The 110,173-nt window shown below is 68.0% G+C and carries 116 protein-coding genes, 1 tRNA gene and 1 pseudogene (2 of these 118 cut by a window edge); 72 read left to right on the top strand and 46 right to left on the bottom strand.

The features are described 5' to 3' along the window. Nucleotides 1-1,537, top strand: the 3' portion of a protein-coding gene (locus JOF42_RS17295; RefSeq protein WP_210098939.1) for a cation:proton antiporter. The gene continues 194 nt to the left of window position 1, outside the view; the window shows 1,537 of its 1,731 coding nt (coding positions 195-1,731); its start codon lies off the left edge, out of view; the stop codon is at nt 1,535-1,537. Between the two features lie 88 nt (nt 1,538-1,625). Here JOF42_RS17295 and JOF42_RS17290 read toward each other — a convergent pair whose 3' ends face one another. Both JOF42_RS17290 and JOF42_RS17285 read right to left on the bottom strand, forming a co-directional pair. Beyond that, nucleotides 1,626-3,050 (bottom strand): dicarboxylate/amino acid:cation symporter, encoded by a 1,425-nt coding sequence (locus JOF42_RS17290; protein WP_210098938.1) that lies wholly within the window; start codon nt 3,048-3,050, stop codon nt 1,626-1,628. Between the two features lie 137 nt (nt 3,051-3,187). Then, complete coding sequence (locus JOF42_RS17285) at nt 3,188-3,535, bottom strand: hypothetical protein (protein WP_210098937.1); 348 nt, start codon at nt 3,533-3,535, stop codon at nt 3,188-3,190. A 106-nt stretch (nt 3,536-3,641) separates the two neighbouring features. On the opposite strand from JOF42_RS17285, the gene JOF42_RS17280 reads away from it, so the two are divergent. Beyond that, entirely contained in the window at nt 3,642-4,010 is a 369-nt protein-coding gene (locus JOF42_RS17280) for a YbjQ family protein (RefSeq protein ID WP_210098936.1), read from the top strand. A 162-nt stretch (nt 4,011-4,172) separates the two neighbouring features. On the opposite strand, the gene JOF42_RS17275 is transcribed toward JOF42_RS17280, so the two are convergent. The 3 genes from JOF42_RS17275 to JOF42_RS17265 are packed head-to-tail and all read right to left on the bottom strand — an operon-like array spanning nt 4,173 to nt 5,802. Then, nucleotides 4,173-4,403: a helix-turn-helix domain-containing protein gene (locus JOF42_RS17275; RefSeq protein ID WP_210098935.1), complete on the bottom strand. Its 231-nt coding sequence runs from the start codon at nt 4,401-4,403 to the stop codon at nt 4,173-4,175. Further along, entirely contained in the window at nt 4,400-5,182 is a 783-nt protein-coding gene (locus tag JOF42_RS17270) for a hypothetical protein (RefSeq protein WP_210098934.1), read from the bottom strand. Before JOF42_RS17270 ends, JOF42_RS17275 begins: the two co-directional genes overlap by 4 nt. Beyond that, entirely contained in the window at nt 5,182-5,802 is a 621-nt protein-coding gene (locus JOF42_RS17265) for a DUF2975 domain-containing protein (RefSeq protein WP_210098933.1), read from the bottom strand. Before JOF42_RS17265 ends, JOF42_RS17270 begins: the two co-directional genes overlap by 1 nt. Before the next feature lie 227 nt (nt 5,803-6,029). On the opposite strand from JOF42_RS17265, the gene JOF42_RS17260 reads away from it, so the two are divergent. The 4 genes from JOF42_RS17260 (at nt 6,030) to JOF42_RS17245 (ending at nt 10,633) form a co-directional block, all read left to right on the top strand. Beyond that, a complete protein-coding gene (locus JOF42_RS17260; protein ID WP_210098932.1) occupies nt 6,030-8,555 on the top strand; it encodes an ATP-dependent Clp protease ATP-binding subunit in 2,526 nt (841 codons plus the stop codon). Nucleotides 8,556-8,728: 173 nt separating this feature from the next. Further along, the gene (locus JOF42_RS17255; RefSeq protein WP_210098931.1) at nt 8,729-9,232 is read left to right on the top strand and encodes an amino-acid N-acetyltransferase; all 504 of its coding nucleotides are present in this window, start codon (nt 8,729-8,731) and stop codon (nt 9,230-9,232) included. Between the two features lie 9 nt (nt 9,233-9,241). Beyond that, nucleotides 9,242-9,898: a hypothetical protein gene (locus JOF42_RS17250; protein ID WP_210098930.1), complete on the top strand. Its 657-nt coding sequence runs from the start codon at nt 9,242-9,244 to the stop codon at nt 9,896-9,898. 324 nt (nt 9,899-10,222) lie between these two features. Beyond that, nucleotides 10,223-10,633: a dehydrogenase gene (locus JOF42_RS17245; protein ID WP_210098929.1), complete on the top strand. Its 411-nt coding sequence runs from the start codon at nt 10,223-10,225 to the stop codon at nt 10,631-10,633. A 147-nt stretch (nt 10,634-10,780) separates the two neighbouring features. On the opposite strand, the gene radA is transcribed toward JOF42_RS17245, so the two are convergent. Further along, nucleotides 10,781-12,148 (bottom strand): DNA repair protein RadA, encoded by a 1,368-nt coding sequence (gene radA / locus JOF42_RS17240; protein ID WP_210098928.1) that lies wholly within the window; start codon nt 12,146-12,148, stop codon nt 10,781-10,783. A 100-nt stretch (nt 12,149-12,248) separates the two neighbouring features. On the opposite strand from radA, the gene JOF42_RS17235 reads away from it, so the two are divergent. From JOF42_RS17235 to cydC, 5 genes and pseudogenes are all read left to right on the top strand, one after another. Further along, entirely contained in the window at nt 12,249-12,893 is a 645-nt protein-coding gene (locus JOF42_RS17235; protein ID WP_210098927.1) for a helix-turn-helix transcriptional regulator, read from the top strand. A gap of 109 nt (nt 12,894-13,002) precedes the next feature. After that, nucleotides 13,003-14,418: a cytochrome ubiquinol oxidase subunit I gene (locus JOF42_RS17230; protein ID WP_210098926.1), complete on the top strand. Its 1,416-nt coding sequence runs from the start codon at nt 13,003-13,005 to the stop codon at nt 14,416-14,418. Nucleotides 14,419-14,432: 14 nt separating this feature from the next. Further along, entirely contained in the window at nt 14,433-15,455 is a 1,023-nt protein-coding gene (cydB, locus tag JOF42_RS17225) for a cytochrome d ubiquinol oxidase subunit II (RefSeq protein WP_210098925.1), read from the top strand. Between the two features lie 181 nt (nt 15,456-15,636). Next, nucleotides 15,637-17,232, top strand: a pseudogene (gene cydD, locus JOF42_RS17220) (thiol reductant ABC exporter subunit CydD); the annotation flags it as partial. Then, the gene (gene cydC / locus JOF42_RS17215; protein WP_210098923.1) at nt 17,229-18,902 is read left to right on the top strand and encodes a thiol reductant ABC exporter subunit CydC; all 1,674 of its coding nucleotides are present in this window, start codon (nt 17,229-17,231) and stop codon (nt 18,900-18,902) included. The pseudogene cydD and the gene cydC, both read left to right, overlap by 4 nt. Nucleotides 18,903-19,006: 104 nt before the next feature. On the opposite strand, the gene JOF42_RS17210 is transcribed toward cydC, so the two are convergent. Beyond that, nucleotides 19,007-19,783 (bottom strand): hypothetical protein, encoded by a 777-nt coding sequence (locus tag JOF42_RS17210; RefSeq protein ID WP_210098922.1) that lies wholly within the window; start codon nt 19,781-19,783, stop codon nt 19,007-19,009. Nucleotides 19,784-19,908: 125 nt separating this feature from the next. Here JOF42_RS17210 and JOF42_RS17205 point away from each other — a divergent pair. Beyond that, a tRNA-Ser gene (locus JOF42_RS17205) sits at nt 19,909-19,999 on the top strand. A 53-nt stretch (nt 20,000-20,052) separates the two neighbouring features. Here JOF42_RS17205 and JOF42_RS17200 read toward each other — a convergent pair. Continuing rightward, a complete protein-coding gene (locus JOF42_RS17200) occupies nt 20,053-21,420 on the bottom strand; it encodes a D-alanyl-D-alanine carboxypeptidase family protein (RefSeq protein WP_210098921.1) in 1,368 nt (455 codons plus the stop codon). Between the two features lie 103 nt (nt 21,421-21,523). After that, complete coding sequence (locus tag JOF42_RS17195; protein WP_210098920.1) at nt 21,524-22,915, bottom strand: PucR family transcriptional regulator; 1,392 nt, start codon at nt 22,913-22,915, stop codon at nt 21,524-21,526. A gap of 116 nt (nt 22,916-23,031) precedes the next feature. Here JOF42_RS17195 and JOF42_RS17190 point away from each other — a divergent pair, with 116 nt between their 5' ends. Then, nucleotides 23,032-24,129, top strand: coding sequence for an alcohol dehydrogenase catalytic domain-containing protein (locus tag JOF42_RS17190; protein WP_210098919.1), 1,098 nt, complete (start codon nt 23,032-23,034; stop codon nt 24,127-24,129). A 136-nt stretch (nt 24,130-24,265) separates the two neighbouring features. Beyond that, nucleotides 24,266-25,639 carry an APC family permease gene (locus JOF42_RS17185; protein ID WP_210099259.1) on the top strand — a complete coding sequence of 458 codons (1,374 nt, stop codon included), beginning with the start codon at nt 24,266-24,268 and terminating at the stop codon, nt 25,637-25,639. Between the two features lie 71 nt (nt 25,640-25,710). Here the strand turns inward: JOF42_RS17185 and JOF42_RS17180 are convergent, their stop codons facing one another. Further along, a complete protein-coding gene (locus JOF42_RS17180) occupies nt 25,711-26,028 on the bottom strand; it encodes an NIPSNAP family protein (RefSeq protein WP_210098918.1) in 318 nt (105 codons plus the stop codon). 62 nt (nt 26,029-26,090) lie between these two features. Between JOF42_RS17180 and JOF42_RS17175 the strand changes: the two genes are divergently transcribed. The 3 genes from JOF42_RS17175 to JOF42_RS17165 all read left to right on the top strand — a co-directional run bounded on the left by JOF42_RS17175 (nt 26,091) and on the right by JOF42_RS17165 (nt 27,332). Further along, nucleotides 26,091-26,231 carry a hypothetical protein gene (locus JOF42_RS17175; protein ID WP_210098917.1) on the top strand — a complete coding sequence of 47 codons (141 nt, stop codon included), beginning with the start codon at nt 26,091-26,093 and terminating at the stop codon, nt 26,229-26,231. Next, complete coding sequence (locus tag JOF42_RS17170) at nt 26,228-26,614, top strand: hypothetical protein (protein ID WP_210098916.1); 387 nt, start codon at nt 26,228-26,230, stop codon at nt 26,612-26,614. Before JOF42_RS17175 ends, JOF42_RS17170 begins: the two co-directional genes overlap by 4 nt. 115 nt (nt 26,615-26,729) lie before the next feature. Then, nucleotides 26,730-27,332, top strand: a complete 603-nt coding sequence (locus JOF42_RS17165; protein WP_210098915.1) for a hypothetical protein — start codon at nt 26,730-26,732, stop codon at nt 27,330-27,332. A gap of 40 nt (nt 27,333-27,372) precedes the next feature. Here JOF42_RS17165 and JOF42_RS17160 read toward each other — a convergent pair whose 3' ends face one another. Beyond that, entirely contained in the window at nt 27,373-27,531 is a 159-nt protein-coding gene (locus tag JOF42_RS17160) for a hypothetical protein (RefSeq protein ID WP_210098914.1), read from the bottom strand. 60 nt (nt 27,532-27,591) lie between these two features. Here JOF42_RS17160 and JOF42_RS17155 point away from each other — a divergent pair, with 60 nt between their 5' ends. Continuing rightward, nucleotides 27,592-27,849 (top strand): hypothetical protein, encoded by a 258-nt coding sequence (locus tag JOF42_RS17155; protein WP_210098913.1) that lies wholly within the window; start codon nt 27,592-27,594, stop codon nt 27,847-27,849. After that, nucleotides 27,846-28,292 carry a BLUF domain-containing protein gene (locus tag JOF42_RS17150; RefSeq protein WP_210098912.1) on the top strand — a complete coding sequence of 149 codons (447 nt, stop codon included), beginning with the start codon at nt 27,846-27,848 and terminating at the stop codon, nt 28,290-28,292. Before JOF42_RS17155 ends, JOF42_RS17150 begins: the two co-directional genes overlap by 4 nt. A gap of 19 nt (nt 28,293-28,311) precedes the next feature. Here the strand turns inward: JOF42_RS17150 and JOF42_RS17145 are convergent, their stop codons facing one another. Further along, nucleotides 28,312-28,674: a sigma factor gene (locus JOF42_RS17145; protein WP_210098911.1), complete on the bottom strand. Its 363-nt coding sequence runs from the start codon at nt 28,672-28,674 to the stop codon at nt 28,312-28,314. Nucleotides 28,675-28,749: 75 nt separating this feature from the next. Then, complete coding sequence (locus JOF42_RS17140; RefSeq protein ID WP_210098910.1) at nt 28,750-29,691, bottom strand: LysR family transcriptional regulator; 942 nt, start codon at nt 29,689-29,691, stop codon at nt 28,750-28,752. Between the two features lie 124 nt (nt 29,692-29,815). Here JOF42_RS17140 and JOF42_RS17135 point away from each other — a divergent pair, with 124 nt between their 5' ends. The 3 genes from JOF42_RS17135 (at nt 29,816) to JOF42_RS17125 (ending at nt 32,558) form a co-directional block, all read left to right on the top strand. After that, a complete protein-coding gene (locus tag JOF42_RS17135; RefSeq protein ID WP_210098909.1) occupies nt 29,816-30,844 on the top strand; it encodes a DUF1852 domain-containing protein in 1,029 nt (342 codons plus the stop codon). Between the two features lie 37 nt (nt 30,845-30,881). Next, the gene (locus JOF42_RS17130) at nt 30,882-31,919 is read left to right on the top strand and encodes a methionine synthase (RefSeq protein WP_210098908.1); all 1,038 of its coding nucleotides are present in this window, start codon (nt 30,882-30,884) and stop codon (nt 31,917-31,919) included. Nucleotides 31,920-32,231: 312 nt separating this feature from the next. Beyond that, complete coding sequence (locus tag JOF42_RS17125; RefSeq protein WP_210098907.1) at nt 32,232-32,558, top strand: hypothetical protein; 327 nt, start codon at nt 32,232-32,234, stop codon at nt 32,556-32,558. Nucleotides 32,559-32,582: 24 nt separating this feature from the next. On the opposite strand, the gene JOF42_RS17120 is transcribed toward JOF42_RS17125, so the two are convergent. Beyond that, nucleotides 32,583-32,906 (bottom strand): cyclodeaminase/cyclohydrolase family protein, encoded by a 324-nt coding sequence (locus tag JOF42_RS17120; protein ID WP_210098906.1) that lies wholly within the window; start codon nt 32,904-32,906, stop codon nt 32,583-32,585. 56 nt (nt 32,907-32,962) lie between these two features. Then, a complete protein-coding gene (locus JOF42_RS17115; RefSeq protein ID WP_056313699.1) occupies nt 32,963-33,166 on the bottom strand; it encodes a hypothetical protein in 204 nt (67 codons plus the stop codon). 85 nt (nt 33,167-33,251) lie between these two features. Here JOF42_RS17115 and JOF42_RS17110 point away from each other — a divergent pair, with 85 nt between their 5' ends. Further along, nucleotides 33,252-33,632 carry a thiol-disulfide oxidoreductase DCC family protein gene (locus tag JOF42_RS17110; RefSeq protein WP_210098905.1) on the top strand — a complete coding sequence of 127 codons (381 nt, stop codon included), beginning with the start codon at nt 33,252-33,254 and terminating at the stop codon, nt 33,630-33,632. Nucleotides 33,633-33,659: 27 nt separating this feature from the next. On the opposite strand, the gene JOF42_RS17105 is transcribed toward JOF42_RS17110, so the two are convergent. After that, on the bottom strand, nt 33,660-34,415 hold the full coding sequence (locus tag JOF42_RS17105) for a class I SAM-dependent methyltransferase (protein WP_210098904.1): 756 nt from the start codon (nt 34,413-34,415) through the stop codon (nt 33,660-33,662). Nucleotides 34,416-34,577: 162 nt separating this feature from the next. On the opposite strand from JOF42_RS17105, the gene JOF42_RS17100 reads away from it, so the two are divergent. Next, complete coding sequence (locus JOF42_RS17100; protein WP_210098903.1) at nt 34,578-34,895, top strand: carboxymuconolactone decarboxylase family protein; 318 nt, start codon at nt 34,578-34,580, stop codon at nt 34,893-34,895. Nucleotides 34,896-34,921: 26 nt separating this feature from the next. Here the strand turns inward: JOF42_RS17100 and JOF42_RS17095 are convergent, their stop codons facing one another. Continuing rightward, complete coding sequence (locus JOF42_RS17095; RefSeq protein ID WP_210098902.1) at nt 34,922-36,037, bottom strand: ROK family transcriptional regulator; 1,116 nt, start codon at nt 36,035-36,037, stop codon at nt 34,922-34,924. 110 nt (nt 36,038-36,147) lie between these two features. Here JOF42_RS17095 and JOF42_RS17090 point away from each other — a divergent pair, with 110 nt between their 5' ends. The 5 genes from JOF42_RS17090 (at nt 36,148) to JOF42_RS17070 (ending at nt 41,873) form a co-directional block, all read left to right on the top strand. Beyond that, complete coding sequence (locus tag JOF42_RS17090; protein ID WP_307803636.1) at nt 36,148-38,328, top strand: alpha-galactosidase; 2,181 nt, start codon at nt 36,148-36,150, stop codon at nt 38,326-38,328. Between the two features lie 36 nt (nt 38,329-38,364). Continuing rightward, the gene (locus tag JOF42_RS17085; RefSeq protein ID WP_210098901.1) at nt 38,365-39,660 is read left to right on the top strand and encodes an ABC transporter substrate-binding protein; all 1,296 of its coding nucleotides are present in this window, start codon (nt 38,365-38,367) and stop codon (nt 39,658-39,660) included. After that, complete coding sequence (locus JOF42_RS17080; protein WP_210098900.1) at nt 39,657-40,595, top strand: carbohydrate ABC transporter permease; 939 nt, start codon at nt 39,657-39,659, stop codon at nt 40,593-40,595. Before JOF42_RS17085 ends, JOF42_RS17080 begins: the two co-directional genes overlap by 4 nt. Next, the gene (locus JOF42_RS17075; RefSeq protein WP_210098899.1) at nt 40,595-41,503 is read left to right on the top strand and encodes a carbohydrate ABC transporter permease; all 909 of its coding nucleotides are present in this window, start codon (nt 40,595-40,597) and stop codon (nt 41,501-41,503) included. The genes JOF42_RS17080 and JOF42_RS17075 overlap by 1 nt, the downstream gene beginning before the upstream one ends. A 76-nt stretch (nt 41,504-41,579) precedes the next feature. Further along, a complete protein-coding gene (locus JOF42_RS17070; protein ID WP_210098898.1) occupies nt 41,580-41,873 on the top strand; it encodes a DUF7882 family protein in 294 nt (97 codons plus the stop codon). 29 nt (nt 41,874-41,902) lie between these two features. Here JOF42_RS17070 and JOF42_RS17065 read toward each other — a convergent pair whose 3' ends face one another. The 3 genes from JOF42_RS17065 to JOF42_RS17055 form a co-directional block, all read right to left on the bottom strand. Continuing rightward, complete coding sequence (locus JOF42_RS17065; RefSeq protein WP_210098897.1) at nt 41,903-42,184, bottom strand: hypothetical protein; 282 nt, start codon at nt 42,182-42,184, stop codon at nt 41,903-41,905. Between the two features lie 61 nt (nt 42,185-42,245). Then, a complete protein-coding gene (dinB, locus tag JOF42_RS17060; protein ID WP_210098896.1) occupies nt 42,246-43,442 on the bottom strand; it encodes a DNA polymerase IV in 1,197 nt (398 codons plus the stop codon). Between the two features lie 50 nt (nt 43,443-43,492). Continuing rightward, entirely contained in the window at nt 43,493-44,155 is a 663-nt protein-coding gene (locus tag JOF42_RS17055; RefSeq protein WP_307803635.1) for an arsenate reductase/protein-tyrosine-phosphatase family protein, read from the bottom strand. A 117-nt stretch (nt 44,156-44,272) separates the two neighbouring features. Here JOF42_RS17055 and JOF42_RS17050 point away from each other — a divergent pair, with 117 nt between their 5' ends. The 4 genes from JOF42_RS17050 (at nt 44,273) to JOF42_RS17035 (ending at nt 46,472) form a co-directional block, all read left to right on the top strand. Beyond that, nucleotides 44,273-44,533: a DUF6458 family protein gene (locus tag JOF42_RS17050; protein WP_056514962.1), complete on the top strand. Its 261-nt coding sequence runs from the start codon at nt 44,273-44,275 to the stop codon at nt 44,531-44,533. 7 nt (nt 44,534-44,540) lie between these two features. Next, complete coding sequence (locus tag JOF42_RS17045) at nt 44,541-45,212, top strand: phosphatase PAP2 family protein (RefSeq protein ID WP_307803634.1); 672 nt, start codon at nt 44,541-44,543, stop codon at nt 45,210-45,212. Next, nucleotides 45,209-46,021: a DUF1206 domain-containing protein gene (locus JOF42_RS17040; protein WP_210098894.1), complete on the top strand. Its 813-nt coding sequence runs from the start codon at nt 45,209-45,211 to the stop codon at nt 46,019-46,021. Before JOF42_RS17045 ends, JOF42_RS17040 begins: the two co-directional genes overlap by 4 nt. Before the next feature lie 82 nt (nt 46,022-46,103). Further along, nucleotides 46,104-46,472, top strand: coding sequence for a hypothetical protein (locus tag JOF42_RS17035; protein ID WP_210098893.1), 369 nt, complete (start codon nt 46,104-46,106; stop codon nt 46,470-46,472). A 58-nt stretch (nt 46,473-46,530) separates the two neighbouring features. Here the strand turns inward: JOF42_RS17035 and JOF42_RS17030 are convergent, their stop codons facing one another. After that, a complete protein-coding gene (locus JOF42_RS17030) occupies nt 46,531-47,469 on the bottom strand; it encodes a DUF1214 domain-containing protein (protein WP_210098892.1) in 939 nt (312 codons plus the stop codon). Between the two features lie 183 nt (nt 47,470-47,652). Between JOF42_RS17030 and JOF42_RS17025 the strand changes: the two genes are divergently transcribed. The 8 genes from JOF42_RS17025 to JOF42_RS16990 all read left to right on the top strand — a co-directional run bounded on the left by JOF42_RS17025 (nt 47,653) and on the right by JOF42_RS16990 (nt 56,000). Then, entirely contained in the window at nt 47,653-49,335 is a 1,683-nt protein-coding gene (locus tag JOF42_RS17025) for a DHA2 family efflux MFS transporter permease subunit (protein WP_307803633.1), read from the top strand. A gap of 1 nt (nt 49,336) precedes the next feature. Then, complete coding sequence (locus JOF42_RS17020; protein ID WP_210098891.1) at nt 49,337-49,792, top strand: MarR family winged helix-turn-helix transcriptional regulator; 456 nt, start codon at nt 49,337-49,339, stop codon at nt 49,790-49,792. A 121-nt stretch (nt 49,793-49,913) separates the two neighbouring features. After that, a complete protein-coding gene (locus JOF42_RS17015; protein ID WP_210098890.1) occupies nt 49,914-50,648 on the top strand; it encodes an ABC transporter permease in 735 nt (244 codons plus the stop codon). Further along, on the top strand, nt 50,648-51,418 hold the full coding sequence (locus JOF42_RS17010) for an ABC transporter permease (RefSeq protein WP_210098889.1): 771 nt from the start codon (nt 50,648-50,650) through the stop codon (nt 51,416-51,418). The genes JOF42_RS17015 and JOF42_RS17010 overlap by 1 nt, the downstream gene beginning before the upstream one ends. Next, on the top strand, nt 51,415-52,362 hold the full coding sequence (locus tag JOF42_RS17005) for an ABC transporter substrate-binding protein (RefSeq protein ID WP_210098888.1): 948 nt from the start codon (nt 51,415-51,417) through the stop codon (nt 52,360-52,362). Before JOF42_RS17010 ends, JOF42_RS17005 begins: the two co-directional genes overlap by 4 nt. Nucleotides 52,363-52,446: 84 nt before the next feature. Then, complete coding sequence (locus JOF42_RS17000; RefSeq protein ID WP_210098887.1) at nt 52,447-52,989, top strand: MarR family winged helix-turn-helix transcriptional regulator; 543 nt, start codon at nt 52,447-52,449, stop codon at nt 52,987-52,989. A gap of 40 nt (nt 52,990-53,029) precedes the next feature. After that, nucleotides 53,030-54,118, top strand: coding sequence for an alkene reductase (locus JOF42_RS16995; RefSeq protein WP_210098886.1), 1,089 nt, complete (start codon nt 53,030-53,032; stop codon nt 54,116-54,118). 154 nt (nt 54,119-54,272) lie between these two features. Continuing rightward, nucleotides 54,273-56,000 carry an RICIN domain-containing protein gene (locus JOF42_RS16990; protein WP_210098885.1) on the top strand — a complete coding sequence of 576 codons (1,728 nt, stop codon included), beginning with the start codon at nt 54,273-54,275 and terminating at the stop codon, nt 55,998-56,000. Between the two features lie 90 nt (nt 56,001-56,090). Here JOF42_RS16990 and JOF42_RS16985 read toward each other — a convergent pair whose 3' ends face one another. Beyond that, nucleotides 56,091-57,080, bottom strand: a complete 990-nt coding sequence (locus JOF42_RS16985) for a zinc-dependent alcohol dehydrogenase (protein WP_210098884.1) — start codon at nt 57,078-57,080, stop codon at nt 56,091-56,093. A 411-nt stretch (nt 57,081-57,491) separates the two neighbouring features. On the opposite strand from JOF42_RS16985, the gene JOF42_RS16980 reads away from it, so the two are divergent. From JOF42_RS16980 to JOF42_RS16935, 10 genes are all read left to right on the top strand, one after another. Then, entirely contained in the window at nt 57,492-58,781 is a 1,290-nt protein-coding gene (locus JOF42_RS16980) for an ABC transporter substrate-binding protein (RefSeq protein ID WP_210098883.1), read from the top strand. 48 nt (nt 58,782-58,829) lie between these two features. Beyond that, complete coding sequence (locus tag JOF42_RS16975; RefSeq protein WP_210098882.1) at nt 58,830-59,768, top strand: carbohydrate ABC transporter permease; 939 nt, start codon at nt 58,830-58,832, stop codon at nt 59,766-59,768. Next, nucleotides 59,768-60,586: a carbohydrate ABC transporter permease gene (locus tag JOF42_RS16970; protein ID WP_210098881.1), complete on the top strand. Its 819-nt coding sequence runs from the start codon at nt 59,768-59,770 to the stop codon at nt 60,584-60,586. The genes JOF42_RS16975 and JOF42_RS16970 overlap by 1 nt, the downstream gene beginning before the upstream one ends. Next, nucleotides 60,586-61,650 carry a LacI family DNA-binding transcriptional regulator gene (locus JOF42_RS16965; RefSeq protein WP_210098880.1) on the top strand — a complete coding sequence of 355 codons (1,065 nt, stop codon included), beginning with the start codon at nt 60,586-60,588 and terminating at the stop codon, nt 61,648-61,650. Before JOF42_RS16970 ends, JOF42_RS16965 begins: the two co-directional genes overlap by 1 nt. Next, entirely contained in the window at nt 61,647-63,968 is a 2,322-nt protein-coding gene (locus JOF42_RS16960) for a beta-glucosidase family protein (protein ID WP_210098879.1), read from the top strand. The genes JOF42_RS16965 and JOF42_RS16960 overlap by 4 nt, the downstream gene beginning before the upstream one ends. Nucleotides 63,969-63,980: 12 nt before the next feature. After that, nucleotides 63,981-66,290: a glycosyl hydrolase family 95 catalytic domain-containing protein gene (locus JOF42_RS16955; protein WP_210098878.1), complete on the top strand. Its 2,310-nt coding sequence runs from the start codon at nt 63,981-63,983 to the stop codon at nt 66,288-66,290. Between the two features lie 77 nt (nt 66,291-66,367). After that, nucleotides 66,368-67,198 carry an ATP-binding cassette domain-containing protein gene (locus tag JOF42_RS16950; RefSeq protein ID WP_307803632.1) on the top strand — a complete coding sequence of 277 codons (831 nt, stop codon included), beginning with the start codon at nt 66,368-66,370 and terminating at the stop codon, nt 67,196-67,198. Beyond that, nucleotides 67,195-67,854, top strand: coding sequence for an ABC transporter permease (locus JOF42_RS16945; protein ID WP_210098877.1), 660 nt, complete (start codon nt 67,195-67,197; stop codon nt 67,852-67,854). The genes JOF42_RS16950 and JOF42_RS16945 overlap by 4 nt, the downstream gene beginning before the upstream one ends. Next, nucleotides 67,851-68,522, top strand: a complete 672-nt coding sequence (locus JOF42_RS16940) for an ABC transporter permease (protein ID WP_210098876.1) — start codon at nt 67,851-67,853, stop codon at nt 68,520-68,522. Before JOF42_RS16945 ends, JOF42_RS16940 begins: the two co-directional genes overlap by 4 nt. Further along, on the top strand, nt 68,519-69,439 hold the full coding sequence (locus JOF42_RS16935; RefSeq protein ID WP_210098875.1) for an ABC transporter substrate-binding protein: 921 nt from the start codon (nt 68,519-68,521) through the stop codon (nt 69,437-69,439). Before JOF42_RS16940 ends, JOF42_RS16935 begins: the two co-directional genes overlap by 4 nt. 45 nt (nt 69,440-69,484) lie before the next feature. Here JOF42_RS16935 and JOF42_RS16930 read toward each other — a convergent pair whose 3' ends face one another. Continuing rightward, entirely contained in the window at nt 69,485-70,090 is a 606-nt protein-coding gene (locus JOF42_RS16930) for a cysteine hydrolase family protein (RefSeq protein WP_210098874.1), read from the bottom strand. A 134-nt stretch (nt 70,091-70,224) separates the two neighbouring features. Here JOF42_RS16930 and JOF42_RS16925 point away from each other — a divergent pair, with 134 nt between their 5' ends. From JOF42_RS16925 to JOF42_RS16910, 4 genes are read left to right on the top strand one after another with little or no spacing between them, the layout of a single operon-like run. Continuing rightward, nucleotides 70,225-70,671 (top strand): MarR family winged helix-turn-helix transcriptional regulator, encoded by a 447-nt coding sequence (locus JOF42_RS16925; protein WP_245340839.1) that lies wholly within the window; start codon nt 70,225-70,227, stop codon nt 70,669-70,671. Beyond that, nucleotides 70,668-71,648 (top strand): zinc-binding dehydrogenase, encoded by a 981-nt coding sequence (locus tag JOF42_RS16920; protein WP_210098872.1) that lies wholly within the window; start codon nt 70,668-70,670, stop codon nt 71,646-71,648. Before JOF42_RS16925 ends, JOF42_RS16920 begins: the two co-directional genes overlap by 4 nt. After that, nucleotides 71,645-71,797 (top strand): hypothetical protein, encoded by a 153-nt coding sequence (locus JOF42_RS16915; RefSeq protein ID WP_210098871.1) that lies wholly within the window; start codon nt 71,645-71,647, stop codon nt 71,795-71,797. Before JOF42_RS16920 ends, JOF42_RS16915 begins: the two co-directional genes overlap by 4 nt. After that, a complete protein-coding gene (locus tag JOF42_RS16910) occupies nt 71,794-72,369 on the top strand; it encodes an NADPH-dependent FMN reductase (RefSeq protein ID WP_210098870.1) in 576 nt (191 codons plus the stop codon). Before JOF42_RS16915 ends, JOF42_RS16910 begins: the two co-directional genes overlap by 4 nt. Nucleotides 72,370-72,380: 11 nt before the next feature. On the opposite strand, the gene JOF42_RS16905 is transcribed toward JOF42_RS16910, so the two are convergent. After that, nucleotides 72,381-73,235 (bottom strand): 3-hydroxyacyl-CoA dehydrogenase family protein, encoded by an 855-nt coding sequence (locus tag JOF42_RS16905; RefSeq protein WP_210098869.1) that lies wholly within the window; start codon nt 73,233-73,235, stop codon nt 72,381-72,383. Nucleotides 73,236-73,418: 183 nt separating this feature from the next. Between JOF42_RS16905 and JOF42_RS16900 the strand changes: the two genes are divergently transcribed. Continuing rightward, the gene (locus JOF42_RS16900; RefSeq protein WP_210098868.1) at nt 73,419-74,798 is read left to right on the top strand and encodes an NAD-dependent succinate-semialdehyde dehydrogenase; all 1,380 of its coding nucleotides are present in this window, start codon (nt 73,419-73,421) and stop codon (nt 74,796-74,798) included. 138 nt (nt 74,799-74,936) lie between these two features. On the opposite strand, the gene JOF42_RS16895 is transcribed toward JOF42_RS16900, so the two are convergent. Then, complete coding sequence (locus JOF42_RS16895) at nt 74,937-76,559, bottom strand: flavin-containing monooxygenase (protein WP_210098867.1); 1,623 nt, start codon at nt 76,557-76,559, stop codon at nt 74,937-74,939. 108 nt (nt 76,560-76,667) lie between these two features. Next, nucleotides 76,668-77,564 (bottom strand): LysR family transcriptional regulator, encoded by an 897-nt coding sequence (locus tag JOF42_RS16890; protein WP_210098866.1) that lies wholly within the window; start codon nt 77,562-77,564, stop codon nt 76,668-76,670. A gap of 104 nt (nt 77,565-77,668) precedes the next feature. On the opposite strand from JOF42_RS16890, the gene JOF42_RS16885 reads away from it, so the two are divergent. From JOF42_RS16885 to JOF42_RS16855, 7 genes are all read left to right on the top strand, one after another. After that, nucleotides 77,669-78,898 carry a CaiB/BaiF CoA transferase family protein gene (locus JOF42_RS16885; RefSeq protein WP_210098865.1) on the top strand — a complete coding sequence of 410 codons (1,230 nt, stop codon included), beginning with the start codon at nt 77,669-77,671 and terminating at the stop codon, nt 78,896-78,898. Further along, on the top strand, nt 78,895-80,094 hold the full coding sequence (locus JOF42_RS16880) for an acyl-CoA dehydrogenase family protein (protein ID WP_210098864.1): 1,200 nt from the start codon (nt 78,895-78,897) through the stop codon (nt 80,092-80,094). Before JOF42_RS16885 ends, JOF42_RS16880 begins: the two co-directional genes overlap by 4 nt. Nucleotides 80,095-80,135: 41 nt before the next feature. Beyond that, on the top strand, nt 80,136-80,921 hold the full coding sequence (locus JOF42_RS16875) for a (S)-acetoin forming diacetyl reductase (protein ID WP_210098863.1): 786 nt from the start codon (nt 80,136-80,138) through the stop codon (nt 80,919-80,921). Between the two features lie 37 nt (nt 80,922-80,958). Then, nucleotides 80,959-81,720, top strand: a complete 762-nt coding sequence (locus tag JOF42_RS16870) for an enoyl-CoA hydratase/isomerase family protein (protein ID WP_210098862.1) — start codon at nt 80,959-80,961, stop codon at nt 81,718-81,720. Beyond that, nucleotides 81,717-82,886 carry a thiolase family protein gene (locus JOF42_RS16865; RefSeq protein ID WP_210098861.1) on the top strand — a complete coding sequence of 390 codons (1,170 nt, stop codon included), beginning with the start codon at nt 81,717-81,719 and terminating at the stop codon, nt 82,884-82,886. Before JOF42_RS16870 ends, JOF42_RS16865 begins: the two co-directional genes overlap by 4 nt. Nucleotides 82,887-82,951: 65 nt before the next feature. Then, the gene (locus JOF42_RS16860; RefSeq protein WP_210098860.1) at nt 82,952-83,296 is read left to right on the top strand and encodes a cytoplasmic protein; all 345 of its coding nucleotides are present in this window, start codon (nt 82,952-82,954) and stop codon (nt 83,294-83,296) included. Between the two features lie 36 nt (nt 83,297-83,332). Then, nucleotides 83,333-83,968 carry a DUF1684 domain-containing protein gene (locus JOF42_RS16855; RefSeq protein ID WP_210098859.1) on the top strand — a complete coding sequence of 212 codons (636 nt, stop codon included), beginning with the start codon at nt 83,333-83,335 and terminating at the stop codon, nt 83,966-83,968. 6 nt (nt 83,969-83,974) lie between these two features. Here the strand turns inward: JOF42_RS16855 and JOF42_RS16850 are convergent, their stop codons facing one another. Continuing rightward, nucleotides 83,975-85,378, bottom strand: coding sequence for a threonine/serine exporter family protein (locus tag JOF42_RS16850; RefSeq protein WP_210098858.1), 1,404 nt, complete (start codon nt 85,376-85,378; stop codon nt 83,975-83,977). Between the two features lie 18 nt (nt 85,379-85,396). After that, nucleotides 85,397-85,741 carry a DUF7882 family protein gene (locus JOF42_RS16845; RefSeq protein WP_210098857.1) on the bottom strand — a complete coding sequence of 115 codons (345 nt, stop codon included), beginning with the start codon at nt 85,739-85,741 and terminating at the stop codon, nt 85,397-85,399. 167 nt (nt 85,742-85,908) lie between these two features. On the opposite strand from JOF42_RS16845, the gene JOF42_RS16840 reads away from it, so the two are divergent. The 3 genes from JOF42_RS16840 (at nt 85,909) to JOF42_RS16830 (ending at nt 88,824) form a co-directional block, all read left to right on the top strand. Then, nucleotides 85,909-86,427 carry a hypothetical protein gene (locus JOF42_RS16840; protein ID WP_210098856.1) on the top strand — a complete coding sequence of 173 codons (519 nt, stop codon included), beginning with the start codon at nt 85,909-85,911 and terminating at the stop codon, nt 86,425-86,427. Between the two features lie 28 nt (nt 86,428-86,455). Next, nucleotides 86,456-87,559 (top strand): fatty acid desaturase family protein, encoded by a 1,104-nt coding sequence (locus tag JOF42_RS16835; protein WP_210099254.1) that lies wholly within the window; start codon nt 86,456-86,458, stop codon nt 87,557-87,559. Nucleotides 87,560-87,639: 80 nt separating this feature from the next. After that, entirely contained in the window at nt 87,640-88,824 is a 1,185-nt protein-coding gene (locus JOF42_RS16830) for an alcohol dehydrogenase catalytic domain-containing protein (RefSeq protein WP_210098855.1), read from the top strand. A gap of 3 nt (nt 88,825-88,827) precedes the next feature. On the opposite strand, the gene JOF42_RS16825 is transcribed toward JOF42_RS16830, so the two are convergent. After that, nucleotides 88,828-89,649 carry a CPBP family intramembrane glutamic endopeptidase gene (locus tag JOF42_RS16825; protein ID WP_245340838.1) on the bottom strand — a complete coding sequence of 274 codons (822 nt, stop codon included), beginning with the start codon at nt 89,647-89,649 and terminating at the stop codon, nt 88,828-88,830. 66 nt (nt 89,650-89,715) lie between these two features. Then, a complete protein-coding gene (locus JOF42_RS16820) occupies nt 89,716-90,153 on the bottom strand; it encodes an SRPBCC family protein (RefSeq protein ID WP_210098853.1) in 438 nt (145 codons plus the stop codon). A gap of 167 nt (nt 90,154-90,320) precedes the next feature. Here JOF42_RS16820 and JOF42_RS16815 point away from each other — a divergent pair, with 167 nt between their 5' ends. Then, on the top strand, nt 90,321-91,664 hold the full coding sequence (locus tag JOF42_RS16815) for a cytochrome P450 (protein WP_210098852.1): 1,344 nt from the start codon (nt 90,321-90,323) through the stop codon (nt 91,662-91,664). 65 nt (nt 91,665-91,729) lie between these two features. Further along, entirely contained in the window at nt 91,730-93,013 is a 1,284-nt protein-coding gene (locus JOF42_RS16810) for a hypothetical protein (RefSeq protein WP_210098851.1), read from the top strand. 350 nt (nt 93,014-93,363) lie between these two features. On the opposite strand, the gene JOF42_RS16805 is transcribed toward JOF42_RS16810, so the two are convergent. The 7 genes from JOF42_RS16805 to JOF42_RS16775 all read right to left on the bottom strand — a co-directional run bounded on the left by JOF42_RS16805 (nt 93,364) and on the right by JOF42_RS16775 (nt 98,986). Continuing rightward, nucleotides 93,364-93,921, bottom strand: coding sequence for a hypothetical protein (locus JOF42_RS16805; protein ID WP_210098850.1), 558 nt, complete (start codon nt 93,919-93,921; stop codon nt 93,364-93,366). Next, nucleotides 93,918-94,598: a DUF4352 domain-containing protein gene (locus JOF42_RS16800; protein ID WP_210098849.1), complete on the bottom strand. Its 681-nt coding sequence runs from the start codon at nt 94,596-94,598 to the stop codon at nt 93,918-93,920. Before JOF42_RS16800 ends, JOF42_RS16805 begins: the two co-directional genes overlap by 4 nt. A gap of 37 nt (nt 94,599-94,635) precedes the next feature. Then, nucleotides 94,636-95,451 carry an endo alpha-1,4 polygalactosaminidase gene (locus tag JOF42_RS16795; RefSeq protein WP_210099253.1) on the bottom strand — a complete coding sequence of 272 codons (816 nt, stop codon included), beginning with the start codon at nt 95,449-95,451 and terminating at the stop codon, nt 94,636-94,638. Beyond that, nucleotides 95,448-96,143, bottom strand: a complete 696-nt coding sequence (locus tag JOF42_RS16790; RefSeq protein WP_259162387.1) for a DUF899 domain-containing protein — start codon at nt 96,141-96,143, stop codon at nt 95,448-95,450. Before JOF42_RS16790 ends, JOF42_RS16795 begins: the two co-directional genes overlap by 4 nt. Nucleotides 96,144-96,204: 61 nt before the next feature. Further along, nucleotides 96,205-97,599, bottom strand: a complete 1,395-nt coding sequence (locus JOF42_RS16785; RefSeq protein ID WP_210098848.1) for an MFS transporter — start codon at nt 97,597-97,599, stop codon at nt 96,205-96,207. 38 nt (nt 97,600-97,637) lie between these two features. Next, nucleotides 97,638-98,708, bottom strand: coding sequence for a carboxylate-amine ligase (locus JOF42_RS16780; RefSeq protein WP_210098847.1), 1,071 nt, complete (start codon nt 98,706-98,708; stop codon nt 97,638-97,640). Nucleotides 98,709-98,719: 11 nt separating this feature from the next. Further along, the gene (locus JOF42_RS16775) at nt 98,720-98,986 is read right to left on the bottom strand and encodes a DUF7218 family protein (RefSeq protein ID WP_210098846.1); all 267 of its coding nucleotides are present in this window, start codon (nt 98,984-98,986) and stop codon (nt 98,720-98,722) included. Nucleotides 98,987-99,111: 125 nt separating this feature from the next. On the opposite strand from JOF42_RS16775, the gene JOF42_RS16770 reads away from it, so the two are divergent. Continuing rightward, nucleotides 99,112-99,276, top strand: coding sequence for a hypothetical protein (locus JOF42_RS16770; RefSeq protein ID WP_210098845.1), 165 nt, complete (start codon nt 99,112-99,114; stop codon nt 99,274-99,276). A 30-nt stretch (nt 99,277-99,306) separates the two neighbouring features. Here JOF42_RS16770 and JOF42_RS16765 read toward each other — a convergent pair whose 3' ends face one another. Next, a complete protein-coding gene (locus JOF42_RS16765; protein WP_210098844.1) occupies nt 99,307-99,513 on the bottom strand; it encodes a CsbD family protein in 207 nt (68 codons plus the stop codon). 204 nt (nt 99,514-99,717) lie between these two features. On the opposite strand from JOF42_RS16765, the gene JOF42_RS16760 reads away from it, so the two are divergent. Further along, entirely contained in the window at nt 99,718-100,119 is a 402-nt protein-coding gene (locus JOF42_RS16760) for a four-helix bundle copper-binding protein (protein WP_056313102.1), read from the top strand. A gap of 24 nt (nt 100,120-100,143) precedes the next feature. Here JOF42_RS16760 and JOF42_RS16755 read toward each other — a convergent pair whose 3' ends face one another. Continuing rightward, nucleotides 100,144-100,491, bottom strand: a complete 348-nt coding sequence (locus JOF42_RS16755; protein WP_210098843.1) for a hypothetical protein — start codon at nt 100,489-100,491, stop codon at nt 100,144-100,146. 312 nt (nt 100,492-100,803) lie between these two features. Here JOF42_RS16755 and JOF42_RS16750 point away from each other — a divergent pair, with 312 nt between their 5' ends. Beyond that, on the top strand, nt 100,804-101,289 hold the full coding sequence (locus JOF42_RS16750; RefSeq protein ID WP_210098842.1) for an FBP domain-containing protein: 486 nt from the start codon (nt 100,804-100,806) through the stop codon (nt 101,287-101,289). Between the two features lie 6 nt (nt 101,290-101,295). Here the strand turns inward: JOF42_RS16750 and JOF42_RS16745 are convergent, their stop codons facing one another. Genes JOF42_RS16745 through JOF42_RS16730 form a run of 4 tightly spaced genes read right to left on the bottom strand, consistent with a single transcriptional unit; the run spans nt 101,296 to nt 106,804 of the window. After that, nucleotides 101,296-103,596, bottom strand: a complete 2,301-nt coding sequence (locus JOF42_RS16745; RefSeq protein ID WP_210098841.1) for a beta-xylosidase/alpha-l-arabinosidase — start codon at nt 103,594-103,596, stop codon at nt 101,296-101,298. A gap of 52 nt (nt 103,597-103,648) precedes the next feature. Next, on the bottom strand, nt 103,649-104,539 hold the full coding sequence (locus JOF42_RS16740; protein WP_210098840.1) for a carbohydrate ABC transporter permease: 891 nt from the start codon (nt 104,537-104,539) through the stop codon (nt 103,649-103,651). After that, entirely contained in the window at nt 104,536-105,525 is a 990-nt protein-coding gene (locus JOF42_RS16735) for a carbohydrate ABC transporter permease (RefSeq protein ID WP_245340836.1), read from the bottom strand. Before JOF42_RS16735 ends, JOF42_RS16740 begins: the two co-directional genes overlap by 4 nt. Next, nucleotides 105,506-106,804: an extracellular solute-binding protein gene (locus JOF42_RS16730; RefSeq protein WP_210098839.1), complete on the bottom strand. Its 1,299-nt coding sequence runs from the start codon at nt 106,802-106,804 to the stop codon at nt 105,506-105,508. Before JOF42_RS16730 ends, JOF42_RS16735 begins: the two co-directional genes overlap by 20 nt. Before the next feature lie 165 nt (nt 106,805-106,969). On the opposite strand from JOF42_RS16730, the gene JOF42_RS16725 reads away from it, so the two are divergent. Beyond that, nucleotides 106,970-107,971, top strand: coding sequence for a LacI family DNA-binding transcriptional regulator (locus JOF42_RS16725; protein ID WP_210098838.1), 1,002 nt, complete (start codon nt 106,970-106,972; stop codon nt 107,969-107,971). Here the strand turns inward: JOF42_RS16725 and JOF42_RS16720 are convergent. The 3 genes in view from JOF42_RS16720 to JOF42_RS16710 are tightly spaced (at most 1 nt apart) and all read right to left on the bottom strand, a layout consistent with a single transcriptional unit that may run on beyond the window. Next, entirely contained in the window at nt 107,946-108,794 is an 849-nt protein-coding gene (locus JOF42_RS16720; RefSeq protein ID WP_210098837.1) for a PaaX family transcriptional regulator, read from the bottom strand. The two genes, JOF42_RS16725 and JOF42_RS16720, sit on opposite strands and share 26 nt — an antisense overlap. Beyond that, on the bottom strand, nt 108,784-110,037 hold the full coding sequence (locus JOF42_RS16715) for a kynureninase (protein ID WP_210098836.1): 1,254 nt from the start codon (nt 110,035-110,037) through the stop codon (nt 108,784-108,786). Before JOF42_RS16715 ends, JOF42_RS16720 begins: the two co-directional genes overlap by 11 nt. Before the next feature lies 1 nt (nt 110,038). Next, nucleotides 110,039-110,173: the end of an amidohydrolase family protein gene (locus JOF42_RS16710; RefSeq protein WP_210098835.1), read on the bottom strand. It continues 1,020 nt past the right edge of the window; 135 of the gene's 1,155 nt are visible here — the last part of the coding sequence; the start codon falls outside the window, past its right edge; it ends in the stop codon at nt 110,039-110,041.

Here is a 110,173-nt window from a genome sequence, read left to right as displayed (position 1 = left end):
GGCGCTCGACGTCTCGTTCGTGGGCTTCAAGCGCAGCCTGCCGCAGATCCGCCGGCTGGGGATCACCCTGGTGCTGCTCACGACCCTCGCGGTCGGTCTCGTGGCGTGGTGGATCCTGCCGTCGCTGACCCTGCCGGGCGCCCTGCTGCTGGGTGCCATCGTCGCGCCGCCGGATGCCGTCTCGGCGGCGGCGATCGGTCGCAAACTCGGGCTGCCCCGGCGCATCATGACGGTGCTCTCGGGGGAGAGCCTGATCAACGATGCGACCTCGCTCACGCTCTACCGGGTGTTCGCGGCGATCATCGCCGGCGCCACTCTCACCGTGTGGGACGGAGTCGGGCAGTTCCTGCTCGCCGTCGGAGTCGGCGTCGCGATCGGTCTCGTCTTCGGCATCGTGCTGCACCAGCTGCGCATGCGCATCAACGACGCCGTCGTGATCGGGACGTTCGGGCTTCTCGCCCCGTTCGGCGCGTACGCGATCGCCGAGCACCTGCTGGGATCCGGCGTGCTCGCGGTCGTCGCGATGGGTCTCTACGTCGGATACAACTCCCCTCGCACCGACTACACGACCCGGCAGCAGGAGAAGCCGCTGTGGCTGTCGGCCGATCTGCTGCTCGAGAGCTTCGTGTTCGCGTACATCGGCCTGCAGTTCCCTCGCGTCCTCAGCGACCTCGGAGGCGAGGAAGTCGGCCGCATCCTGCTGCTGTCGGGCGCCGTGCTGCTGGTCGTGCTCATCATGCGGCCGCTCTACGTCTACCCGGCGAACGGGTGGGCGAACTTCCAGGACCGCAAGCGTCTCGAACGCTGGGATCGCACGGTCGAATCCGGCGCCTTCGACGAGCGGCGCAGAGAATCGAAACGCTGGAAGGGCTACAGCGCCGAGGAGCTGCGCTCCAAGATCCTGCGCGACCAGATGGCCGGCCTGCAGTTGACGTGGAAGGACAACGCCGTGATCTCCTGGGCGGGCATGCGCGGCGTCGTCACGCTCGCGACAGCGCTCGCCGCGGCCGATCTCGCGGCCCTCGACACCGAACCGTCTCACGCGATCGTCGTCGTCGCCTTCATCGTCACCGTCGGCACTCTGCTGTTGCAGGGGCTCACGCTGCCGCTGCTGATCCGCGGGCTCGGCATCGCCAGCGACGTCGACGACGAAGACGACGAGAGGGCGATCACGGAGGTCCGGGAGAAGAGCCGCAAGGCCGGCAAGGAGTTCCTCGCCGAGAAGCGCGTCGAGTGGGAGCAGAAGTACGGAGAGGTCGACCTCAGCGTCTTCGACGCGTTCACGAAGCGCATGACTCGGGTCGAGCGAGACACCGACGAGGCGCAGGAGGTCGAGGAGGCCGTGGCCAGGCCGTCATACGACGACCTCGTCGCCCTGTCGCGCGGCTGGCTGCAGGTGCGCCGCGACATCCTTCTCGCCGAGCGCGACGCCGGCAACCTCGACGAGGAGCTCATGCGCGAGCTGATGACCGCGATGGATGCCGAGGAGCTGGCGCTCGACACCCGCGGCGCCACTCGGCAGCAGGGGCGCGCGTAGCGGCGGGCGCTCAGCGCGACGGGAACGCACCTGCCGCATGCAGGAGCGCCCCGCCCCGAGAAGGGGCGAGGCGCTCGGAGGACGCGGGTCAGCGGGTGCCGGCCGGCTCCTTCTCGGATGCCGCGGCATCCGTCTCGGGGGCGTCGTCGTCGGAGTCGTCGGCGAAGGGCAGGCCCTCGCGCGGCGCGTTGTAGAGCTCCTCGTCGAGGATGCCCTCGCGCTTGGCGACGATGGTCGGCACGAGCGCCTGGCCCGCGACGTTCACCGCGGTGCGGCCCATGTCGAGGATCGGGTCGATCGCGAGCAGCAGGCCCACGCCCTCGAGCGGCAGACCCAGGGTCGACAGGGTCAGCGTGAGCATGACCGTCGCGCCGGTGGTTCCGGCGGTGGCCGCCGAGCCGACGACCGAGACGAGCACGATCAGCAGGTACTGCACGAGGTTCAGCTCGATGCCGAAGAACTGGGCGACGAAGATCGCGGCGATGGCCGGGTAGATCGCGGCGCAGCCGTCCATCTTGGTCGTGGCGCCGAACGGCACGGCGAACGAGGCGTACGAGCGGGGCACGCCGAGGTTGCGTTCGGTCACGCGCTCGGTGAGGGGCAGGGTGCCGATCGACGAACGGCTGACGAAGGCCAGCTGGACCGCAGGCCACACGCCCGAGAAGTACTGCCTGATCGACAGGCCGTTGGTCTTGACGAGGATCGGGTAGACGACGAACAGCACCAGCGCGAGACCGATGTAGACCGCGATCGCGAACCAGCCGAGCGAGGCGAGCTTCTCCCAGCCGTACTTGACGACCGCGGCGCCGATGAGACCGAACGTGCCGAGCGGGGCGATGCGGATGATCCACCACAGCACCCGCTGGATGACCTTGAGCAGCGACTCGGTGAACGCGAGGAACGGCTCGGCCTTCTTGCCGGCCTTGAGAGCCGCGATGCCCACGGCGACGGCGATCACGATGACCTGCAGGATGTTGAAGTTCACGCTCGACGTGGCCGTGCCGGCGTCGATGTCGACCTGCGTGCCGACGCTGAGGCCGAGGAAGTTCTGCGGGATCAGGCCGAGGAGGAAGTTCCACCACGTGCCCACCGTGTACGGGTCGCTCGGCTCGAGGCCGTCACCGGCGCGCGAGCCGGGCTGGATGACCAGGCCCAGCACGATGCCGATGGTCACGGCGATGAACGCGGTGATCGCGAACCAGAGCAGCGTCTGGCCGGCGAGGCGCGCGGCGTTCTGCACACGGCGCAGGTTCGAGATGCTGGCGACGATCGCGGTGAAGATCAGCGGCACGACGGCGGTGCGCAGCAGCGTGACGTACGAGCTGCCGATCGTGTCGAGGGTGGCCGAGAGGCCGTTCGGGCTGTCCGCGGTCGCGCCCAGCTGGCGGGCGATGAGACCGGCGGCGATGCCGAGGACGAGGGCCGCGAGGATCTGGAAGCCGAACGAGGTCAGCAGCTTCCGGACGGGACCGCGGGTGTCTGGCGCCTTCGTGGCGCGGACGGTGGTGCTCATTGGATTGGGGACTCCAGGATCGGTGCGCGCCTGGGGAGCGCGCGGACCTGATCAACGCTAGGAGCCGCTCCGGAGTCCGCGGGCCGAGATGACGAAGGATGACGGATGCCGAAGCATCCGTCATCCTTCGTCGTGTGTCACTCTTCGGTGTCCGGAGTCGCGCACTCGTCGAGGTTGTCCTGAAGGATCTTCGTCGTCAGGGCCTTGTCGGCTTCACTCGACTGCTTGTCCTCGCCGTTGGCGAGGAACGTGAGGGTCTCGTTGCTGAGTTCGGAGTCCACCAGGTAGCCGGCGAAGCACTCGGAGGCGCCGTCGGGGAGCTCCTGGCCCTGCGACGTGAAGAACTCGTCCAGACCGGCGGCGACGTCGTCGGCGCTGGGGCGGGTGGAGCCACCGCAGGCGGCGAGTGAGAAGGCGAGGGCCGCGATGGGCAGCGCCATGAGGAGGCGGGCGGGGGTGCGCAGGTTCCGGTCGTTGAGCTTCATGTCTACGACGCTAGCGGCTCACAGTGAATTCATAGAGGGGCTTGCATGGGGACAAATCCCCACTCCACTTCTGTCCGAGGCCAGGCGTCTCTGGCACGATGACCTCATGTTCATGGTGACGACGAACGACATCCCCGGCTATCGCATCACCCAGGTGCTGGGGGAGGTCATGGGATTGACGGTGCGCTCGACCGACTTCGGGCAGGGATTCGCTGCGGGCTTCCGTTCGCTCGGCGGCGGCGAGATCCCCGAGTACACGCAGGTCATGTACGAGGCGCGGCAGGTGGTGATGCAGCGGATGTGGGCCGAGGCCCAGCAGCGGGGCGGCAACGCGATCGTAGCGATGCGCTTCGACGCCGGGTCGATCCAGAACTTCACCGAGATCTGCGCCTACGGCACCGCCGTGGTCGTCGAGCCTCTCGCGCCCGTCGCGCAGCCCCAGCCGCCGCAGCATCCGCAGCATCCGGTCGCCTGACGGCTCTCGTCGGCCGACCCTGGTTCCCGTCGCAGTTCGTGCCGCCTCTGGCGCGTTCGGGCGGCACGAAGTGCGACCGCAACCGCGACGCAGCGTCGCGCGCCGGCGGTCAGGCGGCACGAAGTGCGACCGGAACCGAGGCGCAGCGTCGCGCGCCGGCGGTCAGGCGAGCACGAGCAGCTCGCCGACCTCGCAGTCGAGCGCGTCGCAGATCGCGCGCAGAGTCGAATACCGGATCGCCCGTGCCCTGTCGTTCTTCAGCACCGACAGATTCACGATGCTCACGCCGACGCGGGCGCTCAGCTCGGTCAGCGTCATCCCGCGCGCTGTGAGGAGCTCGTCGAGACGGCAGTGGATGCCGGTGAACTCGTCGTCGTTCTCGGCCGGAGTCATACGAGACCCCGCGTCTCATCTTCGAGGGCCTCGTTCGCCCGTTGCAGGTCATCTCTTTCGCTCTGCAGCTTCAGGCCCTCACGGAACACAGCCGCGAGGGCAGCGAGCATGAGTGCACCGACGAAGGGGAGCGGAGTCACGGTTAGCTGGAACTGCCCCGGATACCAGTCGTTGTCTGCGGGAAGCGCCTCGCGCAGGCCGGCGGTGGCAGCGATCGTGCCGAGCAGGTCGGCAGCGACGCCGAACACGAGCACGGCGATCGCGCCGCCCACGAGTGCCCTGGTGATCGTGCGAGAGAAGGCGCGGCCACGCAGGGTGTTGAAGCAGATGACGGCGAGGATGACGACCGGGATCGCCGGAAGCGCTTGAGCGCTCAGTTGCGCGGCACCCGCGAGAGCGCGAAGGCCGAACGACGCGTTGGCGACGGTGAAGTCGGTCAGCTCGGCCCCTCCGCAGGTCAGGGCCGTCGCGGTCGTCTCGGTCATCGAGCCAGCGTCGATGCACGGGATGGATGACGGCCAATCGAGCCGGACCAGCGTGCGCCCCGACAGTTCTGCCCAGTCGACCGCGAACACCTTGACGATGATGCTCACGGCGCCGAGCGCGGCGAAGATGAGCCACCACGCGCAGATCGTCAGAGCGGCATCCAGCGCGATCGATCTGCTGCCGTTCCGTCGCCCGCGCCACGCGACCAGGGCGACGATCACCGCCAGTACGGCGAGAGCGATGCCGATGTAGCCGAGCGACAGCCATACCGAGTCCGCACTGAAACTGAACATCAGACGAGTCCCTCGGTGTCGCGCTGCAGGCGATCGCCGATCGAGAAGACCGTGGCGATCAGAGCCACGACGAATGCCGCGAGGATGAAGGTGAAGGGCTCGATGCTCATGACGGCGTTGTCGAGGCCGTTGTCGGTCACGTGGGCGACCGTCGCGTTCGCGAGCATGTTGTCGAAGAACCGCACGGCCGAGAAGCCGAAGAGTCCCGTGATGCCGGCGGTGGCGACGAGGGTGGTGTTGCGGCGGCTGAAGACGCGTCCGCTGAGCGTGCTGCGGGCGAGCAGGATCAGGCATCCGATCACGACGACGATCGTGACGATCTGCAGCACCTGACCGATGATCCCCGGCACGGATGCGATCGCGGGCAGCTGCGGCGCGGTGATCGTGGCGCTGTCGAGGCCGACGGCGACGGTGTCGCCCGAGGTCAACGGCAGGTCGACCGGAGTCTTCGAACTGATGAACTCGACGAGCACGGGCACGTTCACGCCGCGGGCGAGTTCGATGATCCGGACGATCGAATACACCGTGATGTAGGCCGCGATCATCACCCCGGCGATGCAGAACGCGAGCAGTGCTCCGGTGTCTCCGCGAGACAGGGTGCGGTTCTTCGTCGAGGTCATCATCCACTCCTTATCGATCTTCGTTATTACCGATAGTCGTTAACATAACGAGAATCGATATGGTGGTCAAGGCCTCGATCGCGAGGGCTCCCGTCACCGGCCGTCACGGCGCTATGCCGACGGCGAACACGGGCATACTGCATCCGCACGGTGGTTACTCTCGATGTACAGGCGCGGAGACCGTCGAGGACTCAGCGCTTCGCCCCGTGCGAATAAGGAGTCACAGCATGTTCGAGAGATTCACGGACCGAGCCCGTCGAGTGGTCGTCCTCGCCCAAGAAGAGGCGAAGATGCTCAACCACAACTACATCGGCACCGAGCACATCCTGCTCGGCCTCATCCACGAGGGTGAGGGCGTCGCAGCCAAGGCGCTCGAGAGCCTCGGCATCTCGCTCGACGCCGTGCGCGAGCAGGTGCAGGACATCATCGGCCAGGGCCAGCAGCAGCCGACCGGGCACATCCCGTTCACGCCGCGCGCCAAGAAGGTCCTCGAGCTCAGCCTCCGCGAGGCCCTGCAGCTCGGCCACAACTACATCGGCACCGAGCACATCCTGCTCGGCCTCATCCGCGAGGGTGAGGGCGTCGCAGCCCAGGTGCTCGTCAAGCTCGGCGCCGACCTCAACAAGGTCCGCCAGCAGGTCATCCAGCTCCTGTCAGGTGCCCCCGGACGCGAGCCGGCGGCCGTCGGTGCGCAGTCGAACGACACCCCGAGCGCCCAGGGCGGCTCGCAGGTGCTCGACCAGTTCGGCCGCAACCTGACGCAGGCCGCACGCGACAACAAGCTCGACCCGGTCATCGGGCGCGAGAAGGAGATCGAGCGGGTCATGCAGATCCTGTCTCGTCGCTCCAAGAACAACCCCGTGCTGATCGGTGAGCCCGGCGTCGGCAAGACCGCCGTCGTCGAGGGCCTCGCCCAGGCGATCGTCAAGGGCGATGTGCCCGAGACGCTGAAGGACAAGCAGCTCTACTCGCTCGACCTCGGCTCTCTCATCGCCGGTTCCCGCTACCGCGGTGACTTCGAGGAGCGCCTGAAGAAGGTCACCAAGGAGATCCGCACCCGTGGCGACATCATCGTCTTCATCGACGAGATCCACACCCTCGTGGGTGCGGGTGCCGCCGAGGGCGCGATCGACGCGGCCAGCATCCTCAAGCCCCTCCTCGCCCGCGGTGAGCTCCAGACCATCGGTGCCACCACGCTCGACGAGTACCGCAAGCACTTCGAGAAGGATGCCGCTCTCGAGCGCCGCTTCCAGTCGATCCAGGTGAACGAGCCGAGCCTCCCTCACACGATCAACATCCTCAAGGGCCTGCGCGACCGGTACGAGGCGCACCACAAGGTGCAGATCACCGACGGCGCGATCGTCGCGGCGTCGAACCTCGCCGACCGTTACGTCTCCGACCGGTTCCTGCCCGACAAGGCGATCGACCTGATCGACGAGGCCGGCGCACGCCTGCGCCTCAGCATCCTGTCGAGCCCGCCCGAGCTGCGCGAATTCGACGAGAAGATCGCCAAGGTCCGCGAGCAGAAAGAGGTCGCGTCCGAGGACCAGGACTTCGAGAAGGCCGCATCGCTGCGCGACGAGGAGAAGAGTCTCCTCGCCGAGCGCCTGCGCCTCGAGAAGCAGTGGCGTTCGGGCGACGTCGCCACCCAGGCGGTCGTCGATGAGGGTCTGATCGCCGAGGTGCTCGCACAGGCCACCGGCATCCCGGTCTTCAAGCTCACGGAAGAGGAGTCCTCGCGACTCGTCTTCATGGAGAAGGCGCTGCACCAGCGCGTCATCGGTCAGGAGGAGGCCATCGCGGCTCTCTCCAAGACGATCCGTCGTCAGCGTGCCGGTCTCAAGGACCCGAAGCGCCCCTCCGGCTCGTTCATCTTCGCCGGCCCCACGGGCGTCGGAAAGACCGAGCTCGCCAAGGCGCTCGCCGAGTTCCTGTTCGACGACGAGGCTGCTCTCATCTCGCTCGACATGAGCGAGTTCGGTGAGAAGCACACCGTCTCGCGTCTCTTCGGTGCCCCTCCCGGATTCGTCGGATTCGAAGAGGGCGGCCAGCTCACCGAGAAGGTGCGCCGCAAGCCGTTCAGCGTGGTGCTGTTCGACGAGATCGAGAAGGCCCACCCGGACATCTTCAACTCGTTGCTGCAGATCCTCGAAGAGGGTCGACTGACCGATGGTCAGGGCCGCGTGATCGACTTCAAGAACACCGTCATCATCATGACCACCAACCTCGGTGCTCGTGACATCGCCGGTGGTCCGGTCGGATTCCAGATCGAGGGCGTCAACGCCACGACCTACGAGCGGATGAAGGGCAAGGTCAACGAAGAGCTCAAGCGCAACTTCAAGCCCGAGTTCCTCAACCGTGTCGACGACATCATCGTGTTCCCGCAGCTGTCGAAGAGCGAGCTCGTGCAGATCGTCGATCTGTTCACGAAGCGTCTCGGAGAGCGTCTGCTCGACCGTGACATGACGATCGAGCTCTCGCAGGCCGCCAAGGAGCGTCTCATCGAGATCGGGTTCGACCCGGCACTCGGTGCCCGACCGCTGCGTCGCGCGATGCAGCACGAGGTCGAGGACCGTCTGTCCGAGAAGATCCTGCACGGTGAGCTGAACCCCGGCGACCACGTGAAGGTCGACTCGAAGGACGGCGAGTTCCTCTTCGAGCACGGTCCGCGCGGCGAGCAGGTCGCGGTCGGCGTCAACACCGGCGGAGCGATCCCCGGCACCCCCGACCTGGCCATCGCCAGCGGAGAGTGACCTGAGTCAGAAGGGGCGGATGCTGCGGCATCCGCCCCTTCTGCATGTCCGGGACCCTCGTTCGAATCGCGCACTTTGCAGGTTTCGGGCCGGACTGTCTGCAAAGTGAGCGATTCGAACGGGTGGGGGCCACTTCAGCGTCTGTGGAGGTCTCGGGTTCTAGGCTTGACGGTGTGAGCGAGTACATCGTCCGTCCGGCGCGCAGCGCCGACATCATCGGCATCCGGAATCTTCTGCAGCCGATGGTCGAGCAGCGCATCCTCCTCGGCAAGGATCTCGCCGTGCTCTACGGCGCCGTGCAGGAGTTCGTCGTGGCCGAGGCTGACGGCGAGCTGATCGGATGCGGTGCGCTGCACGTGTTCTGGGAAGACCTCGGCGAGGTGCGCACCCTGATGGTCCGCGCCGACTGGCTGCACCACGGGGTCGGAGGGGCCATCGTCGGAGCTCTCGAGGAGCAGGCGAGGGAGCTCGGCCTCAGTCGGCTGTTCTGCCTCACGTTCGAGATCGACTTCTTCGGACGCCGCGGCTACACCACCATCGGCGAGCAGGTCGTCGACCCCGACGTGTACTCCCAGCTGCTGCGAAGCGGCGACGCCGGTGTCGAGGAGTTCCTCGACCTCGCGCACGTCAAGCCGAACACGCTCGGCAACACCAGGATGCTGAAAAGGCTCAACTAACCTGGACTCATGCCCCGTCACTCCGCCGCCGTCTATCGTCGCCGGCGACTCGTGACCCTCGTCGCCCTGATCCTTCTCGTCGCCTTCATCGTCACCGCCGTGTGGCTGCTCGTGGCGCGGCCGTGGGCCAATGCGACCGATGCGACTCCCTCACCGACCCCGTCTGCGTCCGCGTCGTCGACGCCGTCGACGTCGCCCGATCCGACTGCCGCCGAGTCTCCCTCACCCGAGCCGTCGGCTGACGAGACGCCCGGCATCGTGGCCTGCAGGGCGCAGGACGTGGAGGTCGCGGCGGTCACCGACGCGGATTCGTACCAGGCCGGAGTCCTGCCGAAGCTGTCGATCTCGCTGACGAATCGTGGTTCCACCGACTGCGCGATCGATGTCGGGTCGACGACCCAGGTGCTGACGGTGTCGAGCGGCTCGGACGTGTGGTGGCGTTCGACCGATTGCCAGGAGAACCCGAGCAGCATGATCGCCACGCTCGCAGCCGGCGCGACGGTGACGAGCAAGGTGCCGGTGACCTGGGATCGCACACGCTCGAGCGTCGAGACCTGCGCGCAGGAGAACCGTCCGCGGGCGCCCGGCGGGGGTGCGTCGTACCACGTGGCGGTCGAGATCGGTGGCTTCAAGGGAACGACCACCGCGCAGATCCTGCTCTACTGAGGGCAAGCGGACCTGGCCAAAGGTCTTGAATACAGTCCTGAACTCAGTTTCGGGTGACACTGCGATTTCTTTGGGATACCATTGGGGTGACCCTCGCAGACTTGCGGCGCATGCCATCCCCAGTGGCGTCGAACACAGCGTCCCCAGCGCTTCGACACTGCCGCCCCGAGGGTCAGCGGGCCCTCTCGAGTACCCCAGTCCCCAATGGAGGACTCGAGAGGGCCCCAATCTTCTCCGCTCCGGGTCGCGTGTGCGGCTCTGCGTTTCGCCGTGAGCGTCAGCCTCGGCGGTGAGCCGCGGTCGAGGGCTGAATAAGCTGGATGCATGGCATCGAAGAAGGCGAAGTCCGCGAAGAACAAGCCCGCGCCCGAGGACTTCCGGTCGGATGCTCTCGCGCAGGCGCTCGAGAAGCAGGACATCGCCGCGGTCGCCCTGGCGCTGCGCCATGGCACGACCGTCGTGCCGCTCGTGAAGCCGGGTGCTCGCGACAATCCGCTCGACAGCGGTGAGGTGTGGACCTACCGCGACCCGAAGTCGGGTGACCTGGCGCTGTTGCTGTTCAGCGACGCGAAGAACAAGCCGGCCAACCTTCCGCCCGGCGTCGGCATCTACACGGCCGACTGGCTGCGCAAGTTCCTCGTCGCGCACCCCATCACCACGGTGTTCCTCGACATCGCCGGGCCGCATCCGATGCAGGCGTCGCCCGACGAGCTGCTCAAGGCACTCGACGCCTGAGGTCTGTGCGGGGTCACTTTCGCACCTGAGATCTGTGCGGGGTCACTTTCGCATCGCTTGCGGGGGATTGAGGTGCGGAAGTGACCCCGCTTGGCAGCGGCCATGTGGAAGAGGCACGGTCCGTGGGAACGGCGTACGGGCGGCCGATCAGAACGGCGGGATGTCGGCTTCGCGACGCCGGGTGGTGTTGCGCGAGCGGACGTCGTTCAGAGCCGCTCGCAGCGTCTTCGAACGGTCGTCGACCACCTGCTCGTAGCCGAGGCGAGAGGCCTCGGACCTGCGCTGCGCCGACTGGGTGACGGGTCGGATCTCTCCGGCGAGGCTGAGCTCGCCGACCGCGGCGACCGTGCGCGGCACGGAGATCTGCTGGATCGACCCGGCCACGGCGATGGCGATCGCGAGGTCGGCGGCCGGTTCGGTGAAGCGCACTCCGCCGACGGTCGAGACGTAGACGTCGAGGGTGCTGGTCTTGATTCCCGCGCGGCGTTCGAGGATCGCCAGCACCATCGCCACCCGTGAGGAATCGAGTCCGTGCACCACGCGGCGAGGGTTCGGTGCGGTCGTGTTGATCGTCAGCGCCTGCACCTCGACGGGCAGCGCCCTGCGGCCCTCGAGCGAGATGGCGACGCACGTGCCGGGCTCCGTCTCGCCCTGCGAGAGGAAGAGGCCCGAGGGGTCGGGAACCTCGGAGATGCCCGCACCCGTCATCTCGAAGCATCCGACCTCGTCGGTCGGCCCGAAGCGGTTCTTGAGGGCGCGGATGAAGCGCAGCGACGTCTGCCGGTCGCCCTCGAAATGGCACACGACGTCGACGAGGTGCTCCAGAACGCGGGGCCCGGCCACGGTGCCGTCTTTCGTGACGTGACCGACGAGGATGACGGGCAGCCCGCGGTCTTTCGCGACGCGGATCAGGGTGGCCGCGACCTCGCGCACCTGGCTGGGCTGCCCGGCCGCACCGTCGATGAGCGACGACGACACGGTCTGCACCGAGTCGACGATCACGAGCTGTGGGGCGACCTCGTCGATGTGCCCGAGGATCGTCGCGAGGTCGGTCTCGCTGGCGAGGTAGAGCTCGTCGTGCAGCGCTCCGGTGCGCTCCGCGCGCAGACGCACCTGGGCGGGCGACTCCTCGGCGCTCGCGTAGAGCACGCGCCGCCCCGACCGTGCGGCCTGGGCCGCGACCTCGAGCAGCAGCGTGGACTTTCCGACGCCGGGCTCGCCGCTCAGCAGGATCGCCGCACCCGGCACGATGCCGCCGCCGAGCACGCGGTCGAACTCGCCGACACCGCTCGTGCGGCGCGGGGCGTCTTCGGTGGTGATCTGCGTGATCGGGCGAGCGGCCTTCGCGGCCGTGGGCGCGAGCGGGGTGATGCGGCTCAGGATGCCGGTCTGTGCGCCCTGCTCCTGCACCGTGCCCCACTGCTGACATTCGGCGCAGCGACCGACCCACTTCGCCGTCGTCCACCCGCATTCGGTGCAGACATAGGCGGGGGGAGCGGGTTTTCGGGTGGCCATGCAGCCAGGCTATCGCCGGTATCCGACATCCCTATTGCGGGGCGCATTATTCACGGCCGAATCGTTCCCCACGCCGGCAGCACAACGGGATACTGGGTTCATGGCCAACGGCGGGCCCGTCTGCGGGCCGATCTCGACCTTCTCGCGCGTGCGGATCCTGCACGCGCTGTTCGAAGGCGGAACGACGCGGACGCGGGCGGAGCGCACGATCGGTGAGCTCTGCGACGCCACAGGTCTCCACCCCAACACGGTGCGCGAGCACCTGCAGCGCCTGATCGAGGGCGGCTACGTCATCCAGGCCAGCGAGCACCGCACCACCCGAGGTCGGCCGCGCACTCTGTACAGTGCAGCCACCGGTATGGCGGATGCCTCCAGCCCCATCGCTCGCGACAAGGCCAAGGCCGCCGCCGAGCGCGGTGACCTGCTGCGCCGCGTGCTGCCCGCATCCGCCTCCGCTCTGGGTCGCGACGCGACCTACCAGCTGGATGCCCTGATCGAACACTTGGAGGAGAGCGGCTTCGAGCCCGTCGTCGATGACGAGCAGCTCACTGTCGATCTCAGCCCGTGCCCGCACGCCGCGGGTCGCGCCGAAGACCGTCCGATGCTGTGCTCCGTGCACCTCGGTCTCATGCAGGGGGTGCTCACCGAAGCCGGTGGGCCGCTCGCTGCCGAGGCCGTGCGCACCTCCGCCCTGCCGGCGGACTGCACCGTGCAACTGCGCCTGACGGAGATGACCGCCGCCTAGGCGTGCGTCTGACTTATTCACGGTCCGCGGCCCCTCGGGGGCGGCGGTCACGTGGTTAGCGTGGCACTCGGCACACAGAAGAACCAGGGCACGGAAGAAGGAGTGGCTCATGGAATGGCTCGACCCGCTGGTCCTGTCTCGATGGCAGTTCGGTCTGACGACCGTCTACCACTACCTGTTCGTGCCGCTGACGATCGGCATGGCCCTGGTCGCGGCGATCTTCCAGACCGCGTGGGTGCGCACCGGCAAGGTGCAGTACCTGCACCTCACGCGGTTCTTCGGCAAGATCTTCCTGATCAACTTCGCCATGGGCGTCGTGACCGGCATCGTGCAGGAGTTCCAGTTCGGCATGAACTGGTCGGACTACTCCCGCTTCGTCGGTGACGTCTTCGGTGCCCCGCTCGCGTTCGAGGGACTGCTCGCCTTCTTCTTCGAGGCGACGTTCATCGGCCTCTGGATCTTCGGCTGGGACAAGCTCCCGCAGAAGCTGCACCTCGCCACGATCTGGTGTGTCTCGATCGGAAGCATCCTGTCGGCGTACTTCATCATCGCCGCCAACGCCTTCATGCAGAACCCTGTGGGCTACGTCTTCAACCCCGAGACCAACCGCGCCGAGCTCACCGACTTCTGGGCGCTGCTGACGAACCCCGTCGCGCTCGCCGCCTTCCCGCACACGATCTTCGGCGCGCTGATGTTCGCCGCCGGCGTCGTGATCTCGGTCTCGGCCTGGCACCTAGCGCGGGGGCAGCACTTCGACACCATGCGCATCTCGCTGAAGTTCGGCCTCTGGGCGATGATCGTCTCGACCGCGGGCGTCGTGCTCACGGGTGACCAGCTCGGACTCGCGATGTACGCCGCGCAGCCGATGAAGATGGCCGCCGCCGAGGCGACCTTCAACACGGTCTGCGGCCCCGACGCCTCCTTCAGCATCTTCACCCTCGGCACGCCCGACGGCAGTTCCGAGCTGTTCTCGATCCGCGTGCCGTACCTGCTGTCGCTGCTGTCGACGCACACGTTCGACGCATGCGTGCACGGCATCAACGACCTGAACGCCGAGTACGCCACGACGTTCGCCGACACGGGCCTCACTGAGTTCGCCCCCATCCTCTGGGTCACGTACTGGGCGTTCCGCTGGATGATCGGCCTCGGCATGGCCGCCGCGCTCGTCGCCGTCGTCGGACTCTGGGTCACCCGCAAGGGCGCCAAGAAGCCCCCGGCTCCGTGGATGTGGAAGCTCGCGATCTGGTCGTTCCCGCTCGCGCTCGTCGCCAACATCATGGGCTGGGTCTTCACCGAGATGGGCCGGCAACCCTGGATCGTGTTCGGGCTCATGACCACGCAGGACGGCGTCTCGCCGGGTGTGAGCGGCCTCGAGGTGCTGATCTCGCTGATCGCCTTCACCGCGATCTATGCGGCGCTGGCCGTGGTCGAGATCCGCCTCATCATCAAGGCCGCGCAGAAGGGCCCCGACACCGAAGAGCAGCCCCACGAGGAGACGGCCCAGCTGCCGTCTGTCGTGTACTGAGAAAGGGATCAGTCATGGAGTACATGTGGTTCTGGATCGTCGCCTTCCTCTTCGTCGGCTACTTCGTGCTCGACGGGTTCGACTTCGGTGTGGGCATGTCGCTGCCGTTCCTCGGCAGGAACGACGTCTCGCGTCGCCAGGTCATCAACACGATCGGCCCCATCTGGGATCTCAACGAGACTTGGGTCATCGTCGCCGGCGCGTGCCTGTTCGCGTCGTTCCCCGAGTGGTACGCGACGCTGTTCAGCGGGTTCTATCTGCCGCTGCTGCTGATCCTGCTCGCGCTGATCCTGCGAGGGGTGTCGTTCGAGTACCGGCACCAGCGCGAGTCGGCGAAGTGGAAGCGCGGCTTCGACCGGATGATCGTGATCGGCTCGGCGGTTCCCGCGTTCCTCTGGGGCGTCGCGTTCGGCAACATCGTGCAGGGGGTGGCGATCGACGCGAACCACGTCTACGTGGGCGGCTTCTTCGCCCTGCTGAACCCGTACGCGCTGCTGGTCGGCGTCACGACGCTGCTGCTCTTCTTCCTGCACGGCGTGCTGTTCGTGGCGCTCAAGACCGACGGACAGGTGCATGAGGATGCTCGTCGCCTGGTGAAGCTCGCGGCCGTGCCGACCGTGCTCGCCGCCGCCGTCACCGTGATCTGGACCGTCGTGATGGCCGCCGGGCGCGAGGCACCGCTGCTGTACTTCGTCATCGCCTGCGGCCTCGTGGCTGCTCTCGCTCTCGTGGCGGCGGTCGTCGCGTCGCTGCGCCGGCTCGACGGGTGGGCGTTCACGTTCGGCGCAGGCACCGTGGCATCCGCTGTCGTGATGCTGTTCGCGGCGCTGTTCCCGTATGTCATGCCGTCGACGATCGACCCCGCGTTCAGCCTGACGATCGAGAACGCGTCGAGCACGCCGTATACGCTGACGATCATGAGTTGGACCGCCCTGATTGCCCTGCCGCTCGTGCTGGCGTACCAGACGTGGACGTACTGGATCTTCCGCAAGCGCGTCACCCGCAGCTCGATCGAGGGAGCTCCGGCGCACGCGTGAGAGTCGTCTTCTGCTCCGGTCGCAGTTCGTGCCGTCTTCCTGAACAGGGAGCGGCACGAACTGCGACCGGAGCGACCTCTCCCGGTTTCGTGATGGACGAGGTGGAGCGGTGAAGCCCGTCGACATCCGCCTGCTCCGGTATGCGAGCGCGGCGCGCGGATTCCTGCTGCTGTCGGGCGTGATCGGCGTCGCGCAGACCGCGGTCACGGTCGCATTTGCGTGGATGCTGACGGATGCCGTCACCGGCGCGCTCGCCGGGCGTGACGTCACGGCATCCCTGTTCTGGCTGCTCGGTCTCGCCGCGCTCCGCGGAGTGCTCATCGCCGCCTCGGATGCCGCCGGTACGCGCGCGGCGGCAAAGACCGGGATGCAGCTGCGCGCCGCCCTGATCGCAGCGGTCGGGAAGCTCGGACCCGGCTGGCTCGCGCAGCGCAACCAGGCGGGTCTCGCTGTGACCGCTGGCCACGGGCTCGAGGCGCTCGACGCGTACTTCGCCCGGTACATCCCGCAGCTCGTGCTCACCGTCATCGCGACTCCGGTGCTCGTGGCGGTCATGTGGTGGCAGGACTGGCCGAGCGGGCTGACCGCGATCATCACCCTGCCGCTCATCCCGCTCTTCCTGATCCTGATCGGCATCGCGACCCGCACGGTGCAGCGCACGCAGTGGCAGACGCTGCAGCGCCTCGCGGCCCGGTTCGCCGACACCGTGCAGGGTCTCTCGACGCTGCGTCTGTTCGGGCGCGAGCGCCGCGCCGCCGCGCAGATCGAGACGACGGCCGACGAGTACCGACGCGAGACCATGAAGGTGCTGCGGTTCTCGTTCCTGTCGGGCTTCGCGATGGAGCTGCTGGCCTCGATCGCCGTGGCGCTGATCGCCGTCGCGGTCGGATTCCGGCTGCTGTCGGGTGACCTGTCGCTCGAGGTCGGCCTGTTCGTGCTGCTGCTCGCCCCCGAGGCGTTCCTGCCGATCCGTCAGGTGGGTGTGCAGTTCCATGCCGCCGCCGAGGGTGTCGCGGCGACGGAGGATGTGTTCGAGGTGCTGGATTCGGCCGCGGCTCGGGCGTCCGCGCTCCCTGACTCCGGAGATCAGGTGGCAGTCGGGTCGGGTTCTGCTGATCGGTCGCATTCGGCGTCGCACTCTCCGGAGTCGCGGAGCGCGAACGCGCGAGACCTCGTCGTCACCGACCTGCGGGTGCGCGATCTGCCGCCGGTCTCGTTCACCGCGACCCCCGGAACCATCACCCTGATCGAGGGGCCGAGCGGCGCGGGCAAGTCGAGTCTGCTCGCGGCTCTGCGCGGTGCGGTCGACTTCTCGGGCTCGGCGACGATGGGCGGCGTCGATGTGCGCGAGCTCGCCCCGTCGGAGTGGCTGGCGTGGAGCGGACAGCGCCCGCAGTTGAGCCGCGGCACGATCGCCGAGAACGTGGCGCTGGGCGATGAGGCGCCGGATGCCGACGGCATCCGCCACGCCCTGGATGACGCGTGCGCGAACGACCTCGACCCGGCGTTCGAACTGGGTGTGCAGGGCAGCGGGCTGTCGGGCGGGCAGGCGCAGCGCGTCGCGGTCGCCCGAGCGCTGTATCGGCATTCTGTTCGGCAGGATGCGGTGCTGGCGCTCGATGAGCCCTCCAGCGCGCTCGACCCCGACACCGAGGAGCGGCTCTGGACGTCGCTGCGCGCGCGGGCGGATGCCGGCGCCACGATTCTCCTCGTCTCGCACCGCCGCTCGGCCAGGGCGATCGCCGATCACGTCGTCGAGCTGGGGGTGAGGGTATGACCGGCACCACCACCGCGGCGCGCGTGCGCGGCATCCTCCGCCTCGCGCAACCGCCGCTGCGTCGCTTCCTGCCTGGCGCGATCTGGGGATTCCTGTCGGCGGGCGCCGCCGTGAGCCTCCTCGCCGTGAGCGGCTGGCTGATCGTCAGCGCGTCGATCGTGGACTCGCTCGTACCGCTGTCGATCGCTGTCGTGGGTGTGCGGTTCTTCGCGGTGTCGCGTGCCGTCACCCGCTACCTCGAGCGCCTGAGCGGACATGATGCGGCGCTGCGTCAGCTGGCCTCCACTCGCGCCGACATGGTTCGACGCCTCACCCCTCTGTCGCCCGCCGGGCTCGGTCGCACCGACCACGGCCGGGTGCAGTCCGCGCTCGTCGATGACGTCGAGAACCTGCAGAACCTGCCGCTGCGGGTGGTGCAGCCGCTCGCGGTGTCGGGTCTCGTCGCCCTCGGAGCGGTCGTGTTCCTGCTGTTCGTGTCGGTGCCGGCCGCGCTCACGCTCGCCGCGTGCCTGGTGATCGCCGCCGCGGCCGCGATCGGTCTGGGGTGGCTGTTCGGGTCACGCGCAGAGGCCGCCGTCTCGCGCCGCCGAGGCGACCTGTCGGCGGCGCTGACCGACTACTTCGGCGCTCTCGACGTGCTGATCGCGTACGGCGCCGAGGCGCAGGCCCGAGAGCGGGTGCGGCAGGCGGATGTCGAACTTCGCCGTGCAGTGAGCACAGCGTCGCTCGCGCAGGCGATCGCCGCCGGTGCGGTCTCGGCCGTGGCCGGTGCGGCGTCGGTGTGGGCGCTCGCCGTCGCCGCCCCGGGACTTGCGACCGGTGGAATCGACGGCCCCTGGCTGGCCGTAGCCGTGCTGGTGCCGATGGTCGTCTTCGAAGTCTTCGGTGCAGTGCCGATCGCGGCGGCATCCTGGCGGAGCGTGCGGTCGAGCGCCGCACGCGTCGTCGATGTGCTGCCCTCCGAGGTTCCCGCCGAGCTGCGATCGGATGACGGAGAGGATGTCGAGATCTCCGGCGTTCCCGCTCTGACGCTCCGAGATGTCCGTGCGTGGTGGCCGGGCGGAACGCCGGCGCTGCGGGGCATCGATCTCGATCTGCGGCCGGGGGAGCGCGTGCTCGTCTCCGGCCCGAGCGGGGCGGGCAAGAGCTCGCTGGCCGCGGCTCTCGTCGGATTCCTGCGGGTCGAGGGCGAGTATTCCGTCGGCGGCATGGATGCTGCGGCGCTGTCAGGCCCCGCTCTGCGCCGCACGATCGGGCTGTGCGAGCAGAGCCCGCAGCTGTTCGATGAGGACATCCGCCAGAACCTTCTGTTCGCGCGGGACGATGCAACGGATGACGAGCTGCTCGCCGTGCTCGACCGGGTCGGTCTCGGCGAGTGGGTGCGCGAGCGCGGCGGGCTCGACGCCCGCGTCGGCGACCGGGGTGGGCTCGTCTCGGGCGGTCAGGCGCAGCGCATCGCTCTGGCACGGGCTCTGCTGCGCGGCTTCCCCGTGCTCGTGCTCGACGAGCCGACGGCGGGCGTCGACCCCGATGCATCCGATGCTTTGCTGCGCGACCTGCTGCAGGCAGCGGGGGAGCAATCGGTGCTGCTGATCTCGCATGTCGCGCCGCCGGCGGGGACGGTCGATCGCGTGGTCCGGCTGGAAGACGGACGCACCGTCTCGGCGTAGTCGGGTGGCGCGCTTCGCCTCGCTGCGCTCGCTCAACGAGCGGGAGCGATTCGGGCGGTGAGCGAGGAGCGCAGCGACGAGTCGAAACGGGGCGACCGGCCCCGTCAGACGCTGAGGTCGGCGCGTGGCTCCATGACGATGCCCTGGGCTTCGAATGCGCGACGGCGCTCTTCGATGCGTCGGTGCAGCTCGACCTGAGCGTCGTCGACGAGGCGCGGATCGAGGTCGACGGTCACCGGGTGCGGGTCGCCGTGGTTCGCCTCGATGTAGGCGTCGAGTTCTGGGCCTGACGTCCACGAGGTGATCAGTGCGTACCGCGGGGCTGTGCCCCGGTGCCAGACCGCGTGCCAGAAGCGCTGGGTGTCGACGATGATGCGCGACCCCTCGCGCAGGGGCAGGCGGATCTCGGTCGCCGGATCGAACCGGTCGGACCGCAGGAGGAGCAGCGACTCCGAGTCATCCGACAGGTTGTAGTAGCCGCGCACGACCCAGCCGGTGCCGTCTTCGTTGAGGCGGTTGTTGTCGTCCTGGTGCAGGTTGTAGACGGCATCCGCGTACTCGTTGGGCTGCAGCTCGATCACGCGGCAGCGGCCGACTCCGGCGCCGGGCTCGAGCGCGCGGCGCTGCAGGGTGGGAGCGATCGCGACCTGCGAGTCGACCCACACGCCGTCCTTGTCGGTGCGGGGAGGCGTCTGGTTCCAGAAGCCGTTGCACTCGATCTCGCCGGCGTAGCTCGCGAGAGGTGCGAAGCGCGTGACGCCCGACGAGCGCCAGCCGATGTACGCGAGGTCGAGCCACTCGGCAGGGTCGGATGCCTGATCGTGGTCGTCGAGGACGACGTATCCGGTCTCTGCCAGCGCCGCTGATGTGATGAAACCCATTGCGTCCCCTCCGTGACGGATGCCTTAGGCCATCCTAACCAGCGGGGTCACCGGTCGACCGAGGCTCGACCGGGTAAAACGCGCTCGATTCGCGCCGCGGCCCCCGGTGTCGTAAGCTTGTCCGCGGTGACGTGTCCGAGCGGCCGAAGGTGCAACTCTCGAAAAGTTGTGTAGGGTAACCCCCTACCGTGGGTTCAAATCCCACCGTCACCGCCATGGAAACCCCCTCCTCGTGAGGGGGTTTTTCCGCATCCGCCCTGCGGAGCAACTCAGTCCCCGGCATCCCACGGGGTGCCGAGCTCGGACGGGTGCGTCAGTCGCCACCATTCGGTGGGCGGGTCGATGGTCCCTGCGATCGTCACGGGAGCGGTGACGGTGTTCGGGCCGGCCGTCCAGGTGACGCTTCCCACGACCGTGCCGTCGCGGTACGTGGGCGGGGTCTTGATGTCCATGGTCACCTCGATCGGCGTGTCCGACCACGTGAAGATCGACGCGCTCTCGCCGATGACGAGCGTGGCGGCGGCTCCCCACGGTGTCGACACGGATCCGACTTCCTGGCCTTCGGCCGAGACGGGCACCTGGTGGAAACCGGAGCGGATGCTTTCGAGTGCAGCCACCACGGTCGCGTTCACCGACTCTCGCGACGCACCCCCGAGGACGACGCCGGTGACGGCGAGCGGGTCGGCCGCGCCCACGTCGAGTGTCGCCGTGTAGAGCAGGTTATGCCTGCCCTCGCCCAGGTTTCCTGTCTTGAGTCCCGTGATCCCGGAGGTGCCGAGGAGGGCGTTGGTGTTGTGCAGCTGGCCGGCGCCGGGGATCGAGATCGACGACGTCGCGACGATCTGAGCGATCGCCGGATTCGCGGCGGCGAGCTTCGCGATCGCCAGCAGATCGGCGGTCGTGCTCGTGTTGCGCGGACTGATTCCCGTCGGCTCCGTGACCGTCGTTCCGGTGAGCCCGTGGGCGGCGAGCCACTCGCGCGTCGCCCCGAGGAACGCGCTCTGCGATCCGAAGATCCGCGATGACAGCGCGACGGCGTAGTTGCTCGCGGAGGGGATGAGCATGACGGCCAGTGCATCATGCAGCGACATCGAGGTGCCGGTGGGCATCGGAGCGATGGTCGCGCCCCGCACGTAGTACTCGTCGTAGAGATCGTGATCGGCCTTGCCGAACGTGATGGTCGGCCCGGGGTCATCCGCGGAGCTGAGCGGCGACGCGTCGAGGATGACGAGGGCGGTGATCAGCTTGGTGATGCTGGCGATCGGAAGCGGTTCGCCCGTGCCTGTCGTCGACCAGGATCCGCTTGCCCCTTCACCCAGATAGGCGTCGGCGCCGGCGATGCTGATCGCCGATGCCGCGGCGGCAGGCGCGGCGATGGCGGCGACGGCGCCGACCGGGACCTCTGGTGTGTGAGTGGTCACCGCCGGCGGATCCACCGGCGCCGTGAGCGCCCAGCCGACGTAGCCTCCGGTCATCGCCAGCAGCAGGACGAGGCAGACGGCGGTGATGATGAGGCCTCGTCGCCGGCGTCTTCTGCGCACCGCTGGGTCGACCCGATCGCCGCCGAACTCCTGCTCGTGCGCCATGAGCGCCGCGAAATCGGACAGCTCATCCACCGGCTGATCGGGTGTCGTCATCGAGAGCCCCTCATCGCGCGCCACCTGTCGCTGGCAATCCTCAGAAAAGGCCATCTTCGCGGATGCTGCGGGCCTCCGGTATCGGCCGTTCGGGGGACAAGCGTCAGGCCCACGCCCGGAGTGCGATCCACGCGGCGGCCCGGTCGTCCGGACTCGACATCGATAGTCCGGTGAGCTGTTCGATGCGGTGCATGCGCGCGGTCAGCGTCTGCCGATGGATGCCGAGGCGGGCCGCCGCCGTCCCCCAGGCGCCGTTCTCCGCGAGGAAGCACCTCAGTGTTTCGATCAGATCGGCGTCATGGAGCGGCTCGAGCAGTGACGTCAGCCGCCGGGCGTCGGCGGGGGAGAGCCTGTCGAGCACGAGTTCCACCGTGGGCATGCCGCGGTAGCGGACGACGGCACGCCTCTCGGTGACGGCAGCATCGTGCGCTCGGCGCGATTCCTCGGTCGAGATCGCGAGCGCATCGATCGGCGCTGAGGACCCGAGGCCCAGGTGAAGGGGCACGGAGAAGGCCGTCGCACGACGGGCCAGCTCGTCGACGTGCTCGTCGCGAGCGAAGCCTGACACCGTGCCGTGTGCGGCGGTGAGCAGGTGCGGGGCGCTGAGGTCTTCGAGCCAGTGGATCACCACTCGCTCGGCGTCGACGCTGGCGGACCGCGCCGAGAGGGTGAAAGCGGCCAGGGTGCGATCCCGCACGCCCCACTCCCGTGCGAGGGAGAGAGCGGTGGGCCCGCCGTCTTCGAGGACGCGCATCATCGTCGCTCGGCCGAGTCTCTCGGTACGGCTGCCGTCGTGGGTGCGCAAGAGCAGGTCGAGCAGCGCGGCCGCCTGAGAGCTCAGATCTCGGGCGCGGCTCGTCGATCCGCTCCGTGCGGTCACGACGAGAAAGGCCGACATGTCGTCGTCCGTGCCGACAGGATGCACCTGCAGTGCTCGACTTCGCACCCGCACCGGTCGGTTGAAGGCGACGGCCACGGCATCCCCGATGTGCAGCGCGCCCGCGCCGGCGGAGGCGATGGGCTGCGCGTCACGATCGAGCAGAACCGCCCATCCGTCGAGTCTCCTGGCGAGTTCGGCCACGACGCCGGCCACGCCGCTGCGGCGGGCTGCGAGCGCCAGCACCTTCGTGGCGGCGAGCACTGCCCGGTCCTCCGCCGCTGCATCCGTCGCGAGGAGTGCCTGGAGCGTCGGCAGCACGACGGAGGGCTCCATGTCCGGATCCACGATCGCGGTGACGTCGTCCGGCACGTCGTCGAGCGGTCCGGTGACCACCACGACGGCGTGCGCCAGTCGGTCTCGTCGATCGTCGCTCTCGAGTGCGGTCACGATCTCTGCGGGGTGGCCGACGACGAGCGTCGCGAACTGCGGATGCGGCACGACCGCGAAGTCGACGAGCGGGACGACGCTCGACACGGGAGCCTTCGGGCCCAGCGCTCCGCCGTCGACGAGGGTCGCGCCGAGCAGGCGAGCGATCGATGCGAGGTCCCGCGTCATATCCGCAGTATAAGGAATGTCGAGTATCGGTATCTCAGATCATCATTTCGATGAATGACATGAGAGCGGCCGCGTTTCTACGATGAAGCCCGACCGACACGAACGAAGGGGGCCACATGCGGGCCATCGTATTCCGCGACACCGACAGTCCGATCGAGCACACCGAGGTGCAGCTCGCACCGCCGGCTGCCGGTGAGGTGCGCGTGAAGATCGCCGCTGCGGGCGTGTGCCACTCCGACCTGCACGTCAAGCGGGGGGAGTGGGATGCTCCCGCGCCGATGGTCATGGGGCATGAGGGCTCCGGTGTGGTCACCGAGCTGGGCGAGGGCGTCACGTCGCTCGCGGTCGGGGACCACGTCGTGCTCAGCTGGGTGCCGCCGTGCGGCGAGTGCCGTTACTGCCGCTCCGGCCACGAGGCACGCTGCCAGAAGGTGGCGACGGTCGTGGCTCCGCTCGGCGTGCTGTTCGACGGCACCTCGCGTCTGAGCAAGGACGGCGAGACCATCCACCACTACCTCGGTGTCTCCTCGTTCGCCGAAGAGGTCGTCGTTCCTGCATCCGGTGCCATCAAGGTGCGCGACGACGCCCCGCTCGACGTCATCGCCGTCGTCGGCTGTGCTGTCGCGACCGGTGTCGGTGCCGTGATGAACACCGCCGGTGTCGAACCCGGTGCGCTCGTCGCCGTGATCGGATGCGGCGGCGTCGGCCTCAACGTGATCCAGGGCGCGCGGCTCGCCGGTGCCGAACGGATCGTCGCGATCGACGTGCGTGAAGACAAGACCCGCCTCGCCGCACAGTTCGGCGCCACCGATCGGATCGTCGCCCCGGACGGCGACGCGGTCGCGCAGCTCCGGGCTCTTCTGCCCGACGGTGTCGACTACGCGTTCGACGCGATCGGCCGCACCGTCACGACAGAACAGTCGATCGAGATGCTCGGCCTCGGCGGCGCGGCCGTCATCGTCGGTCTGCCCCCGACCGGCGCCCGCGCGTCGTTCGAGCCTCTCGTGCTCGCCGAGGCCGACCAGCGCATCCTGGGCTCGAACTACGGGTCGGTGCGCCCCGCCATCGACATCCCGGCCCTCGTCGACCGGTACATGGACGGCCAGCTGATCCTCGACCCGCTCATCTCCTCCCGGCGCCCGCTGGCCGAGGCTGCGGAGGCATTCGCCGAGCTCGAGTCCGGCCAGGCGCTGCGCACCCTCCTGATCCCCTGATCGCCTCTCAACCACACGCCATACCCCCTCACAGCACCACTCCGACCGACCCGATGCGAAGGAGCACCCCTTGACCACCACCTCCCCCCAGCGGCCACCGACCGCGCCCACAGACGCGGGCCTGCGCCGTGGTGTGATGAGCGGCCCCGAGCTGGCCGCTCAGGCGATCGCGAACATCGCACCCAGTGCGGTGATCGCCTTCACTGCCGCCGCGATCTTCCTCGGCGCCGGCAACGGCACCATCTACGCCTTCGGCCTCGCGACGATCGTGATCCTGTGCGTCGGCTACTGCGTCGTGGTGTTCGCCCGCAAGCACGCCTCTGCGGGCTCGCTCTACACCTACGTGTCGAAGGGTCTCGGTCCGGCCGGTGCGTACCTCGCGGGAGCGACGCTGCTGATCGGATGCTTCGGCATCGCCGCCGCATCCCTCATGGGGTCGGTCTCGTACATGGGTCAGTTCCTCACACTGCTCGGTGTGCCGGCCGCGGGTCTCGGCTGGGACATCGGTCTCGCCATCGTGCTCGGCGGGCTGGCGACGCTGTTCACGATCCGCGGCATCCGACTCTCGGCGCGGGTGTCCCTCGTGCTCGAGCTGCTCTCGGTCGCGATCATCCTGGTGCTGCTGATCTCGGCCCTCGTCTGGGCCGGGCCGAACGCGTGGGATCCGGCGCAGCTGCTCGCGGAGGGCTCGTCCTTCCAGGGCATCGCGGCGGGTATGGTGCTCGGCATTCTGGGCTTCGTCGGATTCTCCTCCGCCGACGCGCTCGGCCGTGAGGCGAAGAACCCGTACAAGGCCATCCCTCGCGCCATCATGTGGAGTGCGCTGACCGTCGGCATCCTCTACGTCTTCGCGGCGTACACGCAGATCGCCGTTCTGGGTGACGACCTGGCCACCGCCGCCAGCCCGCTGGAGAGCATGTCCGAGCTGATCGGCATGCCGGCGTGGTTCGCCCCGGTGCTCACGTTCGGCGTCGCGGCATCTTTCTTCGCCGTGGTCGTCGCCCCGCTCAACGTCATCGGACGCATCGTCTACGTCATGGGCAAGGAGGGGGTGGTCCATGAGCGGTTCGGACGCACCCACGAGCGCCACCTCACGCCGCACCGCGTACTGCTGGCCGCGGGTGCGCTCGCGGTCGTCGTCGACATCGTGTTCCTGATCGCGGGCGCCGATCCGATGGAGATCCTGGTGTGGGTGAACACCTGGGGCACGTACGGCTACATGGTCGCCTACGCGCTCGTCGCGATCGCGTGCGTCGTCTACACGCAGCGCGCGGGGATGCGCAACGGCCTGGTCTGGGCCTGCGCGACGATCGCCGTCGCCACCATGGCGTACGTCTTCTTCGCGAACGTGTTCCCAGTGCCGGCGTTCCCGTTCAACGTGATCCCCTACGTGTTCATCGCGTGCGTGCTCGCCGCACTGACGCGGTACTGGTACCTGAAGGTGCGTCAGCCCGAGGTGATCGCACGCATCGGCAACACCGAGACGTCGGCGATGGACGGAGTCGGCTGACTCCGATCGACGGACGCCGCCTCAGAAGCCCCCTCCTCGCGAGGGGGTTTCTGCGTTCGTTCGTCGACGACTCAGTCGGCGTCAGCCGAGAAGACGGGGCTCAGGAAGCGACGCTCATAACGCCGGATGCACTGCGTCCTGCGGGCGAGCTCGAACGCCTCCACGCACTCGGGGTCGGTCTTCGAGGCCGTGCGGTAGACCTCGTACTCGGCGAGCGAGGGGAACGTGAAAAGCGCGAACGCCTCGTCGCTGTCGCCCTCGCTCGGCAGGAAGTAGCCGTGGTGGGTTCCGCCGTGCTTCGCCACCAGCCGGATCCACCTGCGCCCGTACTCGGTGAAGTCGTCGAGCTTGTCGGGGTCGATCTCATAGCGCAGGTGAACGGTGATCATGTCGTCCAGCTTGTCAGAGCGAAGAGACGACTTCGGGCGGATGCGTCGATAGCCTGAGGGCCATGGATATCGCGTCGATGATCATGGGGGCGTCGATCGTCTCGATCGCATGGATCGCCTTCTGGCCGTGGGCCCAGCTGAAGCGGCTCAAGGAGTTGGAGTCACCCGCCGCAGGCGGCCCCGATCCTGACGAGTCGTCGTGACGGCGCTGCGCTCGGTCCCGGGGAGGGCCGCGTCGAGGAACACCCGTGCCCTCGCGGCTGCCGCGCTTCTCGCTGCCGGGCTGACGGCCTGCGTCCCGGCTCCGCAATCTCCCGAGGATCAGGCACGCGACATCGCCGAGCGGTGGGTGGCCGCGAGCGACAGAGGCGACGAAGACTCCGCACAGGCGTTGTCCTGCGGCGCGATGCTCGGGGGAGTGAACGGCGACACCGCCGGATCCGAGAGTCACGCTCTCGCCATCACGCCACAGGAGGACGGGCAGTTCATCGTCACAGTGACGAAGTCCTACCCCGACTATCCCGACCTGGTCACGAATCTCGCCGTGCGGACCGATGGTGAGCTCTGCGTCTCGTGGGTTCGGTGACGCCGTTCCGCCGACCGATTCCCCGGCTCAGGCCCTTGACCAGGACCCGCGCATCCCGTGGACTGTCGTGATGCGATCGACAACCCCCATGCCGGGAAACCCGTGGCCGCACGACATGACCATGACGGTCCAGGATCGACCTCAGGCGCTGCTCGAGCTGCTCTGGATCCGCGAGGCCCACGACCTGCGTCCCGTCGGTGACGACCTCCCGTCGGCGCTCACGGATCCGCCTGCACCGGCGGCGAGCCCGGTGGATGCGGAGACCCGAGAGCTCTGGTCGGAAGGATGGGCGCGGATCTGGAGCGATGTCCTCGCTCACTCCGCCGTCGAGCATGATCAGGCGATGTTCGATGCCGTCGGCGACGCGGAGGCGGGCTCCGTGGAGCGCGAGAGCCTTCTGCGTCAGCTGATCGGACCCACGTGGGGCGACGAGTTCGGTCACGAGGTCTTCGACGACGACGCCTACCGAGAGTGGGAACGCCGCGGCTTCGACTCGCACGTCGCGACTCGACCCGGAATGCTCGCGGACAGCCCGGAGCATCGGGATGTCGAGGCGCTCGCCGCCGCGTGGCGCCGAGGTCTCACCACGGTGGTGACGATTCCGTGCCGCGACATGCACGTGCGACAAGTCGGTCCTCATACGCTCCTGGTCACGGATGAGGTGCGAGGAGACAGCGTCGAATACCGGAAGGCGCTCGCCTTCTTCGCTGTGGACTGACGCGGAGGTCGCGACACCGGGCTCCCGTGCGAGGCATTGATCACTCCGCGGCAGCGGCGTTTCGCTCCTCTTCGGAGTTCGGAGTCCATCCGAACCAGCCGTCATCAGACGCCACCACACTCCAGTCGCCGCAGGCGAAGACCGTCTTCGCTTTGTAGGGGTCGGGAGTGGAGGCATCGGGCGGGCGAGGTATTCGCATCCCTCTCGAGGATGATCCCGTCCCGGCCGACTCATGCATCCCCGAAGGTACGCTGAGGGCATGGGTGATCAATCGCCGCTCCCCTCCCGCCCCCTCTGGGCGAGCGTGGCCGACGGCTTCTACGTCGGCAGTCGAGACGGCTCGTTCCTCGGATACATCGACCGTCAGGCCGACGGCGCCTGGCGTGCGTTCGACACGGCCTCGCGTCCGCTCGGCGACTACGAGGACCACCACCGGGCCATGGATGCGGTGTCCGGTGCCGAGGCGGTCGGGGCGGCACCCGCAGACGCGCACGTGCGACAGGGGGATGCCGGATGACCGCGGAGGCCGCGCTGGTCTCGCTCGTGTATTCCAGCAGCGCCACTCGCCCGTTCGATGACGCCGAGCTCGCTCAGCTGCTCACAGTGAGCCGTGCGCGGAACAGTGCGCGCGGCATCACCGGGATGCTGCTCTACCGCGGCGGTGAGTTCGTTCAGATCCTTGAGGGTCCGAGGTCCGACGTCGAAGGCCTGATGCAGACGATCGGCCGTGATCCTCGCCATCGGGATGTCCGCGTGCTGATCGAGGAGCCGTTGCATGAGCGACGGTTCGAGGAGTGGACGATGGGCTACCAGTCCCTGGTCGCCACAGCACCGGACATGGCGACGGGATACCGTGACTCGTTCGACGACCTCCGCATGGGGGATCGCGACATGATCGGTCGGGCGATCATGGAGCTCACGCTGTGGTTCCGCGTGCGCGAGTCGACCTCGGCCGACTGAGCACTGGGCGGTCACGCGATCAGGCAGCCTCGGAAGGTGCGCTGAGGCCGCCGATCGCACTCGACGACGCGTCTGCGGTCTGGCGGATCCGCTCGACCGCTTGACGGTTCGCGATCTCGGAGATCCACGCGTTCGCGCTTCCTCTGTACGTCGTGAACTCCGATGCGTTCGACCAGACGTGGAGGTAGGTGTCCTGAAGGACCTCCTCCGCGGACGCCCTGGCACCGGTCACGCTGAGGAGGAGTCCGAAGACGCGAGCACACGTGAGGTCGTACAGCTGGGCGAACGCCGTCTGGCTGCCCGATGCGATCGCCGCCAGCAGATCGGCTTCGGCACCCCGCGCCGCATCCCCGGTGAGGGGAGGAACGCTGCGGATGCTCATGTGCCGATAGTGGCATGCGAGCGGAGATGGTGGATGGCTCTTGCGCCCGATGGTGGCGAGGTGCTAGCGGCGAGCTCAGCCGAGCAGCGTCACACCGAAACTCGCGACGACGGTCCGCAGCTCGGCGAGGTAGCGCTGCGCCTGCTCGGTGAGAGGGATCGCGGAGTGGCCGATCCAGCCGATCTCGATGCGTTCATCGACCTCGAGGGGGATCGCGACGATCTCGGGGTCGAGGTCGTCGCTGATGATTCCCGTCGAGATCGTGTAGCCGTCGAGACCGATCATGAGGTTGAAGATCGTCGCGCGATCGGAGACCCGGATCTCCCGCCGACTCGAGAGGGTGGAGAGTATCTCCTCGGCGAAGTAGAAGGAATTGTTCGCGCCCTGGTCGAAGGTGAGCCGCGGCACCTCGGCGAGATCGTCGAGGGTGACGCGCGCACGAGAGGCGAGGGGGTTCTTCCGGGAGATGAAGATGTGCGGTTCGGCGATGAAGAGCGGCCGGAATGCGAGCCCCGAGTCACGGAGGAGCTTGTCGATGACATTGCGGTTGAAGTCGTTGCGGTAGAGGATCCCCAACTCGCTGCGCAGCGTGCGGACGTCTTCGATGATGTCCCACGTGCGCGTCTCCCGCAACGAGAACTCGTACTCGTCGGCGTCACTCGCTCGCACCATCCTCACCATGGCGTCGACCGCGAACGAGTAGTGCTGCGTCGACACCCCGAGCAGACGCCTCGACGGCGGACGGCCGAGATAGCGCTGTTCGAGCAGTGCGACCTGCTCGACGACCTGCCTGGCGTATCCGAGGAACTCCACGCCGTCGGTGGTGAGCGTCACGCCGCGGGCCGAGCGGACGAGAAGATCGCGCCCCACCCTGCTTTCGAGGTCCTTCATGGCGGCCGACATGGTGGGCTGCGCGACGTAGAGCAGGTCGGCGGCGGCGCTGATCGATCCTTCCGCGGCGACCTCGATGTAGTAGGTGAGCTGTGGCAGGGTGATGCCGCTCGAACGCTTGGCCATAGCTCCAGACTATGTCACGGCATAGTCGCGGCGCATTACCCGATGGGCGTGCGATGGCAGCACCATGGAGGTACCCCCTTCCGCGAGGCCGTATTCGGCCGATCAGCTCACCGATTGGCCCCTCATGGCACACGAGTTCACGTTCCGCATCACGACGACCCGGTTCGACGAGGACTACTCGCCGTCGCACGATTCCCGCATCACCACGAACTTCGCCAACCTGGCGCGCGGTGAGTACCGTCAGCAGAACCTGCGCAACGCGCTGACGATGATCGATCGTCGGTTCAACGACCTGGCCCGCTGGGACAACCCGGGCGGCGACCGCTACACACTCGAGCTCGAGATCATCTCGGTGGCGGTGCAGTTCGCCGCAGAGGGGGAAGACAGGGAGTTCCCGCTGCTCGAGGTGCTGGACATCCAGATCCTCGACCGTCTCACCGGCACGCGCACCCAGGGGATCGTGGGGAACAACTTCTCGTCGTACGTGCGCGACTACGACTTCAGCGTTCGCCTGCCGGCGGCCAGCGAAGCCGCGGGTGGCTTCGCCCTTCCCGACGACTTCGGCGATCTGCACGGCAAGCTCTTCCAGCACTTCCTCGACTCTGAGGCGTACCGCGAGCGGTTCTCCCTGTCGCCGGTGATCTGCATCAGCGTCTCGACGAGCAAGACGTACCGCCGCACCGACAACCACCACCCGGTCCTCGGCGTCGAGTACGAGCAGAAGGACTCGTCGCTGACGGATGCGTATTTCGCCAAGATGGGGCTCTCGGTGAGGTACTTCATGCCTCGCGGCAGCGTCGCGCCGCTGGCCTTCTACTTCCGCGGAGATCTGCTGAACGACTACACGAACCTGCAGCTCATCGGCACGATCAGCACGATGGAGACGTTCCAGAAGATCTATCGACCGGAGATCTACAACGCGAACTCGGCCGCGGCGGGCGTCTATCAGCCGACCCTCGACCAGCAGGACTACTCGGTGACGAAGATCGCGTACGACCGGGAGGAGCGCAGTCGACTCGCGACCGCGCAGGGCAGGTTCACGGACGAGCACCTCATGCAGCCTCACGGAGAGCTCCTCGAGCAGTGGGCCGCCGCGTACGGCGCCGCCGCTGACGACCGAGTGCCTGCGGATGACCTCGCACCCGTCGCCTGACCGACCTTCTCGCCCGACCGACGGAGAACTCCCTGCCATGAACACGCTTCTGCCCACCTCGATCGTCGGCAGCCTGCCCAAGCCGTCCTGGCTCGCCCAGCCCGAGGTCCTCTGGTCCCCGTGGAAGCTGGAGGGCGACGCCCTGGTGGAGGGTACGCAGGATGCGCTGCGCCTCACCGTCCAGGAGCAGCGCATGGCCGGCCTCGACATCATCAGCGACGGAGAGCAGAGCCGCCAGCACTTCGTGACGACGTTCATCGAGCATCTGTCCGGCGTCGACTTCGATCAGCGGGAGACGGTCCGCATCCGCAACCGCTACGACGCGAGCGTGCCGACGGTCGTGGGTGCGGTGAGCCGCGAGAAGCCCGTTTTCGTCGAGGATGCCAAGTTCCTCCGCCAGCAGACCGATCAGCCGATCAAGTGGGCCCTGCCCGGTCCGATGACGATGATCGACACTCTTTACGACCGTCACTACAAGAGCCGCGAGAAGCTGGCCTGGGAGTTCGCGACGATCCTCAACCAGGAGGCGCGGGAGCTCGAGGCGGCGGGGGTCGACATCATCCAGTTCGACGAGCCGGCGTTCAACGTCTTCTTCGACGACGTGAAGGACTGGGGCGTGGCGGTGCTCGAGCGAGCGGCCGAGGGGCTGCGCGCCGAGACCGTGGTGCACATCTGCTACGGCTACGGCATCAAGGCGAACACCGACTGGAAGGCGACCCTCGGGGCGGAGTGGAGGCAGTACGAGACCTCGTTCCCGCTGCTGCAGCAGTCGAGCATCGACACCATCTCGCTGGAGAGTCACCACTCGCACGTCCCGCTGGACCTCATCGAGCTCATCCGCGGCAAGAAGGTCATGCTCGGAGCCATCGACGTCGCCAGCGACACGATCGAGACCCCGGAGGAGGTCGCGGAGACCCTCCGGGCTGCCCTCCGTTTCGTCGACGCGGACAAGCTCGTCCCGAGCACCAATTGCGGCTTGGCGCCGCTGCCTCGCGATGTCGCCCGAGGCAAGCTGCGTGCGCTCAGCGCGGGAGCGGCGCTCCTGCGCGAGGAGCTCGCGCCCATCACGGTCTGACACCGCGAATCATCGCCCCTCGCGCTGTCATCACCCACAGTGGAGGGACTCTCTCTCGACGGGCGTTTTCGCAACCGTCGGCACAGAGCCCCTCGACCGGAGCCACTCCGGGGCGATCCCCATGACGCCTACGGCGCCGGCTCTCAGTCAGTGATGATACGCGCGTGTCGTTCGCCACGGCATCCCATGGTGGATGCGCTCAGGTGGGCGTAACCTTTTCTCCGCTGCGCGGTGACGACGCAGCCGCTAGCACCGACCGGACGGGCGAGCAAGGGGCGCGGGGATCCCGGCGCAGGGGCATAGAACGGCACTATGCAATCGATCCTGTACGGCGGCGACGAGTTCCTGACCGGTGACGACATCGCGGACGCGCTGCTGGCGTACGGGCGGGCGCTGGGTGATGAGGAGCGCGCCGAGCTCGTCGAGATACCGGTGCGGGAGCGGGACGGAACCGTCGTGACGGCGAAGTTCCTGATCGGTCCGGCCAGCCAGATCGTGGCGAAGGAGCTCAGCGACAGCGGGCCGGAGCTCGAGGACCCTGAGCTGGTCCGTCGGCTGCAGGCACTCACCCGCGGTGTCGAATCGCCCTCAGGGCCGCCCCTCGACGCCCCCGAGGGGCCGGAGTATGGGGTCGACTAGACCGCGCCGACGCCGGAGGGAGGATCAGTCGTCGAACTCCGCGGAGAGCTCTTCCGCGATCCCCGCGGTCCTCTGCTGTGCCTCCGCCAGCCGCGCGGCGTCGACGTGCAGCTCGGCCAGTGCTGCCGCTGACGCGTGATGCGCTCGAGCGGTTCGGAGGTTCGCGCGAAGGTTGATGGAGGACCCCGAAAGACCCGCGTCGAGTGCTCCGGCCGCCACGGCGAGATCCGCGGACAGGCTCCGATTTCCGATATCACGGAGCACGCGCATCTCGCTCAGCAGGGCGATGCCGACCGCTCCGAGCCGCCTCCCGGCGCTCCGGTGGACCGGCCGAGCTTTGCGAGCCACTCGTCCAGCGGGGTCGATGTACGGACATCGCTGGGGTGATTCATACGGCCGAGCACTCAGCGCGAGGTCGGCGGAAGCTTGTCGACGCCGTGGCGGTTGGGCTTGTCGGGCTCTGCGGCCGTCTCGGGCGATGCGTGCGCGGGGCCGGTCGGCGCCTCGGAGGTCGGATAGCTCGGCTCGTCGATGTCGATCGCCTTGTCGCGCTCATCGAGCGGCGGCAGATGGTCGAGAGGCTGCTTGATGTCGTCGGGGTGACTCATGCCCATAGAGTCCGCCATGCCCGTGCACGGGTACAGGGGGTTGAGATCGTGGGAGTCCTGTGGTTCGGAGCGTAGTGTCGGACCCATGCCCACCGAACCGCTGCTCGTCTTCGACGGCGACTGCGCCTTCTGCACGACGTGGGTGCGTCGACTCGAGAACGCCCTCGACAGATTTCCGGACGCGCAGCCCTGGCAGTGGCTCGACCTCGACGAACTCGCGCTCAGCCATGACGACGTGACCCACTATGTCTGGTTGCTGGCCGGTGGGAGACGATTCCGCGGCCACGCGGCGTTCGCCGTGCTGCTGCAGCTGCAACCGCAGGGGATCCTGCGCTTCCTCGGCCATCTGCTCGTGACGATGCCGTTCTCGTGGGCGGCATCGCTCGGGTATTCATTGATCGCCCGCTTCCGGCATCGCCTTCCCGGCGGCACTGCGGCGTGTGCGATGCCGCGCACGGCCGGCTGATCAGGGACGTTCGAGGGGCTGAGGCTGTCAGCGACGACGCGCGTCGATCAGATGCCGAGTCGAGTGGGCGATGAACGGACCCTCCGCCTGGATGAGCTCGTGCAGTTCACGGAGCCGGTCGACATATGTCTCGACCGTGAAACCGGGAACCCACCAGATCACCTTGCGCAGCAGATAGACCACGGCGGCGACGTCGTGGATCTCGATCCGGAGTCTCGCGGTGCGAAGGTCGACGACCTCCAGCCCTGCGGCTTCGGCGGCGGCGACCTCGTCGTCGTGGTGTCGCCCGCGGCGGGCTTCGGGCTGCGGTCCGAGGAAGAACTCGATCAGCTCGAAGGCGCTCGCAGGCCCCACGTGCTGCGCGAGATAGGTGCCTCCGGGGCGGAGCACCCGTGCGATCTCGTCCCACCAGATCGTCGCCGGGTGGCGGCTCGTGACCAGATCGAAGGCGGCATCGGCGAACGGCAGCGGTGGCTCGTCCTGATCCGCGACGACGACCACTCCACGGGGATGCAGCAGACGGGTGGCGTGCGCGATGTTCGGATGCCAGGACTCGGTCGCGACCGCGACGGGCGGGAACGATGCGGCTTCGGAGAGCACCTCGCCGCCGCCGGTCTGGATGTCGAGGGAGGCGGATGCTGTGCCCAGGCGCTCGCCGAGCAGGCGTGCATAGCCCCACGGCGGTCGCTCCTCGGTGGCCCGCCCATCGAGCCAGGCGAAGTCCCAGCCCGAGACGTCTGCGGCCGAACCTGCCTCGATCTGGGCGTCGAACGAATCTGTCATCCCTCGATTCTGTCATCGAGAAACCATCGGATTCTGTCTGCGGCATGCCGCGAACGAGGTACCGTCAGGGCCTCCCTCGTTCCGATCGTCGCGCCTAGCGTCGAAGGGACGGATGCGGCGAACCGCCTGTTGCCCCGCCGCTGAACGAGGAAGAAGGACACCATGACCGGAGACAACCCCCGTGTCGCACCCCAGCTCGTGCGCGACCTCGCCCCGAAGCTCGCCGACCTCACCGACGACGTGCTCTTCGCCGATGTGTGGGAGCGCCCGGAGCTCTCTCCTCGGGAGCGGAGCCTGATCACCGTGGCGACGCTGATCGCCCTCGGTCGGGATGCTCAGCTGGTGTCGCACATGAACAAGGCGATCGCCAACGGCATCAGCCGCGAGGAGCTCGCCGAGGTGGCGACGCATCTCGCTTTCTACGCCGGCTGGCCCGCGGCGATGAGCGCCGTGTCGGCACTCGCGAACATCGAGGAGTGAGCGGAGCGGGCCGCTGACGTCCGCGGTCAGCGGGGGAGCGACAGTGTCGCGATCGCCGACTGGATCGCGACCGCAGCGGCTCCACGTGCCCAGGCGGTGAACCCGGGCTCGTCGATGTAGAGCTCGATGGGATCCGCGAGCGGGTCCCGGTCAGCGGCGATCGCGCGTCGGATGGCGGGTTCAGCGACCGAGAACAGGCCTATGCCATCGCCGGCGAGAACCGCGGCGGGCTGCATCGTCAGATTGGCCGCGAGCGCGATGAATCGTCCGAGCGCTTCGCCGGCGGCATCCGCCACTGCAGTCGCTGCCGGGTCGCCGCCTGCGGTGAGCGCCAGGAACTCGTCGTAGTCGACGGTGCGTCGCAGGGCGCCGGAGACCTGAGCGGTGATCGATCCCGATGTGAGCATCGCCTGCGCGCACCCGCGATGTCCGCGGTCGCAGAGGGGGCCGTTGGCCGCGAGAGGGATGTGTCCGCCGAGGCCGGCGCCGACCTCGCGGGTGCGCACGACCTCGTTGTGCGCGACGACGGCGTAGCCGATTCCCTCGCCGATCGTGATCACCGAGAACCCGGGCAGGCCGCGGCCCATGCCGAACCACCTCTCGGCCTCGGCGAGTGCGACCAGATCGTTCTCGACGGTGACGGGCATTCCGGTCGCATCGGCGAGCATGGCGGCGAACGGTACGTCGTACCAATCCAGGAAGGGAGCGAACTCGACGACTCCCTCGTCGACCGAACCGCCGAGGCTGACGCCGATGCCACGGAGGTCACCGTCGAAATCGTCGATCGCCGCGCGGATGTCCGCGACCACGCTCGATGGATCGGTTGCAGTGAGCGGGCGGGTGAAGGAGTCCAGGAGAGCGGCGCGGACATCGGTGAGAACCGCGTGCAGGGTGTCGCCTGTGAGCTTGACCCCGACGAAGAAGCCTCGGTCGGGGGCGATGTCGAGCGGTCTGGTCGGTCGGCCGACAGAGCCGTCGACGACGTCGTCGAGCTCGACGAGAAGACCGGTGTCGAGAAAGGGCTTCGCCAGGCGGGTGAGGCTCGCGGCCGAGAGACCGAGCCGGGACGTCAGTGCCGAGCGGGAGATGGGGCCATGGATCAGCACCGCTTCAGCAAGCGCGTTCTCGCTCTCTGTGAGCATCGTCACCTCCCCGTTCGTTCCATTGTGGCACTAAAACAGCGATGGATTCGAGATTCGAGGTTCCCAGAACCGCTCTTGGCACGCCTTTACTTTCGTGATAGAACTAATCCATGCATTTCAGCAACGAGGCTCTGCAGGAGAGCGTGATGGATGAACTCGAGTCCCCGGCCACCCGCGATCGCGTGATCCACCTTCACCGCGGCGGGACGAGTGTCGTCATCGACCTGGAGTCCGAACACACGCCCGTCATCGTCCACTGGGGCGAGGAGCTCGTCGACTCGACTCCCGAGACGGTGCGCAGCCTCGCGGTCGCCGCGCGTCCGCAGCGCGTGTCGGGCGGTCTCGACCGCACGGCACGTCTCAGCGTCGTCGCCACCGAGGCATCGGGGTGGCTGGGAACGCCGACCGTCGAGGGGCACCGCGGGGGAGCGAGCTTCAGCATCAAGCCCGAGGTCGCCGAGGTGCGGGTCGAGCACCATGCGGCCGCGGTCGACCTCGAGGACGCGGAAGCGGGGATCCACCTTCGCTGGGACGTCGAGGTGGGCGCCGCAGGGCTTCTCCACCAGCGCATGACGGTGACCAACATCGGCGACGGTGGCTACTCCCTCGATGCGCTGCAACTCGCCTTCCCGACTCCCGGGGACGCCACGGAACTGCTCGACACCACCGGTCACCACCTTCGCGAGCGCAGCGCTCAGCGGCACGTCTTCACTCTGGGGACCCACCTGCGGGAGAGCAGGCGGGGGCGTCCGGGCGCGGATGCGACCGTGCTGCTGGCGGCGGGGCGACCCGGCTTCGGGTTCGAGTCGGGCCGGGTGCACGGCATCCATGTCGCATGGAGCGGAAATCATCGGGTGCTCGCCGAGCGGGTCGTGACGGGGGATTCCTTCCTTGCAGGAGGCGAGCTGTTCGTGCCCGGTGAGGTCATGATCGCCCCCGGAGCGTCCGTGTCATCGCCCTGGGTCATCGGCTCGTGGGGCGACGGTCTCAACCAGCTCTCGCAGCGCTTCCACGCCGAGTGGCGCGATCGCCCGCAGCATCCGCGCCGTGCGCGCCCGGTCACTCTGAACACGTGGGAAGCCGTCTACTTCGACCACGACTTCGGCCGGCTGTCGGCGCTCGCCGATGCCGCCGCCGAGGTCGGGATCGAACGGTTCGTACTCGACGACGGGTGGTTCACCGGGCGACGCGACGACACCCAAGGACTCGGCGACTGGGAGGTGGATGCCGAGGTCTGGCCTGACGGTCTGCATCCCCTCGTCCGCAAAGTCACCGATCTCGGCATGGAGTTCGGACTCTGGGTGGAGCCCGAGATGGTGAACCCCGACAGTGACCTCGCCCGTGCCCATCCCGACTGGATCCTCCGTGGGCGCACGTCTCTGCCGCCATCTGCGCGGCAGCAGCAGGTGCTGGATCTTGCGAATCCCAACGCGTACCGCCACATTGCGGATCGCCTGCTGGCCCTCCTGGCCGAGTACCCGATCGCCTACCTCAAGTGGGATCACAACCGCGATCTCGTCGATGCGGGCAGCGGACCGGGGGGATCGCCGCGTGTGCGCGAGAACACGCTCGCCCTGTATCGGCTGCTCGACGAGTTGAAGGCCGCTCACCCCGATCTCGAGATCGAGAGCTGCGCATCGGGTGGTGCTCGGGTCGACCTCGGCATCCTCGACCGCACCGACCGCATCTGGACCAGCGACAGCCTCGACCCGATAGAGCGGCTCGAGAACCAGCGCTACACGGGCCTGGTCGTGCCGCCCGAGATGATGGGCACGCACCTCACGAGCCCGGTCGTGCACTCCTCAGGACGCACGGTCTCGCTCGAGCTGAGCGCCGCTGTGGCCCTTCTCGGACACTTCGGCGTCGAATGGGATCTGACCTCCGCCGACGAGCAGACCCGAGGCCGCGTCGCCACCTGGATCGCCCTCGCCAAACGACTGCGTCCGCTGATCGCCGACGGCACCGTGGTGCATGTCGACGGTGCCGAGCCGGGCATCGACGTCCGAGGCATCGTCGCAGAGGATGCCGAGTCCGCCGTGTTCACCATCACCCAGGTCGCCACCAGCGCCGCTTACCCCGCAGGGCGGGTCCGATTCCCGGGGCTGGATCCCGCGCGGTCGTACGAACTCCGCATTCTGTCGCGCCCCGCGCATGATCCGGCCCAGTCCCCGCTCGCGTGGGCCGAGGAGCCCGTCATCATGACGGGCCGTGAGCTCGGGAGCATCGGGGTTCGCCCGCCCGTGCAGTTCCCCCAGCAGGCGACCGTCGTCGAGATCGTTTCACAGCACTGACCACTGAGCAGCTGTTCCGCGCAAGGAGGCGCACACATGAGAATCAGACATCGAAAGACCGCCAGGGGTGTCGCGATGGCGGCCGCCCTCGGCACCGTCGTGGCTTTGGGAGGGTGCGCGTCGCCGCCCGAGGACGGCATCACCACCCTCAGCTTCTTCCAGTTCAAGGGGGAGGCGCTCGAGGACTTCGACGCGATCATCGCGGACTTCGAGGCCGAGAACCCCGACATCCGGGTCGTGCAGAACCAGGTCGCGGATTCCGAGACCCTCATCCGCACTCTGCTCGTCAAGGACAAGGCACCGGACGTCATCACCCTGAACGCGAACGGCGGATTCGGGGACCTCGCTCAAGCCGGTGTGTTCTACGACTTCTCGGACGAGCCGGTGCTCGAGACCATCAACCCCGCGGTGCAGGAGATCCTCGCCGAGCTCGGCACCAAGCAGGGCGAGGTGAACGGTCTCGGTTACGTCAACAACGCCAACGGGGTCATCTACAACCAGGACATCTTCGAGGAGCAGGGGCTCGAGGTCCCCGAGACGTGGGACGAGTTCATCGCGGTGTGCGACGCGCTCGAGGCTGCGGGGATCGCACCGTTCTACGGCACCCTCGCGGACTCCTGGACCGGGATGCCGTCGTGGAACGCCCTGGGGGCCTATGCCTCGCAGGACGGCTTCTTCGACGACCTGCGCGCGGAGGGTGAAGACGTCGGTGCCGATTCGGCCGTGTCGTTCGAGAACAACTTCCCCGAGGTCATGGCACAGCAGGCGCAGCTCTTCTCGTACATGCAGGAGGGCTATCGCGGTCGCACGTACGACGACGGGAACGCGGCGTTCGCCCGCGGAGAGTCCGCGATGCTGCTGCAGGGAATCTGGGCGCTCAACCCGGTGAAGGCCATCAACCCCGACATCAACGCGGCGATCTTCCCGTACCCGGCGGCCGACGAGCCCGACGATCGCCTGCTGGTCTCCGGAGTGGATGTCGTCGTCACCATGGCGAAGGACACCCCTCATCGCGAGGAGGCGCTCCGCTTCATCGAGTATCTCTTCGACGTCGGAGTGATCGAGGAGTTCGCTGCCTCGCAGAACATGATCCCTTCCGTGAAGGGCGCGGAGCTGAGCGACGATCCTGCTCTCCAGTCGGTCAAGCCCTTCTTCGACGAGGGCAAGATCACCGGCTTCATCGACCACCAGGTGCCGCCGAGCATCCCGTTGGTCGCGATCGTGCAGCAGTTTCTCTTCGACGGTGATGCGGATGCGGCACTGTCGACCCTCGACAGCGAGTGGCGCAAGGTCGCCGCCCGCACCATCCCTGTGACGGGAGACGAAGAATGAGCACTCTGACCAGCGCTGTGCGCGCCACGACGCCGGGGCCTGAGGGATCGAAGCGCGCGCGGCGGGTCCGCACCACGAACTCCCGCGCCCTGCCGGCCTACTACTGGATGGTCTGGCCTGCGGTCATCGCCTTTGCGGCGTTCCACACCATCCCTGTCATCGTGGGCATCTTCTTCAGCTTCACGAACTACGCGGGCTACGGCGACTGGAACTTCGTCGGCATCTCGAACTATCTCAACCTGTTCAAGGACGACAGGGTCCTGAAGGCCTACGGCTTCTCGTTCCTGTTCGCCATCGTGGCCACGATCCTCACGAACGTGATCTCGCTGTCGATCGCGATGGGGCTCAACGCCAAGATCCGCGCTCGGAACTTCTGGCGAGGCGTCTACTTCGTGCCGTATGTGCTCGCGATCCTGGTGATCGGCTACGTCTTCCAGTTCCTCTTCTCGAACTCTCTGCCGAAGATCCTGTCGGGCATCCCTCTCTTCCGAGACAACATCCTCACCAACCCCGACTGGGCCTGGACGGCGATCGTCGCCCTCGCGGTCTGGCAGGCCTGCGCGTTCTCGATCATCATCTACCTCTCGGGGCTGCAGACGATCCCGAGCGAGCTGTACGAGGCAGCATCCCTCGACGGTGCCTCGTCGTGGCGGCAGTTCGGATCGATCACCTTCCCGCTCATCAGCGCGTTCTTCACGATCAACGTCGTGCTGAGTCTCAAGGGCTTCCTGCAGGTCTTCGACCCGATCGTCGCCCTCACCAACGGCGGGCCGGGCACGTCGACCGAATCGGTCACCCTGCTCGTCTTCCGCGGCGGATTCTCCGGTGGAGAGTTCGCCTACCAGACCGCGAACGCCGTGATCTTCTTCATCGTGATCACGATCGTCTCGCTCCTGCAGTTCCGGGTCCTTCAGCGCAGAGAGGCCGATATCTGATGACCACCGCAACCACGATCCTCGCCGAAGCCGAGGCGACGACACCTCGCCCCGGATGGCGCGCCAGGCGCGCCGCCGACAACGACGACACCCGCAAGACGAACTGGTGGGCCACCGCGCTCATCGCCGTCTGCTCGCTCACCGTGCTCGTTCCGCTCTACCTCGCGGTCGCCGTCGCTCTCAAGACGCCAGAGCAGCTCGCCGCCGGCAACGGGTTCGAATGGCCGAACCCGATCCGTTGGGAGAACTTCGCGGATGCGTGGGCGCGGACCGCGTTCCCGCAGGCGCTGCTCAACACGGCGCTGATCACCGTCGGGGCAGTCGTCTTCACCCTGCTGACCAGCTCGGTCGTCGCCTACGCGTTGGCCCGCAACAGCCACCGGCCGTTCTTCAAGGGAGTGTTCTTCTACTTCCTCGCCGCGCTGTTCATCCCGTTCCCGATCATCATGCTGCCGCTGGTCAAGCAGACATCGCTCCTCGGGCTCGACAACCAGGTCGGCATGATCGTGCTCTACACGATCTTCGGGATCTCGCTGAACGTCTTCATCTACAGCGCCTACATCCGCTCGATCCCGATCGAGCTCGAAGAGGCCGCGCGCGTCGACGGAGCATCCACATGGCGCGTGTTCTGGCAGATCGTGTTCCCGCTGCTGACCCCCATGAACGCCACCGTCGGCATCCTCACCTGCGTCTGGGCGTGGAACGACTTCATCATGCCGCTCGTCGTGCTCACCGACCCCGGTGCGCGCACGATCCCGCTCGCGCAGTACGTGTTCCAGGGCCAGTACAACACCGACTACACGACCGCCTTCGCCTCATACCTGATGGCGATGGCACCGCTGCTGATCGTCTACATCTTCTCGCAGCGCTGGGTCATCTCCGGAGTCACCCGAGGGTCCATCAAATAGTCCGACTCGCGCCGGCGACTGCTCGCCCTTCGATCGGGAGGGGCGAGCAGTCGCCTACCCCGCGTACAGTTCTCACATGGGAACACTGGAGTACAACAGCTCGCGCCCCGCGATCGACATCGAAGACGTGACTCTGGCGCACCTGAAGATCGTCATCGGGACGAAGCTGCGTCGCAACGAGAGTTTCATGATGACCTGGCTGCCGAAGCCCGAGGTGCCGTCGGGCCGGCTGACCATCTGGGTGCACCCGAGCATCCCGCTGGTGCTGGAGTTCGACCAGCCGATGGTCGCGACGATCGACCCGAAGCGCGTGACGCACATGATGGAGCAGCTGAACTCGCGCGGCGAGCTCGTGCTCGATCAGCTCTGAACGGTTACTCTGATCACCCCGCGGGGTGATCAGAGTCCGTCGTAGAACCCGCCATACGGAAAGTCGACGTCTCCGGTGTCGCGCGAGTCGAAGAGCACCGTCGACACGCTGATGGTCACTCGGGAGTGCGGAGTGATGAGCACGCTCACCTCGCGGTTGCCGACGACCACGAAGTCGACGAACCTGCCAGAGCTCTTCACGGCCTCCTCGATGCGATGCTTCACGTCGCCGAGATCCTGTATCTGTGCGAGGAGATAGCTCTCTCCGTCGAGCACGATCTCGGTCTGCATCATGGTCTCTGGTCCTGCCATGCACACCACCCTAAGATTCGGTGCCGGTTCTTCCAAAGCGGCGTCAGGACGGCCGTGCCGATCACTCGTGCTCGGGGAGGACCGGGCTCGACCATCCGGGGTCACGACCCAGCTGCGCCGCGCGAGAGACGGATGCCGCGCCGAAGCGATCACGCAGGGTGTCGAGCACGGTGTCGAGCCGCTGCTCGTCGCCCCAGTCGATCGGCAGCTCGGGCTGCATGTTCTCGGTGCGGTCGAGCTGAGACAGAGAGATGCCGATCAACGTGATGCCCCGCTCGGCGATCTCGGGCCTCGCGGCGGCGAGCAGCGTCTGCGCCACGGTCAGCAGGATCGCGGTGCGGTCGGTCGGAGAGCCGAGCGTGCGCGATCGGGTGGCCTTCGTGAAGTCGCCGAACCGCAGACGCAGCACGACCGTCCGGCAGACCCGGTCGCCGTCGCGCAGGCGCCGCGCGAGTCGATCGATGATCTGCGTGAGGAAGAGATCGAGTTCCTCGGTCGAGCGCGGGCGGCTGCCGAGCGCGCGCTGTGAGCCGATCGAGCCGCGCCGTCGGGTGGTGTCGACGGGGCGCGGATCCCGCAGCCTGGCCAGCGCGTGCAGATGGGTGCCGACCGCCTTGCCCAGCATCCGCTCGGCCGTCGCCGCCTCGAGCTCGGCGAGCTGACCGACGGTGCGGATGCCGTACCGGTGCAGCTTCTCGGCCGTGACCGCGCCCACGCCCCACAGCCGTTCGACCGGCAGGGGGAGGAGGAACTCCTCTTCTCGCTCCGGTTCGACCACGAGCAGCCCGTCGGGTTTGCCGACCGCGCTCGCGACCTTGGCGAGGAACTTCGTGCGGGCGACGCCCACCGAGATCGCGAGTCCGACCTCGGCGCGCACCCGTTCACGCAGCCGCACCGCGACCTGCTCTGGCGTGCCGACGATGTGCCGAAGCCCGCCGACCTCGAGGAAGGCCTCGTCGATCGAGAGTCCCTCGACGAGCGGCGTCGTGTCGCGGAAGATCGCGAACACGTCTCTGCTCGCCGCCGAATACGCCTCCATGCGCGGCGGCACGACCACGGCATCCGGACAGAGCTCGAGCGCCTGGCGGCCGCCCATCGCGGTGCGCACCCCACGGGCCTTGGCCTCATAGCTCGCGGCGAGCACCACTCCGCCGCCCACGATCACCGGTCGACCGCGCAGCTCGGGCGCATCGCGCTGTTCGACCGAGGCGTAGAACGCGTCGAGGTCGGCGTGCAGCACGGTGGCTTCGCCCCGCATCCCATCCTCCGATCGACGTGCAGATGATCGCACGCACCGGGGACATCGGCTCACGCGGCGAGGAGTCGAGACGACAGGGCGCGGATGCGCTGGAACAGCGTGTCGAAGGCGGCGTCGAACGCGGCGGGGGTGCCGATGCGGGCAGGGTCGCGGATCGACCAGTGCAGGTCGTCGCGGAAGCGCATTCGCTCGTGCGCGTCGTCGCAGACCGTGATGACGAGATCGCCGTCGCTGCGTACGTCGTCCACGTGACGGGGAGGCCGAGCCGGGTCGATCGCGAGCCCGTGACGGGCGGCGGCCGCCGCGGCCTCGGGGTTCACGACCGCGGCCGGTCGGGTTCCGGCGGATGCGGCATCGATGCCGCTCACGTCGCGCCAGATGACCTCGGCGAGCTGTGACCGCGCGGAGTTCGCCGTGCAGACGAAGAGCACCCGGCGAGGGGGCGTCACGCTGGTCGGCGCGAGCGTGTCGAAGACCTCGGGCCGCAGGCCGATGTAGCTGCGCCGCTTGTCGAACTCGGAGCGCGTGCGGGTGACGATCTGCGCCGATTCGAGCACACCGAGATGGTGCGCGATCAGATTGGACCGCAGATCGAGCGCGGTGCCGATCTCGGATGACGAGAGGTCCCCGAGCGTCAGCAGGTCGACGATGCTCAGGCGCGTCTGATCGGCGAGTGCGGCGAAGATGCCGGCGCGTCGTTCCAGATCAGTCATCATCTTCATCCATACCACGCCGTGCGAGTCGTGTCCACGGCTATTGACTCAACCGTCATTGACCCTAATGTTGTCGTCGCGAGACCGCAGGGGCGGTTTCGGAGAGGAATGGACAACATGGGCATCGGCAGCGGAATCGCGCTCTTCGTCATCGGAGCGATCCTCGTCTTCGCGATCAACATCGACACCGGCGGCTACGTCGACCTCGACCTGATCGGCTACATCCTCATGGGAGCCGGCGTCGTCGTGTTCCTGATCAGCCTCGTCCTCGTGATGCGCAGTCGTCGCACCGAGACGGTCGACCGCACCGCCGTCGACCCCGCCACCGGCGAGCGCGTGACCCGTCGCAGCATCCGCAACAACGATCCGATCGCCTGACCCCGGCGTGGTCGACGTCGCGCGCGGAACCGCGGCCCTGATCGCCGGCGTCTCGGCGACAGTCGCGTTCGTCGTGCTGCGCACGCTCGTGGCCCTCGGCGGGCATGAGCCGCTCCCCGCCGATGTGTGGTGGCACGACCTCATGGTGTCGCTGACCAGCGACGTGTGGGTCGTCATCGCCTGGGTTCCGGCCATCGTCGGCGGCACCATCGGCATGATCGTCATCGGAGCTGCGCTGATCGCGTGGCTGGTGTGGCGCAAGCGCCGGTGGGATGCCGCGACGCTGGCGATCGCCATGGTGGCGGTCGTCGCGATCGGCGCCACCATGGCGGCCGTGATCGGCCGCACCCGCCCCGAGGACTCGCTCGCCGAGAGCGTGGCGACATCCTTCCCGTCGGGGCACACCGCGGTGGCGACCACCGTGACGATCATCCTGGCCCTGACGTTCCGGCGCTGGTACGTCTGGGCACTGGGGGCGGTGTGGGTCGTCACGATGATGTGGAGCCGCACCTACCTGCACGCGCACTGGCTCAGCGATGTGGCGGCGGGGCTGCTCGAGGGCATCGCCGTCGCCTGCTTCGTATGGGTCTGCGTCGAGGCCGTCAGAGCTCGGCGCGCCTCTCGCACACTTCCGTCGCCGACCGGCGACGACACGATCGAAAGCACGGTTCACCCATGAACACTCGCAATTCAGCGGCCTCGGCCGCCAGCGCGGCGCAGGACTCGACGACGTTCCGGGTGCTCGCCCGGATCGGATATGTGGTGCTCGGCATCCTCCATCTGCTCATCGGCGGCATCGCGATCTCGATCGCGACCGGCGGCGGCGGGGAGAAGGCCGACCAGGGTGGGGCGATGCAGCAGATCCAGCAGTCGCCGGCGGGCGTCTTCCTGCTGTGGCTGATCGTGCTCGGGCTGCTCGCGCTCGCGATCTGGCAGATCGCGGAGGCGGTCGTCGAACGAGACCCGGACACGAAGAAGAAGTGGGGCCACCGGGTGAAGTTCCTCGGCACCGCCGCGGCCTACATCGCGATCGGTGCGACGGCGCTGGTCTACGCCCTCGGCGGCCAGTCGCAGTCCTCCGAGTCGTCGCAGTCGTTCAGCGCGAAGCTCCTCGCCGCGCCCGCCGGGGTCGCGCTGCTCGTGCTGGTCGGCCTGATCGTGGCTGCGATCGGCATCGCGTTCATCGTCCGCGGCTTCACCAAGGCCTTCATGAAGAACCTCTCGGCACCAGGAGGAACGGCGCGCTCGGGCATCGTCGCGTTCGGCGTCGCCGGCTACATCGCCAAGGGCGTCGCCGTCGGTGTGGCCGGTGTGCTCTTCGTGATCGCCGCGCTCACGCACAACCCCGAGACCGCGGGAGGGCTGGACTCAGCGCTGCGCACCCTCGCGGGGCTGCCCTACGGCCCGATCATCCTCTGGATCGTCGGTGCCGGACTCGTGCTCTACGGGCTGTTCTGCTTCGCTCGCGCCCGCTACGCCCGCATGTGAGCAGCTGTGTGCGCCATATCGAACGGCCACCGACCCGCGCAACCCCGAGCCGGGAATCCGTGATCCGGGCGATGATCGATCCATGAAGATCGTCTCGTATGCAGGTCAGCAGCTGGTCACCACGGATGACGTGGCGGACTCGCTCGTCAGGCTCGCCGCAGCCATCGCGGCCGAGGGCGAGTCCGACGCGGTCGAGATCCCCATCATCCTGAAGGGGCGCGAGGACTGCGCTGAGCTGGTCGTCGGTGTCGGCAACGATCTCCTGGTCGGTCCCCACGACGACTTCGAGGGGGCCGAGCCGGACTTCAGTGAGCATTCCGCACGGCTCCAGGCGCACCGTCTGTACCCCGAGAACGATGCCGACTCCTCGGATGCACACGTCGGCGACGCCGGCGAATGGCGCCTCGACCTCGATCTGGATCTCGACGGCTCGGGCGCAGGGCGGGTCTGACGAGAACCGCGGTCAGCGGGCACCCCCCCCGGGGGATCAGGGACGCTCGCCGCGGATGCTACGGCTGGATGACCGGGAAGGTCCAGGTGCCGTCGAGGATCTCGGCGCGTGGACGATACAGCCGCACGAGATAGTTCCAGCCGACGGGTGTCGGGATCGCATTCGCCGTGTCCGCAGGCCAGTCGCCGAACCGCACCGTGATCGAACCGTCCGGATTCGGCACCCCGGTGATGCTGTTGACCGTGTAGGCGCCGTGCTCGTTCGGCTCGAAGTACCCGGCGGCGTTGTAGACCGAGATCGACCAGAACCCGTCGACGGGGACGTCGGCGACCGTGAGCTCGTATCGTCCGGGAGGCAGGCCAGGGTCGACGCCCATGTAGCTCGCCTCGTCCGACGGCAGACCGCCCCACCCGGCGGCGGTGCCGATGAGGTGCCGGACGGGATCGGTCTGCTCGATCGTGCCGAACATGCGGTCGAACCCGGTGAGGTGCCGCGCGAGGGCGAGCAGAGCGTTGCGGGTGTCGTCGAACGATGCGCGGTCGTACTCGGGCGTCTCGAAGGGGGAGTCGGACTCCGCGTGCAGCTCCAGGAGGTCCTGAAGCGCGACGACGGCCTCGACGTCGCTGGCGTCCTGTGGGTCGACGAGGATGCGCACCGCGAGCACGACGTACGGCGAGCCGAACTCCTCCACGGTCAGCGTGTGCTCCCCGGGGGCGTGGATCACGCGGTTGATGTGGTGGTCCTGGTTGACGACCATCGCCGAGAGGTACCGGTCTCCGTGCTCGGGGACGGTGAATCTGGCGCCCTCCGAGATGTCGACGACGGCGAAGCTGTAGAGCGTGTCGCGATTGAGGCGGATGACGGTCTGCCTGTCGATCGCCGCGGGTTCCCGGTTGTGCAGGAACCTGTTGATGCCGCCGGCATCCCGCTGGAGGTCATGCAGCATGCGATCGTTCTCGGCTCGGACGAAGTTGTCGGAGTTCACGATGATGGCCATGACCGATGCTCACACAGTGGCGTGATGACGCGCCACCCCTGAGAACCGGTCCGGCTGAATGGTTGCATCCGGTCGATAGTTGCGCTTCTGCAACTAATAGGCGTATAGTTGACACCAATCAACTTTCTACGCAGGAGCACTTCCACTGTGACAACGCCTTCTTCTTCCTCCATCGCTGAGCCTGTGCGCTCGCCGCGCGAGGTCTTCACCGCGATCTCCGGCCTCGTCGTCGGCATGTTCGTCGCCGTGCTCTCGGGCACCGTGGTGTCGACCTCGATGCCCGTCATCATCGCCGACCTCGGCGGCACCCAGTCTCAGTACACCTGGGTCATCACCGCGAGCCTTCTGGCGACCGCCGTCTCGACGCCCATTTGGGGCAAGCTCGCCGACCTGGTCGACCGCAAGATCCTCGTGCAGATCTCGCTGATCCTCTTCACCGCCGGCACGGTCATCGCCGGATTCTCGACCGACACGAACATGCTCATCGCGGTCCGCGTCATCCAGGGCATCGGCGTCGGCGGACTCATGTCTCTCGTCATGATCGCCGTCGCCCTCATCATCTCGCCGCGCGAGCGCGGCAAGTACATGGGCGTCGTCGGCGGCATCATGGCCCTCGGCACCATCGGCGGTCCGCTGCTCGGCGGCCTCCTCACCGACGTCTGGGGCTGGCGCTCCAACTTCTTCGTCGGTGTGCCGTTCGCACTCGTCGCCCTCGTGCTGCTGCAGTTCACGCTGCACCTGCCCAAGCCGCAGCGCGACCGCAAGGTCTCGATCGACTACTTCGGCATCGTGCTGCTCGCCGTCGGCGTCTCGACCCTGCTGATCTGGGTCTCGATGGGCGGCAGCCAGTTCGACTGGGACTCCTCGACGAGCATCATGCTCGCCGTCACCGCCGGTGTCGCGATCGCCGCCTTCATCACGGTCGAGTTCTTCGTCAAGGAACCGATCGTCCCGATGTCGCTGTTCCGCAACCGCACCTTCACCCTGTCGGTCATCGCGTCCATCGCGATCGGCGTCTCGATGTTCGCGACCTCCGTGTTCCTCGCGCAGTACTTCCAGCTCGCCCGTGGCGCCACGCCCACCGAGTCCGGTCTGATGACCATCCCGATGATCATCGGCCAGATGGGTGCGTCGATCATCATCGGCCAGCTCGTCAGCCGCTTCGGCAAGTGGAAGGGCTGGATGCTCACGGGATCCGTGCTCACCACGGTCGGCGTCTCGCTCATGGCGACGCTGCGCTACGACACGCCGTTCCCGCTGGTCGCCGTCTACATGTTCGTGCTGGGCGCGGGCCTCGGCATGGTCATGCAGAACCTCACCCTCATCGTGCAGAACGACACCGCGCCGCAGCAGCTGGGTGCCGCCTCGTCGAACGTGAACTTCTTCCGCACGATCGCCGGCACCATCGGCGTCACCGTCATGGGCTCGATGCTGTCGACCAGCGTCGCGAACTACATGACCGATGCGCTCAAGGGCTTCACGCCGACCACCCCGGACGAGATCGACGCGCTCACGCACCTCGCCTCGGGTGACGTGCCGAAGATCACCCAGCTCCCCGACACGATCCGCGCGATCGTCGAGAGCGCCTACGGCCACGGCATCGCCGACTCGTTCATCATCGCGATCCCGCTCGCCGTGATCTCGATCCTCGCGATCGCGTTCATCAAGAACAAGCCGCTGTCGACCAAGAACGCCGCCGAGCAGCTGCGCGAGCAGGCGGAGGAGTCGGTGCTCGAGGTCTCGGAGGCCGAGGTCGGGGCGACGATGTCGACCGGCACGATCCGCATCGCCGGTGTCGACTCCGCGTCGCCCACGACCGGATCGGTGACCGTCCTCGAACGCGAGGACCGGGAGTCGAGGCGCTGACATGGTCACCTCGGAAGCGCCGGCGTCGCTCGACGTCGACACCGCACTCGGCGATCTGCAGACGCATCTGAACCTCATCTTCGCGAGGACCAGGACGCTCTGGAAGGAGTCGGCTGCACGCATCGACCCCGAGCTGCAGGTCGGCGGCTACAAGCTGTTGACCTTCATCGAGCGGGCCGAGACCGCCAATGCGCACGAGCTCGCCGAGCGCTTCGAGATGGACAAGTCGGTCATCAGCCGCCAGGTCCGGATGCTGGAGGACCTGGGGCTGATCGAGTCGCGTCCTGACGAGCGCGACGGGCGACTGCGCGTGCTGACGGCCACCCCGTCGGCACGCGCGGTGCTCGCCGAGCTGCGTCGCGACCATGCCACGCGGCTGCGCACCGTCGTCGCCGAGTTGACGCAAGACGAGATCCACGCCGCATCCAAGGTCTTCCGGCTGCTCTCGGAGGTCTGATCGCAGTACCGCAGACCACGCCGAGTGTCGCCGCGGCTTGTCGAGCGCGATATTCTGTGGTTCAGTCGAATGTCTTGTCTGCGCGATTCGGCGTCCCAAGACCGTACAGAACGGTGCTTCGGTGAACTGGATCGCCTCCAACCTCGACCTGATCCTCGATCTCACGATCAATCATGTCCGTCTGGCGATCATTCCCATCCTCCTCGGCTTCCTGATCGCGGTGCCGCTCGGGTGGGTGGCCAGTCGCAATCGGGTCGCCAGGACGTTCATCATCACCACGGGCAGCCTGCTCTACACGATCCCGTCCCTGCCGCTGTTCGTCATCCTGCCGGTCATCCTCGGCACCCGGATCCTCGATGACACGAACCTGGTCGTGGCACTCACGATCTACGCGGTCGCGATCATGCTTCGCTCGGCGACCGACGCATTCGGATCGGTCGATCGCTCGATCATCGACTCGGCGAAGGCCATCGGGTTCTCGCGAGGCGGCCGGTTCTGGCGGGTCGAGTTCCCGCTCGCGGGCCCGGTGCTGATCGCCGGCCTCCGAGTCGTCTCCGTGTCGACCATCGCCCTCGTCTCGGTGGGCGTCATCATCGGCTCGGAGAACCTCGGCTACCTCTTCCAGAACGGCAAACAGCGCGGCATCCTCGAGGAGGTCGTCGTCGGGATCGTCATGAGTCTGCTCATCGCTCTCGTCTTCGACATGATCCTGGTGGCGACCGGCCGGATTCTGATGCCGTGGAGTCGAGCCGCCGATGTGCGCGCGCAGCGCGGCGACACCGATGCCGGGACCGATACCGATTCCGGGTCCGACAGCATCCGTCGGGTTCTCGCGCCACCGGGTACGGGGGCCTGATGAACTTCTTCCTCGACGCCATCGCCTGGATCTTCGACCCGGCCAACTGGGTGCCGGGCTCGCAGAGCCCGCTGCCCATCGGCGACCGACTCGTCGAGCACCTCCTCTACTCGGGTGTCTCGCTCGCCATAGCGATACTGATCGCCCTTCCGCTCGGCTTCTACATCGGGCACACCGGGCACGGTCGGCAGTTCGTGATCGGCTTCACCGGGGCCATGCGCGCTCTCCCGACGCTCGGCCTCCTGTTCTTCCTCACCATGGTGCTGCGCTCCGGTCTCAGCACCACCCCGGCCGTTCTCGTCGGCTCCGTCATCGCTTTCGTCCTGTTGGCGATACCGTCGTTGCTCGCCGGTGCCTACGCCGGGCTCGAGAGCGTCGGCAGGGAATCGATCGACGCGGCGCGGTCGATCGGGATGACCGAGATGCAGATCCTGCGCAAGGTCGAGATCCCCCTCGGGTTGCCGGTGATCATCGGCGGGATCCGCTCGGCCACACTGCAGGTCATCGCGACGGTGACGATCGCGTCGTACGTCGGGCTCGGTGGTCTCGGGCGCATCATCTCCTCCGGCATCGGCCTCAACGACTACACCGTGATCCTCGGTGGGGCGCTCCTGGTCACCGTTCTCGCGCTGAGCGTCGACGGTGTCTTCGCCCTTCTCCAACGTCTCACCCGCACTCGGGGGCAGACGCCCCGTCCCCTCCGCAGCGTGCAGCGACACAGATCGGATGCCGCCCCGGCGCCGATCCTCGACGAAAGGACCCCCGCATGACCTCTCGAGCCCCCAAGACCTGGCTGACAGCCTGCCTGCTCGCTGTCAGCACCACCGTCGCACTCGCCGGATGCGCGACCTCCGACCCGACGTCCTCCGGCGGTGACGCTGCCGAGGGCGACGCCATCATCGTGGGTTCCTTCGCCTTCCCCGAGAGCGAGATCCTCGGTGAGATCTACGCGCAGGCGCTCGAGGCCGAAGGCTTCGACGTGTCGACCAAGTTCAACATCGGTCCGCGACAGCAGACGATTCCCGCCCTGCAGGACGGCTCGATCAACCTCATCCCCGAGTACAACGGCAACCTGCTGGCGTACTACGACACGGCCTACGAGGAACGCACGACAGAGGATGTCGACGCTGCACTGCCGGATGCCGTGGGCGCAGATGACCTGCAGGTGCTCGACTCGGCTGCGGCTGAGGACAAGGACGCCTACGTGGTGACGAAGAAGACCGCCGAGGACAACGACCTCACGGCCATCGGCGACCTGAAGGCGCTGGAGCCCTTCTCGCTGGCCTCGAACCCGCAGTTCGGCGAGCTCGGCTACGGCATCCCGGGCCTGCGCGACGTCTACGGCGTGGGCGTGGACGCAGGGCAGGTCACGTTCGTCCCCTACGAGGACTTCGGCGGCCCCGACACGGTGCAGGCGCTCGTCGACGGCACGGTGCAGGTCGCGGACATATACACGACTTCGCCGGCGATCAAGGCCGAGGATCTCGTCGTCCTCGAGGACCCCGAGAACATGATCTCGGCGCAGAACGTCATCCCGCTGCTCTCGAAGGACATCTACACCGACAAGCTGGCCGAGGTGCTCAACGCGATCTCGGCGAAGCTCACGACCGACGACCTGATCGATCTGCGCGAACGGGTCGAGGGAGACGAGAAGGCGTCGGCTGCGACGGCAGCGGAAGAGTGGCTCACCGCCGCGGGCCTGCTCGACAAATGACCTCGCCCGCGGGTCGCGCGTCCGCGATCTGATCGGGGCCCCGCTGTCACGCCGACAGCGGGGCTTCGTCGTATCATGGCGATCATGAGTGCCTCTTCCGACGAACACGCCGGACCCGACGCTCCCGACGCTCCCGACCGGCATGCCGCGTCCGACGGGGACCTCGATCTCGACGAGGCGGTGTCGCGGGTCGAGCACGAACTCGGGCGGCTCTTCGCCCGCATCCGGGTGAGCTGGCGCGAAGCGGCGACGACCGTGCATCCCGATCTGCAGCCCCTCGGATACCAGGTGCTGACGTCGATCGCGACGGGCAAGGCCACATCGGCCGGAGCGATCATCGAACGTCTGCAGACCGACAAGACCGCCGTGAGTCGTCAGGTGCGCCAGCTCGAGCAGCTCGGGCTCGTCGAGAGCGTGCGAGACCCCGACGATCGCCGTGCGCGTGTGCTCGTCGCCACCGAGCTGGCACAGGAGCGGGTCACGGCCGCACGTTCACGCTACGAGGCCAGGCTCGCCGAGCGCCTCGGCCGCTGGTCGCAGGCGGACCTCGATCGCTTCGCCGAGATGCTCGCGGAGCTCGGCGGCGGAGCATCCGATCGGACGGATGGCAAGACCCCGGCATCCTGACCGGGGAATACTCGACGAGTGGTGAGCCTTACCCCTCACTGTGAGTCTTTTCGAGCCCGCCGCCTTCGGCGCCCTTCCGCTGTCCAACCGCGTCGTCATGGCGCCCCTCACCCGCACACGTGCGGATGACGAGGGCGTGCCCACCGAGACGATGGTGGAGTACTACCGTCAGCGCGCGGGCCAGGGGCTCATCATCACCGAGGGCACGTGGCCCGCGGCTGAGGGCAAGTCGTACCCGGGTCAGCCGGGCATCGTGACGCCTGCACAGATCGAGGGCTGGCGTCGCATCGCCGACGCGGTGCACGAGGCCGGCGGCACGATCGTCATGCAGCTCATGCACGGAGGCCGCGTCTCGCACCCCGCCATCTCGGGAGAACCCCGCGTCGTCGCGCCGAGCGCGCTCGCGGCTCCCGGTGAGACGCACACACCCGAGGGCAAGGCGGCCATGCCGGTCGCGCACGCCCTGACCCTCGACGAGATCCCCGAGGTCGTCGAGCAGTTCGTGCAGGCCGCGCGCAACGCGATCGCCGCCGGTCTCGACGGTGTCGAGGTGCACGGAGCCAACGGCTACCTCGTGCAGGAGTTCCTGTCGCCGGTGTCGAACATCCGCGACGACCGGTACGGTGGCTCGCCCGAGAACCGTGCGCGCTTCGCGATCGAGGTCACCACGGCCGTCGCCGAGGCTGTCGGTGCCGACCGTACCGGCATCCGCCTGTCGCCGCAGCACAACATCCAGGGCGTGCTCGAAGAGGACGACGCCGACGCGCTCGCCACCTACCTCGCCGTCGCCGAGGGCCTCGCACCTCTCGGCCTCGCGTTCGTCGACATCCTGAACGCTGCGCCGACGAGCGAGCTCGTGCAGCGCATCCGTCGCACGCTCGGGGCGCCGCTGATCATCAACTCCGGCTTCGCGGAGCCCACGAGCCGTGACGAAGCGACCGCCCTCGTGACGGACGGATGGGCGGATGCCGTCGCCGCCGGCCGCCCGGTGATCGCGAACCCCGACCTGGTCGAGCGCTGGCGTCAGGATGCCGAGCTCAACGAGCCCCGGCCCGCGCTGTTCTACGGTCGGACCGCCGAGGGGTACACCGACTACCCCTCGCTGGAGAGCGTCCGCTCCGGAGCCTGAGCAGGCGACGGATCGGCGGGTGGGGGCTTCGGCACCCACCCGCCTTCGTCTGTGGCCCCCGTCCGCCACGGAGAAGGAGGAAAGTCTTTCTCCGGCGTGCGACGACCGCGTGCGTGCATCCGTGGGTTCATGGACGTGGAAGGGAGTGACTTCAATGTCGAAGCACAGAAAACTCATCACAGGATTCGCGGCGACGCTCGCGATGCTCACCATCAGCGGGTTCGCGGCCTCGGGGGCCTCGGCCTACGCGCCGGCGGCGAACGTTGTCGTTCCGGCCGTGTCGCAGGCCTCGTGCAACAAGAGCCCCTGCATCCTCTACCCGAAGTCCGTGCAACTGCCCAGCGGGCGGCTGCTCATGGCATACGAGGAGAGCACCGGCCCGGTCGTCGGGCAGGACCTGCCGGTCTACAAGAGCGACGACAACGGCGACACCTGGCAGAAGCTGACCGACATAGGCTCGCCGTCATCGCAGTCGAACGCGGCGCAGTACGCAGGACTCACCAGCAACTGGACCAACCCCTACTTCTACGTGTTGCCCGAGGATCTCGGCCCGTACAAGAAGGGCACGGTCCTGCTGTCGACCGTCGCGTCATCCGGCCAGTCCGGCAGCAACGACCGACTCCGTTCGGCGATCGTCCTGTGGGCGAGCACCGACTCGGGAGCGACCTGGCAGCTGATCTCGAAGGTGGCGGCCAGCCCCACGCAGTATTCGGGCACGCAGGGTGACACGGTCTGGCAGGACCCGGTGTGGGAGCCGTATCTGATGATGCGCAACGGGCGCCTCGTCGTGTTCTACTCCGATGAGCGCGACGTGCTCGGAGTGGATTCCACCACCGGTGTCGTGCAGTTCGATCCGGCCGATGCCTCGTCGCCCGATTCCGGAGGACAGATCCTCGCCCACACGACCTGGGACGGGGTCGGAGCGTGGACGGCTCCGGTCGTCGATGTCGCCGGCGTCACCGAGGTCAAGGACGGCAAGGCCCGTCTGGGTGGAGGACGCCCCGGCATGACGAACATCGTCCCCACGACCGACGGCAAGTGGCTGCTCACGTACGAGTACTGGGGCGGCGGCGACAACGTGCGCTACAAGATCGTCGACGACCCGCTGAACTTCCGTTCGGTCGGCGGCGCGGCGGGCACAGGCATCTCCGCACTTCCCGTTCCGGCGGGCGCGAACAGGCTCGCGCAGGGCGGGAGCCCGGTGCTCGTCACGCGACCCGACGGATCGATCGTCTACAACGCGGCGGGCAGCGGCAGCGTCTGGGTCAACCAGTCGGGTCGGAGCGACGGCGTCTGGAAGGAGTACCAGACTCCGGTGGCCGCCGGCTACAGCCGCAACCTGCAGTACGTCCCCGCCACGGGACGCATCCAGATCCTGCAGGCGCCCTGGGGCACAGGCCCGGTCACCGCGGGGCAGGTCGACCTCGGCACCTCTGCCGGCACCTACTACACGCTGGTGAACCGAGCCACGGGAGAGATCCTCAGCACGGATGCCGACAAGACACAGGATGCGAACCTCACGGGCGACCAGCCCGACATCATCACCTGGGGTGACAACCCCGCCAACGCCACCCAGCGCTGGCACGCGGTGCAGAAGGGGAACTCGGTCACGTTCCTCAACAAGGCAGGTGGTCGCGCACTGGGTATCTGGCAGGGCAACGCCTCTGCAGGCGTGCGGATCGCGCAGTGGGTGGATGACGGTGGCGTCGACAAACGCTGGAACCTCGTCACGACCTCGGACGGATACGTGCGCATCCAGTCCGCGCAGAACACATCGCTCTACATGACGGCGGCAGGATCCCATGGATCCGTCGCGCTGCAATCGCAGCTGCCGTCGACAAACGACGACCTGCAGGAGTGGAAGCTGGTCCCGAGCAGCTGAGCCGGTGCTCTCCGGTGTCACCGACATCGAGAGCCGGCGCCAGGTGGTGACACCATCGGACGCCGGCTCTCGTGCGGATCCACTGCGAGATCAGGGGTGCACGTCGACGACGACCTTGATCGCTTCGTCCTTCTTCTCGATGACCGTGCGGAAGGCCTCCACGACATCCTCCTGGGAGAAGTGGTGCGTGATGACCGGACTCGGGTCGTAGCGCCTCTCTTCGAGGTACCGCACCACCTCGGCGATGTCGTCGTTGCTGTATGCGAGCGAGGTGAGGATCGACAGCTCCTGGAGCACGAAGGCGGTCTGCGAGATCTCGAAGGAATGAGGAGGCAGTGCGACGAGCACCATCCGCGACCCGGGCTTCCCGCCCCTGAGGTAGTCCGACATCGCGTTCGGTGACCCTGCCGAGTCGATGAAGATGTCGACGTCGGCCCGCTCCTCGTCGATGAAGTTCGTCACGACTCCGAAGCGCTCCTTGGCGAACTCGATCGGATCGACCTCTCTGCCGTCGACCGGGATGCCGCCGAGTCGTCGCACGACCTCCAGCTTGCTCGGGACGATGTCCGAGACGATGACCTGCTCGACCCCTTTGGCCTTCAGGTTCGCGAGCGCCCCGAGGCCCACGGCTCCGGCGCCGAACACCAGTGCACGCTCGCCCGGAACGGGCTTCGCGATGTTGGCCCCGCGGTTCGCGACCGAGAACGGCTCGATCAGCACGGCCTGGTCCCACGACACGTGCGCGGGAAGCGGGTGCAGGTTGTAGCCGATCTCGGCATCCTGCACCGAGATGAACTGCGAGAGGCCGCCTGCCGAATCGGTGATCTCGAGCTGGGAGCGACCCTCTCCCCGTCGCTTCGAGGTCGAGGCGTTCACGAACACGCGAAGTCCCGGGACGATCGCCGGGTCACGCACCTCGGCGCCCACCTCGACCACCTCGGACACGAACTCGTGACCGATCAGACCGCCGGGGAAGATGCCGAGAGCTTCGCCGCCCTTCGTGAAGGCGCTGATGTCCGTGCCGCAGATGCCTGTGCGCATGTTTCGCACGAGAACGTCCCTCGGGCCGATGGAAGGCACCTCTCGATCCTCGACCGTCAGATCCCCGATACCTCGATACACGACAGCACGCACGGCGTGTTCTCCTTCGCTCTGCGACCGGAGGTCCATTCCACCGATCTCAGCCCAGACTGACAGGGCGGTGAAGACCGGGTCCAATACCCGATGAGCCGTGATTCCGCCCTGAGGAGCATCAATAGACGCCGGGGCCCCTTGAGAGGTCCGCGTAAGACATCGTGAACAGATGCGAAAACTTTTCGTGACTTCGAACGATTTCGCGGCCAGTATGCCGGTTAGGTTTTCCCTTGTCCGGCGATGCGGCCGGACTTGCGTCGAGCGGCCCGCGCTGACGCGATCACAGTGCAGAGAGGCATTCTGATGATGAACTCCCGAGTTCGCGGATCTTTTCGGATCGGCGCTGTGGGTGCTTCGGTGGCGATTGCCGGCGTGATTCTCGCCGGCTGCGCAAGCGGAGCCCCTGCGGAAGGCGGCAACACGAGCAGGCCAGAGGGCGAGATCCACGTCCTGGTCCTCGGCGACGCGGCGGCTTCGGCCGAACAGGCGGCCGCCGACCGGTTCAACAAGACATCCGACGTCAAGGTCGTGATCGACACGGGCTCGACGTCGGGCGCCGAGTACTCCACGGCGGTGCGCAACTCCATCGGCACCGCGTCGGCCCCTGACATCTTCATGAGCTGGGGAGCGGCCAACATCTCGCCCCTGGTCGACGCCGGCGCGCTGATGTCGCTCAACGACTTCATCGACGAGGATCCGAAGCTCGAGTCGTCGTTCCTGCCGTCCGTGTTCAGCGAAGAGGTCATCGACGGGGAGTCCTACGGAATCCCGATGCGCGGAGTCGCACCGACATTCCTGTACTACAACAAGCAGGTCCTGGCCGATGCCGGCCTCGAACCCGCCACCACCTGGGATGAGCTTCTCGATCAGGTCGGACCGCTGACGGACGCCGGTGTGACGCCCATCGGGCTCGCCGGTTCCGACAAGTGGCCCACCCAGATGTGGTACCAGTACGTGTTCGACCGCGTCGCAGGTCCGGAGGCCGTGCGTGAGGGACTTCTCGGCGACGGCGATGTCTGGGACAGCGACGAGAGCCGCGAGGCACTCGACGACATCAAGGAGATCGTCGACTCGGGCGCCTTCGGGAACAGCTTCGACTCGGTCACCTATGGCACCGACGGATCGGCGGCGCTCCTGCGCACCGGAAAGTCGGCGTACGAGCTGATGGGCACGTGGCACTACGCCACGATCGCCGGCGGTGACGAGGAGTTCGTCAAGAACGACCTCGGATGGACGGCATTCCCGTCGATCGGTTCGGACAACGCCACGGACATCGCCGGCAACCTCAGCAACTTCTACAACGTCGCCGCCGACACCCGTTACCCCGACACGGTGCGGGACTTCCTCGCCGAGCTCTACAGCGATGACTTCCTGAAGGACCAGCTCGCCCTCGGCAACCTTCCGCCGACGACGAACGCCGCCGACCTGGTCGCCGCCGACACCAGCCTCGACGAGACGAACCGCGAGTTCCTGACCTTCGTGGCCGGCCTCGTCGCCGATGCTCCGGCGTTCCAGCTGTCGTGGGATCAGTTCGTCCCCGCGGCCAGCCAGACTCCGCTGCAGAACGCCATGGCCGACTACTTCAACGGCACGATCGACGCCGACGGCTGGGTCGCCGCCGTGCAATCCGCCACCGCCGCCCAGTAGTCCACGAGTCGGTCGCACCGATGCGGCCCCGCTGAAAGGTAACTGTCCATGACCGCTCTCCCCACGGAGAGGTCTCGGGCGAAGCGAGGCGGCCTGCAGAAAGCAGGCCGCCCCGGCTTCGTCTGGTCCCTTCCCGCGATCGCCGCCTTCGGCGTGTTCGCTCTGCTTCCCCTCGCTTTCGCGGTGTACCTGTCGTTCACGCAATACAACGGCATCCGCCTGATCGCCCCGCAGTGGGTCGGGCTCGACAACTGGGCCCGCGTGCTGACCGACCAGGCGCTGCATCGCAGCCTCGTCGTCACGGTGATTCTCGTGGTCCTCGCGGTCGTCACGCAGGTGCCGGTGAGCATGCTGATCGGCGTGTGGGCCGCCGGCCCGCAGCGGGGGCGAGCGATCGTCGCAGCGCTCTACTTCATCCCCCTGCTCATGAGCACCGCAGCCGTCGCCGTTCTCTGGGCATCGCTCGTCGACCCGAACTTCGGCATCCCCGCGCTGCTCGAGCCGCTGCTGGGCAAGGACAACCCCTTCAGCAACATCCTGGGCGAACCGACCACGGCCATCGGCCTCATCGCGTTCATCTACCTCTGGGGAGCCACCCCCCTGCACACCCTGATCTATCAGGGCGGGGCGCGGGCGATTCCGGAGACGCTGTATCAGGCGGCGGCGATCGACGGAGCCGGCACCGTCCGGCAGTTCTTCTCGATCACGATCCCGCAGCTGCGCAACACCATCGTCACCTCCACGATCCTCATGGTCGTCGGAACCTTCACGACGTTCGATCTGATCCTGATCCTCACCCGCGGCGGCCCCAGCGGGGCCACCTCGAACCTGCCGTTCTTCATGTACGACCGCGGGATCTCGGCGCTGGACTTCGGATACGGATGCGTGATCGCCGTGATCCTCATCGTGCTCGCCGCCCTCGTCTCGATCGGCATGGTGCGCGCCACCGGGTACGACAAGATGCAGGGCACCCAGGAAGGTCTGTGATGAGAACCCGTCCCAACTGGATCGCCGGGATCTTCGCCGGCCTCTGGCTCGCGATCATCATGATCCCCGTCTACGTGATGGTCCGTGCCTCGTTCGAGAGCCGCGAGACCTACGCGCAGAACGGCCCTCTCGGGCTTCCTCGCGAGTTCACCCTCGAGAACTACGTCTACGCGTTCGATCAGGGGTTCGGTCGATTCCTGCTGAACTCCGCACTGGTGACGCTCGGCACGGTGCTCATCATCCTCCTCGTCGTCCCGCCTCTCGCCTACGCGATCGTGCGCAGCGAGAGCAGATGGGTTGCCCTGGTCTTCCGGATCATGCTCTTCGGGCTCGCGATCCCCGCGCAGGTCGTGGTGATCCCGGTCTTCTTCCTGATCGATCGGATCTCGCTGTACGACACACTGCTCGGCATCATCATCCCGACCGCCGTGTTCCTCATCCCGCTCACCACGCTGATCCTCTCGGGAGCCATGCGCGAGATCGGCAACGAGCAGTACGAGGCGATGGCGCTGGACGGTGCCAGTTCGTTCCGGATCTTCAGCACTCTCGTGCTGCCGATGTCGAAGGGCGGACTCGCGACGATCGTCATCTTCTCGGCCCTGAACGCCTGGAACAACTACCTGCTCCCGCTCGTGCTGACCCGCTCGGCCGACAACCGCGTCGCGACGCTCGCACTCGGCATCTTCCGTCAGGAGTTCAGCCTGAACATCCCGGGCCTCATGTCGGCCATCGTGCTGACGGTCCTTCCGATCCTGCTGATGTACATCTTCGCGAGGCGCTCGCTCGTGCGAGGACTCATGGGCGTGGGAGGCAAGTGATGTCCGACGACCGTGCGGCACGCAAGCTCACACTCCGGGACGTCGCGGACGCGGCCAACGTCTCGCTCGCGACGGCGTCGAAGGTCCTGAACAACCGCGCCGGTGTCGGCGCGGATACCCGCGATCGGGTGAATCAGATCGCTCAGGATCTCGGGTTCGTGGCCCTCACGGAACGCCAGCATGCGGCCCGTCAGGCGGGTGAAGCAACGATCGAGGTGCTCGTCGAGCCGGATGACGTGAGCAACCCCTACCTGGCGTTGCTGCTCGGTGGGGCCATCGAGGTGGCGAGCAGTCTCGACATCGGCCTGCTGATCCGCTCGATCGAATCGGCGAAGGCGCGCACACCGACCGCGTGGGCGACCATGCTCGCCCGCTCGGGAAGGATCGGCGTCATCGAGGTCACCAGCGCCTATTCCGCCGCGCGGGAACGCGCGCTCCGGGCGGCCGGCCTCACCATGGTGCTGATCGATCCGATCGACAGCCCCCGCACGACGACCTACAGCATCGGCGCGACGAACTGGGCCGGGGCCTACGAGGCCACCAAACACCTTCTCGATCTCGGGCATCGTCGCATCGACTACATCGGGGGGCCGCCCAAGGCCAGCTGCGACACCGTACGAGCGCACGGGTGGGCGGCCGCGATGGCCGAGGCGGGCATCCGGGTGGACATCGACGGTGTCCCTCGCAAGGCGTTCAGTTTCGATCACGGTCTGGCCGCCGCGACCGAGCTGCTCACCTCGTCGAACCCGCCGACAGCGATCTTCGCCGGCAGCGATGCCTCCGCGATGGGGGTCCTCGAAGCGGCTCGACGGCTGGGGGTGACCGTGCCCGACGAGCTGAGCGTGGTCGGGTTCGACGACACGGTGCTCGCCAGAGCATCCGCCCCACCGTTGACGACCGTGCACCAGCCGATCGCCGACATCGGCCGGGCCGCTGTCAGCACCCTGCTCAGGGTCTCGTCCGGAGAGCATCTCGCGACGAAGCGAGTGGAGCTGTCCACCCATCTCGAAGTCCGCGCCTCGACGGCGACGCGTCCCGAACTCCTCCGAAAGGTCGAAGCATGAACCCCGACGCACCCCGCGATCACGCGTGGACCGACGTCACGCTGACCCCCGCGCAGCGGGCTGAAGCGCTGCTCTCGCAGCTCACCCTTCGTGAGAAGCTCCAGCAGCTGGGCAGCACCTGGCCGGGGTCGGAAGACCTTGAGGAGGCCGTCGCGCCGCTGCAGGAGACCCACCAGCTGGCGCTGCCGTTCGCCGAGGCGATCGTCGACGGCATCGGCCACATCACGCGTCCGTTCGGCACCGCTCCGGTAGATCCGTCCGACGGCACCCGCCGACTCGCGCACCTGCAGCGCGAGGTGGTCGCCGCGAATCGGTTCGGCATCCCCGCGATCGCACACGAAGAATGTCTCACCGGCCTGACGGCGTGGAAAGCGACCGTCTACCCGACGCCGCTCGCGTGGGCGGCGACGTTCGACCCCGAGCTCGTCGCCGAGATGGGGGCGGCGATCGGATCCGACATGGCCGACCTGGGGGTGCACCAGGGGCTCGCACCCGTGCTCGACGTCGTTCGCGACTACCGCTGGGGTCGTGTGGAGGAGACCCTCGGTGAGGATCCCCATCTGGTCGGTGAGATGGCTGCCGCATACGTCACCGGCGTGCAGTCCGCCGGCATCGTCGCGACGCTCAAGCACTTCGTCGGCTACTCGGCATCGCGCGGAGCCCGCAACCATGCTCCGGTCTCGGTCGGTCCCCGGGAGCTCCGGGACGTCCTGCTCCCGCCGTTCGAGAAGGCGGTCGTCGCCGCGAACGTGCGCTCGGTCATGAACTCTTACACGGAACTCGACGGTGTGCCCACGGCGAGCGATCGGGAGCTGCTCACAGGCGTCCTTCGCGACCAGTGGGGGTTCACCGGGACCGTGGTGTCGGACTACTGGGCGATCCCCTTCCTCCAGTCGATGCATCGGGTCGTCGGCGGGCTCGGCGACGCGGGTGCCCTGGCGCTCGACGCCGGTATCGACGTCGAACTCCCGCACACCGCCGCCTACACCGAGGAGCTCGCCGAGCGGGTCTCGCTGCAGACGATCGACACGGCCGTGCTGCGCGTGCTCACGCAGAAGGCCGAGCTCGGCCTCCTCGATGCGGGATGGTCGCCGGACCGGGCCTCGACAGGGACCGTCGACCTGGACTCCGCGCGCAACCGGGCGATCGCCGGCAGGCTGGCCGAGGAATCGGTCGTGCTCCTGCGGAACGAGGAGGCGCGTCTCCCGCTGGTGGACGGTCCGCGGAGCATCCTCGTCGTCGGGCCGACAGCGGATGACCCGAACGCGCTGTTCGGATGCTATTCGTTCCCGAACCACGTGCTGCCGAACTTCCCGGATGCGTCAATGGGCGTGGAGGCGTCGAGCGTGCTCGAGGCGGTTCGCCGCGAGTTCCCGTCGGCATCGATCCGGTTCGTCCCCGGAGGTGCCGTGACGGGGGATGATGCCACGGGCATCCCCGCGGCGGTTGCCGCCGCCCGCGACGCCGACCTCACGATCGTCGTCGTCGGCGACCGCTCGGGGATGTTCGGGCATGGCACCTCCGGTGAGGGATGCGATGTCCTCACCCTGAAACTGCCCGGTGTGCAGCACCGTCTGGCGCAGGAGGTGCTCGCCGCGGCGTCGAGCAGCATCCTCGTGGTGCTCTCCGGACGCCCCTACGCGATCGGAGAGCTCGCCGGCGCGGCCGATGCCGCGCTGCAGGTGTTCTTCCCCGGGCAGGAGGGCGCGGCGGCCGTCGCGGGCGTCCTGTCGGGACGGGTGCGGCCCAGCGGGCGCCTGCCTGTGCAGATCCCCGGCGCCGCCTCGGCGCAGCCCGGCACGTACCTCGCGCCTCCGCTCGCGCTGCGCAGCGAGGGCATCAGCAACATCGACCCGACCCCGGCGTTCCCCTTCGGCTTCGGTCTCGGGTACTCCCGTTTCGAGTTCGCCGATGCGCGGGTCGACGCCGACACGATCACGACCGACGGCGTGGTCGTCGTCTCGACGACCGTCACGAATGCGGGGGAGGAGCGGGGAACCGCGGTGCCGCAGCTCTACCTGCACGACCCGGTGGCCGATGTCACGCGCCCCGTCACCCAACTGATCGGCTTCGCCCGCGTCGACCTCGATCCGGGTGAGTCGGCGGACGTCTCGTTCGAGGTGCACGCCGATCTCGCGTCGTACACGGATCGCTCGCTGCGGCGCAGAGTCGACCAGGGAGTGATCCGGCTGCGGATCGATCATCATGCCGCCGGAGTGCAGACTCCGGTCTCGATCGAGGTCATCGGCCCGGTCCGGACCGTGGATCACACGCGGGTCATGACGGTGCCCGCGACCGTGGCAATCCGAGTGCGCTGAGAGAGGCGCGCAATGAATGGATCACGACAGCCCTGGAGCCGGTCGACGGGTGCGGCCTGGAGCGATGGCATCGTCGCGGGGTCCGGCGTCGCCGGTGCCGTGCTGTACGGCACGCCGACCAGGCATGTGATCGCGTTCGCGCACGAGGGCTTCTTCGTCCCGGCGAACAGCAGGCGGCCCGCGCCGCAGCTGGCCGAGGCGCTTCCGTCGGTGCGGGACGCACTCCGCGCCGGGGATGACGTGGCTGCTGCAGACCGTGTGGAGGACGCGCTGCGGGCACAGGGGTGGGATCCGGAGACACTCATCTGGACCGATCCGCTCGGGCCGGTGGCGCAGCTCGAGTGGGAGCCGGAGGTCGACGGATGGAGTGACTATCGCCGCGAGGTGTCGCTGATCGACGGCGGAGCCGGGGTCGAGTGGAAGGGCGCGGACGGCGAGTCCGCGGGCATCCGCATCGCGGCCGTCCAGGGCGAGGCAGGTGTCGACGTCGAGCTCTGGGCGGAGGCCCCGCAGCGCGGCCGGCTCCGTCTGGTGCCGGTGAGCGAGTCCGGCAGCGACGCGTCGACCGTGCTCCCCGTCGACTACAGCGACCGTGTGCGCACCACGTCGCAGGTCACCGAGACCTCGTTGGCCGTGCACGTCCACGCGCAGGGGCAGACGCCCGACGAGGATGCGGCCATCGGAGTGCGGGTGCACGCGCAGCGACCCATGCGCCTGCATCCCGACGGCGGATGGGACATCGCCGTCGGGCCCGAAGCAGTTCGGTTCCGCGTCGACGTGGGAGAGCCGGCCGAATCCTCGATCGCCTTCGAGGATGCCGGTGCGCTCATCGGGAGGTCCGCGCTCTCGCTCGGCGGAGCGCATCGCGACGACGATTCGCTCGAGGACATCTGGTCCGCTGCCAGAGCCGGTGATGCGGATGCCGAGCGCCGCGTCTTCGAGATCGCCTACGCGGCGGGGCGTCGGAACATCATCGTGTCGACCGGAGAGCTGCCGCCGACACTTCAGGGCGTGTGGCAGGGCACCTGGGCACCGGCGTGGTCGGCGGACTACACGCTCAACGGCAACGTGCAGCTGGGGTCGCTCGCGTCGGTGCTGTGGACCGGCACTCCCGAACTCATGACCTCACTGTTCCGACTCGCGACCCGATTCACCGAGCACTATCGATCGAACGCGCGGAACATCTTCGGCGCTGCAGGCATGATGCTCCCGGCGCGGATGACGACCCACGGCCACGCCAACCACTTCCTGCGCGACTATCCCCACCAGTTCTGGGTGGGCAACGGGCCCTGGCTGCTGCGGCTCGCCGTCGACTACATCCTCGTGACGGGTGATCGCTCGGTGATCGACGAGTGGCTCTGGGAGTACGCCGTCGAGATCCTGCAGTTCTCGACCGAGGTGCTCGGCACCGGGGGAGGGCACCTGAACCCGTCCTATTCGCCGGAGAACACTCCGATGGGCCACGACAACCCGCTCGTCATGGATTCGACCGCCGACATCGCGGCGATCCGCGACGGCCTCGCCGCGGGTGCCTGGCTGGCGGGGCTGCGAGGCGATACTGCCAGAGCGGATGCGTGGACGCAGGCGCGACAGCAGCTCCCGCCGTATCAGGTCGCCGCCGACGGGGCCCTGGCCGAGTGGTCGACGCTGTGGCCCGAGAACGTCGCTCATCGCCACGCGTCCCAGCTGCAGGGGCTCTGGTACGAGCCGGATGAAGTGCTGGTGGGTGAGCTGCGTGACGCCGTCGCCCGAGCGGTCCGCAACAAGGTCGAGTGGCGGGCGGAGGATCCGTCGGGTCCTCCGGGCAACATGGAGATGGCCTTCGGTCTCACCTCCATCGCGCTGGCGGCCGTCGCTGTGGGCGATGCCGATGCCGCGTATCAGTGCGCGCTCTGGCTGGCGCGGGATCACTTCACTCCGGCGCTCACGACCACGCACGATGCGGGCGCGATCTTCAATCTGGATGCCTCCGGAGCTCTGCCGGCGGTCGCCGCCGCGATGCTGCTGGGATCCGGTTCCGGTCGGATCTCTCTCCTCCCGGCACTGCCTGATGTCTGGCCCTCGGGTCGGGTTACCGGGTTGCTCGCCAGAGGAGGCGTACGTGTCTCCGAGCTCGAATGGGATCGGGGAGGGGTCCGCGCGACGCTGGAGCTCCCCGCAGATAGCCGCTGGTTGCGGCCGGACGGCATCGTGGTCCTGCTCCCCGCGGACGGTCGCATCGAGGCCGGGACGAACGTCACTCGGATCGATGGACGCAGTGTGCACATCCCCGTGACCGCCGAGTCCGCCGAGCTGACGTTCCGCTTCACCGACTCGGCGTGATCGGAGGCGTCACTGCTCGTCACACGGAGAAATAGCTTCCTAGGAATAATGTTCCTGCTCATGTAGTTTCGACTCTCGTGTCCCATCCCCCCGCGCCCCGAATCGATTTCGAGCATGTCGACGTCCGATACGGTGCCGACGCTGTGCTCTCGGATCTCTCCCTGGTCATCGAACCAGGGTCGCTCGTCGTGCTGCTCGGACCCTCGGGATCCGGCAAGACCACGCTGCTGCGCACGGTCAACCGCATGGTCGAGACCGGCGGCGGACGTGTGCTCATCGACGGTGAAGACGTCAGAGAGAAGAAGCCGGTTATGCTGCGGCGGAGCATCGGCTATGTGATGCAGGCGAGCGGACTGTTCCCCCACCAGACGGTGGCGGACAACGTGACCACCGTGCCCCGGCTGAACGGGATGCGGCGTGCGGACGCCGGAGCGGTCGCGGATGCCCTTCTCGCGCGTGTCTCCCTCGACCCGGCTCTGGGATCGAGGTACCCGAGTCAGCTCTCCGGCGGCCAGCAGCAGCGCGTGGGCGTCGCCCGAGCGCTCGCCGGCGATCCGCGCCTGCTGCTGATGGACGAGCCGTTCGCCGCCGTCGATCCGATCAACCGTCGCGCTCTGCAGAAGCAGACTCTCGCACTGCATCGCGACACCGGCGCGACGATCATCTTCGTGACGCACGACGTCGATGAGGCGCTGCTGCTGGGGCAGCGCATCATCGTGCTCGGCGAGGGCGGCCGGATCGCGCAGGACGGCACGCCGTTCGACGTCCTCACCGCACCGGCCGATGCATTCGTCGCCGAGCTGATCGGCGCGACGTCGACCGAACGCGAGCTGCACATCGAGTCCGCGCGAGGCTCGGATGTCGTGGTCGACGGCGCCGGACGGCCGCTGGGAGTGCTCCGGCGATGACCTGGTTCCTGAACAACCTGCCGCAGATCGGCGAACTGCTCGGAGCGCACCTCGGTATCGCGGTGCCGGCGATCGTGCTCAGTGTGCTCATCGGGGTGCCGATCGGAAGGATCGCCCATGCGTCCGGGCGGGCACGCGGGGCGATCCTGACGTCGACGAGCCTGCTCTATGCCCTGCCGTCGCTGCCGTTGATCATCCTGATCCCGATCCTCACGGGGTTGCCGCTGCGCTCACACGCCACGCTGATCACCGCGCTCACCGTCTACGGGGTCGCCCTGCTCGTGCGCTCGGCGGCGGATGCGTTCGCCACGGTGCCGCGCGATGTGCGGGCCGCGGCCGATGCCACAGGATATCCGCGCTGGCGGCGGGTGCTCGGGATCGAGCTGCCGCTCGCGATGCCCGTGCTGATCGCCGGAACTCGTGTGGTCGCGATGAGCTCCATCGGCTTGACGACCATCGGGGCGCTCATCGGCATCCCCAGCCTCGGCAGCCTCTTCACCGACGGATTCCAGCGGGGGATCGCCGCGGAGGTGACGACCGGGATCGTCCTGACCGTGGTGGTCGCACTGGCCTTCGACGCCGCTCTGCTCATCACCGGTCGGCTCGTGCAGCCGTGGGCCCGTGCCACGCGCCTGTCGGCGGGAGCATCCGCATGAGCCTCCTGGCAGACACGATCGCCTGGTTCGGCGACCCGGACCACTGGGTGGGGCCGTCGGGCATTCCCGTACGCGTGCTGCAGCATCTCGCGCTCACGCTCGCCGTGACGGCGATCGCCGTGCTCATCGCACTGCCGATCGGCTCTTGGATAGGCCACATGCGGCGCGGCGAGCTCTCGATCGCAGCGATCACGAACGGGGCGAGAGCACTGCCGACCCTCGGGCTCGTGACGGTCTTCGCGCTGTGGCTGGGGATCGGTCTGCAGGCTCCGCTGATCGCGCTGGTCATCCTCGCCGTCCCGTCGATCCTCGCCGCGACCTATTCGAGCATCGCGTCCATCCCCCGGGAGACCATCGACGCCGCACGGGCGATGGGGCACACCCGCATGCAGACGCTGATGCGGGTGGAGCTGCCGATCGCCCTGCCCGTCATCGGGGGCGGTGTGCAGTCCGCTCTCCTGCAGGTGGTCGCCACGGCGACCATCGCCGCCTACGTCGCAGACGTCGGCCTCGGGCGCTACATCTTCGCCGGGCTGAAGTCCCGGGACTATCCCGAGATGGCGGCGGGATCGCTGCTCGTCATCCTGCTCGCACTGCTCGTGCCCGCGCTCTCGGCTCTCGTCAGCAGACTCTTCATCCGTTCCTCACGTCAAGGAGTACAGCAATGAACATCACCCGCACTCGCCTCGCCGCGCTGAGCGCTCTCTCGCTCGGCGGGCTGCTCGTCATGTCGGGCTGCGCGTCGGCCGATCCGCTCGGCGGCTCCTCCGGCACGGCCGACGACGACACGATCGTCGTCGGCTCGCAGGACTACTACTCGAACGAGATCATCGCCGAGATCTACGCGCAGGCTCTCGAGGAAGCCGACTTCACCGTCGATCGGCAGTTCCGCATCGGTCAGCGCGAGGCCTACCTGCCCGAGATCGAGGCCGGAGAGATCGACGTCTTCCCCGAGTACACCGGCCCCCTGCTGCAGGTGTGGGAGCCCGACACGACGGCGCGCAAGTCGGACGACGTCTACGAGGCTCTCCGGAAGGCGGTGCCGGAGGGGCTCCAGGTGCTCGACCAGTCGTCGGCCACCGACGAGGACAGCTACGTCGTGACGAAGGCGTTCGCGCAGAAGTACGGTGTGACCAGCATCGCGGACCTCGCCGACGTGCCGGTGCCGCTCATCCTCGGCGGCAACTCCGAGGGCGAGGATCGTCCGAACGGCCCGCTCGGTCTGAAGGCCAGCTACGGCGTCGACGTGGCCTTCGCGCCGATCGAGGACGGCGGCGGCCCTCTCACCGTGAAGGCTCTGGTCGACGACCAGGTGCAGCTCGCGATCATCTACACCGCGAGCCCGTCGATGTCGTCGTCGGATCTCGTGGCCCTCGAAGACCCCGCCGGCCTGTTCCTGGCGTCGCACGTGGTTCCTCTCGCATCGTCGGATCTTCCTGACGATGCCGCAGACGTCATCGACCGCGTCAATGCGGCGCTGACGCCGGAGATCCTGGTCGAGCTCAACACCGAGAGCGTCGAGACCGAGGCGTCGGCCGCGACGATCGCCACGGCGTGGCTCGACTCGATCGATCCCGAGGGCTGAGGGCTCTTCGGGCCGCGGCGTGCGTCCGCCGCGGCCCGACTTCGATCAGGACAGAGCGGAGACGACGGCGCCCGTGTCGGTGATCGTGGCGATGTTCTGCAGCGCGTAGTTCAGCGCCGCTGCATGCCAGTCGGCGTTGATGCTCGACGTCGCGTCCGAGACGATGACCGCGCGGTATCCGTGATCGGCTGCGTCACGCACGGTGTGCTCGACCGCCATGTTGGTCCAGACGCCGACGACGACGACGGTCGTGATGCCGAGGTTGCGGAGCATCGAGTCGAGGCCGGTACCGTTGAACGCGCTCATGCGGGTGCGGTCGAGCACGATCTCATCGCCCGCCGTCAGGCCGTCGATGATCTCGGCTCCCCAGGTGCCGCGCTTGAGCGACTCGGGGCCGATCATGGTGAAGATCGGCGCGTTGGCGCCGCCCACGGCCACGCCGGGGTACGACACGATGCGGTTGTGGAACACGGGTGCCCCGGCGGCACGCGCGGCCTCGAGGATCGTACGCACGTGGCCGATCACGTCTTGCGAGGCGGCGTGCTCTGCGGCTCCCGTGGACGCGAAAGCGCCGTTCGGCAGCACGTTGTCGTTCTGCATGTCCACCACGAGGATGGCGGTGGTCGGGGCGGTGAGGGTGAGTTCGGGCATGGTGTCTCCAATGAGAGCGGCGGTGGATCTGGCGACGGTGCCCGGTTGCGGACGATGCCGCCGCCGTCATATGCGAACGCATGAAAAGCGGAATATGTTCCCGTAATTTATCTTCTGAGGAATATGGTTTCGGGATGACGGTTACAGATCGTATGAACTTCTTCGACGCACTCGTCCGGTACGAGACCGACCTCTGGAACACCGCGGAGCGTGAGCTCCAGAGTGAGACGCGCATGGGACTCGGAACGCTGCAGGCTCTGCGGGTGATCGCGCGCCACGCACCCGTGGCGCGGGTGAACGAGGTGAGCCGTGACCTCGGCATCACGATCGGAGCGGCGAGCAAGTTCGTCGACAGGCTCGAGCGTGACGGGCTCGCGGCACGCGCGCCGCATCCGGATGACAGGCGCTCATCCCTCGTCACGCTCACACAGACCGGGGAGCGGGCGAGGAGTGAGGGGGAGGGGGCCCTCGCCCGCTCTCTGGACCGACTGGTCGGCGACGTCGATCTCACCGCGGCGACGAGTGTCCTGGACGAGCTTCAGGCGCGACTCGGCACGCTCGCAGAGGGGACTGCGGCATGAGCGGCACGATGCGGGCGGTGGTGGTCGAGCATCCCGGCGGTCCGGAGGCGCTCGAGGTCCGCGAGGTTCCTCTGCCCACGCCCGTGAACGGCGAGGTCCTGATACGAGTGAAGGCGTTCGGGTTGAACCGATCCGAGCTGCACTTCCGCCGAGGGGCCGCGTACAGCGGCAGCTTCCCTCGCATCCCCGGCATCGAGGCGACCGGCGTGGTGGCGGAGGCGCCCGGAGGCGAGTTCGCTCCCGGAACGCAGGTCATGACGATGATGGGCGGCATGGGCCGGGAATTCGACGGGGGCTACGCCGAGCACGTCCTGGTGCCGGCCGCGCAGGTGATCCCGTTCCGCAGCGAACTGCCGTGGGAGCAGCTCGGAGCGGTTCCCGAGATGCTGCAGACGGCGAACGGCTCGCTCCAGGTCGGTCTGCAGGCGCAGCCCGGACAGACGGTGCTCATCCGCGGCGGCACGTCATCGGTCGGCCTCGCTGCGGCAGTGCTCGCAGGGCTCCGAGGGCTCACGGTCATCGCCACCACTCGTCGCGAGCAGGCTCGCCCGCTGCTCGAATCCATCGGCGTCGATCACATCGTCATCGATGACGGCGAGGTGGCCTCCCGGGTGCGAGAGCTGGTGCCCGGCGGCGTCGACGGTGCGATCGAGCTCGTCGGCGTGAACGTCATGCGGGACACGCTCCGGTCGGTGCGCACCGGGGGGACGGTGTGCTTCACGGGAATGCTGTCGGACGACTGGACGATCCCGGAGTTCTATCCGATGGACTGGCTGCCCAACGGCGTGCGCCTCACGGCGTACTCGGGTGAGGCCGCCGATCTCGACGCGCAGGTGCTGCAGGACTACCTGGATGCGGTGTCCGCAGGAGCCGCCCGGATTCCGGTGGGTCGTGTCTACGCCATGCACGAGATCGTGCAGGCGCATCGAGACATGGAGGCAGGCGTCGTGGGAGGCAAAGGAGTGGTCCTCACATGATCGGTTCTCTCGAGATCGCCCAGGCGCAGGTGCTCGCCGCCCGTGCCTCCTCTGGCGCACCGCAGGCAGGGGTGGACGCCGACGCGATGCACGACGAGACTGAACCCGGCGTCGCAGGAGACGCCACACGAGAAGAGGAGATGTCATGACCTATCGAGTCGGCTACTTCGTCGGAAGCCTCTCATCCGCCTCGATCAACCGCATCCTCGCGACAGCGCTGATCGGGCTCGCTCCGGAGGACCTGGAGTTCTTCGAGATCCCCATCCGCGATCTCCCGCTGTACAGCCCGGATCACGACGCCGCGTATCCGCCCGAGGCGGTCGCGCTGAAGGATGCCATCGCATCGGCGGATGCGGTGCTGTTCGTCACCCCGGAATACAACCGCTCGATCCCCGGAGCCCTGAAGAACGCAATCGACTGGGCGTCCCGCCCGTGGGGGCAGAACTCGTTCGACCACATCCCCGCCGCGGTGATCGGGGCATCGATCGGGTCGATCGGCACGGCGGTGGCGCAGCAGAGCCTGCGGGCGGTCCTCAGCTTCTGCAACGCGCGCCAGATGACCGCCCCCGAGGCCTATATCCACTTCGTCGCCGACGACTACGCGGCCGACGGCACGGTCACGAATCCGCGGACCGAGACGTTCCTGCGCGACTACATGGCGGAGTTCCGCGACCACATCGAACGTGTGCTCACGGTCCTTCCGCGCTCGACCGACGGCTGAGCTCAGACTGGTCAGGACACCGGGTAGTCGAAGAATCCTCGGCCGGTCTTACGGCCGAGGTCACCGGCCGCGACCTTGTCCCTGAGGATCTGCGGCGGCGCGAAGCGCTCGCCGAGGGTCGCGTGCAGGAACTCGCAGATGTCGAGCCTCACGTCGAGCCCCACCAGGTCGGACGTGCGCAGCGGGCCCGTCGCGTGCCGATACCCGAGCTCCATCGCCGTATCGATGTCGGCGGCGCTCGCGACGCCCTCCTCGACCATGCGCATGGCCTCGAGTGCGAGCGCGTTCCCCAGACGCGAGCTCGCGAAACCGGGAGTGTCGTTCACGAAGATCGCGGTCTTGGCCAACGCAGTGATCCACTCACCGGCGGCTGAGCGCATCTCCGCAGCAGTCAGCGGCGCGAGCACGACCTCGACGAGAGCCGACGGCGGCACCGGGTTGAAGAAGTGCAGGCCGCAGAACCGCTCGGGGCGGGACAGATGCTCGGCGATCTGCGAGACCGGAAGCGATGACGTGTTCGTCGTGATCCAGGCCGAGGGGGAGAGGACCTGTTCGGCTCGCGTCAGGGCCCCGATCTTGAGGTCGAGAATCTCGGGGACCGCCTCCACCACGAGGTCGGCTGACGAGAGGTCCTCGTATGCCGCCGTGACGTGCAGGCGGGAGAGCGTCTCGGTCGCATCGACGGTCTCGATGCGCGCGGCGGCCTTCGTGACGCCGTCGGCCAGGCGGTCACGAGCGGATTCCATCGAGGCCGCGTCCCGCTCGACCACCGTCACCATGGAGCCCGCCTGTGCGAAGACCTGAGCGATCCCCGCGCCCATGCGCCCACCGCCGATCACTCCGACGCGTTCCGGTGCACCGCTCATGACATCTCCTTCGATCGGGTCGCTCGGGCCAGACTCACATCCGCACCTATGCAAGTCCAATACCTGATCGACCCGAGATTGATATCACGCGTGGGTGATATGTGCGCGGCATCAGTATTGGACGAGCGGCCCTCCAGGGCTGCACGCTGGGTGTGTACACCCGCGACGAAGCAGGAGCATTCGATGAGCGCATACAGGACCATCAACCCGACGACCGGAGAGACCCTCGAGGAGCATCCGGTCATCGACGACGCGGCGGTCGAGGAGATCCTTGCCAGATCCGCCGACGAGTACGCGCGATACCGCACACTGCCGCTCGAACAGCGCACGGCGACTCTCCGCCGTGCGGCAGAGCTCTTCCGCGAACGGATGCCGGAGCTCGCCGAGATCCTCACCGTCGAGATGGGCAAGCCGACCACCCAGGCCCGGGGCGAGGTCGCCCTCGTCGCGTCGATCTTCGAGTACTACGCCGACAACGCCGCGCGGTTCCTTGCAGAAGAGGAGCTCGACATCGTCGGCGGGGGAGAGGCCCGCGTGCGGACGGAGCCCATCGGCGCGCTTCTCGGGATCATGCCCTGGAACTACCCCTACTATCAGGTGGCACGTTTCGCCGCTCCCAACCTCGCGCTCGGCAACACGATCGTGCTCAAGCACGCGCGCAACTGTCCTCGGGCAGCTCTCGCGCTCGAGCGCGTCCTGCACGACGCCGGCGTGCCGGCGGATGCCTACATCAACGCCTTCATCGACAGCGGTCAGGTCGCGGGGATCATCGCCGACGATCGCATCCGCGGCGTCTCATTGACCGGTTCCGAGGCGGCCGGCGCGGCGGTGGGCGAGGTGGCCGGTCGGCACATGAAGAAGTACGTGCTGGAACTCGGCGGATCCGATCCGTTCATCGTGCTCGACGACGCCGACATCGAAGCCGCGGTCGCCGCGGCCGTCGTGGGGCGGTTCGCCAACGGAGGGCAGGCCTGCACGGCGTCGAAGCGCTTCATCGTGGTGGATGCCGTCTACGACGAGTTCACGCGCAAGTTCATCGAAGCGGTCTCGAAGATCTCCGTCGGTGACCCCACGGATCCCGATACCTTCCTCGGCCCCCTCTCGTCGACCTCTGCGAGCGCGGAGCTCGACGAGATCGTCCGCGACGCCGTCGACAAGGGGGCGACTCTGTACGTCGGACCGCAGGCGCGCCCGTCCGCAGCCTTCTACCCGCCGACTGTGCTGACCGAGGTCACACCCGAGATGCGCGCCTATGAGGAAGAGCTGTTCGGCCCCGCCGCGGTCGTGTACCGTGTCGCATCGCCGCAGGCGGCGGTGCAATTGGCCAACTCCTCGCCCTTCGGGCTCTCGAGCAGCATCTTCACTCGGGATGCCGCGCTGGCCGACACGATCGCCGAGCAGCTCGAAGCGGGCATGGTGTGGATCAACAGCACCAGCAAGAGCGCGCCCGACCTGCCGTTCGGCGGCGTGAAGCGCTCGGGTGTGGGGCGCGAGCTCGCGAGGTTCGGCATCGACGAGTTCGCGAACAAGAAGCTCGTGCGGGTACTCGAGCCGCTGCGCTGATCCGACTCGCAGCTTGAGGCCCCGTGACATAAAGTCACGGGGCCTCAGCCGTGCGCGCGCGGGATCGGAGTGAGCATCGCCCCGGACGCACGACGATGCCCCCGGGCAACGAGCACCCGGGGGCATCGCGCGGGGGAGTCAGGCGTCGACGGCCTGCTTCACCGGTGTCAGCCGGAAGCCCTTCATGTCGTTCGCCGCGACGTCGGCGAGCACTTCACCGTATGAGCGGATCCCTGCCATGTAGAACAGCACCGAGCTCTTCTTGCCCGGGATGTTGGCGCCGAAGATCCACGAGTCGGTCTTCGGGAAGACGGTGCCGTTCGCGATGTCGCTGCAGATCACCGACCAGCCGTCCTCGACGTCCTGAGTCGTCTCGACGATCACGTGCCGCTTCTCTCCTGTGTCGATGAGCTTCGTGATGAACTCGACCTGCACCTCGATCGAGGGCACGAGGTTGGTGAACGGCCCGTTGGGTCCGAGCACCATGAACAGGTTCGGGAATCCGGTCGTCGCGATCCCGAGGTAGCTGGTCGGAGCCTCCTCCCAGTGCTGATCCGCCGTGATGCCGTCGCGGCCGACGAGGTCGATGCGCCGGTAGTTGCCGTCGACCGCGTCGAAGCCGGTCGCGAAGACGAGCACGTCGAGCTCGTGCACGATGCCGTCAGCCGTCTTCACGCCCTCGGGAACGATCTCGACGATCGGGTTCTCGAGGATCGAGACCAGTTCGACGTTCTCCTGGTTGTAGACCTCGTAGTAGTTGTGGTTGCACAGCGGACGCTTCGCGTAAGCCTGGGTGGGCGTGAGCTTGCGGGCCGTCTCGGGGTCGTCCACGACCTGGGCGATCTTGCGCCGGATGAAGTCCGCAGCGGCCTCGTTCGACTCGAGGTCGACGGCGAGATCGTTGAACGTGCCGAACATGAAGTAGAAGCCGTTGCCGCGCTGCCACGCCTCTTCGAACACGCGCTCGCGCTCCTCGGGCGTGACCTCGGAGGCGGCGATCGTCGACTCCTCGAAGCCGAACGCCACCTGCGAGCCGCGCACCTGCTTCCAGATCTCGTCGTAGCGGCTCTTGTAACCTTCGACTTCGCCGGGCTCGACCGGCCCGTTGCCGGAGGGCACGCAGTACTGAGGGTTGCGCTGGAAGACGGTGAGGTGGTCGGCGATCTTCGATGAGGCGACGATGAACTGCGTGCCGGTGGAGCCGGTGCCGACGACGCCGACCCGCTTGCCCTCCAGGGCGAGGTCATCCGGCCACTCCGCGGTGTGCACCGTGCGGCCGCGGAATGAATCCATACCGGGGATGTCCGGGACGTTCACGGCCGCGAGAAGGCCCAGCGCCGTCACGACGTAACGTGCGGTGTACGACTCGCCCGCGGCGGTCGTGACGGTCCACGTGTCGGTGGACTCGTCGAGCACGATCGAGCGGATCTCGGTGTCGAGCTCGATGTCCTTCAGGAGGTCGTGACGCTTCACGACCTCTTCGATGTAGGCCAGGATGTCGGGCTGGTCGATGTACTTCCGGCTCCAGCTCCACTCCTGCAGCAGCTCCTTGTCGAAGGAGTAGCGATAGAACGGGCTCTCGGTGTCGGACATCGCGCCGGGGTACTTGTTCCAGTACCAGGTGCCGCCGACTCCCGAGCCCTTCTCGAACAGTCGGACGCTGAGTCCGAGCTGCTCACGCAGTGTGTAGAGCTGGTAGATGCCAGCGAATCCGGCTCCCACGACGATGGCGTCGTAGTCAGTGGAGTGAGGGTTCGTCATGGGAGACTCCTTCGTCTTTTCCAGTCCTGGGTGAACCCACTGTGCCACCGGACGTTACATTCACTCCAATACCAAATGCACTGGCGATAAATGCTTCTGATGGATCAATCAACCGAGGTCGGGAAGAACCTCCTCCGCAAGGCGGAGCACCGCGTGCATCGCGCGATCGTCGCTGTCGGCTCGCCACGCGATCCTCAGCTCGACGGGGTCGACGTCGTCGCCGAGCCGCAGGAATCGAAGGTGCGGATCCGCGATGCTCGGGATGACGGATGACAGGGTCAACGAGCAACCGACCTCGGCGGAGACGAGCGACATCAACGTCCACGTGTCGGATGCGTCCTGCACGATATCGACCGAGAAGCCGGCCTCGCGCGACATCTGGCGCAAGCGGTCGTTGAGGACAGAGCCGAGCTCCGTCGGCAGGGTCACGAACCGGTCGTCGCTGAACTCCGAGATCGACACCGATTCGCGATCCGCGAGCCGGTGGGTCTCCGGAACGGCGATCACGAGCTCCTCGGATGCGACGACTCGGGTGCGGACGCCGTCTGGCAGGTGGTCCCATCGGCCGAGGGCGAGATCGATGTCGCCGCGCGTGAGAAGTCGCATCGCCTTCTGCGCGAAGTTCTGACTCAGCAACTCGAGGTTGATGCCCGGATGCTGCTGATTGACGGCACGCGCCAGGCGGCCGACGAGCACGTTCGACGATGCGCCGGCGTAGGCGAGGCGCACCCGCCCGATCTCGCCGACCCCGGCGGCTTTCGCCGCCGTCCCCATCCGCTCGAGGGCTGCGAGCACATCCCGCGCGGGGGCGATGAGTGCCGAACCCACCGATGTGAGCGTCACCTTGCGGGTCGATCGCTCGAAGAGCAGCGCACCGAGCTCGCGCTCGAGGTGCTTGATGTTCCGGCTGACGGGTGGCTGGGCCATGTGCAGCTTCTCGGCAGCCCGACCGAAATGCAGCTCCTCCGCGACGGCGAGGAAGGAGCGGATCTGTGAGATCTCCATGCGGCGATTATTACAGAGATGCATCAATCGAGGTGCCATCGAGTATTGGACGAGCATAAACAATCCTGCGAGGCTGACCGGACAGTTCCCACGAAGGTGATGCGATGACGATCTCCGATGCGCGATACGACGCGACCAACGACCAACCGCCCAGCGGTCCGCTGCAAGGGGTGCTGATCGCCGATTTCGGCAGAGTACTGGCCGGCCCGTACTGCACGATGCTCTTGGCCGACCTGGGCGCGACCGTGATCAAGATCGAGAGCCCCATCGGCGACGAGACGAGAAGCTGGACACCACCGCAGCGTGCGGGGGAGTCCACGTACTATCTGTCGGTCAACCGCAACAAGCAGTCCATCGTCCTCGATCTCAAGGATCCGGCCGACCTGCTGGTCGCGAAAGAGCTCGCCGCACGGGCGGACGTGATCACCGAGAACTTCAAACCCGGCGGCATGGCGCGGTTCGGCCTCGACTACGAGTCGGTCGAGAAGGTCAACCCGCATGTGGTGTACGCGTCCGTGACGGGCTTCGGCACCGCGGGCGGTTCGGACCTCCCCGGTTACGACCTGCTCGTGCAGGCCATGTCGGGGATGATGACGCTGACGGGCCCGGAAGACGGCGAGGGCTATCGCTCGGGCGTCGCCGTGTTCGACGTGATGACGGGTCTTCATGCGGCCGTCGCCGTCGTCTCCGCGTTGTTCCATCGCTCACGCACCGGCGAAGGTCAGCACGTCGAGCTGAACCTGCTCTCGTCGGCACTCTCCGGGCTGGTCAACCAGACCGGGGGATATCTGCTGAGCGGAAGCGTGCCCTCGCGGCTCGGGAACGACCACCCGAGCATCTACCCGTATGCACCGTTCCCGACCGCCGACGGCGACCTGGTGCTGACCATCGGCAACGACGTGCAGTTCCGGGGGTTGTGCGATGCACTCGGCCTGGCGGGGGTCGCCGACGACGCGCGGTTCCGATCCAACGCGCTGCGCAGCAGGCACCGGGACGAGCTGCGCCCCATCCTCACCCAGACACTCTCGGGGCGCTCGGCCCGAGAGTGGTTCGATCTTCTCTCGTCGCGAGGGCTTCCCTGCGCACCCGTGCTCGACGTCTCCGAGGGGATCGCGTTCGCCGAGAGCATCGGCCTCGATCCGATCGTCACCTCCGGGCAGGGCGAGCGGGCGATGCCCGGCATCCGCAATCCCATGACCTTCTCGCGCACTCCCGTCGACTATCGGCTCGGGCCGCCGTCGCTGGGACAGGACGGTCAGGCGATCCGCGCGTGGCTGGAGGGCACCATGACGAGCATGTCCGAGTCCCGGACCGAAGAAGGGCAACCCGCATGACTTTCGACTCCTCCGCGGCAGTGAACACGGACTTCTACCACCTCGACGACTATCTGAGCGATGATGATCGGGCTCTCGTGGCCAAGGTGCGCGCCTTCGTGCAGGAGCAGGTGCTGCCGAACATCAATGCGGCATGGGAACGAGCGGACTTCCCCTACGAGATCCTTCCCGCCTTCGCAGAGCTGGGCATCGCGGGCACGTCGATCGAGGGCTACGGCTGCCCCGGGCTCACCCGACTGCAGGCAGGGCTCGTGGCCATGGAGCTCTCCCGCGGCGACGGAAGCGTCAACACGCTCAACGCGGTGCAGTCGGGGCTCGCGATGGGCAGCATCTCGCTCCTCGGCAGCGAGGAGCAGAAGCAGCGCTGGCTGCCCGACCTCGCCGCCGTGCGCAAGCTCGGCGCCTTCGCTCTGACCGAGCCCGAGCACGGCTCGGACTCGGTGGCGCTGGAGACATCCGCCCGTCTCGACGGCGACCACTACGTGATCGACGGCGCCAAGCGATGGATCGGTCTCGGCCACGTCGCCGATGTCGTGATCGTCTGGGCCCGCGACGTCGAGGACGGCAAGGTGAAGGCCTTCGTCCTCGAGAAGAACGCCGACGGCACTTATCCCGAGGGCTACGACGCGCACGCCATCGAGGGCAAGATCGCCAAGCGCGCGATCCAGCAGGCGCAGATCGAGATCACCGGGTTGCGGATCCCCGCCGAAAACCGTCTGCAGAAGTCGACGTCTTTCAGAGATGTGGGCGCGATCCTCAACCGCACTCGCAGCACGGTCGCCTGGGAGGCGCTCGGGCACGCGCTCGCGGCGTACGAGATCGCCGCTCGCTATGTGCAGGAGCGCTCGCAGTTCGGCAAGCCGATCGCCAGCTTCCAGCTGGTGCAGAACAAGCTCGCGAACATGCTGGCCGACCTCACGGCGATGCAGCTCATGTGCTTCCGCACCGGAGTCCTGCAGGACCAGGGGCGACTGACGAACGAGCAGGCGTCGCTCTCGAAGATGTTCACCGGTCAGAAGTCACGGCAGCTGTGCCGCGACGCCCGAGATCTGCTCGGTGGCAACGGGCTGCTGCTGGAGAACCACGTGGCTAGACACCTCACCGACATGGAGGTCGTGCACACGTATGAGGGGACCGACTTCATCCAATCGCTGATCATCGGTCGCGAGATCACCGGGATCTCGGCGTTCACCTGATCCCCACCGTTCCACCACCATCCACAGAAGGAGACACGAACATGACACGTCAGGACAACGGCAAGGTCGCACTCGTCACCGGCGCAGGCCAGGGGATCGGCCGGGCCATCGCGGAGAGGCTGCACGCCGACGGCTTCCGCGTCGCTCTCGCCGACATCGACACGGACAAGACCGACGAGGTCGCGGCATCGCTGGGCGGTGAGCAGGCGGGAGCTCTCAGCCTTCACATCGACGTCGCGGACCGGCAGAGCGTGTTCGACGCGGTGAGCGCGGCGAAGGACCGGCTCGGTGGATTCGACGTGATCGTGAACAACGCGGGCATCGCCCCTCTCTCCGCGATCGACGAGATCACGGAAGAAGCGATCCAGCGGATCTTCTCGATCAATGTCAACGGAGTGATCTGGGGAACCCAGGCGGCGGCAGCCGCGTTCCGCGAGTTGGGCCACGGCGGCAAGATCATCGCCGCGGCGTCGCAGGCAGGGCACGTCGGAAACCCCGGGATCGCGCTCTACTCGGCGACCAAGTTCGCGGTGCGGGGATTCACCCAGTCCGCGGCTCGAGACCTCGCCCAGTACGGCATCACGGTGAACACCTACGCGCCCGGAATCGTGCGCACGCCGATGATGGAGGCCGTCGCGAAGAACACGGCCGACGCTGCGGGGCAGCCGGAGGAGTGGGGTTGGGCGCAGTTCACCTCCGGGATCACGCTCGATCGGATCTCCGAGCCTGCGGACGTGGCCAACGTGGTCGCGTTCCTCTCCGGCTCCGATTCGGACTACATCACCGGTCAGTCGATCCTGGTCGATGGCGGGATGGTCTTCAACTGATGCGCCGGCGACGGAGCCTCGGCGGAAGTCGGCGAGCATGCGTGCGCTGAGGCTCGTCGCAGAGTCGGCGGATCGCATCCACATCGAACTCGACCGCCCTGCCGTGCGGAACGCCATCGACGAGGTGATGGTGGCGGAGCTGCACGAGGTGTGCGCAGACCTCGAACGTCACCCGAGGACGCTCATCCTCTCGGGCGCGAGCACCCCCGAGAGGGGCGTGTTCGCGAGCGGCGCCGACATCGGCGTCCTGCTGGGCCGCGGACGCGATGAGGCTCTGCGCGGCTACAACGCGCGCATCTTCAGCCGGATCGCCGAGCTGCCCATGCCCGTTATCGCGGCGGTCGACGGGTACGCGATCGGGGGTGGAGCGGAACTCGCTTACGCGGCGGACATCCGCATCGCCTCGGATCGAGCGGTGTTCGGGAACCCGGAGGCGGGGCTCGGGATCATCGCGGCCGCCGGCGGCACGTGGCGTCTTCCGAAGCTCGTCGGTGCTCCTCTGGCGCGGCAGATCCTGCTCGCCGGACGCCGGCTCACGGCTCAGGAGGCACTGGATGCCCATCTCGTCGCCTCCGTGCACGCGCCCGATGAGCTGATCGACGCCGCACACGGCATCGCCGATCGCATCGCCACTCAGGATCCCCTCGCCGTTCAGCTGACGAAACGCGTTCTCGATGCACCGGAGAGTGCCCATCCGCTCGTCGACGACCTCGCCCAGGCGATCCTCTTCGAGTCGGATGCGAAGAGGGCGCGCATGTCCGCCTTCCTCGACAGATCCGCCACCAAGGAGAGATCATGACTGCCAGTTTCGTGTACGACGCCGTGCGGACCCCTTTCGGGCGTGCCGCCGGGGCGCTGTCCGACATCCGCCCCGATGACCTCGCCGCCGTCGTCATGAGGGCGATCGTCGAGCGTGCGGGGATCGATCCCTCTCGTATCGACGACGTGATCTTCGGCGACGCCAACCAGGCGGGTGAGGACAACCGCAACGTGGCGCGCTTCGCCGCGCTGCTCGCGGGGTTCCCGACATCGGTGACGGGAACCACGGTGAATCGACTGTGCGCCTCGTCCCTCGAAGCGGTATTCCAGGGATCACGGGCGATCGAGGCGGGAGACGCGGACATCATCCTCGCCGGCGGGGTGGAGTCCATGAGCCGTGCGCCGTGGGTCGTCGAGAAGTCGCCGAAGCCGTACGCTGCGGTCGGCAACCAGACCCTGTGGAACACCGCGATCGGATGGCGGATGGTCAACCCGCGACTTCCCGAGCACTGGACGATCTCGAACGGGGAGTCCGCCGAGAAGACCGCCCGCGAATGGGGGATCACACGCGAGATGCAGGATGCCTTCACCGTGCGCAGCCACGAGAGTGCTGCCGCGGCGTGGCGCGAGGGGCTGTTCGACGCGGAGATCGTTCAGGTCGACGGACACGCGATGACGCGAGACGAGGGAATCCGCGACGGCTCGACGGTCGCGAAGCTCGCCGGCCTCCGGCCGCTCTTCGCGGCGGACGGATCGGTCACCGCGGGCAACTCGTCGTCGATCAACGACGGTGCATCGGCGGTGCTCATCGGATCGGAAGGCGCGATCGCGGGTGACCCGCTCGCGCGGATCGCCGGCAGGGGATGGCATGGCGTGGATCCGGACGAGTTCCCGATCGCGCCGATCGAAGCGGCGAACAAGGCGCTGGCGCGGGCAGGGCGCACCTGGGCCGACGTCGATCTGGTCGAGCTGAACGAGGCGTTCGCATCTCAGTCCCTCGCATGTCTGAAGGGATGGCCCGACCTCGATCCTGAGAAGCTGAACGTCCATGGGGGCGCGCTCGCCATGGGGCACCCGCTCGGCGCCTCCGGCGGTCGTGTCATCGGACACGCGGCGCATGAACTGAAGCGCCGAGGGGGCGGAGTCGCGGTCGCGGCGCTCTGCATCGGTGTGGGGCAGGGACTGGCGGTGGTGCTCGAACGCTGAGCCCTCCCGGCGGAGCGTCTCAAGACCCCCTGTCGGGGTGGGATCGCCGGGCGTACTGTGTGGCCATGGTCACCGACGATCCCACCCTGACGAATCCCGATCACTACCGCACCCTGTGGGAGAACGACTTCGTCCGGGTGCTCGATTACACGGACGAACCGGGCGACCGCACGACCCCGCACGAACACCCGAACAGTGTGATGGTCACGCTCAGCGACTTCTCGCGCCGGCTGTCGGCGGGGGAGCGCACCTTCGACACGCAGCTGACGTCGGGGCAGGCGGTGTGGCTCGCGGCGCAGCGCCACTCAGGGGAGAACACCGGAACCACGCCGACGCACACCATCCTCATCGAGTTGAAGGGCGATGCCGCGGGCGAGACCGACCCGGCAGCTCTCGGACCGCGTACCTGAGCGACGCGGCCGAGCCGGGCGCGTAGCCTGAACCACATGACGCTCACGAAAGCCCGCACCGCCGCCGAGGTCGTCGACTGGCGACGTCGCGTGTTCGCCCTGTACGACGCCGTCCGGCGGGCCGAGTCGCCGGAGGAGGCGCACGAGCTCTGGCGCATCGAACGCGACGACCTGATGCTGCACCATCCGGCGACTCCGCTGCTGCCGGGCGACAGAGCCCTCTTCGAGGGGCTGCCCATCGCCTCGTACGATCCGCAGTGGCGTTTCGAGCTGCCTATCCTGCCTGCCGAGCCCGGTGGCTTCGACTTCGCGACCGGAACCGACGGGGTCGTGCCGTTCGAGCGCGTCGGCAGGGTCGAGATCCCCGACACCGGTTCGCTCGACATCTGGCGTCTGACGACCTACGGCGGGGGACTGTTCATCCCCGTGCGCGACGCGCTCGCCGGACGCCCCGGCGGCACCTACGGCGGCGGCCGCTACCTGATCGACACGATCAAGGGTGCGGACCTGGGGTCGGATGCCGAGCGCGGCACGATCGTGCTCGACTTCAACTTCGCGTACAACCCCTCGTGCGCCTACGATCCGGCGTGGGCCTGCCCCCTCGCCCAGCCCGGAAACGTGCTGCAGGTGGCGGTTCCGGTAGGGGAGACGTACTCGGGCGGGCCGGCCTGATCGACGTCAGCGGCGGACGGCGCGCGCCCGCGTCTTCGCGACGCTGCTGAGGGTCGCGCGCACGGGTGTGCCGAGGTAGAGCCCGAGGGATGCTCCCGAGGCGAGCCCGATGCCGATCACGACGGCATCCACCAGCGATCCGCCGATGCCGACGACGCCGGCGGTGGATCCCGCGGAGTGGATCATCTCGAGGAGTCCCTGGAACACCGCGACACCGGGCACGAGCGGCACGATCGCCGCGGTCGTCACCGCGACCGACGGCACATGGAGGTTCACCGCGATCAGCATGCCGATGAAGCTCGCCAGCAGAGCGCCGATCGCGCTCGCCGCCGCCGGGTGCAGATTCAGGCCGACCATGACCGAGTACCCGGCGATCGTGACGGCGCTGAGCAGTGCGCTCACGAGGATGATCCGGATGCCGGCGCCGTTGAACACCGCCACGGCGACGGCGATGATGATCGCGCCCGCGAACTGGTTGAGCAGCGGTCCGAACGGGGCGGGGTCATCAGGCAGACCCATCGTGAAGCCGAGCACGCTGCCCAGCTCGAGTCCGACGAGGATGCCGATCACGACGCCGAGCGTCTGCATGGTGAGGTCGAGGATGCGGCCGCCTGCGGTGAGCGCGAACCCGTCGATCGCATCCTGAGCAGCCCCGACCACGGTGAGTCCGGCGAGCATGAGCACGATGCCCGAGGCCACGATGATCGACGGGCGGATGCCGACGAACGGCTCGATCCCGGCCGAGCCGAGCGCCGAGACGGCCACCGCGACGACCGTGGTGACGAAGCCACCGGCGATCTGGCTGAAGAACAGGGGCACGCGGGCCCGCGCGAGTCCCGCCTGGGTGATGGCCGCGCAGAGCGCCGCGACGAACGTGAGGCCCACGATGATCGGCGAGGCGCCGAGCATGATGCTGACGCCGACCGCGAGCAGGGCACGGGCGACGATGACCACCGGCTGCTGGTAGCGGAAAGGAACCCGGCGCAGAACCCGGAACGCGGTGCGGGCCGACTCGAGGTCGAGCCCGTCGTCGATGTCCGCGACCAGGGCCTGCACGCGCTGAAGCTTGGCGTGGTCGGGAGCCGCCACCCGGACGACGCGGACGAGGGTCTCGGGCCACACCTCGCCGCTCAGGTGGAACGAGACGGTGATGGAGTTGTAGGTGACGTCGACCTGCACATCCCGCATCCCGTAGGCCGAGCACACGCGTGTGATGGCGAGGGTGACTTCGTGCGCGGAGGCGCCGACGGCGAACATCGATTCGCCGATGCGGGTCGCGAGGTCGAGGACTCGAGGTACCGTGCGCTCGTCGATGACGGGCATGGCCTCGGTGTGCGCGACGGTGGAGGGGTCGGTGTGCAGGATCCTGCGCACGGAGGCGAGCAGTCGCCGCTGGGGGTTCGGGGACATCACCCCATTCTCCCTGAGTCAGGCGTGTGCGGGAACGTCCAGGCGCTCAGCCGGAGGCGCGCTGCCCTCGGCGGGCTCGTGCACGAGGTACAGGCCGCTCGGCGCGCTCGCCGTGAATGCCAGGGCCTCGACCCAGGCGCGGTTGATCGAAGGCTGTCGGCTGCCGCTGTACTTGAACACGAGAGAGCTGCCCGCGTGCACCCACACGGTCGTGCGCCCGCCGCCGACGCTCATGTCCTCACGCCAGGTGAACGCGAACGGCTCGCCGCGTCGCAGCTTCGCGGTCATGACCAGCTGCAGGTGCGTCAGCGCCCGGTCCTCGATGTCCGCCTTGACGCTTCCTTCATAGATGAGCTTGCCCACGATGATCTCCTCAGTTCGCCACGGAACCTGTGTCATGAGGCGCGATCGGGTGATCACCGGTGGTGGATCCAGTTTCCCATATTCCAGTACTCCAGCGATACGAGGTCGCCGCCGAATCGAGGCTCGAGACTGTGAACGCATACAGCATGCAGGCGTAACGTCAGCACATGAACGCACAACTGAAGATCGCGGGGCAGAGCTCCGAACTGCTGGGTCTGGAATCCATCCTCATCGGCTCGCTTCCGGCGACCCTGATGACCGACGAGGCTCCCGACCGCTACACCGTCGAAGCGGTGTTCACGCGCAAGACCGATCGCGACGAGGTCGCCGCGATCCAGGGCAGCGAGACGCGCGCCCACCTGTCCGCGAACGGATTCCCGACCGTCGAGCTCCACGTCGCCGATCGTCGTCTGGAGATCGCGAACACCAACCTGGAAGAACTCCGCGACGGCCTCGCTGCCGTCATCGCGGAACGCCTCGCCGAGATCAGTGCGTCCCTCGTGGCCGCTCGCGAGATCGAGGCCCTACGTTTCCAGGACGCCACCGACCGTGAGCAGGAGCGCGCGGCGTCCGTCGCAGCTCTCGCCGAATCGGTGGTCTTCGACCGTCGTCCGATCGCCGCCGTCTCCGATGACGACGCGCGCATCGGGGACTGGTTCGAAGAGGGCGGTGCCTTCCGCTCGTAGAGCGGACGACGCCGGAGAAGAGGTCATCATGGACGGCATCCGTCCGATCGTCCGGACCCGTCCGCGCGACAGCGCCCGGGGCGGAGCGAGCACCTTCACCGAGCTGGCGCAGCAGATCCGCGAACGCGGCCTGCTGCGGCGCCGGTACGGCTACTACTGGACGAAGCTCATCGCGGCCCCACTCGTCGTGGCCGTCAGCCTCGCCGCCTTCATATGGATCGGCGATACGTGGTGGCAGCTGTTCACCGCCGCCTTCCTCGCGATCGTCTTCACCCAGATCGCATTCCTCGGCCACGATGCCGCCCACCGGCAGATCTTCGTGTCGGGGCGGTGGAACGACTGGATCAGCATCATCCTCGGCGACCTGCTCGTGGGCATGAGCTACGGGTGGTGGCAGCACAAGCACACACGTCACCACGCGAATCCGAACAAGCTCGGGGCGGACCCCGACATCGAGCTGCCGGTCATCGCGGTCACGGCCGAGACGGCGGCCCGCCGCCACGGTCCGGCGGTCACGTGGCTGCAGGCGCATCAGGGTCTCGCGTTCTTCCCGATCCTGCTCCTCGAAGGGCTGTCGCTGCATGCGTCGAGCGTGCGTCGGGTCGTGACGCGGGGCCGCCTCGAACGTCGATGGGCCGAGATCGCCTTCCTCAGCATCCGGATGATCGGATTCGTGACACTGGTGTTCATCGTGCTGTCTCCGGGCATCGCCTTCACCTTCCTCGCGGTGCAGCTGGGCCTGTTCGGGTTCTACATGGGCATCGCCTTCGCTCCGAACCACAAGGGGATGCCGGTGGTGCCGAAGGACCTGACCCTGGACTTCCTCCGGCGCCAGGTGCTGATGAGCCGCAATGTGCGGGGGAGTCGCATCCTCGACGTCGTGATGGGCGGTCTGAACTACCAGGTCGAGCACCACCTGTTCCCGTCGATGCCTCGGCCGCACCTGCGCAGAGCGGCGCCGATCGTCGCGGCCTACTGCGATGCGCACGACGTCAGGTACACCCAGGTCGGGCTTTTCACGTCGTACGCGATCGTGGTGCGCTACATCAATCGCGTGGGCCTCGGGGAGCGAGACGTCTTCTCGTGTCCGCTCGCCGACCAGCGCGACCACCTGGTCGCAGCTTCCCGCTGACCGACCACTGTCAACCCTCTGTCGTATCGTGCGCGTTCGACGGAGGGTGGATTTTCGACATCCCACGAGGAGGACGCACCATGAAGGCACTCACCTGGCAGGGCACGCGCAACGTGACGGTCGAGGAGGTTCCGGACCCGGTGATCGAGCGTGCGACGGATGCGATCGTGCGGATCACCTCGTCGGCGATCTGCGGCTCGGACCTGCATCTGTACGAACTGCTGGGTCCGTTCCTCGACAAGGGGGACGTCCTCGGGCATGAGCCGATGGGCGTCGTCGTCGAGGTGGGCGCTGCCGTCCGGGATCTCAAGGTCGGCGACCGCGTCGTCGTGCCGTTCAACATCTCGTGCGGGCACTGCTTCTACTGCCTGCGCGGTCTGCAGTCGCAGTGCGAGACGACCCAGGTGACCGAGTACGGCAGCGGCGCCTCGCTGTTCGGATACACCAAGCTCTACGGCCAGGTGCCCGGAGGGCAGGCGGAGTTCCTGCGCGTGCCTCTCGCGGACTACAACCACATCAAGGTCGCATCGGATCTGCCCGACGAGCGCTACCTCTTCCTCAGCGACATCCTGCCGACCGCATGGCAGGGCGTGGAGTACGCGAACGTCCCCGACGGCGGAACCCTCGCCGTCATGGGGCTCGGTCCGGTCGGGCAGTTCGTCGCCCGGGTCGGCGCACATCGCGGCTACCGGGTGCTCGCGGTGGATCCCGTCGCCGCGCGCCGCGAGATGGCGGCGCGTCACGGCGCGGAGGTCTTCGACCTCACCGATGATGTCGTCGAGCAGCTGCGTGATCTCACGGGAGGGCGAGGAACGGATGCCGTCGTCGACGCCGTGGGCATGGAGGCACACGGCAACCCGGGCATCTCGCTCGTGCAGAAGGCAGTCGGGCTGCTCCCCGACGCGGCCGCCCGGCAGGTCTTCGACAAGGCGGGCGTCGACCGCCTGGCTGCACTCTACGCATCGATCGACGTCGTGCGCCGTGGCGGCACGGTCTCGTTGAGCGGGGTCTATGCGGGCGACGCCGACATCATGCCCATGAAGACCCTGTTCGACAAGCAGGTGAGCATCCGCATGGGGCAGTGCAACGTGAAGCGCTGGATCGACGACCTGATGCCACTGGTCGAAGACGTCAGCGATCCGCTCGGCGTGATGGATCTCACGACCCACACCGCGCCGCTCGAGGATGCGCCGGCCCTCTACGAGACGTTCCAGCGCAAAGAGGACGGGTGCATCAAGGTCGTGCTGCAGCCGTCGCGCGTCTGAGCGTCAGCGCGTCGCGTCGTACTGCGGAGCAGCCGTGGTGGGAGTGACGCGTCCGCGGACGAAGAACAGCAGCACGATGCCCACGATGATGACGGCGGGGTTGCCGAGACCGCCGAGGGCGCTGATCGTTCCCTCGACCGGGTATGCGGTCTGCAGGAAGATGCTCGGGTCGGTGCTGGCGTGCAGGAGGATCGGCGCGATGATCGTGCCGGTCACCCGCATCGCGAGGTACATGCAGACGCCGAATCCGAAGGTGTAGACCAGCTGGAACGCGGTCGCGAGCAGCGACTGTCCCGAGAGCAGGTTTCCCGCATGAAGGAGGGCGAAGAGAGCCGAGGAGATCGCGGCGACGGCGATCTCGCGCTGCCCCGCCTTGCGCAGCATGTTGACCACGAGGCCGCGCGTCAGCACTTCCTCGGCGAATCCGATGAACACGCCGGCGAGCAGCCAGGTCGCCACGACCTCGAACCCGGCAGCGCCGTAGTCGATCGACAGCAGATGCAGGACGTTGAACACGAGGACGACGGCGATCGCGATCCACATCCATCCTCGTCCGCGGATCGGTTGGGGACCGAAGATCTCCCGCAGCCACCCGACTGACAGCGCGAACGCGACGAGGAGCAGGCTGCCGACGAGGATCGGGATGACGTAGAAGACGAGGATCGCCTCCGCGCTCTGCGGATCCTCGATCTGCGCGGCGATGGGAGTGAGCAGGAGTGAAAGGCCGTTGAACAGCACGAAGTAGACGACGACGAGGACGATCGCACGCCACCAGCCGCCCTTCTCCCAGAACTGTCGCCAGCCGGACTGCGTCACATCGGTCATCATTCATCCCTCCGCATCCGCGAAGGTCGCGGCTCGTGACCAATATATGGGTGAGCGGCCCCGGGGTCAGCCCGCTCGGCCCTCGGCCAGGTAACCCAGGCGGTGCAGCGTCTCGGAGTTGCGCCACCGCAGCAGGGGAGCGGTCACCGCACCCGGCAGAAGCGCCGCCGGGCCGCTGACCGGCTCCTCGTCGATGCGCACGATCGTGCCATCGCCGTGCGAGCGCACGCGTAGCGTGACCCGTGCCTCGCCGATCGGCCATCCCTTCGCGCGCATGACCATCCGATGGGGCGGATCCCACTCCTCGACCACCGTGGTGTCGTCGAGGAGAGCCGGCCAGACACCGACCGAATGGTGCAGCTCTGCTCCGGGCTGCGGCCACGACTCGTCGACATCGCGCATGCGCGAGGCGCCGACGACCCACGCAGGGTAGAGCCAGGCATCGCGGAGCACCCGGAACACGTCATCGGGGTGGCAGTTCATCGTGCGGACGTTCTTCGCCATGTCGGCCTCTTCTCTCCTGAGTGCATCGTCGCGCCCTTCGCCCGCACCGCCCAGGGGCTTGACGCGGGCGGATGTGCGGACGCGCGGATGCCCGGGCGGCGCTAGCACAAGCCCCGCCGCCGCGCCTCCCCCTGGAACAGCGGCGGTCGCTCTGCGAATGTCGGGTCATGGCACTCATCGACCTCCCCGCACGCGCCGCCCGCAGACTCGGCACCCTCGCGCACGACGACGCTCCCCACCTGCTGACCCGCGGCTATGGCTTCGGCCCGCGCATCTGGCGCAGGGTCCGACCGGGGGCGCGATCGGCGCCGATGAGTCTGCTCGGCGACGACACCATGTTCGTGCGCGGGGTCGAAGGTGTGGAGCTCTTCTATGACGAGAGCCGCATCGCGCGCTCGGGTGCCATGCCCTCGGTCGTGCAGGAGAGCCTGTTCGGGCACGGGTCGGTGCACAGCCTCGACGGCGACGAGCACAAGCACCGCAAAGCCACCTTCGTCGAGGTCGCCTATGACGACGCGCAGGTCGACCGGCTGACTCCCTGGCTCGAGCGGGAGTGGCGGAGCGAACGGCAGGCGTGGATCGACGGCGGCACGCGAAGCGCGTACGACGCGGCCGTCGGCGCCCTGGGCCGCGCGATCATGGGGTGGGCCGGAGTGCCGGGCACCCCGGCGGCGAAGACCCGGTGGGCGGCACGGCTCGCGCAGATCGTCGACGGGTTCGGATCCCCCTACTCGCCGGAGTACGTCGCGGCGCTGGCGAACCGCTGGTGGTCGGATCGGCACTCCGCACGACTCATCGAGGCCGTGCGCCACGGAGCGCTGAGCGCTGAGACGGGCACCGCCCTCGAGCAGTGGGCGCATCACCGCGACGAGCACGGCGAGCTCCTCCCCGCGCGCATCGCGGGAGTCGAGCTGCAGAACAGCATCCGCCCGATGATCGCGGTCGCACGGTTCGTCGCGTTCGCGGCGAAGGAACTGCACGAGCGCCCGGACTGGCGTGAGCGCATCGCGGCCGAGTCCGCCGAACGCGGTGCCCTGGTCGGCGGCCCGCTGTCGGTCATGTTCGCGCAGGAGGTGCGCCGCACCTCCCCGTTCGTGCCGATGCTCCCCGGGTGGGCCATCGCCGACGTCGAGCTCGACGGACAGAGGGTGGATGCCGGCGGACGCGTCGTGCTCGACATCCTCGGCACCAACACCGATGAGCGCTTCTGGGCCCGCCCCCGGCGTTTCGACCCCGAGCGTTTCCGCGATGTCGGCGACGACTACGAGGCGCTCGCCGCATTCATCCCGCACGGCGGTGCCGACGTCGCGACGGGCCACCGGTGCCCGGGCGAGAAGCTCGCGATCGCCGGTCTCGCCGCCGCGATCACGGTGCTGAGCGACCCCGAGCTGCGGATCCTCGACGAGGGCCTCGACCTCAACCGTCGTCGGCTCCCCACCAAGCCGCGCTCCGGCGGGAAGGTTCGGTCGGCGGCTGCGCCGGCATCCGGTGGGTGCCCCTTCCACCGGTGACATCGGTGCTCGGGCGCGCCCGGCCGGAGTGAGCCGGGTAGCCACGACCGGATACGGTAGGGCACATGTCACAGGCCCTCCGGACGTTCGGGCGCATCGTCGCACGGCACTGGCCGGCGCTCATGGCGTGGTACCTCGGCGGAGAGGCACTGCACCGACTGCTCGTCGAGCTGTCCGGTTTCGTCGGCGGTCACACGACGCTCGGAGGACTGCTGCTGCTGCCGCTCGCGGTCGCCGCGCGTCTCGTCTCGTACGTCGCGATGTACCTGACTGTGCGCCCGTCCCTGCCGCACAGCCGCAGGGAGGATGCCGGGGGCATCCGCGAGTTCGGCTCGGCCACGCTTGCGGCGATCCTGCCCTTCTTCGCGTTCTACACGGCGTGGGGTCTGCTCGACGTCGACCAGATCGACTTCTTCCGCATCGCGAGTGCGATCGCACTCGCAGACTCGGGGTATGACCTCGCCCAGGTGGGCGATCGAGGGGGTCTGATCGCCGTCGGCGTGCTGCCGGTGACCGTTCTCGTCGTCGCGCTGGTCGCGCGTCTGCTGTTCACCCGATTCGCCGACAGGCTGCCGCGGTGGACGATCATCCTCGCCACCTACGCCGAGGTGCTGTGGACATTCATGCTCTTCACGCTGGTCGCCCGGTGGTGGAACGGCGTGCTCGACTGGTTCGCCGAACGCGAGGCGGTCGGCTGGTTGCAGGGTTTCGGCGACTGGTTCGCCGTCAACCTCGCACCGGTGGCGGCGGTCTGGGAGGGGGCGACCTGGCTGTTCGGCATCCTCGTCGCGGCCCTCATCGTGCCCGCTGCGTGGTTGACGGTCGCCGGTGTGATCTTCGGCACGACGTTCGACTCGACGCCGTCGTTCGGGCGCTGGGGCGGGGGCGCCACCCGCGGCGCGGCGATGAGCATCGCCCGCACGCTCGTGATGCGACTCGAGGGGCTCTGGGCCGCCGTCGCGGTGATCTGGCGCGGCGGACCCCTGCTGTTCGGCGTGTATGCCCTGGCCTATGCGGCCTGGGGATTCGCCGAGCAGGCGGGAACCCGGGGTGCGCTGCAGCTCGTCGGCGGCCATGAGGCGTCGTTCTGGGCCGGGTTCTTCCCGCTGGTCACGGTCGCGGTCGCCGCGGTGGCCGAGCCTTTGCGGGTCGCCATCGTCGCGACCGCCTACGACAGTGTGATCGGACGCCCGCAGGCCGGCCTCGACACGCGTCCGTCAGGGCTCGATGACGAAGCGGGCGAGGTCGGCGTCGTTGCCCTCGATGTCGAGCAGAAACGGCCCGTCGGCGTCCTGCGGAAGCAGGAAGACGAGCAGGATGCGGTACGCGGACGCCTCGATGGTGCATGAGCTCTCGCCATCCTCGTACGAGACGTCGAGTCCGGTCCGTGAGCTGACCCAGGTGCGACCAGTGTGCGTGTCGGTGAGCGTCGCCTGACCGCACACCGAGGCGTCGGCTCCTCCGGTGGAGCTCAGCCGGACGCTCAGCGTCCGCGACCCGTCGGGCGCCTCGAACTCGCCCCACTCGGTGGGGCCCAGCTCGAGGGTCTGGCCTGCGATCTCGACGGTCGACTCGGCCTCGATCACCCGGTCAGTCGGTCGGATGCTCGGCACGACGTCGAGCCATACAGTGGCCCCGACCACCGCGGCGGCGGCGATCACGAGGGCGATCACCGCTGCGCGCTGCCTGCGCCACCAGCTCACGGGGCACTCACCCCGGAGTCGACGAGCTCGATGCTGGCGGTGCGCTCGAGGTCGTCGAGAACGAGCGGGATGGCGACGAGGTCGTCGAGCTCGGGGGTGACGTACGACGTGGTCAGGCGCAGTTCGGCGGTTCCTGTGGTCACGTCGGGCGGCAGTTCGAACGCGAGGGTGCCGACCGTGTCGATGCCCACCCGCAGAGGCGTTCCCTTCAGTGAGGCCGACGGTCGCTCGCTCGAGTGGAACACGCGGTCGCCGACCACGAGCGTGGCGAGCTGGATCGCGGAATCGACCTCGGTCGTCGGGGCCGAGGCGACGACGGTCACGATGAGCCAGTTGCCCGCGGCACTCCAGTCGGACGAGGGCACGGCGAGCTCATCGGCGAACGTCGCGTCGGAGGCCGTCGCGATCAGGGTGCGCGACGCGACGGTGTCGCCGAAGGATCCGCGCTGCACGGTCGCTCCGACGAGCGACTCGTCGTCGGGGGTCACCGCGGTGATCGCTCCGGCGGCGATCACGAGCAGGCCGCCGAGGATCCAGGGGAGCGCGCGTCTCATGGCGCCCCCGTGGGTGTGACGCTGATGCGGGCGAACGTCTCGGCCGCGCGCCAGGTGACGACGCTCGCCGATAGGATGACGGCGCCACGGCGGACCTCGACCTCGTGCACATCGAGCGAGACGACACCGTCGGGGAAGGCATCCTCCGGGACGGACCAGGCGAGCGTGACCTCACTCGGCACGCCCGGTTGCAGGATGACCTGCCCGGACGAGCCGTCGGCGCGCCAGACCGACACCGTGTCGGTCGCCGAGACTCCGCTCAGGTCGAGCAGCGGGTTCTCGGTGTTGACGAGGCCCGCTTTGGTGCGGTCGGCCGCGGTGCCGACGCCGATCGGAGCATCGGAGAGGTTCTCCATCCGCATCGTCATGACGAGCAGCGTCTCGCCGGGCTCCGCCTCGAGGTATTCGGACTCGACCTCGTCGGCGAACTCGGCATCGATCACAGTGACGGCGTAGACGGAGGCACGCGCCTCGTCGCCCACGCCGAGCTCGGTCGGGGCAGCCTGTGCCTGGGCGAAGCCTCCGATCGCGAAGACGACGAGCAGCAGCGCGATGAGGGCCGCCGCGGCGATCCAGATCCCGCGCGGGACATCGGCGAGGGAACGCACCCAGCGCCTCACGATCGCGCGCGCGGCGACCTTCGGCGCGGCGCGCTCGTGATCCCCCGTCTTCCTCACGGGGTCAGCCTAGCGAGGGGCGTTCAGGCGGTGGTGCTCACGAGCACGTCTCGAACACGTACTCCGCATGGCCGGGCGTGACGAGATCGCGGTCCCTCAGCACCATGGATGCCGGTGACTCGTCGTCGGCACACATCTCGGCGAACGTGCGAGGAAGCTCGTCGGAGTACTCGATGTCGACCACCGCGTCGCCGTAGACATCGGTGAACGCGGCGCACTCCTCGTAGGCGGCGCATTCCTCGACCACCGCGAAGTCGAAGCCGGCGCGCTCGTGGAGCACCGCCGCATCCTCCGCCGCGTTCTTCTGCCCGGCGGCCAGGCCAGCGTCGTGAGCGACGTCGACGAGCAGCGCGGCGAGGGCCAGGTTGTCGTCGAGCGTGAGCGCGCCGTCCGAGCGCGTGTACGAGTCGAGGTTGTCGAACTCCACGGCGTCGAAACCGGCATCCGCGCAACCGTCGATCCACGGCCCGACCGTCTCGGCGATGCGCTGGCGACGGTCGTCGGTCGAGCTGTCGAGCAGGGCTTCGTCGGGCCAGTCGGGGTCGAACACGGGCGTGCCGTCGCTCTGCAGCAGCAGGTCATCGGGCCACGAGTCGAGCTCGCCCGGCTGGGTCTGGAAACCGTTGACGTAGCAGATCGAGTACAGGCCGCCTGCGGGATCGTCCGAGCGATCGCGGCCGACGATGCCGACGCCGTCGGCGGGGTCGTACGCACCCCCGAGCTGATAGTCGGGGGTCGCTCCCGCGGGCGGAAGCACGAAAGTGGAGGTGGCATCGGAGGCGGTCGTCGCGCACCCCGACAGTGCGAGGGCCAGCGCGGCGGCAGCGGCGAAGACCGCCGTCGCCCGCCTCAGCTGCCCGCTCCGTACAGCGCGGCGATCTCTTTCGAACCCATACCCCGATCGTACGTGCCGTGCTGCGGCCAGCCGACCGGGGAGTCCTCCCACTGCTCCTGGCGTCCGTACGGCAGCAGGTCGACGAGCCCCTGCAGATGGCTCAGCCGCTCGGTGCCCCGCCCGTTCGTGTGCCAGGTGCGGTAGACGGTGTCGCCGTCGCGCACGAACACGTTCACGCCGAAGCCCTCGTTCGGCCCCGCGTCCATGTCGGCCCCGAACGGGCTGTCGGCGCTCGAGTACCACGGCATCCGATTGCCCACTCGATCGCGATAGGCGAGGGCCTCGTCAATCGGGCCGTTGGTCACGATCACGAACCGGGCGTCGTAGTACCGCTCGAGCACGTCGAGCCGCGTGAACTGCGAGGTGAACCCCGTGCATCCGGGGCACTGCCACTCGTTGCCGTCGCTCCACATGTGGTTGTAGACGATGAGCTGCGGATGCCCGTCGAAGACGTCCGAGAGCCGCACCGCGCCCTCTTCACCGACCAGCGTGTACTCCGGCAGCTCCACCATCGGCAGGCGTCGTCGCTCGGCCGCGATCGCATCGAGCTCTCGGGTCGCCGCCTTCTCGCGCACGCGCAGCACATCGAGTTCTCGTCGCCAGGTCTCGGCGTCGACGACGGGCGGAAGGGGCGTCTGGGTCGTGCTCACGGTGGACCTCCGGATGCTCAGAGAGACGGTCCCCTCAGTCTGCGCTCGGCCACCGACACGGTCAACGGGGTGCGTCGACGGCCTCGCTCGGCACCTCTTCGGCGGGGTTCCGGCGGATGCCGATCCACGACACGACTCCGCCGAGCACCAGGAGCGCCGCGGTGACGATGGCGGCGTTGTGGAATCCGGCGAGGTTGAGGATGCCGCCGATGATGGTCGACAGCATGGCGACGACGAGCAGGCCCGCGACGCGGGACACGGCGTTGTTCACGGCCGAGGCGATCCCCGAGCGCGATTCGTCGATCGCCCCCAGGATGGCCGAGGTCAGCGGGGCGACGGTGAGCGCGAGCCCCAGGCCCAGCACGATCATGGCGTGCAGCACCTGCCACCAGTAGTCGAAGTCCTCAGCGACGAGCAGCAGCATCAGTGCTCCCACCGCCATGATGAGCGGTCCGACGGTCATGAAGATGCGCGGGCCGAACCGCCCGGCCCACGAGCCTGCGCGCGAGCTGAGGAGGATCATCAGGATCGTGATCGGCAGGCTCGCGAGACCGGCGGCGGTGGCGCTGAGACCGGCGCCCTGCTGCAGGTACACGCCCAGCACGAAGCCGTTGAGAGACAGCGCGGCATAGACGAAGAGCGTCGCGAGGTTGCCCCACGCGAAGTCGCGCACGCGGAAGAGTGACAGCGGCATCAGCGGGGTGGAGGAGCGCTGCTGGCGGATGAGGAACCACGCGAACAGTGCGGCGCCGCCGATGCCGGGCAGCCAGATCACGGGGGACTGCCAGCCGAGATTCGGCTGCTCGATCAGCGCGAAAACGACGGCACCGAGTCCGATCGCGCACAGGGCACCGCTGGCCCAGTCGACCCGGGCGCCGCTCGGATGCTCCTTCAGCTTCAGGCGGGAGAGCAGCAGGAGGGTGACCGCGATCGGGAAGACATTGATGAGGAACACGAACCGCCACGACAGGAAGTCCACGAAGAGGCCCCCGAGCAGCGGGCCGATCAGCTGGGCGGAGGTCGTGAACGCGGTCCAGATGCCGATCGCGCGCGACTGCACGTCGGCGCGCATGGTCGCGGTGATCAGCGCCAGCGAACTGGGCACCAGCAGGGCGCCCGCTGCGCCCTGGGCCGCTCTCGCGATGATCAGGAACAGCGGATCGGGGGCGGCGGCGACCGCGACGGATGCGACCCCGAAAGCGATGAGGCCGACGCGCATCACGAGCACGCGTCCGTAGGCATCCGACAGCGAGCCCGCGAGCAGGATGAGCGCGCTGAGCGTGATGAGGTACGCGTCGACGACCCACTGCTGGGTGGTGATGCCGCCGCCGAGCTCCCGGCTGATGGCGGGGAGGGCGACCGTCACGACGGTGCCGTCGAGGAAGGTCACGAAGGAGGCCAGCACGGCGACCGAGATCACGAGCCGCTGCAGGGGCGCGAAGCGAGAGGATGCCACAGGCCGACCCTACTGCCGTCGGAGGGGCCGCGGGCGGGTCAGTCCGTCGCGCTGCTCCGGCGGTAGAGCTCGCGGAGGCCCGCGGTTCCGTTCTCGGTATACGCGTCGCGCTGGCGCCGGGCTCCGGAACCCTCGGCACGGATGCGCGCGATCCCGTCCGTCACGAAGTCCTGGTCGCCCAGGCTCTCGAGCGTCGGATGCAGCCTCAGGAGGAGGTCATCGACGATCGCCGAGGCAGGGGCCGGGTCGCCGCTCGCGGGATCGACGAGCAGCGCCTCGGGTCCGTACCTCGCCGCCGTCCACAGCGACGCATCGATCGCGTCGACGCCCAGCTCGGGCAGACCGTCGAGCGCGTCGCTCACGAGGAGCGCGCGAGTGAGGGCAGCGGCGAGCAGGGTGTCGTCGACCGTCAACTGCGCGTCGAACACCCTCACCTCGACGGTGGGGAATCGCTCCGAAAGCCGCACCGTCCACGACAGCGAGCTCGCCTCGGGGATCGCTCCCATGGCGACGAGCCGAGCGAGCTGCGCGCGATAGTCGTCGAGATCGCGGAAGTGCGGTGGGCTCCACGATGAGGGGAGTCGGCGGATGAGGATGCTGCGCCAGCTCGCGAAGCCCGAATCGCGTCCGTGCGCGAAGGGCGCGTTTCCGGTGAGGGCGAGCAGGGTCGGCAGCCAGGCGCGGACGCGGTTGACCACGCGGACCCGCTCCTCGTCATCGGTGACCTCGACATGGACGTGCAGGCCGTTGACCTCGTGCTCGCGGGTGATCTCGACGAGCTGTGTCGAAACGGCGTCGTAGTGCGCTGACGACGACACCGCGAAGCGGTTGGGGGAGATGAAGGGTGTGCCGGTCGCGCCGATGATCGCATTCTGGTCGGCGGCGTAGGTGCCGAGAAGATGTCGCGTGCGGCGCAGCTGCGCCTCGGCATCCGCTCTGTTCTCGATCGGAGCTGTCGCCGACTCGATCTGACAGGTCAGGTACTCGGGAGTGAGACCCGCGCCCACCTCCTCAGCGAGGCGTTCGCGGGTGGACGTGCTCATGGCCGTCGGGACGAGCGTCTGCTCATCGAGAAGGACGAACTCCTCTTCGATGCCGAACCGGGCCACGGAGGGCGGCCCTAATGCTCGCGCAGTGCCGAGATGAGCTCGGCCTTGCGCTTGCCGCTGTACCCGGTGAGGCCGAGCTCCTTCGCGCGGGCGCGCAGTTCGGCGACGGTCCAGTCCTCGTAGTCGCCGTGCTCTCCGCCTCGGCGTCCCACGGTGCTGCGACCCTCTTTGGCCGCGGCGTTCGAGATGCGCGCCGCCTTCTCCTTCGAGGCGCCGTCGCTGCGGAGCTCTTCGTACAGCTCCGGGTCCTTCAGGGAGTCGTTCCTGCGTCCTGGCATGTCCTGTGCTCCTCTCGCACGTCGGGAACCCCCGCGTCAAGGGGCTCTGGGGCGCAGGGGGCGCGGGTCTAGGTTGATTCACCGTAGACGGGCGCCCCCCCTGCGTCCTCAAGAAGGGAAATCCGATGAACATCCTGCTGATCATCGTCATCGTCGTCGCCGTCATTCTCGCGATCACCGGCGGACTGGTTCAGTCCCTGCAGTTCCTGCTGTGGGTCGGACTGGTGCTGCTGGCCATTGCGGTCATCGCCTGGCTGATCCGATCGATCACCGGCAGCCGCACCCGCTGACCCGAGGAGTGAGGCCCGCCGAGGCGGGTCTCACTCCTTGAAGCCGTCCCGCACGTTGTCGCCGACGTTCTTCGCGGCATCCTTGACGTTCTCTCCGGCCTGCTTGGCCGACGCCTTCGCCTGATCCGCTCGGCCTTCGGCCTCGAGCTTCTCGTTGTCGGTGAGCTTTCCGAAGCCCTCCTTGGCCTTTCCTGCGGCCTTCTCTGCTGCGTTCTTGACGTCGTCTGCACCACTCATGGGCTTCGTCCTCTCATCCGTCGGTCAATGGATCACCACCGTCGCACGGGCCCGGAATCCTGCACACGGGATTGACAACGACGACCGCGCGTGACAGACGGAATCCGTCATCGACGCAGGCCACCGCGAGGGCTAGCCTGGCCTCAGGCGGGTGGTCCTGCCCGCTCTCACCTCGGCTGCGGCCGACGACGGAGGCGGTACGAGATGGATTCGATGATGATGGGCGCGATGCGCTCGAACATGATGTCGATGCCCGACATGGCCATGATGGACATGTCCGTCATGCAGGCGTGCATGGACGCGTGTTCGGCCTGCGAGCAGGCATGCACCGTGTGCTCGACCCAGATGATGGACTGCTCGCCGGCGTGCATGAACTGCGCCGACATGTGCAACACCATGATGCGCTCGATGATGCGGATGCAGGGCATGACCCCCGCGTCGATGATGGCGATGCTCGACGCCTGCATCGCGATGTGCCAGACGTGCATGGACGAGTGCATGCAGCACGCCGACAGCAGCGAGGTCTGCAAGATGTGCGCTCAGGCGTGCCAGGCCTGCATGGACGCGTGCATGGCCGTCAAGAACATGATGATGGCGGCTGCCTGAGCAGCCTCGCATCACCCGTCGCGATCAGGAGAGCGCGACGTTGAACTGCGTGCGGCCCACGGCCAGCACGCCGTAGCGCACGTGCAGGGCGATCGGCGTGCCCGCCGGCGCCTCGAGCGCTGCGCCTGCGCCGTTCCACAGCACGTGGGCAGCCCCGTCGAGCGTGCGAACGACCAGGTCGCCCGTCGTCGCGTCTGCGTGCTCGACGATCGCGTCGATCCACTCAGAAGGAGTCGCAGAGGCGATGCGCGCCTGGATCAGGTGCAGGGCATGACCCGCCGCGAACGAGGAGCACGCGAAGCCGTGCCGGCACATGCACGCAGAACGCTCACGCACCGAGGGGGGCGAAAGGTGGTTCAGCGGCGTGGACACGGTGGTCTCCTTCATGAGCGGACGTTCCGGCAAGAGTAGGTCGGCCCCGCGGCAGAGGGAACCCGGGCCGACACGGTGTGAAACAAACGGGCGTAGACTCGCCGGGTGCTGTTGTCGATGAGCGCTCTCCGGATGCCGGATCGAGCGCAGAACGGAGCCGCAGGCGCTTTCCGCGCCGCAGGCAGAGGCTGACGATCGGCCGGAGGCGGAACATCCCGTCCCCGGGGCCACGTCGTACCCGGCATCCCGTGCGGATGCTCCCTCTCGTCTCCTTCTGTCGCGCTCCGCGGCCTTCACGAAAGCACCTCTCTCATGCGTCCCATCGACGAGCGCACCCTTCGCGCCTCCTTCCTCAACGCCTCCCGCAAAGAGGTCTCCGACCTCACCCTGCCGCCCGGCTTCGCCGAGCTCGAGTTCGACAAGCTCGACTACCTGGGCTGGGTCGACCCCAAGCTCCCTCGTCGCTCGTACGTCGTCGCGTGGATCGACGACGTGGTCACCGGCGTGATCCTGCAGCGCGCCGAGCAGCGCGTCATCGCCCGAGCCCAGTGCTCCTGGTGCGAGGACGTGACACTGCGCAACGACGTGCAGCTCTACGTCGCCCGCAAGGCGGGGCCCGCCGGCCGCAAGGGCGACACCATCGGCACCCTCGTCTGCACCGAGTTCGGATGCTCGAAGAACGCGCGGGTGCTGCCGCCCCTCGCCTACGACGGGTACGACCGCGAGCTCGCGCGGGAGATGCGGATCGTCAGGCTGCAGGAGCACGTCGCCGCATTCATCGCCGCGGTGAAGGGCTGATCCGCCTCACACGATCTCGAGCCGAGCCACCGTCTCTTCGTCGTCGCAGGCCCCGCCGACCCAGAGGCGGATCGTCCCGGCCTCGACGCGCTTCACGCCGTCGAGGCCGGTGAAGGCGAGCCGATCGATCGGCACGTCGAACTCGACCACGGCCTCGGCGCCCGGGGCGAGCGTGACCCGTCGGAAGTCCACCAGCTGGGCGACCGGGCGGGTCACGCTCGCGACCTCGTCGTTGGCGTAGAGCTGCACGACATCGGTCGCCTCGACGCGGCCCGTGTTGCGCACCCGCACGATCGCGCGGAAGGCCTCTCCCGCGGCGACGGTCGCGGGCACCGTGAGATCGTCGTGCGTGAACGTCGTGTAGCTGAGCCCGAATCCGAACGGCCGAGTCGGAGTCGGGTCGGCACTCGTCACATCGGTGCGTCCGCCGAGCACCGGGTGCAGATACGAGTACGGCTGCGCACCGGCCGATCGCGGCAGTGACACCGGGAGCCGCCCCGACGGAGCGACGCGGCCACTCAGCAACCCGGCGAGGGCAGGCGCGCCCTCCTCTCCCGGGAAGAACGTCTGCAGCACGGCTGCGGGGAGGGCAGCGGGAGATGGAGTCGCGGCGCCGGCGGCATCCACCACTCCCAACCCGGTCGTCGTGCCTGCCGCACCTGCGCGCGGTGGCAGCGCCCAGTCGAGCACATAGGGGCGCCCCGTCATCGTGATCAGGATCACCGGGGTGCCGGTCGCGACGACCGCCTCGACGAGCTCGCGCTGGATGCCGGGGAGCTCCAGGTCTTCCACGTCGTTGCCCTCTCCGACCGTGCCGCGTCCGAACAGACCGGCACGGTCGCCGACCACGACGATCGCGACGTCCGCCTGCGCCGCCGCCTCGACCGCGACGGGGAGGGCTGAGCGGTCGGTGCCCTCGACATCGCACCCGGCCGTGGTCGTGAACTCGGCGCGGGGGAACTCGGCGCGCAGCGCGTCGACGACGGTGGGCAGCTCGATACCCGCGGGGGTGCCCGGGTGAGTGGCGAGCACGTGGTTGACGAACGAGTAGCAGCCCATCAGCGCCTCGGCGCTGTCGGCGTTGGGGCCGATCACCGCGATGCGCGACGCGGTGGCCGTGTCGAGCGGAAGCGCTCCGTCGTTGCTCAGCAGCACGACGGATTCCTCAGCGAGCCGTCGGGCGAGCGCGCGGTGCTCGGCCGGGTCGAGGTCGATCGCGGTCGGCGGCGTGCTGAAATCGGCATCCAGCAGTCCGAGCGACTCCTTCTGCCCGAGCACCCGGCGAACCGCCTGATCCAGGACCTCGGGCGCCAGTCGTCCGTCGCGCACCTGCGCGGCGAGCGTCTCGAACGCATCGGGGGAGGGCAGTTCCACATCGATCCCCGCCGTGATCGCGAGACGCGCGGCATCGGCGGAATCGGCGGCGACCCGCTGCATGCTGTGCAGGAAGTCGACCGAGAAGTAGTCCGAGACGACGACGCCGTCGAAACCCCAGCGTTCGCGCAGGATGCCGGTGAGATAGCGCGGGTCCGCGGCGAGCGGCAGCCCGTCGATGTCGGAATAGGAGTTCATCACGCTGCGTGCGCCGCCTTCGCGCACCGCCATCTCGAACGGCGGCAGAAGCACGTCCTCGATCTCGCGCTGTCCGGCACTCACCGGAGCATGGTTGCGTCCGGCTCGCGATGCGGAGTATCCGACGAAGTGTTTCAGCGTCGCGTGCACGCCCTCGGACTGCAGCCCGCGCACGTAGGCGGTGCCGACGGTGCCGACGACCAGCGGGTCCTCGGCGATGCACTCGTCGACCCGTCCCCAGCGGGGATCCCGGATGACGTCGAGCACGGGTGCGAGCCCCTGATGGATGCCGAGAGCCCGCATCGACGAACCGACCGCCGCCCCGACCTCCTCGACCAGCGCGGGGTCGAACGAGGCGCCCCAGGCGAGGGGGGTCGGGAAGGTCGCGGCCTTCCACGCGGCGAGACCGGTCAGGCACTCCTCGTGCACGAGCGCCGGGATGCCCAGTCGTGTCTGCTGCTGCAGTCGGCGCTGTTCGGCCCACAGCCATGCCGCCCGCTCGACCGGGTCGACGGGCCTGGTGCCGTAGACGCGGGTGAGGTGGCCGATGCCGTTCGCCGACGCATCCTCGTAGCGCGTGGAGCTCTTCTTCTCTCCTGACATCGGCGCGACGACCTCGACGCCCTGGTCGATCCAGTAGCCGACGAGCTGTGCCTGCTTCTCTTCCAGGGTCATCCGGGCGAGGAGCCCCTCGACGCGGGGCGAGCGGGTGGGGGAGCCGGGGGACTGCGGCATCGTGTTCTCCTTCTCGATCTCTTCGGCCGGGGGCGTCGCGGGTGCGACCGGCTCAGCCCTTGACAGCACCGGTGAGCCCTCCGACGATGCGCCGCTCGAACAGGCTGAAGAAGATCAGCGCGGGGATCATCGACAGCGAGGTGAAGGCCAGCACCTTCGCTGTGTCGACCGAGTACTGCGAGGCGAACGACTGCACCCCGAGCGGCAGGGTGAACGCCGCCTGGTCGTTGAGGATGAACAGCGGAAGCAGATAGCCGTTCCAGCTGCCGATGAAGGCCAGGATGCCGGTCGTGATGACGCCCGGCAGGGAGAGCGGCAGCACCATCCGCCAGAAGAATCCGAGGCGACTGCATCCGTCGATGAACGAGGCCTCCTGGATCTCGTCGGGGATCGCCCGCAGGAACGGCACGAGGATGATGATCGTGGTCGGCAGGGCGAACGCGATCTGCGGCAGGATGACGCCGCCGAGCGAGTTCATGAGTCCGAGGCTGCGCACCACGATGTAGAGCGGGGTGATCGCGACGGTCAGCGGGAACATCAGTCCGGCGGCGAAGAACGCGTAGAGCACCCCGCGTCCCGCGAACCGATAACGAGCCAGCACATACGCGGCCATGAGTCCGAGGGCGACCGTGCCGACGGTCGTCGCGAGGGCGACGATCGTCGAGTTGCCCACCAGGCGCCAGAACACGTCGCCGGTGAGCACGTCGATATAGTTCGACACCACCCACGGCTGGGGGAGCCCCGCCGGATCCGTCGTGATCTGGGCGTTCGTGCGGAATCCGCCGGTGATGATGTACGCGATCGGCGCCAGCATCAGGCCGATGGCGATCAGCGCGACGAAGTACACGGCGGGGTTGGCCCACGGCAGCCGAGCCTTCGCGGTGCGGCCTGAGCGGCCCGAGCGGCCGGGCCGCTGGGTGACGAGTACCGAGGTGGCGGTCATCGGACCAGCTCCTTCTCGAGTTCGGGTGTGGTCGGCTGCGGGTCGACCGGATGCCGTGACCTCTTGCGTGATGTCGGGGCACCGGTGAGCGCGCCGTCGGTGTCTCGGCGCAGCACGGCGCGCTGGTAGATCAGCGCGACCACGAGCGAGATCAGGAAGAGCACGACGGCGACCGCGTTTCCGTAGCCGTAGTTGCCGGCGTTGCGCCCCTCCGAGACCATGTACGTCGCCATGGTCGAGGTGCCCGCGGTGGACGCGATGTACTGACCCCAGATGATGTAGACGAGATCGAACAGCTGCAGCGAGCCGATGATCGACAGGAATGCCCAGATGCGCAGCGTCGGTGCGAGCAGGGGCAGCGTGATGCGCCACTGGATCTGCCAGTACGACGCGCCGTCGATCGCCGCCGCCTCGTGCAGCTCCTCGGGAATGCCCTGCAGGCCCGCGAGGAAGAGGATGACGGCGAAGCCGATGTACTTCCACGTGATGATCGCCATCAGCGTCCAGATCGCGATGCCCGGATCCGACAGCCAGTCGGTCGCGAGGAATCCGAGTCCCATGTTCGTGAGCATTGCGTTGAGCGCGCCGTTGGTCTGGAGCATCAGACTCCACCCGGTGCCCACGACGACCTCGGAGATCACGTAGGGGACGAAGATCAGCACCCGGATGAGCGACTGTCCCCGCATCCTCCTGTTCAGCAGCAGCGCCAGCAGGACGGCGATCGGTCCCTGCAGCACGAGGGAGAAGACCAGGATGAAGCCGTTGTGCGCGAGCGCGTCGTGGAACAGGGGATCCTGGAGGATCGTCAGGTAGTTCTTCAGTCCGACGAACTCGGTGGGAGGGCCGTACCCCTGCCAGCTGAAGAAGCCGTAGTACGCCGCCATCAGCACCGGGAAGATGACGAAGGCGAGGAAGACGAGCAGGGCGGGCCCGGCCAGAAGGATCACTTCCAGCCGGGCGCCCTTCTCACGCTTTCGCTGCGGCATCCTGCACAGCCTTGACGAGATCCTTCGCAGAGCTGTTGCCGGCGAGCAGGTCGACGACCGCGACGTTGAGAGCGTTGCCGACGTTCTGCCCGTAGACCGTGTCGAGCCACTGGGTCGCGTACGGTGCGTCGTTGTACGCGGCGAGGATGTCCTGCAGGTACGGCTCCGTGACGGCCTCCTGTGCGACGGTGTTGACCGGCGGGGCGTTGAACGCCTTGTAGTACTCGGTCTGCACCGCGGACGTGCCGAGATAGTTCAGGAAGTCGACGCAGGCGTCGGGCGCATCGACCGAGCACGAGTAGCCGTCGACGCCGCCCATCATGGACCCGGGTTCGCCGTCGCCGCCGTCGACCTCGGGGAACGGGAACCAGCTGAGGTCGGCCAGCGGCTTCTGGTCGGGGGTGAGCGAGCCGATGACGCCGGGGTTCCACGCGCCCATCAGCTCCATGGCGGCCTTGTGGTTGGCGATGAGGCCGGCCGAGCTGCCGGCGCCCTGCTGCGCGGGGGTCGTCAGGAAGCCGGAGTTGAACGGCTCCGTCTCGGCGAACGCCTGCAGATCCTCGCCCGCGCGCACCCAGCAGTCGTCGCTGAAGTCCATCTCGTCCGCGGCCGTGGCGAGCGTGTCCGAGCTGCACTCGCGCAGAGCAAGCCAGTAGTACCAGTGCGCGGCGGGCCAGGCATCCTTCGCGCCGAGGGCGATGGGGTCGATGCCCGCGGACTTCAGCGACTCGGTCGCAGCCTCGAGTTCGTCGAGGGTCGTCGGGTTCTCGGTGATGCCCGCCTCGTCGAACAGATCCTGGCTGTAGAAGAGACCTCCCGGCAGCACGGCCACGGGCATGGCATAGACCTTGCCGTCGAGGCTGCTGGCCGAGTACGCGGCATCCGGGATCTCGTCCTTCGCTCCACCGGCGATCGAGTCGGTGAGGTCTTTGAGCTGGCCGGCCTTGACCATCGCGGCCATCTTGCCGCCGCCTCGCTGCAGGAAGATGTCGGGTGCGTCGCCCGAGTTGAGTGCGGTCTGGAGCTTGCCGTCGAGGTCTTCGTTCTGGATCGACTGGATCTCGATCGTCACGCCCTCGTTGTCCGCCTCGAAGTCGGCGACCGTCTTCTCCCAGAACTCCACTCCGGGGCCGGTCGTCGAGTTGTGCCAGAGCGTCATGGTGGTGGTGCCGTCACCGCCGCCACCGCCGTTCGTGTCGCCGGTGCAGCCCGAGAGCGTGAGCGCTCCGACGGCCAGCACCGACACCGCTGCGGCGAGGGGGAGCCTTCTGCTGTTCATGTGATCGTTCTCCTCATCGAGATGTGCGCACCGCGTCGCTGCGGTCGCCTGCGGCAGCTCGGGTGAGACCGCAGTGGGATGCAGTCTTCAGTCGGCAGGGACGATCGTCAAACGTTTTCGAAAACAGTTTCCGCGGGACTGCGAGCGGGGCTACGCTGGCGTCTCATGGGGGCTCGGACCACGATCCACGACGTCGCGAAGGCGGCCGGAGTCTCGGTGTCGACCGTCTCGAAGGCGGTCAACGGACGATACGGGATCGCGGACGCCACGGTGCGGCGTGTGCTCGACACCGTGAAGGAGCTCGGCTACGAGTCGAGCCTCGTCGCGAGCAGCATGCGGGCGCGGCGCACGGGGGTGATCGGGGTTCTCCTCGCCGACTTCGAGCCGTTCAGCGCGGAGATCCTCAAGGGTGTCGGTGCGGCCATGCACGACACGGGCTTCGACCTGCTCGCCTACGCGGGCTCGCACCACGGCGCGAGCGACGGCTGGGAGCGGAGGTCGCTCAGCAGGCTCTCCGGCACACTGATCGACGCCGCGATCATGGTGACACCGACCGTCGTGAACGCCGGCACCGAGATTCCGGTCGTCGCCGTCGATCCGCACACCGGCCGGGCAGACCTGCCGACCGTCGAATCCGACAGCTTCGGAGGCGCGCTCGCCGCCACCAGACATCTGATCGAACTCGGCCACCGGCGTATCGGGTTCCTCGCCGGACGGCCCGATCTGCGGTCGGCGGGGCTGCGTGACGCCGGGTATCGACGTGCGCTCGCCGATGCGGGCATCCCGCTCGACCCTTCGCTGATCGGCATCGGCCGCTACGAGCTCGAGGCGACGCGCGAGTCCGCGAGGGTGATGCTCAGCAGCGACTCGCGCCCCACGGCGGTGTTCGCCGCGAACGATCTCTCGGCGATCGCGGTCATCGACGTGGCCCATCAGCTGGGTCTGCGCGTGCCCGCGGACCTCTCGGTGGTCGGTTTCGACGATGTGCCAGAGGCGACCAGGCGGGCTCTGCCGCTCACCACGATCCAGCAGCCGATGCGGCGGCTGGGCGCGGTGGCGGCCGACATGGTGTTCACGCTGCTCTCGGGCGGCGAGATCGACGAGATGAACGTGATCCTGCCCACGCGACTGGTCGTGAGGGCTACGACGGCCGCGCCGCCGCGGTGACGTCCCGCGCATGTTGCCACGCGGCATCCGCGAGTTCCGTCGACAGCCGCGTGAACTCGGCGACGCTGCGACGCCCCGGCCAGTCGGCCGGAAGCATCGACGGGGGCAGGCCAGGGTCGACGTACGGCAGCACCCGCCATCTGTCGATGAGCTGCACGTAGGCGGCGAACGGTTCGGAGGGAAGCGTCGTCAGGGACTGCTGGAAGGCGAGGTGTTCGGAGCGCAGCGAGTCGAGGTCCCACCACTCGGCGGCGGCCTCGGGCAGCGTGCGCGGTGTCGTCGGAGCGCCTGCTTGGAACAGCGTCACCCAGGCGCGGGCGTCGAGCTCGGCGACGATCTCGAGGACCTCGTCCTGCAGATGACCGGGGCAGATCCACAGTGCGGGCGACACGACTCCCGCACCGATCCACTGCAGACGGCGGCGCAGTTGATGGCGGATGCTGCGCGCGCTCTCGGGGATTGAGAACGAGATGAGGCACCATCTGTCGGCATCCGTCATCTCCCTCATCTCGAAGATGCGGCGATCGCCCCGTTCCAGCATGGTGACGGCATCAGGGTTCAACCGGTAGCCGACGGCGTGCCCGCGCTCGGCGAGCAGCAGACCCTTCTGCTTGAGACGGGTGATGCCGGTGCGCGCCTGCGCCGTCGGGATGTCGAGGTCACCCGCGAGCGACACGAGATCGGCGGCCGAGATCCAGCCGCCGATCGGGCGCAGATACAGTCCGACGATCGTGCGGAGAAGGGAGGCCGTGCTGCCGGGCCGCGCATCGATGTCGTCGAGCACGGGGTTCTCCACGACCTCCCCGGAGGGCTCAGCGGTCATGCGACTCCAGCGCATCGCGCACCGCGAGCACGCCGGTGAGCGTCTCGACGTGCGACGTGCTCAGCGGTGAGAGACCCAGGCGGATGCCATCGGGGAAGCGGAAGTCCGGGATGATCCCGTCGGCCCACAGGCGCTGCGTCACGGCGCGGAAATCGGGGTGTCCGATCGTGACGTGGCCTCCGCGCAGCTCGGCGTCGCGCGGGCTGAGCAGGCGCACGTCGAGAGGCGCGAGGAGCTCGTCGTAGGCCCGGACGGCGAAGTCGGTGAGTGAGACGGCCTTCGCACGGACGGCCTCGATCGAGGCCTGCTCGATCAGGTCGAGCATCCCCTGCATCGCGACCATCGAGGTCACCGGGGGAGTGCCGCTCAGGAGCTGGCGGATGTCGCCCGCCGGCACGTACTCCGGACCCATCGCGAAGATGTCGGCGGCGCTCCACCATCCCTGGATCGGCTGCCGCAGCGTGCCCTGATGCTCCCGCCGCAGGTATGCGAACGCGGGAGACCCGGGGCCGCCGTTGAGGTACTTGTAGGTGCATCCGACCGCCATGTCGACACCCCACGCGTCGAGCTGCATCGGGATGATGCCGGCCGAGTGGCAGAGGTCCCACATCATGAGCGCGCCGACCTGATGCACGGCATCCGTGATCCCCGGCATGTCTGCCAGGGCCCCTGAGCGGTAGTCGACGTGGCTCAGTGAGACGAGCGCGGTCTTGTCGGAGATCACGGCGACCACATCGGCGATCCGCACGCCGAGTACGGGGTCGGGTTCGATCCAGCGCACGGTCATGCCCGTCTCGGCGGCGACGCCCTCGGCCATGAACCGATCGGTCGGGAAGTTGCCCGCCTCGATCACGAGCTCGGTGCGCGTCGGATCGGCGGTCGCGGCGGCGCGCATCAGCTTGTAGATCAGCACGCTCGTCGAATCGGCGACGACGGTCTGACCGGCGGCGGCGCCGAGGGTGAGGCTGCCGATGCGGTCTCCGAGCTCCATCGGCAGCGCCATCCACTGCTCGTCCCACGAGCGGATCAGTCGGGTTCCCCAGTCGTCGCGGACGAAGGCGGCGAGCTTCTCGGGGGTGTCGCGCAGCGGACGGCCGAGCGAGTTGCCGTCGAGGTAGGCGCCGACACCCGGTGCGTCAGCGAACGCGGCGAGGTGGGCATGCAGCGGGTCGGCGGCGTCGAGCGAGCGCGCTGCCTCGAGCAGAGCGTCATCGATGCGGGTGGAGTCGCGGGTGTCGGTCATGTCATGCCTTCAGATCAGCGCTGGTCAGCGGGCGGGCGAGAGAGGGGTCGGTGTCGTGGCCGGTGTCGGCCGGAGTGCCGGAGTCGGCGTCGGTGTCGGTGCCGGTGCCGGTGCCGGTGCCGGGAAGGAGGAGGAG

Source organism: Microbacterium phyllosphaerae (assembly GCF_017876435.1).
GTDB classification, from domain to species: Bacteria; Actinomycetota; Actinomycetes; order Actinomycetales; family Microbacteriaceae; genus Microbacterium; species Microbacterium phyllosphaerae.
Note: the sequence above shows the minus strand (reverse complement) of the source record. Positions and strands in the feature narration are given on the sequence as shown.

Bases quoted from the DNA above. Each gene is read 5' to 3' on its own strand.
- JOF42_RS17290 (WP_210098938.1), bottom strand. From the start codon at position 3,050: ATGAGCACCACCGTCCGCGCCACGAAGGCGCCAGACACCCGCGGTCCC.
- JOF42_RS17285 (WP_210098937.1), bottom strand. From the start codon at position 3,535: ATGAAGCTCAACGACCGGAACCTGCGCACCCCCGCCCGCCTCCTCATG.
- JOF42_RS17280 (WP_210098936.1), top strand. From the start codon at position 3,642: ATGTTCATGGTGACGACGAACGACATCCCCGGCTATCGCATCACCCAG.
- JOF42_RS17275 (WP_210098935.1), bottom strand. From the start codon at position 4,403: ATGACTCCGGCCGAGAACGACGACGAGTTCACCGGCATCCACTGCCGT.
- JOF42_RS17270 (WP_210098934.1), bottom strand. From the start codon at position 5,182: ATGTTCAGTTTCAGTGCGGACTCGGTATGGCTGTCGCTCGGCTACATC.
- JOF42_RS17265 (WP_210098933.1), bottom strand. From the start codon at position 5,802: ATGACCTCGACGAAGAACCGCACCCTGTCTCGCGGAGACACCGGAGCA.
- JOF42_RS17260 (WP_210098932.1), top strand. From the start codon at position 6,030: ATGTTCGAGAGATTCACGGACCGAGCCCGTCGAGTGGTCGTCCTCGCC.
- JOF42_RS17250 (WP_210098930.1), top strand. From the start codon at position 9,242: ATGCCCCGTCACTCCGCCGCCGTCTATCGTCGCCGGCGACTCGTGACC.
- JOF42_RS17245 (WP_210098929.1), top strand. From the start codon at position 10,223: ATGGCATCGAAGAAGGCGAAGTCCGCGAAGAACAAGCCCGCGCCCGAG.
- radA (WP_210098928.1), bottom strand. From the start codon at position 12,148: ATGGCCACCCGAAAACCCGCTCCCCCCGCCTATGTCTGCACCGAATGC.
- JOF42_RS17235 (WP_210098927.1), top strand. From the start codon at position 12,249: ATGGCCAACGGCGGGCCCGTCTGCGGGCCGATCTCGACCTTCTCGCGC.
- JOF42_RS17230 (WP_210098926.1), top strand. From the start codon at position 13,003: ATGGAATGGCTCGACCCGCTGGTCCTGTCTCGATGGCAGTTCGGTCTG.
- cydB (WP_210098925.1), top strand. From the start codon at position 14,433: ATGGAGTACATGTGGTTCTGGATCGTCGCCTTCCTCTTCGTCGGCTAC.
- cydC (WP_210098923.1), top strand. From the start codon at position 17,229: ATGACCGGCACCACCACCGCGGCGCGCGTGCGCGGCATCCTCCGCCTC.
- JOF42_RS17210 (WP_210098922.1), bottom strand. From the start codon at position 19,783: ATGGGTTTCATCACATCAGCGGCGCTGGCAGAGACCGGATACGTCGTC.
- JOF42_RS17200 (WP_210098921.1), bottom strand. From the start codon at position 21,420: ATGACGACACCCGATCAGCCGGTGGATGAGCTGTCCGATTTCGCGGCG.
- JOF42_RS17195 (WP_210098920.1), bottom strand. From the start codon at position 22,915: ATGACGCGGGACCTCGCATCGATCGCTCGCCTGCTCGGCGCGACCCTC.
- JOF42_RS17190 (WP_210098919.1), top strand. From the start codon at position 23,032: ATGCGGGCCATCGTATTCCGCGACACCGACAGTCCGATCGAGCACACC.
- JOF42_RS17185 (WP_210099259.1), top strand. From the start codon at position 24,266: ATGAGCGGCCCCGAGCTGGCCGCTCAGGCGATCGCGAACATCGCACCC.
- JOF42_RS17180 (WP_210098918.1), bottom strand. From the start codon at position 26,028: ATGATCACCGTTCACCTGCGCTATGAGATCGACCCCGACAAGCTCGAC.
- JOF42_RS17175 (WP_210098917.1), top strand. From the start codon at position 26,091: ATGGATATCGCGTCGATGATCATGGGGGCGTCGATCGTCTCGATCGCA.
- JOF42_RS17165 (WP_210098915.1), top strand. From the start codon at position 26,730: ATGACCATGACGGTCCAGGATCGACCTCAGGCGCTGCTCGAGCTGCTC.
- JOF42_RS17160 (WP_210098914.1), bottom strand. From the start codon at position 27,531: ATGCGAATACCTCGCCCGCCCGATGCCTCCACTCCCGACCCCTACAAA.
- JOF42_RS17155 (WP_210098913.1), top strand. From the start codon at position 27,592: ATGGGTGATCAATCGCCGCTCCCCTCCCGCCCCCTCTGGGCGAGCGTG.
- JOF42_RS17150 (WP_210098912.1), top strand. From the start codon at position 27,846: ATGACCGCGGAGGCCGCGCTGGTCTCGCTCGTGTATTCCAGCAGCGCC.
- JOF42_RS17145 (WP_210098911.1), bottom strand. From the start codon at position 28,674: ATGAGCATCCGCAGCGTTCCTCCCCTCACCGGGGATGCGGCGCGGGGT.
- JOF42_RS17140 (WP_210098910.1), bottom strand. From the start codon at position 29,691: ATGGCCAAGCGTTCGAGCGGCATCACCCTGCCACAGCTCACCTACTAC.
- JOF42_RS17135 (WP_210098909.1), top strand. From the start codon at position 29,816: ATGGCACACGAGTTCACGTTCCGCATCACGACGACCCGGTTCGACGAG.
- JOF42_RS17130 (WP_210098908.1), top strand. From the start codon at position 30,882: ATGAACACGCTTCTGCCCACCTCGATCGTCGGCAGCCTGCCCAAGCCG.
- JOF42_RS17125 (WP_210098907.1), top strand. From the start codon at position 32,232: ATGCAATCGATCCTGTACGGCGGCGACGAGTTCCTGACCGGTGACGAC.
- JOF42_RS17115 (WP_056313699.1), bottom strand. From the start codon at position 33,166: ATGAGTCACCCCGACGACATCAAGCAGCCTCTCGACCATCTGCCGCCG.
- JOF42_RS17110 (WP_210098905.1), top strand. From the start codon at position 33,252: ATGCCCACCGAACCGCTGCTCGTCTTCGACGGCGACTGCGCCTTCTGC.
- JOF42_RS17105 (WP_210098904.1), bottom strand. From the start codon at position 34,415: ATGACAGATTCGTTCGACGCCCAGATCGAGGCAGGTTCGGCCGCAGAC.
- JOF42_RS17100 (WP_210098903.1), top strand. From the start codon at position 34,578: ATGACCGGAGACAACCCCCGTGTCGCACCCCAGCTCGTGCGCGACCTC.
- JOF42_RS17095 (WP_210098902.1), bottom strand. From the start codon at position 36,037: ATGCTCACAGAGAGCGAGAACGCGCTTGCTGAAGCGGTGCTGATCCAT.
- JOF42_RS17090 (WP_307803636.1), top strand. From the start codon at position 36,148: ATGCATTTCAGCAACGAGGCTCTGCAGGAGAGCGTGATGGATGAACTC.
- JOF42_RS17085 (WP_210098901.1), top strand. From the start codon at position 38,365: ATGAGAATCAGACATCGAAAGACCGCCAGGGGTGTCGCGATGGCGGCC.
- JOF42_RS17080 (WP_210098900.1), top strand. From the start codon at position 39,657: ATGAGCACTCTGACCAGCGCTGTGCGCGCCACGACGCCGGGGCCTGAG.
- JOF42_RS17075 (WP_210098899.1), top strand. From the start codon at position 40,595: ATGACCACCGCAACCACGATCCTCGCCGAAGCCGAGGCGACGACACCT.
- JOF42_RS17070 (WP_210098898.1), top strand. From the start codon at position 41,580: ATGGGAACACTGGAGTACAACAGCTCGCGCCCCGCGATCGACATCGAA.
- JOF42_RS17065 (WP_210098897.1), bottom strand. From the start codon at position 42,184: ATGGCAGGACCAGAGACCATGATGCAGACCGAGATCGTGCTCGACGGA.
- dinB (WP_210098896.1), bottom strand. From the start codon at position 43,442: ATGCGGGGCGAAGCCACCGTGCTGCACGCCGACCTCGACGCGTTCTAC.
- JOF42_RS17055 (WP_307803635.1), bottom strand. From the start codon at position 44,155: ATGACTGATCTGGAACGACGCGCCGGCATCTTCGCCGCACTCGCCGAT.
- JOF42_RS17050 (WP_056514962.1), top strand. From the start codon at position 44,273: ATGGGCATCGGCAGCGGAATCGCGCTCTTCGTCATCGGAGCGATCCTC.
- JOF42_RS17040 (WP_210098894.1), top strand. From the start codon at position 45,209: ATGAACACTCGCAATTCAGCGGCCTCGGCCGCCAGCGCGGCGCAGGAC.
- JOF42_RS17035 (WP_210098893.1), top strand. From the start codon at position 46,104: ATGAAGATCGTCTCGTATGCAGGTCAGCAGCTGGTCACCACGGATGAC.
- JOF42_RS17030 (WP_210098892.1), bottom strand. From the start codon at position 47,469: ATGGCCATCATCGTGAACTCCGACAACTTCGTCCGAGCCGAGAACGAT.
- JOF42_RS17020 (WP_210098891.1), top strand. From the start codon at position 49,337: ATGGTCACCTCGGAAGCGCCGGCGTCGCTCGACGTCGACACCGCACTC.
- JOF42_RS17010 (WP_210098889.1), top strand. From the start codon at position 50,648: ATGAACTTCTTCCTCGACGCCATCGCCTGGATCTTCGACCCGGCCAAC.
- JOF42_RS17005 (WP_210098888.1), top strand. From the start codon at position 51,415: ATGACCTCTCGAGCCCCCAAGACCTGGCTGACAGCCTGCCTGCTCGCT.
- JOF42_RS17000 (WP_210098887.1), top strand. From the start codon at position 52,447: ATGAGTGCCTCTTCCGACGAACACGCCGGACCCGACGCTCCCGACGCT.
- JOF42_RS16990 (WP_210098885.1), top strand. From the start codon at position 54,273: ATGTCGAAGCACAGAAAACTCATCACAGGATTCGCGGCGACGCTCGCG.
- JOF42_RS16975 (WP_210098882.1), top strand. From the start codon at position 58,830: ATGACCGCTCTCCCCACGGAGAGGTCTCGGGCGAAGCGAGGCGGCCTG.
- JOF42_RS16970 (WP_210098881.1), top strand. From the start codon at position 59,768: ATGAGAACCCGTCCCAACTGGATCGCCGGGATCTTCGCCGGCCTCTGG.
- JOF42_RS16965 (WP_210098880.1), top strand. From the start codon at position 60,586: ATGTCCGACGACCGTGCGGCACGCAAGCTCACACTCCGGGACGTCGCG.
- JOF42_RS16960 (WP_210098879.1), top strand. From the start codon at position 61,647: ATGAACCCCGACGCACCCCGCGATCACGCGTGGACCGACGTCACGCTG.
- JOF42_RS16955 (WP_210098878.1), top strand. From the start codon at position 63,981: ATGAATGGATCACGACAGCCCTGGAGCCGGTCGACGGGTGCGGCCTGG.
- JOF42_RS16945 (WP_210098877.1), top strand. From the start codon at position 67,195: ATGACCTGGTTCCTGAACAACCTGCCGCAGATCGGCGAACTGCTCGGA.
- JOF42_RS16940 (WP_210098876.1), top strand. From the start codon at position 67,851: ATGAGCCTCCTGGCAGACACGATCGCCTGGTTCGGCGACCCGGACCAC.
- JOF42_RS16935 (WP_210098875.1), top strand. From the start codon at position 68,519: ATGAACATCACCCGCACTCGCCTCGCCGCGCTGAGCGCTCTCTCGCTC.
- JOF42_RS16930 (WP_210098874.1), bottom strand. From the start codon at position 70,090: ATGCCCGAACTCACCCTCACCGCCCCGACCACCGCCATCCTCGTGGTG.
- JOF42_RS16925 (WP_245340839.1), top strand. From the start codon at position 70,225: ATGACGGTTACAGATCGTATGAACTTCTTCGACGCACTCGTCCGGTAC.
- JOF42_RS16920 (WP_210098872.1), top strand. From the start codon at position 70,668: ATGAGCGGCACGATGCGGGCGGTGGTGGTCGAGCATCCCGGCGGTCCG.
- JOF42_RS16915 (WP_210098871.1), top strand. From the start codon at position 71,645: ATGATCGGTTCTCTCGAGATCGCCCAGGCGCAGGTGCTCGCCGCCCGT.
- JOF42_RS16910 (WP_210098870.1), top strand. From the start codon at position 71,794: ATGACCTATCGAGTCGGCTACTTCGTCGGAAGCCTCTCATCCGCCTCG.
- JOF42_RS16905 (WP_210098869.1), bottom strand. From the start codon at position 73,235: ATGAGCGGTGCACCGGAACGCGTCGGAGTGATCGGCGGTGGGCGCATG.
- JOF42_RS16900 (WP_210098868.1), top strand. From the start codon at position 73,419: ATGAGCGCATACAGGACCATCAACCCGACGACCGGAGAGACCCTCGAG.
- JOF42_RS16895 (WP_210098867.1), bottom strand. From the start codon at position 76,559: ATGACGAACCCTCACTCCACTGACTACGACGCCATCGTCGTGGGAGCC.
- JOF42_RS16890 (WP_210098866.1), bottom strand. From the start codon at position 77,564: ATGGAGATCTCACAGATCCGCTCCTTCCTCGCCGTCGCGGAGGAGCTG.
- JOF42_RS16885 (WP_210098865.1), top strand. From the start codon at position 77,669: ATGACGATCTCCGATGCGCGATACGACGCGACCAACGACCAACCGCCC.
- JOF42_RS16880 (WP_210098864.1), top strand. From the start codon at position 78,895: ATGACTTTCGACTCCTCCGCGGCAGTGAACACGGACTTCTACCACCTC.
- JOF42_RS16875 (WP_210098863.1), top strand. From the start codon at position 80,136: ATGACACGTCAGGACAACGGCAAGGTCGCACTCGTCACCGGCGCAGGC.
- JOF42_RS16870 (WP_210098862.1), top strand. From the start codon at position 80,959: ATGCGTGCGCTGAGGCTCGTCGCAGAGTCGGCGGATCGCATCCACATC.
- JOF42_RS16865 (WP_210098861.1), top strand. From the start codon at position 81,717: ATGACTGCCAGTTTCGTGTACGACGCCGTGCGGACCCCTTTCGGGCGT.
- JOF42_RS16860 (WP_210098860.1), top strand. From the start codon at position 82,952: ATGGTCACCGACGATCCCACCCTGACGAATCCCGATCACTACCGCACC.
- JOF42_RS16855 (WP_210098859.1), top strand. From the start codon at position 83,333: ATGACGCTCACGAAAGCCCGCACCGCCGCCGAGGTCGTCGACTGGCGA.
- JOF42_RS16850 (WP_210098858.1), bottom strand. From the start codon at position 85,378: ATGTCCCCGAACCCCCAGCGGCGACTGCTCGCCTCCGTGCGCAGGATC.
- JOF42_RS16840 (WP_210098856.1), top strand. From the start codon at position 85,909: ATGAACGCACAACTGAAGATCGCGGGGCAGAGCTCCGAACTGCTGGGT.
- JOF42_RS16835 (WP_210099254.1), top strand. From the start codon at position 86,456: ATGGACGGCATCCGTCCGATCGTCCGGACCCGTCCGCGCGACAGCGCC.
- JOF42_RS16830 (WP_210098855.1), top strand. From the start codon at position 87,640: ATGAAGGCACTCACCTGGCAGGGCACGCGCAACGTGACGGTCGAGGAG.
- JOF42_RS16825 (WP_245340838.1), bottom strand. From the start codon at position 89,649: ATGACCGATGTGACGCAGTCCGGCTGGCGACAGTTCTGGGAGAAGGGC.
- JOF42_RS16820 (WP_210098853.1), bottom strand. From the start codon at position 90,153: ATGGCGAAGAACGTCCGCACGATGAACTGCCACCCCGATGACGTGTTC.
- JOF42_RS16815 (WP_210098852.1), top strand. From the start codon at position 90,321: ATGGCACTCATCGACCTCCCCGCACGCGCCGCCCGCAGACTCGGCACC.
- JOF42_RS16810 (WP_210098851.1), top strand. From the start codon at position 91,730: ATGTCACAGGCCCTCCGGACGTTCGGGCGCATCGTCGCACGGCACTGG.
- JOF42_RS16805 (WP_210098850.1), bottom strand. From the start codon at position 93,921: ATGAGACGCGCGCTCCCCTGGATCCTCGGCGGCCTGCTCGTGATCGCC.
- JOF42_RS16775 (WP_210098846.1), bottom strand. From the start codon at position 98,986: ATGCCAGGACGCAGGAACGACTCCCTGAAGGACCCGGAGCTGTACGAA.
- JOF42_RS16770 (WP_210098845.1), top strand. From the start codon at position 99,112: ATGAACATCCTGCTGATCATCGTCATCGTCGTCGCCGTCATTCTCGCG.
- JOF42_RS16765 (WP_210098844.1), bottom strand. From the start codon at position 99,513: ATGAGTGGTGCAGACGACGTCAAGAACGCAGCAGAGAAGGCCGCAGGA.
- JOF42_RS16760 (WP_056313102.1), top strand. From the start codon at position 99,718: ATGGATTCGATGATGATGGGCGCGATGCGCTCGAACATGATGTCGATG.
- JOF42_RS16750 (WP_210098842.1), top strand. From the start codon at position 100,804: ATGCGTCCCATCGACGAGCGCACCCTTCGCGCCTCCTTCCTCAACGCC.
- JOF42_RS16745 (WP_210098841.1), bottom strand. From the start codon at position 103,596: ATGCCGCAGTCCCCCGGCTCCCCCACCCGCTCGCCCCGCGTCGAGGGG.
- JOF42_RS16740 (WP_210098840.1), bottom strand. From the start codon at position 104,539: ATGACCGCCACCTCGGTACTCGTCACCCAGCGGCCCGGCCGCTCGGGC.
- JOF42_RS16735 (WP_245340836.1), bottom strand. From the start codon at position 105,525: ATGCCGCAGCGAAAGCGTGAGAAGGGCGCCCGGCTGGAAGTGATCCTT.
- JOF42_RS16730 (WP_210098839.1), bottom strand. From the start codon at position 106,804: ATGAACAGCAGAAGGCTCCCCCTCGCCGCAGCGGTGTCGGTGCTGGCC.
- JOF42_RS16725 (WP_210098838.1), top strand. From the start codon at position 106,970: ATGGGGGCTCGGACCACGATCCACGACGTCGCGAAGGCGGCCGGAGTC.
- JOF42_RS16720 (WP_210098837.1), bottom strand. From the start codon at position 108,794: ATGACCGCTGAGCCCTCCGGGGAGGTCGTGGAGAACCCCGTGCTCGAC.
- JOF42_RS16715 (WP_210098836.1), bottom strand. From the start codon at position 110,037: ATGACCGACACCCGCGACTCCACCCGCATCGATGACGCTCTGCTCGAG.